General features: G+C 41.2%; 101 protein-coding genes (1 of these 101 running past the window's edge). 44 read left to right on the top strand and 57 right to left on the bottom strand.

What is annotated here, in order from left to right; all coding sequences use genetic code 11:
* Positions 1 to 204 precede the first annotated feature (204 nt).
* Genes NH454_RS06575 through gpmM form a run of 4 tightly spaced genes read right to left on the bottom strand, consistent with a single transcriptional unit; the run spans position 205 to position 4987 of the window.
* Complete coding sequence (locus NH454_RS06575; protein WP_249930253.1) at positions 205 to 963, bottom strand: divergent polysaccharide deacetylase family protein; 759 nt, start codon at positions 961 to 963, stop codon at positions 205 to 207.
* 35 nt (positions 964 to 998) lie between these two features.
* Positions 999 to 2264, bottom strand: a complete 1266-nt coding sequence (locus NH454_RS06580; protein ID WP_253038575.1) for a S41 family peptidase — start codon at positions 2262 to 2264, stop codon at positions 999 to 1001.
* Between the two features lie 35 nt (positions 2265 to 2299).
* Positions 2300 to 3439 carry a peptidoglycan DD-metalloendopeptidase family protein gene (locus NH454_RS06585; RefSeq protein ID WP_253038577.1) on the bottom strand — a complete coding sequence of 380 codons (1140 nt, stop codon included), beginning with the start codon at positions 3437 to 3439 and terminating at the stop codon, positions 2300 to 2302.
* A 3-nt stretch (positions 3440 to 3442) separates the two neighbouring features.
* On the bottom strand, positions 3443 to 4987 hold the full coding sequence (gene gpmM, locus NH454_RS06590; protein WP_253038579.1) for a 2,3-bisphosphoglycerate-independent phosphoglycerate mutase: 1545 nt from the start codon (positions 4985 to 4987) through the stop codon (positions 3443 to 3445).
* A gap of 192 nt (positions 4988 to 5179) precedes the next feature.
* Here gpmM and NH454_RS06595 point away from each other — a divergent pair, with 192 nt between their 5' ends.
* From NH454_RS06595 to gpsA, 4 genes are read left to right on the top strand one after another with little or no spacing between them, the layout of a single operon-like run.
* A complete protein-coding gene (locus NH454_RS06595; protein ID WP_135923532.1) occupies positions 5180 to 5611 on the top strand; it encodes a rhodanese-like domain-containing protein in 432 nt (143 codons plus the stop codon).
* A 33-nt stretch (positions 5612 to 5644) separates the two neighbouring features.
* Positions 5645 to 5902, top strand: coding sequence for a glutaredoxin 3 (gene grxC, locus NH454_RS06600; protein WP_135923533.1), 258 nt, complete (start codon positions 5645 to 5647; stop codon positions 5900 to 5902).
* A 39-nt stretch (positions 5903 to 5941) separates the two neighbouring features.
* Complete coding sequence (gene secB / locus NH454_RS06605) at positions 5942 to 6427, top strand: protein-export chaperone SecB (protein WP_135923534.1); 486 nt, start codon at positions 5942 to 5944, stop codon at positions 6425 to 6427.
* A gap of 3 nt (positions 6428 to 6430) precedes the next feature.
* Complete coding sequence (gene gpsA, locus NH454_RS06610) at positions 6431 to 7438, top strand: NAD(P)H-dependent glycerol-3-phosphate dehydrogenase (RefSeq protein ID WP_135923535.1); 1008 nt, start codon at positions 6431 to 6433, stop codon at positions 7436 to 7438.
* A 187-nt stretch (positions 7439 to 7625) separates the two neighbouring features.
* Here the strand turns inward: gpsA and NH454_RS06615 are convergent, their stop codons facing one another.
* From NH454_RS06615 to trmL, 3 genes are all read right to left on the bottom strand, one after another.
* Entirely contained in the window at positions 7626 to 8486 is an 861-nt protein-coding gene (locus NH454_RS06615) for an EAL domain-containing protein (RefSeq protein ID WP_366030669.1), read from the bottom strand.
* Entirely contained in the window at positions 8465 to 9301 is an 837-nt protein-coding gene (locus NH454_RS06620; RefSeq protein WP_253038581.1) for a sensor domain-containing diguanylate cyclase, read from the bottom strand. The genes NH454_RS06615 and NH454_RS06620 overlap by 22 nt, the downstream gene beginning before the upstream one ends.
* A 302-nt stretch (positions 9302 to 9603) precedes the next feature.
* Positions 9604 to 10068 (bottom strand): tRNA (uridine(34)/cytosine(34)/5-carboxymethylaminomethyluridine(34)-2'-O)-methyltransferase TrmL, encoded by a 465-nt coding sequence (trmL, locus tag NH454_RS06625; protein WP_054550977.1) that lies wholly within the window; start codon positions 10066 to 10068, stop codon positions 9604 to 9606.
* A 170-nt stretch (positions 10069 to 10238) separates the two neighbouring features.
* Between trmL and NH454_RS06630 the strand changes: the two genes are divergently transcribed.
* The gene (locus NH454_RS06630; protein WP_235381844.1) at positions 10239 to 11078 is read left to right on the top strand and encodes a cation diffusion facilitator family transporter; all 840 of its coding nucleotides are present in this window, start codon (positions 10239 to 10241) and stop codon (positions 11076 to 11078) included.
* On the opposite strand, the gene NH454_RS06635 is transcribed toward NH454_RS06630, so the two are convergent.
* The 3 genes from NH454_RS06635 to NH454_RS06645 are packed head-to-tail and all read right to left on the bottom strand — an operon-like array spanning position 11057 to position 14075.
* Entirely contained in the window at positions 11057 to 11998 is a 942-nt protein-coding gene (locus NH454_RS06635) for an alpha/beta fold hydrolase (protein ID WP_135923538.1), read from the bottom strand. The genes NH454_RS06630 and NH454_RS06635 overlap by 22 nt on opposite strands.
* Positions 11999 to 13384, bottom strand: a complete 1386-nt coding sequence (locus NH454_RS06640; RefSeq protein ID WP_135923539.1) for an ATP-binding protein — start codon at positions 13382 to 13384, stop codon at positions 11999 to 12001.
* Between the two features lies 1 nt (position 13385).
* On the bottom strand, positions 13386 to 14075 hold the full coding sequence (locus NH454_RS06645) for a response regulator transcription factor (RefSeq protein WP_135923540.1): 690 nt from the start codon (positions 14073 to 14075) through the stop codon (positions 13386 to 13388).
* A gap of 170 nt (positions 14076 to 14245) precedes the next feature.
* On the opposite strand from NH454_RS06645, the gene NH454_RS06650 reads away from it, so the two are divergent.
* Positions 14246 to 14773 carry a Spy/CpxP family protein refolding chaperone gene (locus tag NH454_RS06650; protein WP_253038582.1) on the top strand — a complete coding sequence of 176 codons (528 nt, stop codon included), beginning with the start codon at positions 14246 to 14248 and terminating at the stop codon, positions 14771 to 14773.
* A 273-nt stretch (positions 14774 to 15046) separates the two neighbouring features.
* Here the strand turns inward: NH454_RS06650 and yacG are convergent, their stop codons facing one another.
* From yacG to NH454_RS06675, 5 genes are all read right to left on the bottom strand, one after another.
* Positions 15047 to 15280 (bottom strand): DNA gyrase inhibitor YacG, encoded by a 234-nt coding sequence (gene yacG / locus NH454_RS06655; RefSeq protein ID WP_253038583.1) that lies wholly within the window; start codon positions 15278 to 15280, stop codon positions 15047 to 15049.
* Between the two features lie 73 nt (positions 15281 to 15353).
* A complete protein-coding gene (pilB, locus tag NH454_RS06660; RefSeq protein WP_253038584.1) occupies positions 15354 to 17030 on the bottom strand; it encodes a type IV-A pilus assembly ATPase PilB in 1677 nt (558 codons plus the stop codon).
* Positions 17031 to 17220: 190 nt separating this feature from the next.
* Positions 17221 to 17823, bottom strand: a complete 603-nt coding sequence (gene coaE / locus NH454_RS06665) for a dephospho-CoA kinase (protein ID WP_138558583.1) — start codon at positions 17821 to 17823, stop codon at positions 17221 to 17223.
* 2 nt (positions 17824 to 17825) lie between these two features.
* On the bottom strand, positions 17826 to 18722 hold the full coding sequence (locus tag NH454_RS06670) for an A24 family peptidase (protein WP_290442526.1): 897 nt from the start codon (positions 18720 to 18722) through the stop codon (positions 17826 to 17828).
* 123 nt (positions 18723 to 18845) lie between these two features.
* Positions 18846 to 20072 (bottom strand): type II secretion system F family protein, encoded by a 1227-nt coding sequence (locus NH454_RS06675; protein WP_253038585.1) that lies wholly within the window; start codon positions 20070 to 20072, stop codon positions 18846 to 18848.
* A gap of 127 nt (positions 20073 to 20199) precedes the next feature.
* Here NH454_RS06675 and NH454_RS06680 point away from each other — a divergent pair, with 127 nt between their 5' ends.
* Positions 20200 to 20808, top strand: a complete 609-nt coding sequence (locus NH454_RS06680; RefSeq protein WP_253038586.1) for a fimbrial assembly protein — start codon at positions 20200 to 20202, stop codon at positions 20806 to 20808.
* Here NH454_RS06680 and NH454_RS06685 read toward each other — a convergent pair.
* The 3 genes from NH454_RS06685 to nadC form a co-directional block, all read right to left on the bottom strand.
* Positions 20805 to 21230, bottom strand: coding sequence for a prepilin-type N-terminal cleavage/methylation domain-containing protein (locus NH454_RS06685; protein WP_135923548.1), 426 nt, complete (start codon positions 21228 to 21230; stop codon positions 20805 to 20807). The genes NH454_RS06680 and NH454_RS06685 overlap by 4 nt on opposite strands.
* Positions 21231 to 21248: 18 nt before the next feature.
* Positions 21249 to 21665 (bottom strand): prepilin-type N-terminal cleavage/methylation domain-containing protein, encoded by a 417-nt coding sequence (locus tag NH454_RS06690; RefSeq protein ID WP_253038587.1) that lies wholly within the window; start codon positions 21663 to 21665, stop codon positions 21249 to 21251.
* Positions 21666 to 22160: 495 nt separating this feature from the next.
* Entirely contained in the window at positions 22161 to 23009 is an 849-nt protein-coding gene (nadC, locus tag NH454_RS06695) for a carboxylating nicotinate-nucleotide diphosphorylase (protein ID WP_135923550.1), read from the bottom strand.
* 189 nt (positions 23010 to 23198) lie between these two features.
* Between nadC and ampD the strand changes: the two genes are divergently transcribed.
* The 6 genes from ampD (at position 23199) to lpdA (ending at position 32065) form a co-directional block, all read left to right on the top strand.
* Positions 23199 to 23741, top strand: a complete 543-nt coding sequence (gene ampD / locus NH454_RS06700; RefSeq protein ID WP_253038588.1) for a 1,6-anhydro-N-acetylmuramyl-L-alanine amidase AmpD — start codon at positions 23199 to 23201, stop codon at positions 23739 to 23741.
* Between the two features lie 21 nt (positions 23742 to 23762).
* A complete protein-coding gene (gene ampE / locus NH454_RS06705; protein WP_253038589.1) occupies positions 23763 to 24614 on the top strand; it encodes a beta-lactamase regulator AmpE in 852 nt (283 codons plus the stop codon).
* A 423-nt stretch (positions 24615 to 25037) separates the two neighbouring features.
* Positions 25038 to 25787, top strand: coding sequence for a pyruvate dehydrogenase complex transcriptional repressor PdhR (pdhR, locus tag NH454_RS06710; protein ID WP_036965924.1), 750 nt, complete (start codon positions 25038 to 25040; stop codon positions 25785 to 25787).
* 84 nt (positions 25788 to 25871) lie between these two features.
* Positions 25872 to 28538 (top strand): pyruvate dehydrogenase (acetyl-transferring), homodimeric type, encoded by a 2667-nt coding sequence (gene aceE, locus NH454_RS06715; RefSeq protein WP_135923553.1) that lies wholly within the window; start codon positions 25872 to 25874, stop codon positions 28536 to 28538.
* A 9-nt stretch (positions 28539 to 28547) separates the two neighbouring features.
* A complete protein-coding gene (gene aceF / locus NH454_RS06720; RefSeq protein WP_253038591.1) occupies positions 28548 to 30452 on the top strand; it encodes a pyruvate dehydrogenase complex dihydrolipoyllysine-residue acetyltransferase in 1905 nt (634 codons plus the stop codon).
* A gap of 188 nt (positions 30453 to 30640) precedes the next feature.
* On the top strand, positions 30641 to 32065 hold the full coding sequence (gene lpdA / locus NH454_RS06725; protein ID WP_138557162.1) for a dihydrolipoyl dehydrogenase: 1425 nt from the start codon (positions 30641 to 30643) through the stop codon (positions 32063 to 32065).
* Positions 32066 to 32184: 119 nt separating this feature from the next.
* Here the strand turns inward: lpdA and NH454_RS06730 are convergent, their stop codons facing one another.
* Positions 32185 to 33153 carry a class 1 fructose-bisphosphatase gene (locus NH454_RS06730; RefSeq protein ID WP_253038593.1) on the bottom strand — a complete coding sequence of 323 codons (969 nt, stop codon included), beginning with the start codon at positions 33151 to 33153 and terminating at the stop codon, positions 32185 to 32187.
* A 160-nt stretch (positions 33154 to 33313) separates the two neighbouring features.
* Between NH454_RS06730 and NH454_RS06735 the strand changes: the two genes are divergently transcribed.
* Positions 33314 to 35743: a zinc-dependent metalloprotease gene (locus NH454_RS06735; protein ID WP_135923557.1), complete on the top strand. Its 2430-nt coding sequence runs from the start codon at positions 33314 to 33316 to the stop codon at positions 35741 to 35743.
* 105 nt (positions 35744 to 35848) lie between these two features.
* Positions 35849 to 36631, top strand: a complete 783-nt coding sequence (locus tag NH454_RS06740; protein WP_135923558.1) for a YggN family protein — start codon at positions 35849 to 35851, stop codon at positions 36629 to 36631.
* A gap of 62 nt (positions 36632 to 36693) precedes the next feature.
* Here the strand turns inward: NH454_RS06740 and NH454_RS06745 are convergent, their stop codons facing one another.
* From NH454_RS06745 to lptD, 7 genes are all read right to left on the bottom strand, one after another.
* Positions 36694 to 38709 (bottom strand): methyl-accepting chemotaxis protein, encoded by a 2016-nt coding sequence (locus NH454_RS06745; RefSeq protein ID WP_135923559.1) that lies wholly within the window; start codon positions 38707 to 38709, stop codon positions 36694 to 36696.
* 140 nt (positions 38710 to 38849) lie between these two features.
* A complete protein-coding gene (locus tag NH454_RS06750) occupies positions 38850 to 39665 on the bottom strand; it encodes a symmetrical bis(5'-nucleosyl)-tetraphosphatase (protein ID WP_199526066.1) in 816 nt (271 codons plus the stop codon).
* Between the two features lie 6 nt (positions 39666 to 39671).
* Positions 39672 to 40061: a Co2+/Mg2+ efflux protein ApaG gene (gene apaG, locus NH454_RS06755; protein WP_235381748.1), complete on the bottom strand. Its 390-nt coding sequence runs from the start codon at positions 40059 to 40061 to the stop codon at positions 39672 to 39674.
* Positions 40045 to 40851, bottom strand: coding sequence for a 16S rRNA (adenine(1518)-N(6)/adenine(1519)-N(6))-dimethyltransferase RsmA (gene rsmA, locus NH454_RS06760; protein WP_135923561.1), 807 nt, complete (start codon positions 40849 to 40851; stop codon positions 40045 to 40047). The genes apaG and rsmA overlap by 17 nt, the downstream gene beginning before the upstream one ends.
* Complete coding sequence (gene pdxA / locus NH454_RS06765; RefSeq protein ID WP_135923562.1) at positions 40848 to 41840, bottom strand: 4-hydroxythreonine-4-phosphate dehydrogenase PdxA; 993 nt, start codon at positions 41838 to 41840, stop codon at positions 40848 to 40850. The genes rsmA and pdxA overlap by 4 nt, the downstream gene beginning before the upstream one ends.
* 5 nt (positions 41841 to 41845) lie before the next feature.
* On the bottom strand, positions 41846 to 43138 hold the full coding sequence (gene surA / locus NH454_RS06770) for a peptidylprolyl isomerase SurA (RefSeq protein WP_135923563.1): 1293 nt from the start codon (positions 43136 to 43138) through the stop codon (positions 41846 to 41848).
* Between the two features lie 36 nt (positions 43139 to 43174).
* Positions 43175 to 45421, bottom strand: coding sequence for an LPS assembly protein LptD (gene lptD, locus NH454_RS06775; RefSeq protein WP_135923564.1), 2247 nt, complete (start codon positions 45419 to 45421; stop codon positions 43175 to 43177).
* 103 nt (positions 45422 to 45524) lie between these two features.
* Between lptD and NH454_RS06780 the strand changes: the two genes are divergently transcribed.
* From NH454_RS06780 to djlA, 3 genes are read left to right on the top strand one after another with little or no spacing between them, the layout of a single operon-like run.
* The gene (locus NH454_RS06780) at positions 45525 to 46526 is read left to right on the top strand and encodes a phosphotransferase (protein ID WP_135923565.1); all 1002 of its coding nucleotides are present in this window, start codon (positions 45525 to 45527) and stop codon (positions 46524 to 46526) included.
* A complete protein-coding gene (gene murU, locus NH454_RS06785) occupies positions 46523 to 47182 on the top strand; it encodes an N-acetylmuramate alpha-1-phosphate uridylyltransferase MurU (RefSeq protein WP_135923566.1) in 660 nt (219 codons plus the stop codon). Before NH454_RS06780 ends, murU begins: the two co-directional genes overlap by 4 nt.
* Positions 47183 to 47201: 19 nt before the next feature.
* On the top strand, positions 47202 to 48074 hold the full coding sequence (djlA, locus tag NH454_RS06790; RefSeq protein ID WP_135923567.1) for a co-chaperone DjlA: 873 nt from the start codon (positions 47202 to 47204) through the stop codon (positions 48072 to 48074).
* Here the strand turns inward: djlA and NH454_RS06795 are convergent.
* The 3 genes from NH454_RS06795 to rapA all read right to left on the bottom strand — a co-directional run bounded on the left by NH454_RS06795 (position 48057) and on the right by rapA (position 52796).
* Complete coding sequence (locus NH454_RS06795) at positions 48057 to 48980, bottom strand: DUF3530 family protein (protein ID WP_253038595.1); 924 nt, start codon at positions 48978 to 48980, stop codon at positions 48057 to 48059. The genes djlA and NH454_RS06795 overlap by 18 nt on opposite strands.
* A gap of 81 nt (positions 48981 to 49061) precedes the next feature.
* Positions 49062 to 49715 carry a bifunctional tRNA pseudouridine(32) synthase/23S rRNA pseudouridine(746) synthase RluA gene (gene rluA, locus NH454_RS06800; protein WP_253038597.1) on the bottom strand — a complete coding sequence of 218 codons (654 nt, stop codon included), beginning with the start codon at positions 49713 to 49715 and terminating at the stop codon, positions 49062 to 49064.
* A 186-nt stretch (positions 49716 to 49901) separates the two neighbouring features.
* Complete coding sequence (gene rapA, locus NH454_RS06805) at positions 49902 to 52796, bottom strand: RNA polymerase-associated protein RapA (RefSeq protein ID WP_138557169.1); 2895 nt, start codon at positions 52794 to 52796, stop codon at positions 49902 to 49904.
* A 311-nt stretch (positions 52797 to 53107) separates the two neighbouring features.
* On the opposite strand from rapA, the gene NH454_RS06810 reads away from it, so the two are divergent.
* The 3 genes from NH454_RS06810 (at position 53108) to NH454_RS06820 (ending at position 58899) form a co-directional block, all read left to right on the top strand.
* Positions 53108 to 54505, top strand: a complete 1398-nt coding sequence (locus tag NH454_RS06810) for a PhoH family protein (RefSeq protein ID WP_253038602.1) — start codon at positions 53108 to 53110, stop codon at positions 54503 to 54505.
* Positions 54506 to 54566: 61 nt separating this feature from the next.
* Complete coding sequence (locus NH454_RS06815) at positions 54567 to 58007, top strand: response regulator (protein ID WP_253038603.1); 3441 nt, start codon at positions 54567 to 54569, stop codon at positions 58005 to 58007.
* On the top strand, positions 57976 to 58899 hold the full coding sequence (locus NH454_RS06820; protein WP_135923590.1) for a diguanylate cyclase: 924 nt from the start codon (positions 57976 to 57978) through the stop codon (positions 58897 to 58899). The genes NH454_RS06815 and NH454_RS06820 overlap by 32 nt, the downstream gene beginning before the upstream one ends.
* A gap of 31 nt (positions 58900 to 58930) precedes the next feature.
* Here the strand turns inward: NH454_RS06820 and NH454_RS06825 are convergent, their stop codons facing one another.
* On the bottom strand, positions 58931 to 59314 hold the full coding sequence (locus NH454_RS06825; protein ID WP_135923591.1) for a DUF3192 domain-containing protein: 384 nt from the start codon (positions 59312 to 59314) through the stop codon (positions 58931 to 58933).
* Positions 59315 to 59473: 159 nt separating this feature from the next.
* Positions 59474 to 60418, bottom strand: a complete 945-nt coding sequence (locus NH454_RS06830; RefSeq protein WP_199526079.1) for a D-2-hydroxyacid dehydrogenase — start codon at positions 60416 to 60418, stop codon at positions 59474 to 59476.
* A 94-nt stretch (positions 60419 to 60512) separates the two neighbouring features.
* On the opposite strand from NH454_RS06830, the gene zntR reads away from it, so the two are divergent.
* The 4 genes from zntR to NH454_RS06850 all read left to right on the top strand — a co-directional run bounded on the left by zntR (position 60513) and on the right by NH454_RS06850 (position 63829).
* Positions 60513 to 60926 (top strand): Zn(2+)-responsive transcriptional regulator, encoded by a 414-nt coding sequence (gene zntR, locus NH454_RS06835; RefSeq protein ID WP_135926239.1) that lies wholly within the window; start codon positions 60513 to 60515, stop codon positions 60924 to 60926.
* Complete coding sequence (locus NH454_RS06840) at positions 60910 to 62190, top strand: SO_0444 family Cu/Zn efflux transporter (protein ID WP_199526080.1); 1281 nt, start codon at positions 60910 to 60912, stop codon at positions 62188 to 62190. Before zntR ends, NH454_RS06840 begins: the two co-directional genes overlap by 17 nt.
* Positions 62191 to 62343: 153 nt before the next feature.
* Positions 62344 to 63474: a 1-acyl-sn-glycerol-3-phosphate acyltransferase gene (locus tag NH454_RS06845; protein ID WP_135923594.1), complete on the top strand. Its 1131-nt coding sequence runs from the start codon at positions 62344 to 62346 to the stop codon at positions 63472 to 63474.
* A 109-nt stretch (positions 63475 to 63583) separates the two neighbouring features.
* The gene (locus NH454_RS06850) at positions 63584 to 63829 is read left to right on the top strand and encodes a DUF1289 domain-containing protein (protein WP_135926240.1); all 246 of its coding nucleotides are present in this window, start codon (positions 63584 to 63586) and stop codon (positions 63827 to 63829) included.
* Here the strand turns inward: NH454_RS06850 and NH454_RS06855 are convergent.
* Positions 63826 to 64527, bottom strand: coding sequence for a transporter substrate-binding domain-containing protein (locus tag NH454_RS06855; protein ID WP_253038604.1), 702 nt, complete (start codon positions 64525 to 64527; stop codon positions 63826 to 63828). The two genes, NH454_RS06850 and NH454_RS06855, sit on opposite strands and share 4 nt — an antisense overlap.
* Before the next feature lie 145 nt (positions 64528 to 64672).
* On the opposite strand from NH454_RS06855, the gene NH454_RS06860 reads away from it, so the two are divergent.
* Genes NH454_RS06860 through NH454_RS06870 form a run of 3 tightly spaced genes read left to right on the top strand, consistent with a single transcriptional unit; the run spans position 64673 to position 69821 of the window.
* Entirely contained in the window at positions 64673 to 64873 is a 201-nt protein-coding gene (locus NH454_RS06860) for a DUF3283 family protein (protein ID WP_135923595.1), read from the top strand.
* A 1-nt stretch (position 64874) separates the two neighbouring features.
* Positions 64875 to 65300, top strand: a complete 426-nt coding sequence (locus NH454_RS06865; protein WP_135923596.1) for a GNAT family N-acetyltransferase — start codon at positions 64875 to 64877, stop codon at positions 65298 to 65300.
* Between the two features lie 15 nt (positions 65301 to 65315).
* Positions 65316 to 69821 carry an EAL domain-containing protein gene (locus tag NH454_RS06870; protein WP_253038605.1) on the top strand — a complete coding sequence of 1502 codons (4506 nt, stop codon included), beginning with the start codon at positions 65316 to 65318 and terminating at the stop codon, positions 69819 to 69821.
* A gap of 26 nt (positions 69822 to 69847) precedes the next feature.
* Here NH454_RS06870 and NH454_RS06875 read toward each other — a convergent pair whose 3' ends face one another.
* Entirely contained in the window at positions 69848 to 70795 is a 948-nt protein-coding gene (locus NH454_RS06875; protein ID WP_253038606.1) for an ion transporter, read from the bottom strand.
* A gap of 15 nt (positions 70796 to 70810) precedes the next feature.
* Positions 70811 to 73480, bottom strand: coding sequence for a bifunctional acetate--CoA ligase family protein/GNAT family N-acetyltransferase (locus tag NH454_RS06880; RefSeq protein ID WP_135923599.1), 2670 nt, complete (start codon positions 73478 to 73480; stop codon positions 70811 to 70813).
* A gap of 169 nt (positions 73481 to 73649) precedes the next feature.
* On the opposite strand from NH454_RS06880, the gene NH454_RS06885 reads away from it, so the two are divergent.
* Positions 73650 to 74366: an SIMPL domain-containing protein gene (locus NH454_RS06885; protein ID WP_135923600.1), complete on the top strand. Its 717-nt coding sequence runs from the start codon at positions 73650 to 73652 to the stop codon at positions 74364 to 74366.
* Here the strand turns inward: NH454_RS06885 and NH454_RS06890 are convergent.
* The 9 genes from NH454_RS06890 to NH454_RS06930 all read right to left on the bottom strand — a co-directional run bounded on the left by NH454_RS06890 (position 74355) and on the right by NH454_RS06930 (position 82620).
* On the bottom strand, positions 74355 to 75611 hold the full coding sequence (locus NH454_RS06890; protein ID WP_253038608.1) for a hypothetical protein: 1257 nt from the start codon (positions 75609 to 75611) through the stop codon (positions 74355 to 74357). The genes NH454_RS06885 and NH454_RS06890 overlap by 12 nt on opposite strands.
* 4 nt (positions 75612 to 75615) lie before the next feature.
* Entirely contained in the window at positions 75616 to 76299 is a 684-nt protein-coding gene (locus NH454_RS06895; protein ID WP_253038610.1) for a hypothetical protein, read from the bottom strand.
* A gap of 99 nt (positions 76300 to 76398) precedes the next feature.
* Positions 76399 to 78234: a DUF885 family protein gene (locus tag NH454_RS06900; protein ID WP_135923603.1), complete on the bottom strand. Its 1836-nt coding sequence runs from the start codon at positions 78232 to 78234 to the stop codon at positions 76399 to 76401.
* Positions 78235 to 78274: 40 nt separating this feature from the next.
* Positions 78275 to 79408 carry a radical SAM family heme chaperone HemW gene (hemW, locus tag NH454_RS06905; protein WP_235381779.1) on the bottom strand — a complete coding sequence of 378 codons (1134 nt, stop codon included), beginning with the start codon at positions 79406 to 79408 and terminating at the stop codon, positions 78275 to 78277.
* Positions 79405 to 80004: an XTP/dITP diphosphatase gene (locus tag NH454_RS06910; RefSeq protein ID WP_058586594.1), complete on the bottom strand. Its 600-nt coding sequence runs from the start codon at positions 80002 to 80004 to the stop codon at positions 79405 to 79407. The genes hemW and NH454_RS06910 overlap by 4 nt, the downstream gene beginning before the upstream one ends.
* 8 nt (positions 80005 to 80012) lie before the next feature.
* The gene (locus tag NH454_RS06915) at positions 80013 to 80453 is read right to left on the bottom strand and encodes a DUF4426 domain-containing protein (protein WP_135923605.1); all 441 of its coding nucleotides are present in this window, start codon (positions 80451 to 80453) and stop codon (positions 80013 to 80015) included.
* A gap of 57 nt (positions 80454 to 80510) precedes the next feature.
* Positions 80511 to 81044 (bottom strand): YggT family protein, encoded by a 534-nt coding sequence (locus tag NH454_RS06920; RefSeq protein ID WP_135923606.1) that lies wholly within the window; start codon positions 81042 to 81044, stop codon positions 80511 to 80513.
* Positions 81045 to 81067: 23 nt separating this feature from the next.
* Positions 81068 to 81889 (bottom strand): pyrroline-5-carboxylate reductase, encoded by an 822-nt coding sequence (gene proC, locus NH454_RS06925; protein ID WP_138557180.1) that lies wholly within the window; start codon positions 81887 to 81889, stop codon positions 81068 to 81070.
* 17 nt (positions 81890 to 81906) lie between these two features.
* Entirely contained in the window at positions 81907 to 82620 is a 714-nt protein-coding gene (locus tag NH454_RS06930) for a YggS family pyridoxal phosphate-dependent enzyme (RefSeq protein WP_135923608.1), read from the bottom strand.
* 2 nt (positions 82621 to 82622) lie between these two features.
* On the opposite strand from NH454_RS06930, the gene NH454_RS06935 reads away from it, so the two are divergent.
* The 3 genes from NH454_RS06935 to NH454_RS06945 are packed head-to-tail and all read left to right on the top strand — an operon-like array spanning position 82623 to position 85680.
* Positions 82623 to 83663 carry a type IV pilus twitching motility protein PilT gene (locus NH454_RS06935; protein WP_135923609.1) on the top strand — a complete coding sequence of 347 codons (1041 nt, stop codon included), beginning with the start codon at positions 82623 to 82625 and terminating at the stop codon, positions 83661 to 83663.
* Positions 83664 to 83677: 14 nt separating this feature from the next.
* Complete coding sequence (locus NH454_RS06940) at positions 83678 to 84811, top strand: PilT/PilU family type 4a pilus ATPase (RefSeq protein WP_135923610.1); 1134 nt, start codon at positions 83678 to 83680, stop codon at positions 84809 to 84811.
* Complete coding sequence (locus tag NH454_RS06945; RefSeq protein WP_235381787.1) at positions 84811 to 85680, top strand: hypothetical protein; 870 nt, start codon at positions 84811 to 84813, stop codon at positions 85678 to 85680. Before NH454_RS06940 ends, NH454_RS06945 begins: the two co-directional genes overlap by 1 nt.
* On the opposite strand, the gene ruvX is transcribed toward NH454_RS06945, so the two are convergent.
* From ruvX to NH454_RS06975, 6 genes are all read right to left on the bottom strand, one after another.
* Complete coding sequence (gene ruvX, locus NH454_RS06950; protein WP_135923611.1) at positions 85677 to 86126, bottom strand: Holliday junction resolvase RuvX; 450 nt, start codon at positions 86124 to 86126, stop codon at positions 85677 to 85679. The genes NH454_RS06945 and ruvX overlap by 4 nt on opposite strands.
* Positions 86127 to 86147: 21 nt before the next feature.
* Positions 86148 to 86705, bottom strand: a complete 558-nt coding sequence (locus tag NH454_RS06955) for a YqgE/AlgH family protein (protein WP_135923612.1) — start codon at positions 86703 to 86705, stop codon at positions 86148 to 86150.
* 24 nt (positions 86706 to 86729) lie between these two features.
* Positions 86730 to 87683, bottom strand: a complete 954-nt coding sequence (gshB, locus tag NH454_RS06960) for a glutathione synthase (protein WP_135923613.1) — start codon at positions 87681 to 87683, stop codon at positions 86730 to 86732.
* A 69-nt stretch (positions 87684 to 87752) separates the two neighbouring features.
* Positions 87753 to 88487, bottom strand: a complete 735-nt coding sequence (rsmE, locus tag NH454_RS06965; protein WP_253038611.1) for a 16S rRNA (uracil(1498)-N(3))-methyltransferase — start codon at positions 88485 to 88487, stop codon at positions 87753 to 87755.
* A 69-nt stretch (positions 88488 to 88556) separates the two neighbouring features.
* Positions 88557 to 89018, bottom strand: coding sequence for a hypothetical protein (locus NH454_RS06970; RefSeq protein ID WP_135923615.1), 462 nt, complete (start codon positions 89016 to 89018; stop codon positions 88557 to 88559).
* A 27-nt stretch (positions 89019 to 89045) separates the two neighbouring features.
* A complete protein-coding gene (locus tag NH454_RS06975; protein WP_135923616.1) occupies positions 89046 to 89939 on the bottom strand; it encodes a hypothetical protein in 894 nt (297 codons plus the stop codon).
* A 72-nt stretch (positions 89940 to 90011) separates the two neighbouring features.
* Between NH454_RS06975 and glnE the strand changes: the two genes are divergently transcribed.
* A complete protein-coding gene (glnE, locus tag NH454_RS06980) occupies positions 90012 to 92819 on the top strand; it encodes a bifunctional [glutamate--ammonia ligase]-adenylyl-L-tyrosine phosphorylase/[glutamate--ammonia-ligase] adenylyltransferase (RefSeq protein ID WP_253038612.1) in 2808 nt (935 codons plus the stop codon).
* A 23-nt stretch (positions 92820 to 92842) separates the two neighbouring features.
* Here glnE and NH454_RS06985 read toward each other — a convergent pair whose 3' ends face one another.
* The 3 genes from NH454_RS06985 to tolC all read right to left on the bottom strand — a co-directional run bounded on the left by NH454_RS06985 (position 92843) and on the right by tolC (position 95852).
* Positions 92843 to 93418, bottom strand: coding sequence for a TcpQ domain-containing protein (locus NH454_RS06985; protein WP_199526094.1), 576 nt, complete (start codon positions 93416 to 93418; stop codon positions 92843 to 92845).
* 59 nt (positions 93419 to 93477) lie between these two features.
* Entirely contained in the window at positions 93478 to 94404 is a 927-nt protein-coding gene (lpxL, locus tag NH454_RS06990) for an LpxL/LpxP family Kdo(2)-lipid IV(A) lauroyl/palmitoleoyl acyltransferase (protein WP_135923619.1), read from the bottom strand.
* A gap of 107 nt (positions 94405 to 94511) precedes the next feature.
* A complete protein-coding gene (gene tolC, locus NH454_RS06995; protein WP_135923620.1) occupies positions 94512 to 95852 on the bottom strand; it encodes an outer membrane channel protein TolC in 1341 nt (446 codons plus the stop codon).
* A 150-nt stretch (positions 95853 to 96002) separates the two neighbouring features.
* Between tolC and NH454_RS07000 the strand changes: the two genes are divergently transcribed.
* Genes NH454_RS07000 through parC form a run of 7 tightly spaced genes read left to right on the top strand, consistent with a single transcriptional unit; the run spans position 96003 to position 103783 of the window.
* Positions 96003 to 96635: an NUDIX domain-containing protein gene (locus NH454_RS07000; protein WP_253038613.1), complete on the top strand. Its 633-nt coding sequence runs from the start codon at positions 96003 to 96005 to the stop codon at positions 96633 to 96635.
* Between the two features lie 9 nt (positions 96636 to 96644).
* Positions 96645 to 97103: a DUF1249 domain-containing protein gene (locus NH454_RS07005; protein WP_135923622.1), complete on the top strand. Its 459-nt coding sequence runs from the start codon at positions 96645 to 96647 to the stop codon at positions 97101 to 97103.
* Complete coding sequence (locus NH454_RS07010) at positions 97090 to 97872, top strand: metallophosphoesterase (RefSeq protein WP_253038614.1); 783 nt, start codon at positions 97090 to 97092, stop codon at positions 97870 to 97872. The genes NH454_RS07005 and NH454_RS07010 overlap by 14 nt, the downstream gene beginning before the upstream one ends.
* Positions 97857 to 98417 (top strand): YqiA/YcfP family alpha/beta fold hydrolase, encoded by a 561-nt coding sequence (locus NH454_RS07015; protein ID WP_253038615.1) that lies wholly within the window; start codon positions 97857 to 97859, stop codon positions 98415 to 98417. Before NH454_RS07010 ends, NH454_RS07015 begins: the two co-directional genes overlap by 16 nt.
* A gap of 33 nt (positions 98418 to 98450) precedes the next feature.
* Positions 98451 to 100340 (top strand): DNA topoisomerase IV subunit B, encoded by a 1890-nt coding sequence (gene parE, locus NH454_RS07020; protein WP_135923625.1) that lies wholly within the window; start codon positions 98451 to 98453, stop codon positions 100338 to 100340.
* A gap of 34 nt (positions 100341 to 100374) precedes the next feature.
* Complete coding sequence (locus NH454_RS07025) at positions 100375 to 101475, top strand: PQQ-dependent sugar dehydrogenase (protein ID WP_199526099.1); 1101 nt, start codon at positions 100375 to 100377, stop codon at positions 101473 to 101475.
* Between the two features lie 10 nt (positions 101476 to 101485).
* A complete protein-coding gene (gene parC, locus NH454_RS07030; protein ID WP_253038616.1) occupies positions 101486 to 103783 on the top strand; it encodes a DNA topoisomerase IV subunit A in 2298 nt (765 codons plus the stop codon).
* Positions 103784 to 103819: 36 nt separating this feature from the next.
* Here parC and NH454_RS07035 read toward each other — a convergent pair whose 3' ends face one another.
* Complete coding sequence (locus NH454_RS07035; RefSeq protein WP_253038617.1) at positions 103820 to 106129, bottom strand: M66 family metalloprotease; 2310 nt, start codon at positions 106127 to 106129, stop codon at positions 103820 to 103822.
* A 264-nt stretch (positions 106130 to 106393) separates the two neighbouring features.
* Here NH454_RS07035 and NH454_RS07040 point away from each other — a divergent pair, with 264 nt between their 5' ends.
* From NH454_RS07040 to NH454_RS07050, 3 genes are all read left to right on the top strand, one after another.
* Complete coding sequence (locus NH454_RS07040) at positions 106394 to 107107, top strand: 1-acylglycerol-3-phosphate O-acyltransferase (protein ID WP_171040399.1); 714 nt, start codon at positions 106394 to 106396, stop codon at positions 107105 to 107107.
* Positions 107107 to 107442: a ribonuclease E inhibitor RraB gene (rraB, locus tag NH454_RS07045; protein ID WP_054552644.1), complete on the top strand. Its 336-nt coding sequence runs from the start codon at positions 107107 to 107109 to the stop codon at positions 107440 to 107442. Before NH454_RS07040 ends, rraB begins: the two co-directional genes overlap by 1 nt.
* 246 nt (positions 107443 to 107688) lie before the next feature.
* Positions 107689 to 108906, top strand: coding sequence for an HD-GYP domain-containing protein (locus tag NH454_RS07050; protein ID WP_235381795.1), 1218 nt, complete (start codon positions 107689 to 107691; stop codon positions 108904 to 108906).
* Here NH454_RS07050 and NH454_RS07055 read toward each other — a convergent pair.
* The gene (locus NH454_RS07055; protein WP_135923630.1) at positions 108866 to 109189 is read right to left on the bottom strand and encodes a hypothetical protein; all 324 of its coding nucleotides are present in this window, start codon (positions 109187 to 109189) and stop codon (positions 108866 to 108868) included. The two genes, NH454_RS07050 and NH454_RS07055, sit on opposite strands and share 41 nt — an antisense overlap.
* Before the next feature lie 336 nt (positions 109190 to 109525).
* On the opposite strand from NH454_RS07055, the gene NH454_RS07060 reads away from it, so the two are divergent.
* The gene (locus tag NH454_RS07060; protein ID WP_253038618.1) at positions 109526 to 110803 is read left to right on the top strand and encodes an outer membrane protein transport protein; all 1278 of its coding nucleotides are present in this window, start codon (positions 109526 to 109528) and stop codon (positions 110801 to 110803) included.
* Positions 110804 to 110912: 109 nt separating this feature from the next.
* On the opposite strand, the gene NH454_RS07065 is transcribed toward NH454_RS07060, so the two are convergent.
* From NH454_RS07065 to pepA, 3 genes are all read right to left on the bottom strand, one after another.
* Positions 110913 to 113768 carry a valine--tRNA ligase gene (locus tag NH454_RS07065; protein ID WP_253038619.1) on the bottom strand — a complete coding sequence of 952 codons (2856 nt, stop codon included), beginning with the start codon at positions 113766 to 113768 and terminating at the stop codon, positions 110913 to 110915.
* Between the two features lie 23 nt (positions 113769 to 113791).
* Complete coding sequence (locus tag NH454_RS07070; protein ID WP_199526111.1) at positions 113792 to 114238, bottom strand: DNA polymerase III subunit chi; 447 nt, start codon at positions 114236 to 114238, stop codon at positions 113792 to 113794.
* A 114-nt stretch (positions 114239 to 114352) separates the two neighbouring features.
* A protein-coding gene (gene pepA, locus NH454_RS07075; RefSeq protein ID WP_135923634.1) for a leucyl aminopeptidase crosses the window boundary here: on the bottom strand, positions 114353 to 115343 show its 3' portion. It continues 524 nt past the right edge of the window; only the last 991 of its 1515 coding nucleotides appear in the window; its start codon lies off the right edge, out of view; the stop codon is at positions 114353 to 114355.

The following is a 115343-nucleotide window of genomic DNA, read 5'->3' on the forward strand; positions in this document are numbered from 1 at the left end:
CCTACAAGTACACTTTGCCTAGAGCCTAGAAGCTACAGCCCCCGGCAGATGGAGACGCATTACAAAACACCTCCACCGCGCGGCTGACAGCTGGCGGCTGAAAGCTCTATTGATGTTGGGTTTCGCTGCGCTCTACCCAACCTACGCCAGCTCTCAAACTTTACCCTTTCTAACTCGCTAACTCGCCACTCACGTTTATAACGCTTACTCCCCTTGTCTTTGTTCTGCTTTGGCTAGTTGAATGTATTTGGTTTCGACTAGTTGTGAGAGAGGAACAAGTTCGAATCCTTGTCGTTGAAGTTCTGGGAGTGCTTGCTGAAGAAATGTAACGGTTTCTGGGTAGGGGTGAGCAATGGCGATTGCGTAGTTGAAGTGCTCAGCTTTGCTTTTAAGTTCCTCAAGTTGATGTTGTAGCTGGCTTTGGGTGACATTGTTATCAAGAAATACATGACGAGATACATTAGCCACACCATACAGGTTAGCAACATTTTGCGCTTCACTTTGGCTGGTTGTACGGCTATCTAAGAAGTACAAACCACGTTTTTTTAAAACTTCCATCGTCCATTTCATTGGCTCGGTAAGCTGTGTTAGCTCAGAGCCCATATGGTTATTGACCCCTTTTACCTGTGGCAGTGATGCTAACGCATGGCCGAGGGTTGTTTGTAACTCAGACTTAGTCATAGTATCGGTGAGGGCTCCAGGACCAAGCGCTTTGCTTTTATCAAGCGCTTGCATTGGAACATGTAAAAGCAATTCTTTATGAGTTTTACTAGCACGCTCTGCAAAAATTTGTGAGTAAGGGGTATGGGGCAAGATAGAAAACGTAACTTGCCCAGGTAAGTTGAGTATCTCTAGATCGCGTTGATTATTACCAATGTCGTCTATAACAATGGCAATTTGCTTTGCTTGGCAGAATAGAGGCAAGCACAAAGTAGCGATTAATAAGCTTTTTAGTCGATTCACTTTTTGTAATTATTATATCCAGTGTGTGCGCTTACTTACTGCATAATAGCGAACTGTTTTGCTGTCAGCTGTTTTTTGTCCTGTCTATCAAGCAGTGAACTAAAAAGCGCCAATTCTTGTATATTTTTTATTATAACGTCTTGGTTAATTTCTGAAAGTATTGTTTGATTTATACTCACATCAGGTGTGATCCCTTTACCATCTATTGACTGACCAAGAGGGGTATAATAACGCGCAGTGGTGAGTTTTAATGCTGTATTACCGTTGCCTAGCGGAATAAGCGATTGCACTGAGCCTTTACCAAAAGATGTTTCGCCAATTAAAGTTGCACGTTGGTTATCGCGAAGTGCAGCGGCGAGTATTTCTGCGGCAGAAGCGGAGTTTTCATTTATTAAAACAGCAATAGGGGCTCCTTCTAAAATATCACCGCTATGTGCAGTGTATCTCTGGTTTGCCTCATTAAAGCGTCCTTTCGTTGAAACAATGATGCCGCTGTCTAAAAATAAGTCTGCAACCTCTATGGCGCCTTGCAATGTGCCGCCGGGATTATCACGTAAATCAATAATTAAACCAGATAATGGGAAGCTGTTATTAACTTGCATTTTTGCAAGTTCACGTGCAACGTCATGTAGTGTGTGATTATTAAATGTATTAATGCTTAATAAAGCGACGCCTGAATCGGATAGGTAGCCATGAACGCTTTCTAGTGTGATTTGTTGGCGCTTAATTGAAAAGCTTAATGCTGTTGATTCTTTTCGCATGATTGAAACATTGACGGCGTCTAATCCGCTCTCTCGAATCAGCGTTGCAACCTCATCAATACTCTTATTCATGACAGGCTGATGATTAATCGCAACAACTTCATCATTTATTTGTAATCCCGCTTGTTCTGCTGGGGAGTTACTTAAAGTATTGACGATATAAACTCGTCCATTATTCATTTTAACTTCGATCCCCAAGCCTGTGTAACGGCCATTGGTGTTGCTAAATATGGCATCGAGCTCATTTTCATTAAGATATTTAGAGTAGGGATCAAGCTGTTCTAGTAATGCTTCCACTTGGTCGTTATTAGGTTGACTAACAAAGCTATTTTGTAACTTCAAATCATCTACATAATAGGTGTGAATATTAAAAAGTATTTCGTTTAACTGTTGACGATGAAGTGTTTCAAGCGAAGGTTTAGCAATGCTTGGGAACGATTGAAACACCAAGCAAAATAATGTAACTAACGTTATAAAACACAGCTGAGTAAAAAACTTGGCTGGGTAGATAGCTCTGAATGTAAGGGTTGTGTTTAGCATCAGCTGCTCCTCATAGGGTGCAGCTATTTAATCTATTAAATGCGTCTGCACCATTTTACAGGATTTACTGCGCGTCCTTTGTGGCGTATTTCAAAGTATAGACCAGGATCTGGTTGTCCGCCGCTTTGACCAACTAAAGCAATTGTTTCGCCTTCTCTAACAAGGTCACCAACATCGCGAAGTAGAGTTTGAGCATGGCCGTATAAGCTCATAAAGCCATCACCATGGTCAATGGCAATCACCCAACCAAAGCCATTTAACCAATCGGCATAAACAACTTGGCCGTTCTGTAAGCTTTTAACATTACTGCCTTCTTTGGCACTAATGAGTACGCCTTTCCAGTCTATGTTGCCGTGCTTACGTTGTCCAAAGCGATGGCGTAGTGCCCCTTTGGTTGGCCAGTCTAGCTTTCCTTTACTGCTTTGAAGACCTAGTAGTTCTACTTTTTCACTGCGCTCTCTTTCTAACTCTTCAATGGCTGTGATGAGAGTTTGTTCATTCTCTTTTAAATAGTCTATTGAGCTTTTAGTCTCTTTGAGTGCTGACTGAAGTTTATTGAGGTTGTTTTTACGTTCATGTTGAGCTTTAACTAAGGCCTGCTGACGCTGCTTTTGCTCATCATATAAGGCAACTAGACGTTGTTTCGTTTTTTCAAGCTCAGCTTGGTTGTCAGCTATTTCTTGCTGCAGTGCTTTGAGCTCTTCAATTTGCTTAATGCGTGCTTTATTTAGGTAATTGTAATAACTGAGTGTGCGCTCAATTTTGGCAGTGTCTTGTTGGTTAAGCAGCATTTTTGAATAGTCATGGCTACCAGCCATGTAGGCGCTTTTTAGCTGGGCAGCTAATAAGGTTTGTCGCTTGGCTTGTTGAGCTTTAAGCTGCTGTGCTTTAGCTTGTTGTTCTCGCTGTTGTTGCTCGTTTTCTTTAACCGATTGGGCTGCAAGGTTTAATGCTTTGGCATTTTGAGCTATATCGAGCTCATGGGCGCGCAGATCTTTGCGCATTTGAGCAATGGACTTGCGTTGACCTTTAAGCTCAGCCTCTGTTTTTTGTAAAGCTGATTGAATGTCTGATAAGTCTTTTTTGGTTTGATCTTCATTAGCAACAACCGAAGTTGTTACTAATGAAGTCAGTATTAAACCAGTTTTAAAGAAGTGGTTAATACATTTACTCATAGCTTATTTCAGCGTCATGATTGGTTTACCAGTCATTTCACTTGGCTGCTCTAAGCCGAGTAGGTGAAGCATGGTAGGAGCCACGTCACTTAATGTTTTACCATCATGTGGTGTCGCATCACGGCCAACATAGATAAATGGCACAGGCTCACTAGTGTGTGCGGTATGTGCTTGACCCGTTGCTGGGTTAGCCATTTGTTCTGCATTACCGTGGTCTGCTGTGATCAGCGCTTCACCACCATGCTCTTCAAGTGCAGCTATAACACGACCAATACAGTGGTCAACAGCTTCACATGCTTTCACTGCAGCTTCGAATACACCTGAGTGACCTACCATGTCTCCGTTAGGGTAGTTACAGATGATGGCATCGTATTTACCGCTAGCGATTGCTTCAACCAATTTATCGGTCAGCATTTCTGAGTTCATTTCTGGTTGCAGATCATATGTTGCAACTTGTGGTGATGGAATTAGTTCGCGAGTCTCGCCAACAAATTCATCTTCACGGCCACCACTAAAGAAGAAGGTCACGTGTGCGTATTTTTCTGTTTCAGAGATACGTAGTTGTGTTTTACCTTGTTTCTCTAGCCATTCACCTAATACATTTGTTAAAGGCTCTGGGGCAAATGCAATCGGTGCTTTAATGTCTGCTGCATACTCAGTCATCATTACAAAAGCGCTTAACTTAGGTGATTTTTTCTTATCAAAACCGCTAAAGTCAGCATCAACAAAGGCACGAGTCATTTCTCGTGCTCGGTCTGCTCTGAAGTTAGCAAAGATAACAGTGTCGCCGTCATTAATCTCAACAGCTGTTTGGCCTTCTGGTACTACTGTAGTTGCAGCAACGAATTCATCGTTTTCATCACGTGCATAAGCCTCTTCTAGTGCGGTTACGCCATCAGTGTAGCTGTATTCAGCAATGCCGCTAACCATAACGTCATAAGCAAGCTCGACACGGTTCCAACGGTTATCGCGGTCCATTGCATAGTAACGACCAACAAGTGTTGCTAAACGGCCGCAGCCAAGTTCTGCAAATAGGGCTTCGATACGCTCAATTGATGCTTTTGCACTGCGTGGCGGCGTGTCACGACCATCTAAGAAAGCGTGGAAGTAAACATCTTTTGCACCGCGCTTGGCTGCAAGTTCAATCGTTGCAACAATGTGGTCTTCGTGACTATGAACACCACCCGGGCTTAAAAGACCCATGATATGTACAGCTTTGCCTGCATTTACAGCTTTGTCGATATTATCAACAAGTGCTAGGTTGCTATCGAATTCACCATCATCAATGGCTTTTGTGATGCGCGTAAAATCTTGGTAAACAATACGGCCAGCACCTAAGTTTACGTGGCCTACTTCAGAGTTACCCATTTGTCCTGCAGGTAAACCAACATCAAGTCCCGAACCTGAAATTAATGTATGTGGGCGGGTTGCCCAAAGGTTATCGAGTACTGGGGTATTAGCAGCAAGTATAGCGTTACTTTCTGTATCTTCACGGTATCCCCAACCGTCTAAGATCATTAATACCAATGGTTTTTTATGCTCTGTCATTATAGCTCCTGAAGATTGGCACTTATATATATCTAGCATACCGTGTTTTATGGTTTTGATCAGCTATCAATATGTCATATTAAAATATTTCACGCCCTAGCATTTTCAATTCAAGCACGTATACTTGCGTGGCAAATTTTAATTAACCCATGGCTATGCGCTGTGGTACCTAAATTTCTTAGTGGAAAACGCATGGATCAATATATTGAATTTATCTCAAATCATCCGGTTTTGAGCATCATTTGGTTAGCATTAGTAGCAATGCTGATCAGCAGTTGGTTTAAAAGTAAATTTTCAGCTATTCGCCAGATTAACCCACAACAAGTAACTTTGCTGATTAATCGTGAAGATGGTCAAGTCGTTGATATTCGTCCTCAAAAAGAATTTAATTCGGGTCGAATTGCGGGTGCTGAGCATTTAAATCCGGAAAAAGCTAAACAATCTGATTTTTCAAGCCTTGAAAAGTTCAAGAGTAAACCCATTATACTTGTATGTACTACAGGCATGACAGCTTCAGGTATCGCAACTGCTATGCATAAAGCAGGCTATGAGCGTGTTTATGTATTATCAGGTGGTATGGGTGCATGGCAATCAGCGAGCCTACCAACAACGACAGGCCGTTAAATATCTACGTTGCAGCTCGATAGAGGAATTATTATGAGTAATGTTGTTCTTTACACAAAGGCTTACTGCCCATTTTGCCAACGCGCTTTGGCATTGTTAGACAGTAAAGGTGTAAACTACACGAACATTGATATTGGTGTTCATCCAGAACGACGCGATGAAATGATCGATAAAGCAAATGGTGGTTACACGGTGCCACAAATTTTCATCAATGATGAACATATCGGTGGTTGCGACGACATGATGGCAATAGAGGCTCAAGGCCTTTTAGACGCAAAGCTTAACGCTTAAATTTTTAATTATAAAAACGAATTCAAGATAGGAATTACAATGAACGAAGAAAATCAAAACGCAGCAGAACAACAAGCAGGCGCGCAATTCACAATCCAACGTATTTACACAAAAGATGTTTCATTCGAGACACCTAATTCGCCAGCAATTTTCCAAAAAGAGTGGACTCCTGAAGTTAAACTTGACCTAGATACTCGTTCTAACAAGTTAGAAGAAGGTGTATTTGAAGTTGTTCTTGCATTAACAGTGACAGCATCTATCGGTGAAGAAACTGCGTTCCTTTGTGAAATTCAACAAGCAGGTATTTTTACTATCGCTGATGTTGAAGAAGTACAACTTGCACACATGCTAGGTGCATTCTGCCCGAACGTACTTTTCCCTTACGCTCGTGAAGCAGTATCAAACTTAGTTAACCGTGGTACTTTCCCACAATTAAACTTAGCACCAGTTAACTTTGATGCTCTTTTTGCTCAATACATGCAACAGCGTGCAGCTCAAGAGCAACAGGCAACTGCAGACGCATAAGCTATGACTACAGCACAATCAGCTGTTACAGTTTTAGGGGCGGGGTCGTATGGCACCGCCCTTGCTATTTGCTTTGCCAGAAATGGTCACCCAGTCACTTTATGGGGGCGCAATAGCGATGACGTTGCTACGCTTGCAGCTGAGCGAAAAAATCAACGTTATGTTCCTGATGTCACCTTTCCTGAGTCGCTAAAGCTAGAAGCTGATCTAGAAACAGCAGTAAAAGCAAGTAAAATCATTCTAGTGGTTGTACCAAGTCATGCTTTCGCAGGCACTCTACAGAAAATAAAACCATGGTTAAACGAGGAAGCTGAAGTTGCGTGGGCAACAAAAGGTTTAGAGCCTAACACAGGGCGTTTATTGCAAGAAGTTGCAGTACAAGAGCTTGGGGATAATATTCCACTGGCTGTGCTTTCAGGACCTACTTTTGCTAAAGAAATGGCTATGGGCTTGCCAACAGCTATTTCGGTATCGTCGACTTCTAAAGATTTTGCAAAGCAGCTGGCTGATCTTTTACATTGTGGCCGCTCATTTAGGGTGTATAACAATGATGATTTCATTGGTATACAACTTGGTGGCGCAGTAAAAAATGTTATTGCGATTGGCGCAGGTATGTCGGACGGTTTTGGCTTTGGGGCTAATGCTCGTACAGCTTTAATAACCCGTGGTTTAGCTGAGCTGTGTCGTTTAGGTTGTGCATTAGGTGCCCGTTCAGATACCTTTATGGGCATGGCTGGTCTTGGTGACTTAATCTTAACCTGTACAGATAACCAATCGCGTAACCGTCGTTTTGGTCTGGCACTGGGTAAAGGTGAAGGAGTCGAAGCCGCAATCGAATCAATTGGTCAGGTTGTCGAAGGCTATAGAAATACTAAAGAAGTGTTTTTACTTGCTGAGCGTACCGGCATCGAAATGCCGATCACAGAGCAAATTTACAAAGTGCTTTATGAAAATAAAGATGTAAAAGAAGCTGCGATGGCGTTGCTTGGTCGAGAGCAAAAGTCAGAGTAATGATACCGGCGCACTTAAAACAAAACGCGATTAGTAATCGCGTTTTTTGTTTTTTACAACTTATAACTGCTCGCAATGCGAGGTACTAATACCTTCTCTTTTAAAGATCTAAAAAACCAAATCTTAGCCTTGTTACTAACGAGATTTTGTTGCCTCAAAATAGCTCACTTAATTAAGCGAATAGGTATTACTTAAGTTGGTTGTTTAACTTGTTTTTATTAATGAAATCGACCACTTGTTCAGCTTTAAGAGGCTTACTGTAATAGAATCCCTGTTGAAAATGGCAACCCATAATATGTAACATGTAAGCTTGCTCTTGGGTTTCAACGCCCTCGGCAATAATATTAATACCGAGATACTTTGCCAAGCGAACAATAGTTGCCGTGATGTTTCTATCTTGATCGTTATGAGCGATGTCTTTGACAAAGGATTTGTCAATTTTTAGGGTGTCGATAGGAAACCGTTTCAGGTAACTTAACGATGAGTGCCCTGTACCAAAGTCGTCTAGGGCGATGTTAACACCAAGCGCTTTTATACGTGTCATTTGCTGAAGGGCAAACTCAGGGTTATCCATCATTGCACTTTCTGTTATTTCTAACTCCAAGCAGTAGGCTGGCACATCAAACTTGCCTAAGTATTCTATTAATGTGTCTATTAAGCTACTGTGCTGAAAGTGTAATGCAGAAATGTTAATGGCTACATTGCCAAACCGTATATTTTGCTTTTGCCAGCTAGATAGTTGTTTTAGTAACCGCTCTATTAGTAATTGTGTTAGTGGGATAATGGCACCATTTTGTTCTGCAAGAGGGATGAATTCGTCAGGTGTTATAATACTGCCATCATCTTGAGGCCACCTAACTAGGGCTTCAAAGCCATGCAGACGATTGTGTTGAGCATCAAACTTAGGTTGAAAGTAAAGCTCAAAGTCATTATTGGTAATTGCCTTAAACAGAGCGCTTTCTTTCGTTAACTCGGTTGGGTCAAGTGTGTGGCGATCTTTATCAAAAAACTGGTATGTATTTCGGCCTATTTTTTTGCATGATTTAATGCGCTATTCGCACTGCGCATCAGGTTCTCGCAGTTATAAGCATTGTCTGGATAAATAGCGAGACCACAACATACAGATAATGAAGTTTCAAAATTATCCAGCATAAAAGGTGTTTTGAATTGCTGAAGAACTGTATCCACAGTTTGCTTTGCAAAGAATATCGTTTTTCCTGAATAAAGGTATGGAGGAACAAGTATTGCAAACTCATCTGCACCTAGTCTGGCGATTGTGAAGCCTGAATTGAGCGATGCTGTTAAGCGGCACGCGACCTCTTTGAGTAACACATCACCTAAGGTATGACCTAAAGAGTCATTTATCTTTTTGAAATTATCGATGTCAATAAATACGATAAGTAAACTCGGGTAAGTGTCGTTACATGCTTTGATTGCTTTATCAAGAGATTCAATAAAAATAGCACGATTCGATAATCCTGTAACAGTATCTTTTGTTGTGAGCTTAAGCATACTGCGCTCAGTATTTTTACGAGTTGTGATATCGTAAAACAGTCCAACATAGCGAACAGTAGGCTTAGTCAGTGATGAGGTTATTACTTTGGTGATTGATAAAGCCAGAGCGTAAGGTTGACCGTCTTTACGAATGTTCCACATTTCGCCAGACCAGTAACCATCTTGCTCTAACTCTTGGAGAATGATTGCTTCAAGCTGTTGGTCTCGACCGCTTTGAGTTAGCGCCTTAAACTTTTTGCCGATAACATCGACTTTTTGATAGCCAGTAATTTCAGAAAAAGCGTCATTTATCTCAATGATATTGAAGTCTTCGTCGGTTATCCAAATAGCATCTTTTGCTTTAGACAATAACGCATCCGTGAATATCATTTTTTTATTTCTGTAATAAAAAAACAGCCAAGCCAAAAGTAATAAGATAATGAAGGCCAGAAGAATGATATATGGAAAATTAGAAGCTTGCGTGGGCAAGGTTGTTGCAGCTGATGCTTTACCTAATGGAAGATGCATCAGCAAGGTCGAGCAACATAAAATATGAAAAGGGCGCATTTAAAACCATCTTTAGGAACAAGCCAGCCTATTTAGGTTAGTTCATAAAAAATGGTAATGCTAAATAATTAGTGTGTTTTTATTAAAAACGTTTTTTCAATAACTTACTGGCCATTAACAAAGCCAAGTTGACGCCAAGACTCATATACAAATACAGCCACAGAATTAGATAAGTTCATGCTTCGACTGTCTTTTTGCATCGGGATACGTACTCGTTGCTCTTTAGGTAAAGATTGAATGAGCTCATCAGGTAGGCCTCGAGTTTCCGGACCAAACACTAAACAGTCACCTGGTTGGTATTGTGCTTGATGGTGAAACTGACTGCCTTTAGTCGTACATGCATAGACTTTCTTAGGTTGGCATTTTTCTAGGTATGCTTCGAACGAAGCATGACGTTGTACGTGACTAAATTCATGATAATCAAGTCCTGCACGTTTTACACGCTTGTCATCCCATTCAAAGCCAAGAGGTTCAATAAGATGTAAGGCGTAGCCAGTGTTTGCGCATAAACGGATGATATTTCCAGTGTTAGGTGGGATCTCTGGTTGGTATAACACTATATCAAGCATGTGACTCTCTTTTTTAAACAATATCAATTGTCGGTGAGTATACACGAACTCAAATAAAAAGATGATATACTGACAACTGTTAATATCTAAAGGTAAGTTTTGTGCAACATCGCAGTTATGAGTTTTGGGTTAAAACAGCTAGTTTAGTGACTATCACTATGGTCAGCTTGATGATTGCCGCAAAAAGTTGGGCGTGGCTTGCTTCAGGCTCAGCTTCTATGCTTGGCTCATTAACCGACTCACTGATGGACATCACTGCATCTTTAATGAGCTTTTTAGTGCTAGGTTATGCATTACGTCCAGCGGATGATGATCATCGCTTTGGTCATGGTAAAGCGGAAGCATTAGCTGGCCTTGCTCAAGCTGCATTCATTGCCGGTTCTGGTTGTTTTTTAGCGTTCCATGGTATTGAGCGTTTATTCAACCCTGTTACCTTAAAGCATTCTGATTTAGGTATTTGGGTAAGTATTTTTGCGATTGTTTGTACGTTAGTGGTGGTATTTGTACAAACCAAAGTGATTAACCACACAGAATCTATCGCAATTAAAGCTGACTCAATTCATTACAAAGGTGACTTGATCTTAAACCTAGCTGTGTTGCTGGCTATTGTGTTGGCTAAATACGGTGTTGCATATGCAGATCCTCTGTTTGCAATTGGCGTCGCAGTTTATTTACTTTATAACAGTTGGGATATTGCCCGTGAAAGTGCTGATCATCTTATGGACAAAGAGCTTCCAGATGAAGAAAAAGAAACGATTCTTGCCATTGTAAATAGTCATCGAGATGTTTATGGCGCACATGATATTCGTACTCGCCAAGGCGGTAAGATCAAATTCATTCAAATGCATTTGGAGCTAGAAGATTCACTATCGCTCATTCGTGCTCATCAAGTTGCTGATGAAGTTGAGGTAATGATCCAAACTCATTTTGCATGTGAGATGGATATATTAGTTCACCTAGACCCGCTCTCAGTCGTTCAGAAGTCTCGTCAAACAGAGTCACAAAACTGATAAAAATCGCTGAGTACTGCCTGTCTTATCTCGTCGCGTTCACATAACAGTTCATGGCGAGCACCCGCGTAGGTTTTCAATCGTGCATGTTTCTGTTTATGGGTAAGTGCAAATTGCGCAGCATTATCGACCACGGTATCTTGCTCTGCACTTGCGATAAATAAAGGAATATCGACTTTTTTATCGATTAAAGAAGCAATAAAATCAAACGATGCATTGAGCCAGCCGTAGGTGACGCCACCTAGTTGTAAATCATCTTCTGCTGCATACAGTTCCCTAAACAGCTTATAGCGAATTTCACTACTGGTTAATTCATTGGCTGTAAAGTCGACCGGCAAATAGTCGCTTTGGCCAAATGCGTAACTACGACCAAGACCAAGTAAGGATGCAATTTTAGCTGCCAGTTTTGCTAAAGGCTTTGGTGTACCTTTGGTGTGAATATCAAACATTGGCGCGGATAAAAAAGCACCTGAAAACTGATGCTGATAACGCGAGAGGTAATCATAGGCAATAGCACTCCCCATTGAATGGCCGAGTAAAACCTGCTTTCCTTGCCAGTGCTGCTTTACCACTTTATCAATAAACACGGCAAAGTCATCGGCATAGTCAGTAAAACGATTTACATAGCCTTTGTGAGCGTTTTTTAAATGACGATAAGAGCGACCTTGGCCTTGGTGGTCAACACTAAAAACCGCAAAGCCATTTTGATAAAGTTCCCACAGTAACTCCTTATACTTAACCAAAGACTCAATTCGGCCACTACTAATGACGACAGCTGTATTTGCTTGCTCAGGTATGGCATAACCATAATAAAGCTGACCATGACTCGTGCTAAGAAAGTCTTTTTGTAATTGCTCAGAAAAAAACTGATTGATGTGCTCTGTGTTATTTATAAGGCTAGCTTCAGTGCTATAAAACATTTACTGACTCTTTAAAGGAAGGCGGATGTTAACGCAAAGTCCACCATGTTCTTGGTTTTCAAGTGTTAGTGTACCATCATGTGCAGAGATCGCATTCTTTGCAATTGCAAGCCCTAAACCTGTACCTCCGGTGTTTCTATCGCGTGCATGCTCTTGACGAAAGAAAGGCTCACACAGCCTTGCAAGGTTTGCTTCATCAACACCTTTACCATCATCGCAAATAGTCATGTAAATAGCATCAGACTCTTCTAGGTTAATTGAAATGGTGTGCTCTGCGTACTTAATTGCATTGCGAAGCACGTTTTCAAGCGCACTGGCAATTAAGGTTTCATCACACCGAATATCGGTTTTGAGCGCACCATTAACACGCAATACTTTATTACTTTGTTTGGCTTCAAATTGGGCGTCGTTAAGTACGTGATCGACTATGATTTGTAGTGACTGCGTACTTAATGAAAGGGTCTGACTCTTCGCTTCTAACCGTGACACCTGTAGTACATCGGCAATCATTTTATCAAGCTGATTGGCTTCTTTTTCGATACGCTCTAAATAGGCCTGTTGGGTATCATCAGCCTGCATTTGCGCAAGGCCAGTTGCCATTTTTAAGCGCGTTAAAGGTGAACGCAGCTCATGAGAAATATCTGCTAGTAATCGCTTTTGAGCCGTAATAAGTTGTTCAAGCTGTATTGCCATAGCATTAAAATCACGTCCGAGTACACCAAGTTCATCTTGTCGAGTGGACGATACATCAGCTCGGGCTGCTAAGTTACCATTTGCGAGTTTTTTTGCTGTTTCTTTTAGGCTATTAATAGGTGCAATTAAGTTGCGACTGAAGAAAAAGCTAAGCATTAATGATGCAATTAAAGCGATAAATAGCTTTAACCACGTTGGCATTAGCCATAAGCTAACGAAGAACGGCTTTTTGCGTTTCTCGTCAATCTCATAGAGGTAAAACTTACCTTCGGGTACATTTAATTCTATTGGCCCATAAGCTTGATACTCATCGGTAAATATAATTTGTGGGCTCATGTATTTAGTAAAGTTAAGCAAACTTAAGTCAATGTCTTTAGAGATAGGTTCACTGAGCATTTCAACTCCGTGTACGTCACCATTTAAGTACAGCAATTTATGCTTTGAAAAGCGCGGATGGGATAATACTTCTTGCGTTGATTTGCCATGTTTAGCAACTATCCGCTCAATACTTTTTGCAGTGTACTGCAAGTTTTTTAGCATCGGGCCGCGTAGATTATCACTGCCTACATTGCTGGTTAGTTGACTCAAAAAAACGAGTAGGGTAATGGTGGCCAGCACGGTAATCCAAAACCATACAAAGATTTTTAAAAATAGGTAGTGACGTGGGTGCTTTAACCAACTAGGAGGCGTCATGTTATTCACCTTGAATGAGTACGTAGCCACTACCACGTATTGTTTTTATTCGTTCATTGTTGACATGTTCAGCTATTTTCTTACGAATATTACTCACATGCATATCTATTGAACGGTCAAACGGAGCAAGGCGTCTCCCCAATACTTGTTCACTTATTTGTTCTTTACTGATCACTTCTCCTGCATGGTCTACTAACATTGCAAGAATTTCATATTCAGTACCTGTTAGGCTGAGGATGTTGTCGTTTACTGAGGCCTCACGTGTTGCAAAGTTAATATTGATACTGTTTACACTTAACGAATTGCTATGTTGATTAGACAGACTATTAATATGTTCAATACGACGGGTAATTGCTTTAACGCGAGCTAGTAGCTCTCTGTGATTAAATGGTTTGGCAATATAATCATCAGCGCCAAGCTCTAACCCAAAGATACGATCAAAGTCCTCTCCTTTGGCTGTTAGCATGATCACAGGAGTGAGTTTATGCTGCCTTAATTGTTTTAAGACTTCAAACCCATCCATAGAGGGAAGCATCACATCAAGTAGAATAAGTTCGTAGTTATATTGCAGTGCTTGTTTTAGTCCTTCAGCGCCATCATGAAAACAATCTACTGTAAATCCCTGTGCTGTTAAGTACTCACTGAGTAATTCGCACAACCCTGTATCGTCGTCGATCATTAATAGTTTCATTTGACACCTAGCAGTTTAATTCTTTGAGGTTATTTTACTCAGTAAATTGTGTAAAAGTGAATCTTTACACAACCTTTACACTGCTTTGCGTTCCTTTGCATTGTAATGAGTATAGTTAACTCATCAGTCGAAAACGACTCTGGAACACCACTCAACAAAAGGTAATGATTATGACTATTTCGAATAAACTTTCTAAATTCGTACTTGTTTGTGGCTTAGCAGCAGCCAGTGTTGGTACAACTTCAGCAATGGCAAAAGGTGACTTTTATCGTGGAATGAACCCACAAGCACGCTTTTTACTTTCTGAGCGCGGTATTGATAAATTACAACTTACAGAAGAGCAGCAAACGAAACTAAAAGCGATTTTTGCTGAGCAGAAAACGCAATTTGAAGCGTTACGTGGTGACAAAGATGCAATGAAAGCCGCTCGTGCAGCTCACAAAGAAAAAATGGATGTATTATTATCTACAGCAAAATTTGACGAAAATGCGGCTCTTGAGCTAATCAAAGCACGTCAGGCGAAAGCTCAGCAGTTTGCCTTGTTAAAGATGAAATCAGAGCATGATATTTGGCAGGTTTTGAATACTGAGCAACGTGAAAGCTACCAAGAAATTAAAAAGCATCTTCGTAAAAAAGGCCATAAAAAGGGTCATCATGGAAATCGTGGCGAGCGTAAAGGTGAGCGCTCTGAAGGTTAAAAGCGAGTTACTATTAATATATAACATGCGGCAAATGCCGCATTTTTGTATTTCATACCAATGTGCTTAATAAAGTGGTCTATTTTGAGGCAGCAAAACCTCGTTGATAACAAAGCAAAAATTTCGTTATTTAGTTGTGCTCGGCAATTGATCCTGCATTGCTCTACCTTCTGCATCCATGCCGTCGTAAATCAGAAATTTTTAACCCAGGTAGCGACAGGTTTAATCCCTGAAAGTGATTAAGTATTATTGCGGGTTGGTATTACTTAAACTTTATTCTTTAAAGAATGAGTCGTCATTTTTAGCGAGCATGGCTTCAATATCTTCAATCATATCTTGGCTAAGCTCATTAGCATTGCTAATTGGGCTAGAAATTTTATTGTTCTCAAACGACCACTCACCTAAATCTATTAGCTGGCAGCGTTTTGAGCAAAATGGACGATGCGGGCTTTGCTCTGACCATTCAACTTTGGTTTTGCATGTTGGGCAGTTTACAACTGTTGGCATGGAATAACTCTCAAATAAGCACTTTTGTCAGATCTTACTGAACAGTTAGCTGATAATCCAGTAACGAATTTGTTTAGAAACTCGTTACTCGGTTTATTTCTGCCAAAGAGGTAACACCATCGGCGGCTTTTTTGAGTCCAGATAATCGTAAGTTATTGAATCCTGATCTTAATGCTACTTCTGCAATCTCTAAGGAATTACCACCACGCATAATAATTTGCGCAATTTCAGGTGTGATCTGCATTACTTCATAGACACCAACACGTCCTTTATAACCCTCAGTGCAACTATCACAACCTTTAGGTGCAAATAGTTGTATTTCACTAAGCTTGTCTTTATCAAAACCTTGGCGAATCAGTTCTTCATCAGGTAGTGTCTCTGGTGTTTTACACTTAGGGCAAAGTCGTCTTGCTAGACGCTGTGCAATAATAAGACTAATTGAACTTGCTACGTTATAAGCAGGCACCCCCATATTTAAAAGACGAGTTAGGGTTTCTGGCGCTGAGTTTGTGTGTAGAGTTGATAAAACTAAGTGACCCGTTTGTGCTGCTTTAATCGCGATTTCAGCGGTTTCAAGATCACGGATCTCACCAACCATTACAACATCAGGATCTTGTCGCAAGAATGCTTTTAATGCGTTAGCAAAGGTCATTTCAGCTTTTGGATTAATTTGTACTTGGTTTATCCCTTCAAGGTTTATCTCTACTGGATCTTCGGCGGTACTAATATTACGCTCAGGCTGGTTGAGAATGTTTAAACCGGTATAAAGTGATACGGTTTTACCAGACCCTGTAGGACCTGTCACCAAGATCATCCCTTGTGGCTGCTCAAGTGCATCCATGTAAAGCTTCTTCTGCTCAGGCTCATAGCCAAGGACATCGATACCGAGCATGGCACTTGATGAGTCGAGAATACGCATTACGATTTTCTCGCCCCATAATGTAGGCAATGTACTAACACGAAAATCGATACTTTTACGTTCGGTTATTTTAAGCTTAATACGACCATCTTGAGGTTTACGTTTTTCTGCGATATCTAGTCGCGACATAACCTTGATACGTGCAGATAAGCGGCTAGCCAAGCTATTTGGCGGGCTTGCCATCTCATGCAAAATACCATCGATACGAAAACGCACACGATATCGGTGTTCATAAGGTTCAAAGTGTAAATCCGAGGCGCCTTTTTTAATTGCATCCATTAAAATTTTATTGATGTAGACAATAATCGGTGCATCGTCTTTGTCTTCATCTTTTGGCGCTAAATTTTGGGGAGTTTCTGACTCTAAGTCTCCGAGTTCTTTAAATTCGCTTTCGCTGAGATGTAAACTTCCGGTCGCATCAAATAATTGCTCAATTTTATTTTCGAGTTGATTGTAATCAACAACCACGACTTCGCATGAGAGACCTGTACTAAACTCAAAGTTTTCAAATGCACCATAGTCGGTCGGATCCGATGCGGCCATGTAGAGCTTACTGCCTTTTTTTACAAGTGGCAGAATGTGATGCTCGCGAATGAGTTTTTCTTTGATCAGCTCTTCAGAAATTTTTGTGACATCAAAGTCTTTAATATCAAAATAAGGAACACGAAATAGATCGGTGCATTGCTCAGCAAGTTCACGACCATCCATACCGCAACTTTTAGCTATAAGCTCTGCGGTAGAACTATACTCTTTTTGTTTTAACTTTACTGTCTCGGCATCAATACGTCCAAGAGTAATGTACTTTCTGAGAAGCGGTGAGTTTATATTCATTGCGCACCTAAGTTGAGCCTATCTTTGCCACAATTTACCAGAAAAAATTAGGGTATAACATCAGTCTTGTCTGATTTAGTCAAAATTGCAAAATAAAATCATCATAAACTCATGCATTTACATTGATTGCTAATTCTTTTGGGTTAGTTTTTGACGTGCTAATTAATATTAGCATTCTATTTTGAATTAGCTATTGTTGTGCAGATGCTAAATATGAGAGATGTAACTCTTTAACTGTTAGAAAAACCTCTCTAAGAGGACGATTGTTATCTAAAATATCATCCGCTTTTAGTAGCTTATCGTCTCTAGACATTTGTGAGGCTATGATTTGCTCAGCTAATTCAGTGGAAACATTATCGCGTGCTGTGGTTCTCGTTATTTGCACCTCAACCGGAACGTCAACGAGCAAAGTGCGGTTACAAAATTTCTCTAAGCCATTTTCGAATAGTAGTGGTGCAACTAATATTACATAGGAGCTGGTGGCCTTTTGTAATTGCCTCAGCATTGATTCTCTAATAAGCGGGTGCAATAAGCTATTTAGCCATTGTTTTTTAGATTCATCAGCAAAGATTATTGTTCTTAGTTTTGCGCGATCGAGTGTGCTGCTACTCGTGAGTATTTCATCACCAAAATATTCAGTAATTTTTTTTAGACCCGTTGAGCCTGGCTCGACAACTTCTCTGGCAACAACATCAGCGTCGACTACTTTAATTCCAAGTTCTTCAAACATTGCGCTTACCGCGCTTTTTCCAGAGCCAATACCGCCAGTAATTCCTAAAATCCACTTTGCCATAATCAGTAACCTAAAAAGTTAAAGTAATAGGCTTGAATTTGCTCACGCCATAGCAAAGTGACCCAACCAGCAATCGCAAGGTAGGGCCCAAATGGGATTGGCGTGGTTTTATCTTTACCTTGAATGATTATTTGTGTAATGCCAATGATGGCACCAACGACACTTGATAATAGCACGATAGTTAAAATATCTTGCCAGCCTAGTAGCGCACCAAACACGGCTAACAGTTTAAAGTCGCCATAACCCATGCCTTCTTTACCAGTAGCAAGCTTGAATAACCAGTAGACACTCCATAAGCTCAGGTAGCCAACTGCGGCGCCGATAATAGCATCGCTCGGAGCAATGGTAATATCCAAAGTTGCAGCAATTAATGCTAACCAAACCAATGGCAATGTGAGCTGATCAGGCAGTAACATATGATCTATATCTATAAAGGTTAAAGCGACTAACACCCAAGTGATCACTATATAAAGAAGAGCAAGCTTAGTTGGGCCAAAAACAGCTGCGACAATTAAACTTAGGACCGCTGTAAGCATTTCCACAATAGGGTAGCGTACAGAAATTGGTGTTTGACAATTAGCACAGCGACCTTTTAATAATAGCCAACTAATCACAGGTATATTTTGCCAAGCTTTGATTGGTGATTTGCATTTAGGGCAGGTCGAATTAGGTTTTACGAGGTTAAATGGCGCTTGATCTATTTGCTGTTTTGAATTGAGCTCATCGGCCAATACAATACGGCATTCCGTTTGCCATTCTCGTTTCATCATCAGTGGCAAACGATAAATCACCACATTTAAAAAGCTACCAATACACAGGCTAACTAAGCCCACAGTCAAAAAATAAAACCACTGCTGACTTTGCATTGCAGTGGTTATATCAAGAAAAAAGTTTTCCATTAAATTACCTAACTTCTGGCCATTTATAGGCCGATTTTATTTCGCTGTGTTGAACCGTTTTTATTATTTATTTTATATTGCAAACTATCAATCAAGGTTTAGTATTTTTCTTACAGTTATATTTTAAATCACTGAGCCTAATTGGAAGATAGGCAAGTACATAGCAACAATTAACCCACCAACAAGGACGCCTAATACAACCATAATTAAAGGCTCAAGTAAGCTTGATAAGCCATCAACGGCATCATCAACTTCTTGCTCATAAATAGTTGCTACCTTTGCAAGCATACCATCTAGCGAACCTGACTCTTCACCAATAGCCACCATTTGCACTACCATATCTGGGAAAATTTTTGTGTTGCGCATTGGCCAGTTCATTAAATTACCAGAGCTTACTTCGGCTTTTATCTCTAAAATCGCATAACGGTATACCGCGTTGCCAGAAGCGCCAGCAGCAGAATCGAGTGCGTCAACTAAAGGTACACCTGCCGCAAAAGTCGTTGAGAGCGTACGAGCGTATCGTGCAACAGCCGCTTTATTTAAAATCATACCAACAACAGGTAGTTTTAATATTGCTCTGTCATTGGCATCCCTGAGTTTTTTGCTCTTAAGAAGTGCTTCTTTATAAATATAGCCTGCAGCGACTACAATGATTAGCATTACCCACCAATATTCCTGCATAAACTCCGAAATACCAATTACCATAAGAGTAAAAGCAGGTAGCTCTGCGCCAAAGCCGTTAAAAATATCTTGGAATTGCGGCACTACAAATATCAGCAAAATAGATGTTACGATTATAGCAACCACCAAAACCGCAATAGGATAAAACATGGCTTTTTTAATCTTTGATTTAAGAGCCTCTGCTTTTTCTTTATAAAGCGCAACACGGTCATAAATTTTATCAAGTGCGCCTGACTGCTCACCAGATGCAACTAAGTCGCAATAAAGATCATCAAAATAGCGAGGGTGCTTTCGTAAAGCTTGAGAAAGGGGAATACCTGCTTTTACTTCATCAGCAATACCCTCCATTAATTTTGCAACGCTTTTGTTCTTTGCACCAGAGGCTATCATTTCAATAGACTGAATTAGGGGAACACCTGCCATCAGCATAGTTGCAATTTGTCTAGAAATTAGGGCGATATCCTTAGAGGTTACTTTCTGTACACGTGAGCCAAACATTGGTTTTGCTTTACGCTTAACTTTTGAAGGCGTAATACCTTGCTTACGTAACTGCGCTTTGACTAAAGCAATGCTTTGCCCTGAAAGCTCACCCTCAAGTTTTTTACCTCGAGCACTTACACCAACCCATTCAAAAGTATCTAAAGATTGCTTTTCTTGAACTTTACTCATTGTAAATCCATATGTTACTGATTGATGTTTAATAGCTTAATAGTAGCGGCCTTTTGAGGCTGAAACAATTGATAAGGTGATGTTATCTTGCTTAAATATGAAGATTCAGAGGATTCGGGTCTCAAAAGTGCAAAATACATTAAAGGTTTATAGAACAAAGTTTGTTTGGAGTTTTATTCATTTTCTAGTGGGTAGCTTGTTCTTGTTTATAGTTGCCACTTGGCTTTTTTTTAGCTGGTTTAATCATGGGCGATACTTACTCACTGATTTATTGGGTATTACAGTAATTATTCTTTCAATTGATCTTATATTGGGCCCAATATTTAACTTCTGGTTGCTATCGCCACTAAAGTCGAAGCGTGAAAACTCAATTAATTTTGGCTGTATCCTCATGTTACAGATTGTATCGCTTGCTTATGGTATTACTCAGATAGATGGTCAACGTTTGGCCTATATTGTTAAATGGCAAAACTCCTACTTTACGGTGTTAAAAAGTGAGGATAGAAGAGTAAACCATGAAGAAGCTTTATATCACTTTAATGAGCCTACAGTGCAAAGTAATGAAAGAGCTTTTTATGAAATGATGATAAAACATGCCGTACCACCGATTGAAATGTATGAATATTTTGTGGAAGTTCCGTTATCGAGCGAATGTAATGAATCACCTTGCGAAGTGATTTCTAAATCAGGGCTAGTTAAATTAAAAAGTACCAAAGAGGGCATGGTCTTTTTTTAGCAAGTACCACCGCTGATACAAGTGCTAGTTTGTGACAACTTCCATATTAATTGACCAGCATTTAATTGCCCTTGCATTATATAAGTATCACCATTCGACTCAGACGCATCAGCAGTCGCTGTTGATGTAATAATAAAATTCCCCGAATTCGTGATTTCAATGTTTGATACATGTTTAGGAGAAGTAAAATCGGTTTTTTTACGACCTAGCTTAGTGAAGGTGTCGCATTTAGATAAATCAACATACCTGTGATAACAAAGCTCAACCGCTCTTTGCAAAGCATTACTGGCAAGCACAACTTCAGTGAATTTAGAACGTTTGAAATGGTTGTTATAGGCAGGAAGAGCCAATGATAACAGAAGACCTAATATTGCCACCGTTACCATTAGCTCGATTAGTGTAAAACCATTAGGTTTTTTCACAATTAAATAAGCTTACAATTAGCAGATACCTGCTGCTACACAATCACCTGATTGTGCCCAGACAAGAGTGCCATTTTTTGCTGTAGGCGTAAGGATATAAGTCTTTCCATCAACAGAAGCTGCGCCTGTTGCTGTTACCTTTCCTTTAGCTTCTACTTTAACTTCTGCAACATGATCACCGGCAGCCGCGCCAGTTGAGTTCAGGCCAATTTCGGCAGCTGAGTCACAGTTATCTAAATTACCAGCCCCACGAGTCTGATAGCACACATCAACAAGACCTTTAGCCGAAGATGCAGCTAAAACTACTTCAGAAAAACGTGCTTTTTTAGTGTAAGTTTGGTATTGCGGTAGTGCGATAGCTGCAAGAATACCGATGATTGCAATTACAATCATTAATTCAATTAGGGTGAAACCCTGTTGCTTTTGTTGTGTCATTTGTTCCTCTCCTAAAGGATATGATGATTTAGTAAGTTTAGCTATAACTTCAGCGTTGTAAAACCAAGGCTCAATTTACAGGTTAAATCTTACAGTTTTAATTTAAATGTCTTCAAATATAGCGTGATTGATAACAAAGTTTTCAACAAACATCCCATGTTCAAAGCATGTAAAATTACTTTAGCATTATTCAATGCATTTGAAAGCTATTTTACTGTAAGACAAGCAATTTTTCTGAACTTTCCGGCCTTACTTTGAGACAGGTCAAGCCTCTAAAATAGGGGGAACCCATTAGTAAAGTCTATACGCCTGTTGTAAATCATTGAAATGTTTGTAGTTTAACTGTTAGTTATGAGTAGTTTAGTACAAAAGGTTGATCTGCATCAAACAAATGTATGTTTTTTGTTACTCACCTAAGCTTTTTACGTATTTAATGCTTTTTTTATTTTCTTGTCAATAAATTAGGTAAGTCACTAAATACGTATAAAGGGGAAGTTAGCCGTTAAATCGCATGGATAGATCGATTGATTGTAAATTTTTTGTAAGTGCACCGCTCGAGATAAAATCTATACCTGCTTGCGAGTAAGTTTTAAGAGTTTCGAGTGTCATATTGCCAGACACTTCAAGTTTTGCGCGCTTATCTGTTATTGTGACTGCTTGCTGAATTTGCTCAACGGTGAAGTTGTCGAGCATAATGATATCAGCACCCGCAGTGATTGCTTGCTCAAGCTCATTAAGTGATTCAACTTCTACTTCAACTGGCTTTGTAGGGTGGTTGCTTTTTGCTTGTGCTACTGCTTTATCAATACCGCCACATGCAGCGATGTGGTTTTCTTTAATAAGAAATGCATCAAATAGCCCGATGCGGTGATTCGCGCCACCACCACATTTAACTGCGTATTTTTGTAACGCCCGTAAGCCAGGAATTGTTTTGCGTGTATCGAGTAGCTGTGTGGTTGTACCTTCTAGCTCTTTTACATAACGAGCAGTTGTTGTTGCTGTGCCAGAAAGTGTTTGTACAAAGTTAAGGGCCGTGCGCTCTGCAGTTAAAATAGCGCGAGCTGAACCAGATGCTGTAAACAAAGTGGCATTCGCTGCGACTTTATCGCCATCATTTACCAGTACATCAACTTTCACTGTTGGATCGACTTGGTTAAATACTTCTAAAATAATCTCTTTTCCACAAAATACACAGTCTTCACGAGTTATTACCTTGGCATTCGCTTGCTGGTTTTCAGGTATCAGCTGTGCGGTGATATCACCGTCACCGGCGCTTTGGTAATTCAAATCTTCATCAAGGGCAAGTTTAACCAATTGGCTAATTAAAGAGTGAGGGACTGACATGTAGAAAGCTCATTGTTTATGAATAAATTGGCGAAATTTTACTATGTTTAACCCCTTATTAGAAGTTAAAGATCGACCACCAGTAGAGTAGGCTTAATCGCATCCTCCTTAGCGAAAATGAATCTAACTAGACCCTAAGTTTTTAACCATTTACACTATTTAACTTTACTGTCATTGTTAGTTTTTAAAATGCATATAAATGAACTTGGTCAATTAAACAATGTGTTACAACGTCCATGTGCACATTATGATGAACGCCCTGATAATGAAGTCTCATTATTGGTCATTCATAATATTTCTTTGCCGGCAGGGCAGTTTGCAACACCTTATGTTGATGATTTATTTATGGGATGTATTGATTGTTCTGCGCATGAGAGCTTTGCTGGTTTAGACGGTTTGCGGGTTTCCGCACATTGCTTTATTCGTCGTACAGGAGAGATAATTCAGTATGTTCCTTTTACCAAACGAGCTTGGCATGCAGGCGTATCAACATTTGAAGGCAGAGAACGCTGTAATGACTTTAGTATTGGTATTGAGCTTGAAGGCACCGACACGCAAGCGTATACCCAAGCACAATATAATGCATTACACTTGGTGACATCGGCATTAATCGAAAAGTACCCAGATATTAATCGTTCGCGTATCGTTGGTCATTGTGACATTGCACCGGGCCGAAAAACGGATCCAGGTAGAAGTTTCGATTGGCAATACTATTTTGATTTAGTGTTTTAGTTAAAGGATATAGGTAAAAGCATGATCTTAATTTCAATAATTATTGCTTTGGTGATTGAGCGTTTAGGGGCGCGGGCTGATTATTGGCAAATCGGTTTTTATGCCAACTCCTATCTTAAGCACTCGCAAAAACACCTTTCAGAAAAAGGCTTATTCAATTCCCCAATAGGCTTTATGATTTGGTTAATGTTACCAGTGGTTGCCGTTGGACTAGTTTATCAATTCTCAGATTTTATAATTTGGCAGTTAGCTGTGAATGTTGCTGTACTGTTGGTTTGCTTTGGCTGTGCTAAGCAGCGTGCTTTATATAAGTCATACTTAAATGCATTAACACGTAATGATCAAGAAGCTGCTTCTTTATTTGCATTACAGATGGGGCAAAAGAAAACAGAAGATCAGCCCCATGGTGAGACATTTGGGCAAACGCTAGCATGGCTAAATTTTCGTTTTTATTGTGCAGTGATTTTTTGGTTTGTGGTTTTAGGTGTACCAGGCGCGGTGCTTTATGCACTAGTTCGAACCCTTGCAGACAAGGTAAGGGACGATCACAGTGTTGTCTATGCTAAACGTTTTAAACTGATTCATAGCTTACTGTTTTGGCTCGATTGGTTACCAGCACGTGTTGCTAGCTTTGGTTATTTAGTGATTGGTAACTTTAATAAAGGCACCAGTTGTTGGTTGAAGTATGTGCTCGACTTTTCAGTTAGTAACCGAAAAGTGGTTACGCAAACCGCACTTGCTGCTGAGCAAATAGAGCAACAACATTTTGGCTGTACTTACGAAGCCACCTGCATGATGAAACTTGTAAAAAGAAATGTATTGTTCTTTTTAGTGATTATTGCAGCACTTACTTTATTTGGTGGTTTGGCGTAGTAGATTGTAGGAATGACTTTATTCATAAATCGCTCTGTTAGTGCACTTCTATTGAGTTCTGATTTTTCAGCACTGAAGTGCATACTACCTGTACTTGCTTCCAAGTCATTCAAATAGACTAACATCTACTATCTGATGACTAAATGCTTAGATGTAATACCTAGTGCTTACCAATCTGGTCTGACCATTTAATTTTTATTGTTTTTTCCTTCAGAAAAAGTCACTTTAATCCATACTGTTTAATCTTTAAGCGAATTGCGTTAGGGTGTTATTAGTCTTAAATCGCACTGAAATTGACAGAAATACGGGTTTTTGATACCGTATGTCTCAATTTGGTATGACCAATTTACCTTTTTGGTCAAGGCACAAAGTTAAGTACCCGATATTTATAGGGTTAATGCATAACAATGCGGACGTTAATTAATGTCTTTAAAGATTAAAGCAGCAAAATTATCTGATGTTATTTTACAGCAACTTGAGAATATGATTCTCGAGGGATCGTTAGCGCCAGGTGAAAAGCTTCCTCCGGAACGTGAGCTTGCGAAACAATTTGAAGTGTCGCGACCTTCACTGCGTGAGGCAATCCAAAAGCTAGAAGCAAAAGGCTTGGTGACACGTCGCCAAGGCGGCGGAACCTTTGTAAAAAATCAACTTGAAGAGGGGCTCACTGATCCGCTTTTTGATTTGATCAGTAAGCATCCAGAGTCACAATTTGATTTACTTGAATTTCGTCATGCCCTTGAGGGGATCGCGGCTTATTACGCGGCTATGCGTGGTACCACCAATGACTTTAAAAAAGTAAAACAAAGCTTTGATAATATCGCGCTTGTTAACGATGACATTGTGCAAAAAGCAAAAGCCATTAATGCATTCCATTTTAGTGTGGCTGAAGCATCTCATAACGTGGTGTTACTACATCTAGTTAGAGGGATGCAGGCTCTACTAGAGCAAAATGTATTACAGAATTTAACTGTACTGTTAAAAAAACCACAGATCAGCCAACAGCTTGCAGAGCATAGGCGACTGTTGATGGATGCGGTTATTGAAGGAAACCCAGAGCAAGCACGTCTTGCTAGTAATGCTCATTTAGCCTTTATCGAAGAAGCCTTACTTGAGGCTGGCAAAGAGCATTCGCGGATTGAACGTAGTTTAAGACGCACCAAACAACATTAAGCAAGTGATTAGCTAAGTTTAGTTAACTACTTAATTTAAGATTTATTAAAATAATTAGTATTTTAAACATAAGGAAACCTCCATATGTCTGAAGTCAATAAAATTGACGTAGACGCGCTAGAAACACAAGAGTGGTTACAAGCCCTTGAATCTGTTGTGCGCGAAGAAGGTGTAGAACGAGCTCAATATTTACTTGAGCAAGTGTTAGAGCAAGCCCGTTTAGACGGTGTTGATATGCCTACTGGCACGACTACTAACTACGTTAATACCATTCCGGTAGATCAAGAGCCTGCTTACCCAGGTGACGTAAACATTGAACGTCGTATTCGTTCAATCATCCGTTGGAATGCGATCATGATCGTATTACGTGCGTCGAAAAAAGATCTAGACTTAGGCGGCCATATGGCGTCTTACCAGTCTTCTGCTGCATTCTATGAAGTGTGTTTTAACCACTTCTTCAAAGCACCAAACGATGTAGACGGCGGTGACTTAGTGTATTACCAAGGCCATATTTCTCCTGGTATCTATGCACGTGCATTTGTTGAAGGTCGTTTAACAGCTGAGCAGCTTGATAACTTCCGTCAAGAAGTTGATGGTAAAGGTCTTCCTTCATACCCACACCCTAAATTAATGCCTGAATTCTGGCAGTTCCCTACAGTATCTATGGGTCTTGGTCCGATTGCATCAATCTACCAAGCGCGTTTCCTAAAATACCTAGATGGTCGTGGCTTAAAAGACACTAAAAACCAACGTGTATACGCTTTCTTAGGCGATGGTGAGATGGATGAGCCAGAATCACGTGGTGCAATCTCATTTGCTGCGCGTGAGAAGCTAGATAACCTATGTTACCTAATCAACTGTAACTTACAGCGTTTAGATGGCCCAGTAATGGGTAACGGCAAGATCATTCAAGAGCTTGAAGGTCTATTCAAAGGCGCTGGCTGGAACGTGATTAAAGTTGTATGGGGTAGCGGTTGGGATATCCTACTAGCTAAAGATACAACAGGTAAATTACTGCAGTTAATGAACGAAACCATTGACGGTGATTACCAAACATATAAAGCGAAAGATGGTGCATACGTTCGTGAGCACTTCTTTGGTCGTTACCCAGAAACAGCAGCACTTGTTGCTGATATGACTGATGAAGAAATTTTCGCACTTAAGCGTGGTGGTCATGAGCCATCAAAACTTTACGCTGCATTCAAAAAAGCGGAAGAAACCAAAGATCGTCCAACAGTAATCCTAGCTAAAACTGTAAAAGGTTACGGCATGGGTGATGCAGCTGAAGGTAAAAACATCGCGCACCAAGTTAAGAAAATGGACATGACACACGTTGAGCACTTACGCTCACGTTTAGGTCTTCAAGATTTGGTTTCTGATGAAGAAATTAAAGACCTTCCATATCTTACACTTGAAGAAGGTTCTGAAGAGTACAAGTATCTTCACGCACGTCGTGAAGCACTGCAAGGTTACACGCCTAAGCGTATTGCTAAGTTCTCTGAAAAGTTAACATTACCTGAAGTTGATGCGTTCAAGCCACTACTTGAAGAGCAAAAACGTGACATCTCAACAACAATGGGCTTTGTACGTGCACTTAACGTGTTACTAAAAGACAAAGGCATTGGTAAAAATATCGTTCCTATCATCGCAGATGAAGCGCGTACGTTTGGTATGGAAGGTTTATTCCGTCAAATCGGTATTTACAACCCACATGGCCAAAACTATACGCCGCAAGACCGTGACATCGTTTCTTACTACAAAGAAGCGACATCAGGTCAGGTACTACAAGAAGGTATCAACGAGTTAGGTGCAATGTCATCATGGGTTGCTGCTGCAACATCTTACAGCACTAACGATTTACCGATGATCCCATTCTACATCTACTACTCAATGTTTGGTTTCCAACGTGTAGGTGATATGGCGTGGATGGCTGGTGACCAACAAGCACGTGGTTTCTTACTAGGTGCGACAGCTGGTCGTACTACACTTAACGGCGAAGGTTTACAGCACGAAGATGGTCATAGCCACATTCTTGCCAACACAGTACCTAACTGTATTTCTTATGATCCAACATTCGCATACGAAGTAGCAGTAATCATGCAAGACGGTATCCGTCGCATGTACGGTGAAGACCAAGAAAACGTGTTCTACTACCTAACGCTAATGAACGAAAACTACCATCAACCAGCAATGCCTGAAGGCGCTGAAGAGGGTATTCGTAAAGGTATCTACAAACTTGAAACTGTGGCTGGCGAGAAAGCAAAAGTACAGTTACTAGGTTCAGGTACAATCATGATGGAAGTGCGTAAAGCGGCACAAATCCTCAGCGAAGAATATGGCATTGGTTCAGATGTATTCTCTGTAACGTCATTCAACGAGCTAACACGTGATGGTCAAGATGTTGAGCGTTTCAACATGCTTAATCCTGAAGCAGAACAAAAGACTGCTTACATCACAAATGCATTAACAGATGCAGTAACTGTTGCAGCAACAGACTACATGAAGAACTACGCAGAACAAGTTCGTTCATTTGTTCCAAGCAGCAACTATAAAGTGTTGGGTACAGATGGTTACGGTCGTTCTGATAGCCGTGAAAACTTACGTCGTCACTTCGAAGTTAATGCGGGCTATGTTGTAGTTGCAACATTATCTGAGCTTGCTAAACGTGGTGAAGTTGAGAAGTCAGTGGTTGTTGAAGCAATCAAGAAGTTCGACATCGACACAAACAAAGTTAACCCGCTATACGCATAAGAGGTTCCAATGAGTATTGAAATTAAAGTACCAGATATCGGTGGCGATGAAGTTGAAGTAACCGAAATCCTTGTTAGCGTTGGTGATAAGGTTGAGGTTGATCAGTCGTTATTAACGGTTGAAGGCGACAAAGCATCAATGGAAGTACCTGCTGCACAAGCAGGTACGGTTAAAGAAATTAAAGTAGCTGAAGGTGATACGGTAACGACGGGTTCACTTATCATGATCTTCGAAGGTGAAGAACAAGCAGCTGCACCAGCACAAGCTAAAGAAGAAGCTAAAGAAGAGCCAACTAAACAATCTTCAGCTTCTGCAACGCAAGAAGTTAATGTACCAGATATAGGCGATGATGAAGTTGAAGTAACTGAAATCATGGTTGCGGTAGGTGACACGGTTGAAGAAGAGCAATCTTTATTAAGTGTTGAAGGCGATAAAGCATCGATGGAAGTACCTGCGCCATTTGCTGGTACTGTTAAAGAGATCAAAATCGCAACTGGCGATAAAGTGAAAACTGGCTCTTTAATCTTCGTTTTTGAAACAGCATCAAGCGGCTCTGAAGCACCTGCAGCAGAATCAGCTCCAGCAGAATCAGCTCCAGCAGAAGCTGCTCCTGCTACATCTGGCACTAAAGAAGTAAACGTGCCTGATATCGGTGGTGATGAAGTTGAAGTAACTGAAGTGATGGTTGCTGTTGGCGATAAGGTTGAAGAAGATCAATCAATCTTAAACGTTGAAGGCGATAAAGCATCAATGGAAGTGCCAGCACCATTTGCCGGTACAGTTAAAGAAATCAAAGTAGCAGCTGGAGATAAAGTATCAACTGGCTCACTTATCTTTGTATTTGAAGTAGCCGGTAGTGCACCCGCTGCAGCGGCACCTGCTCCTGCAAAAACTGAAGCCGCTCCTGCTGCAAAAGCGCCAGCGGCTGAAAAGCCAGCGTCAGCACCTGCAAGCAACGAAGGTTTTGCAGATAACAAAGCGTATGCACATGCATCACCAGTTGTTCGTCGTTTAGCGCGTGAGTTCGGTATTAACCTAGCAAACGTAAAAGGCACGGGTCGTAAGAATCGTGTTGTTAAAGAAGACGTACAAAACTACGTAAAAGACCTTGTGAAGAAAGTTGAATCTGGTCAGCTATCTGCAGGTAAAGGTAATGCGGGTGGCGGTGAGTTAGGTCTTATCCCTTGGCCTAAGGTTGATTTTGCTAAGTTTGGTGAAATCGAAGAGAAGAAACTTTCTCGTATTCAGAAGCTATCAGGTGCTAACTTACACCGTAACTGGGTGCAAATCCCGCATGTTACACAGTTTGACGAAGCGGATATCACAAGCCTTGAAGCATTCCGTAAAGAGCAAAACGCGCTTGCTGAGAAGAAAAAGCTGGGTGTTAAAATCACACCACTTGTGTTTGTGATGAAAGCGGCGGCGAAAGCACTTGCTGAATTCCCAACGTTTAACTCTTCACTGTCTGAAGACGGCGAAAGCTTAATCTTGAAGAAGTACATCAACATTGGTGTTGCGGTTGATACGCCAAACGGCTTGGTTGTTCCAGTATTCAAAGATGTTGATAAAAAAGGCATCATTGAACTTTCTCGTGAATTAATGGAAATTTCAGCTAAAGCACGTGACGGCAAGCTAACTTCATCTGATATGCAAGGCGGTTGTTTCACAATCTCAAGCCTAGGTGGTATCGGTGGTACAGCGTTCACGCCAATTGTGAATGCGCCAGAAGTTGCTATCTTAGGTGTATCTAAGTCAGAAATGAAACCTAAGTGGAACGGCAAAGAGTTTGAACCTAAATTAATGGTTCCATTATCAATGTCATACGACCATAGGGTTATTGACGGTGCACTAGCAGCACGCTTTACTGTGACGCTAGCAAGCTACATGAGCGATATTCGTCAATTGGTGATGTAATCGTCTCATAATTTATAAGAATCAAATCCCAGCAAGGTGTTTTTTGCTGGGATTTTTACCATTGGCAATGATACAATCTTTGCCATAGAACAATCTTGGTATAGATATCTGCTCTCCCTTTCTGCCTTGCAGAAACATGGCAGTTAAACTTAGGGGCAGTGTCCCGTTCAAACATTTAAGGTAATAGCATGAGCAACGAATTAAAAACTCAAGTTGTTGTACTAGGCGGTGGTCCTGGTGGTTATTCTGCGGCTTTCCGTGCTGCTGACTTGGGCTTAGAAGTAACATTGGTAGAATCTCGCAACACATTAGGCGGTGTATGTCTAAATGTGGGTTGTATTCCTTCAAAAGCACTTTTACACGTAGCTAAAGTGATTGATGACGCTGCAGAAATGTCATCTCACGGCGTTACTTTTGGTAAGCCTGAAATCGACCTAGACAAAATCCGTGATTGGAAAGAGTCTGTAATCGGTCAATTAACTGGCGGCCTAGACGGCATGGCTAAAATGCGTAAAGTGAAAGTAGTTAACGGCTACGGTAAATTCACTGGTAGCAACACACTAGCTGTTGAAGGTGAAGACGGTACAACAACGATCACATTTGATAATGCTATTATCGCTGCAGGTTCTCAACCTGTTAATTTACCTTTCATCCCTGAAGATGACCGTGTAATTGACTCAACAGGTGCACTAGAGCTTAAAGATGTTCCTGAGAAGCTTCTTGTTTTAGGTGGTGGTATCATCGGTCTTGAGATGGGTACTGTATACCGTGCGCTAGGTTCTGAAATCGACGTAGTTGAATTTGCTGATCAATTAGTACCAGCAGCTGATAAAGACGTTATCAAGATCTACCAAAAATACGTTAAGAACAAGTTCAACGTAATGCTTTCTACTAAAGTTGTTGGCGTTGAAGCGAAAGAAGACGGTCTATACGTTTCATTCGAAGGCAAAAACGCACCAGCTGACGCAGTACGTTACGACAAAGTACTTGTAGCTGTAGGTCGTACACCTAACGGTAAATTACTTGACGCTGATAAAGCAGGCGTTAACGTTGATGAGCGTGGTTTCATCAATGTTGATAAGCAGCTTAAAACAAACGTTGATCACATCTTCGCTATCGGTGATATCGTTGGTCAGCCAATGCTTGCGCACAAAGCAGTTCACGAAGCTCACGTTGCTGCAGAAGTTATCTCAGGTCAGAAACACTTCTTCGATCCTAAGTGCATTCCTTCAATCGCATACACAGATCCAGAAATCGCATGGGTTGGTGTAACTGAGAAAGAAGCTAAAGAGCAAGGCTTAAACATCGAAACTGCGGTATTCCCTTGGGCTGCTTCTGGCCGTGCAATCGCTTCAGCACGTACTGAAGGTCAAACTAAGCTAATCTTCGATAAAGACTCAGGTCGCGTTATCGGTGGTGCTATGGTTGGTATCAACGCAGGTGAAATGTTAGGTGAAATCGGCCTAGCAGTTGAAATGGGCGCAGACGGTGAAGACCTAGCGTTAACTATTCACGCTCACCCAACGCTAAACGAATCAATCGGTCTAGCTGCTGAAATCTTCGAAGGTTCAATCACTGACCTTCCAAACAAAAAAGCAGTTAAAAAGAAGTAAGTTCTTTTAATGAATAGCTTTAAAAAACCCAGCTTAGGCTGGGTTTTTTGTGTTTAGATTGGAGCAACAAAAACCGTGTTTGTTATTACAAACACGGTTTTTGTTATTAAGAGCTCGGGTTACTTATGGTAGCTTAAGCAGGTTTCAACTTCATTTTTAGAGCCTAAGATCACCGCCACTCGCTGGTGGATGGCATCAGGTTGAATCTCCATGATGCGCTCAGTACCTGTAGAGGCAATACCGCCAGCTTGCTCAATTAGCATTGCCATTGGGTTTGCTTCGTATAATAAACGTAATTTGTTTGGTTTGTTTGGATCTTTCGTGTCTGTTGGGTACGTGAAGATACCACCACGGCATAATACACGGTGTACATCACCCACCATTGCAGCAATCCAGCGCATATTGAAGTTACGGCAGCGCGGGCCTGTGTCACCGGCTAGCAAATCGTTAATATAATTTTGCATCGCAGGTTGCCAATGGCGTTGATTTGAAGCATTGATAGCAAATTCGCTGGTCTCTTCTGGGATTTTTGCAAACTCTTGCGTTAATAAGAAGGTGCCGTGAGTTTTATCTAAAGTGAAAAAGCGCGTGCCTTTACCTGTGGTAAGAGCCAATACGGTTGATGGGCCATATAACACGTAACCTGCCGCAACTTGGTTCTTACCTGGTTGCATAAAGATACTTGGGTCAGCTGGATCAGAGCCTTCAGGCGCCGCCATAATTGAGAAAATCGTACCAACGAGCGAGTTGATATCAGTATTTGATGAACCGTCAAGTGGGTCGAATGCAACAATGTAGTTGGCATTTGGATTACCTGCAACAGTGAAGTCTTCTTCTTCAGAGGCAATGGCTTTTACGTAGCCCGATTCTAATAAAATATCTTTTAAAAGTTGGTTAGTTAGAACGTCGAGTTTTTTCTGTGTTTCACCCTGAATGTTTTCGTCTAGGGTTGAGCCTAATACGCCAGATAGGGCGCCTTGACCAACACGAAATGAAATCTCTTTACATGCCGCAAGTACCGTTCTGATCAATGAGATCAGTTCACGAGGGCAACCATCTTCTAACAATACCGGTGGGAGTCTACGCATTCTATTTTCCTGATAACGTTGTAGCCAGACATTTTTAGTGTGAGAGAGAATGTCTTAGCAAGCGCTGAATTTCGTCTTAAATAGCTGATTTTTATAAACGGTACTTTATACTGCTTAATACCTATACAGTATTTAAAACGCGAATAACAAAGATAAGATTATGCAAAAAATACCATTACTACGATATCTGCTCTTAGCTGTGCTACTTACTATGATAACTCAAGCACACGCAGCAATTAAGTCTATAAATGATTTTACTGAAAAAATGACTCATTTTTCGGGCTATTTTTCATTTTATTACGATACAGAAAACGGCAAATTGTACCTTGAGGTGGATAAACTCGAGCAGCAATTTTTATTACAACAAAGCCTACCTTACGGTGTTGGCTCAAACGATATTGGCTTAGATCGTGGTCAGTTAGGTGATACTCACTTAGTACAGTTTGAGCGTTTTGGTGATAAGGTGATGCTAAGAGCCATTAATACTTATTACCGCGCTAACACTAATAATCTTGCGGAACAACAAAGTATTAAAGAAGCATTCGCATCAAGTATTTTAGCGGGTTTTAGTGTTGTTGCTCAATCAGACACTGCTGTATTAGTTGATTATACACCTTACCTATTAAGCGATGTTCATGGTGTGAGCCGCCGTTTATCGGCAACCGGGCAAGGAAGTTTTAACTTAGATAGCAACCGCAGTGCAGTTTATTTAGCGCGTTCAAAAGCATTTGAAAAAAATACAGAATTAGAAGCAGTGCTTACTTTTCATGGAAATAACCCGGGTAAGTATGTTCGCCAAGTGAGTGCCGACCCTTATGCGCTGACAGTGCATATGCATCATTCATTAATTGAGTTACCTGATGATAATTACACCCCGCGCAAATTCCATCCTCAAGCAGGTTTTTGGAGCATTGAGCATAAAGATTATGCGGCTGCGCTGGGTGAGTCTATGTATGTACGTTACATCCCACGTCATCGTTTAGCGAAAAAAGATCCGAGCTTACCAATCAGCGAACCCGTTGAACCGATTGTTTATTATTTAGATCCGGGTGTACCTGAGCCAGTTAAAACAGCGTTACTTGATGGTGCTAAATGGTGGAATGATGCATTTAGTGCAGCAGGCTACAAGAATGCTTTTATCGTTAAAGTATTACCTGATGATGCAGACCCTATGGATGTGCGCTATAACGTGATCCAATGGGTGCACCGTGCAACACGTGGCTGGTCGTATGGCAGCTCTGTGATTGACCCGCGAACAGGTGAAATTATCAAAGGTCATGTGACACTCGGGTCACTGCGTGTTCGTCAAGACATCCTAATTGCAGAAGCATTAGCTGCTCCATACTTTGAAGGCAATGAAGTGGCTAAGCGTTTACAAGCTATGGCACTTGATCGTATTCGTCAATTAAGCGCCCATGAAGTAGGGCATACTTTAGGTATTTCGCATAACTTTGCAGCGTCAGTGGCAGACAGAGCCTCTGTAATGGATTATCCACATCCGTTACTGAGCTTTAATGAGCAAGGTAAGTTAGATGTAAGCCGAGGCTATGCTGCTGGTATGGGCGTTTGGGATACCCAAGTGATTAAATACGGCTATAGTGATTTCACTAATCAAGATGAAGCACAGCAATTGGCCGCAATTTTAGCTGAAAACAAAAGTAAAGGGCTGGAGTTTATCTCAGACAGTGATGCCCGTGCTCAAGGTGGTGCTCACCCAACTGGCCATTTATGGGATAACGGTAGTTCACCGAGTGATGAGCTAATGCGTGTACTTGATGTTCGTAAACAAGCGCTGACGAGCTTTGGCATTGAGAACATCAAAACGGGCACTGCTTTATCGCAACTAGAAGAAATGCTGGTGCCACTTTATTTATTCCACCGTTACCAAGTAGAAGCTGCGGTTAAACTAATTGCTGGTGTGAATTACGAATACGAAGTGCGCGATGGCTCACAGCCTAAAGGGGCGCAGGTTGTTGCAAAGCAAACACAACAAGCGGCAGCCGATGCAGTGCTTGCTACACTAAAAGCCGAGAACCTTGTTTTACCTGAGTCGGTATTAGCGCTTATTCCACCAAAAGCGTATGGTGAATCTAAGTCACGGGAGAGCATTGTTGGTCGCACAGGACTTACGCTTGATGCTATGGCACTGCCTGAGGTGGCTGCTGCACATAGTTTGAATCTACTTTTTAATAGCCAACGCATTAACCGCTTAGCGCAGCAGCAAGCAAGAAGCGATGCATTTTATGGTTTAGATGCGCTATTAGCGCAAACTTATCAGCAAGTTTTTGAGCAAAAAATTGCTTCAGGGATGGCAGGTAAAATTAGCCAGCGTGTGCAGCTTTTAACAGCGAAACAGTTTGCCGATTTAGTCGCAAGCAGCGAAGTCGCACCCGAGGTACAAGCCCAACTTCGTTACTACTTAGCTAAACTAGCAAAGAGTTATCAGCAAGAATCAATGCTAGGCAGCGCATCAGTTGGTAACAGTGCATTCAAGCAATATTTAAGCGAGCAAATCAGTCACTTTTTAGAAAGTGGTGAATGGCCTGCCAACTTTAAAGTGTTGCCAATGCCACCGGGTTCACCAATTTAACCTTCCTGTGTTTTAAGGCGCCTAGCATAGCTAGGCGTTTTACTTGCATAAAACTGGATATTTGCTAATCTAGCGGCCTTCCTTTTTTGTCTTATTGAGGTGTATATGGCGTTCTTTTCTCGCTCGTTGTTGGCAGCGGCCATTACATTCTCTAGTTTTTCCAGCTACGCTACCCTTGAAAAAAAACAATGTGATGTTGAGCTTAGTCATGGCTTAATTATTACTGACGATGTTATTCGTATTGTTGATAAAGGTCAGACACGGGTACAAATTAATAACGATAAGCAATTATTTATTCGTGGTTACTGGGTTGATTTGAGCCCCGAAGAAAGCAAAGTTGTTGAACAGTTTAGCCGTGGTATCAGACAAACCGTCCCAGAGCTAGTAGACCTTGCGACTGATGGTGTAAATCTCGGTTTAAGTGCGATTGAACAGGTCGTTGAAGGTATGTCAGATAAAGAGCCTGAAGTACTCAAAACTCAGCTGCAATATGTTGAACGTGCGCTGATGGATAAGTTTAAGCGTGGCGATGACTTTTTCTTTATTGCTCCGCAGTCGCTGTCGAAAATCGATGATTTCTTCACTAAGGAAATTAGCCAAAAAATTCACTCCGCAGTTCACGGTTCATTGGGGGCTATTTTAGTGTCGCTGGGGGATGCGTTTAAATCGCGCGAAGGAAATATCGAAGATCGTATCAACGATATGGGACAGCGAATGGATATCATCTCAAAAGAAATTGACAAATCACTGCAAAAAAAAGCTGAGCAGCTTGAGATGAAAGCTTCTGAGTACTGTGAATGTTTAAACTCTTTAGATGTAACTGAATCAAGGTTACAAAAAATAGTGCCTGGAATGGCAGATTTTGACTTAGTGCAAATTAAGTCATAGCCTTTTTTAAAGATAAAAAAACCGTGTTTTGAACACGGTTTTTTTGTTTGTGTTTATGCTTATTAAACTTTAAACGCATCGACCGATAATCGAAGCTCTTCTGCTAACTTAGCAACTTCTGAGCTTGAGATGTTAGTTTGGTTTGCGCCTTCTGCTGTTTGCTCTGCAATTGCCACGATAGACTCCAATCGTTCACTGATCTCTTGCGATACTTGTTGTTGCTCATGAGCCGCAGTGGAAATTTCTTCACTTACATTGTGCGCTTGAGCAACAGCTGCAGTAATTGAGTCTAGTGCAGTGTTGGCAAGATCTGATTGCTCAACGCATGATTCAGCTTGTTGTTTACCTTTAGACATTGCTGCTACAGCAGCTTCTGCGCCTACTTGCAGAGATTCAATCATTGCTTGAATTTCTTGGGTCGACTCTTGTGTTTTACTTGCTAGTGAACGTACTTCGTCTGCTACAACCGCAAAACCACGACCTTGTTCACCTGCACGTGCCGCTTCTATAGCCGCGTTGAGTGCAAGGAGGTTAGTTTGTTCAGCAATGCCACGAATTACATCTAAAATACCGCCAATTGACGCGCTGTCTTTGTGTAACTGATTAATAACGTGTGATGCATCATCAACTTCACGCGCAAGTTGTTCTATGGTTGCTTTGTTTTGCGAAGAAATACCTTTAACACGATCAGCTTCTTTATCCGCATTTTTTATTTCGCTAAGTGCTTGTTGTGCACTGCTGCTTACTGCTTGTGATGTGCTGCTCATTTCAGTGGTTGCAGTGGCTGCTTGTTCAACTTGTGCTTGCTGATTGCGAATTGCTTGGCTAGATTCCTCAGTGATCGCTGAAGTCTCTTCTGATGCGGCAGCAAGTTGCGTAGAACGAGAAATAATACCTTGAATAAGTGTTCGTAAACTTTCAATCAGGGTATTACAACTACGAGACAATTCACCGAATTCATCTTTTGCTGAATCATCTAAACGTTGCGTCATGTCGCCGCTGGCAACGATATCAAGAATACGATTCACTTCAAGCAGAGGTTTCGTGATACGGTTAACCGTAATGACTGCGACAACAATAGCAATTAAGGTCGCAATAGCCATCGCAATCCATGTCCAAATGGTCGCTGTCGATACATTACCACTCACATCTTGTTGTAGATCAAATGCTAAGACAGTTGCTTCGTTTACAAGGTCTCTTAACTGCTTTAATGCTTCGGTGGTTGAGTTTTCTGCGTTAGCAAGTTCTGCTTGTGTTTGCGCTATGGCATCGATTAAGCGCTTTTTGTTGGCTGATAAACTGTTGTTACCACGCACATTGTTAGCCAAAGATTCAAAGTAATTATTTAAATCATTGTATAGTCCAGCGTTGTTATCAATAATTGCTGGGCGAATAAGACCAAGGCTTCGCTCAATCTCTTCTAGGTAATATACTTGCTCATTTTTAATGATATCGAGGGTATTTAGCGTTTTCACAGTAAGCATATCAGTGCTGTTTGTAACCACTGACTGGAAGTTGTTTTCCATGTTGTTGGCGGCTTGGTAGGCGCGAGAATGGTTTTCTTCAAGACCGTCAATATCAATGATATCAAGAACTACTGAGTTAGCATCTTCTGCGCTAATTTCTATATTCTCAAGCTGGCTTGCGAGTGTTTTGTTTAAATCGAGTTGTGTTTTCTTATCAGCAAATAAATTTTCGACAGATTTATTGAATCGCTTGTAGGTCTGCTCAACTTGTTGGCTGCTGCTTTTTAGTTCAGGATCATCGCTGACAATGCGTTGTAATTCTTGATAAGAGCTATCATAACGTTTTTTCTGTTCATTAAAGCGATTACGTATTGTTGTTAGTTCTTCTTGTGATGATGTATAAAAACTGGCTTGTGCAGCTTTACTCATTAAAATAAATTCGACCTGCAGCTCGTAGCTTTTATCAAGCGCTGGTAGCGACAGCTGATTAACACGCTGCGTTGATTGATCAATATTGGTAATTCTGACCAACGAGTTACCACCAATAAAAAGCAGGAGCAAGGTAATGACAATAAAGCCACCCCAAATACGCTGTCTAACGGTCAAGTTCATATGTAATTCCACAAAATAGTACTAATCAACACTTATCGGCAAGGTTGCCAATTAGTTAAGTATTTAAATTTAAGTAGCTTTAATTTAAATTTACTTTAATTGTATAAATCTAACAGATGTTCAGTTATTTTTCAGTTTATTTAGATAAAAGAATGAGAACTTTCTGTGTGGTACTTATTTTTACTTAGTTCCATTAGTGTCATAGCACCTCCCCATACACAGCCTGTGTCGAGGGCATGAATATTTTTATATTCAACCTTTCCTTCTAGAGCAGCCCAGTGGCCAAATGTAATCTGTTGTTTTAATTTCAGAATATTTGGATGCTCAAACCAAGGAATAAATGAAGTATCGATACTTGTATTGGTTTTATTCTTTAAATCTAACTTGCCATCGTGGTCGACAAACCGCATCCGAGTAAAATAATTAACGATGTAGCGAAACTTTTCCTCATTGCTTAAAGATTTTAACCACTCAAGCGGGTGAGGATCATACATATGCGTAAAATAATGATGCGCATCGTCACCTTGGTAACAGGATTCGGCGAAGCGAGCACGTTTGAGGGCTTTTTTGACTGACCAGTTAGGGTTTAGCCCCGCATGACTGATAAACATATTATAGTTTTCAAGCCAAATAGCTAAAGGTTGTTGCTGTAAAAATTGAATATAATCAGCGCGTTTTGAGCTATTAAAAAGCGGTTCTAATTTATCTTTAGGATTGGCTGGCTTATTCAAATGGTGACAGGCAATCAGATGCAGATCATGATTGCCTAATGTAATGCTAACACTACCTTGCATGCTATATAGCCGCTCAAGACACGCAAGTGAATCAGGACCTCTTGCGACTATATCACCCACTAAATATAAATGATCTTGGCTAGGGTTGAAGTTAACACGTTTTAGTAACGCATCAAACTCAGTAAAACAGCCTTGTAGATCACCTATTGCGTAGTCAGCCATGCTTACCTAATGCAGTATATTTGGACGTGCTAAACGAAACACTTCGATAGGCGCTTCGAACTCAGTGCCAAACTCATTGCGCATTATGTAGTGGCCCTGCATCGTGCCCACAGGAGTATCGAGAACTGCTCCGCTGGTGTATTTATAGCTTTCTCCAGGGGCAATTGTTGGCGTTTCACCAACAACCCCTTCACCTTGTACTTCGACTTCTTTGCCATTGGCATCGGTAATTAACCAATAGCGACTTAAAAGCTTTGCACTGCATAAGCTGTGGTTTTTAATGGTGATTGAGTAAGCAAAAACGTATTTATCTTGTTCAGGCTCTGATTGGCCTTCAACATAGAAGGTCTCAACAGAGACCTTAATTGGCGAACCTAAATTACTGCTTGTTGTCATAAATCCAATTAGCTATATCAATAAATTGTTGTAAAGACAGGCTTTCTGCGCGAAGCGTAATATCAATACCTATGCCAGTTAACTCTTCAGCTGTCAGTAAGTTAGATAAACTATTGCGCAGTGTTTTACGGCGTTGGTTAAACGCTTCTAAACAGACTGTATTTAAAAGTTTGGTACTCTTTGCTGTACGTTGCTCAGGCTTTTTAGGGATCAAGCGGATCACTGCTGAGTCAACTTTTGGTGCGGGCTTAAAGCACTCAGGTGGCACATCAATCACTGGCATCGCATGACAGTAATATTGTGTCATCACACTTAAACGGCCAAAAGCTTTGCTGCCCGGACCTGCGACCATACGTTTGACCACTTCTTTTTGCAGCATAAAGTGCATATGCTCAACGTTGTCTGCAAATTCAAATAAGTGAAATAACAACGGAGTTGAAACGTTGTAAGGTAAGTTACCAAATATTTTTAGTTTTTCATCTGCTTTGATTAAGGTACTAAAATCAAACTTCATTGCATCACCTTGATGCACTGTAAGTTTTGGACCTAAAAATGGATGGCTTGTTAAACGCTCTGCTAAGTCTTTGTCTAACTCAACAACAGTTAAATGGCCACTTAAATCAGCAACAGGCTCAGTGATTGCACCAAGACCCGGGCCGATTTCTACTAAATTGTCTTCAGGTTTAGGATCGATAGCCGTGACGATTTTATCGATAATCATGTCATCGTTTAAAAAGTTTTGACCAAAACGTTTACGGGCGCGGTGTCCTAAATGTACTTTATCTGTCATTGATTCTGTGCTTTTTCATGGGCGAGCTTAATTGCTTCGCGGATCGCTAATTCAAAACTACCCACATCAGCAGTGCCTGTACCGGCTAAATCAAGTGCTGTGCCATGATCTACTGATGTGCGAATAAATGGCAAGCCAAGAGTGATATTGACTGATTTGCCGAAACCCTTGTATTTTAGCACAGGTAAGCCCTGATCGTGATACATTGCCAGCACTGCATCTGCTTGCGATAAATACTTATCTTGGAAAAGAGTATCAGCTGGTAGAGGGCCAATTAAATTCATACCTTGGTTATTTAAAAGCTCAAGGGTAGGTGTAATTGTGTCAATCTCTTCAGTACCTAAGTGACCGTCTTCACCTGCATGTGGGTTTAATCCGCACACTAAAATACGCGGCTTCTCGATACCAAACTTTGTCTGTAAGTCATGGTTTAATATCGAGATAACTTTACTTAATCGTTCAACTGTAATGGCACGTGATACATACGCCAGTGGAATATGCGTTGTAACAAGTGCAACGCGTAAGCCTTCGGTTGCAAGAAGCATGACGACATCGGCAGTATTTGATTGCTGAGCAAAATATTCGGTGTGACCACTGAATGAAATACCTGCTTTATTGATAATGCCTTTATGTACTGGACCCGTCACAACAGCAGCAAAGGTTCCATCCATATTCTTTTCACTGGCGATACGTAAGGTATCAAGTACATATTGGCCATTAGCGTCATTTAAAACGCCAACTTCAACGTCTTCACCTAAATCGACTTGATGAAGGTAAACACTTCCAGCTGGTGTGTCGGTTGGAGCTTGCGTTTCGTCAAACTTAATTAGGTTTAATTCTAACCCTAATAATTTTGCGCGCTGTTTTAACAGCGCACCATCAGCAATCACAACAAGCTGGGCATCCCAGTGATGTTGAGCTAATTTTATTAGTAAATCAGGGCCTATACCGGCCGGCTCACCGGGTGTTATTGCAATTCGTATAGTCATGATCGTTATTCTGCTGGGAAAATATCAACATGGGCTTGTTCGCGCATTTCTTGCTGCCAGTTGAAACTTTCTTCTTTAAATTTACGATTAAAAAGCAGTTGATGCGCGCGGTTACGTTTAGCTTGCTCTGTTTTGTCTGCTACACGCTTATCAAGTAACTGCACAATGTGCCAACCGAATTGCGTTCTGAAAGGCTCACTGATTTCATTTTTATCAAGTGAAAGCAGAGTATTTTTAAACTCAGGTACATAAGTACTTGGATCAGTCCAATCGTACTCACCGCCTTTTAATGCAGAACCCGGGTCTTCAGAGTATTCTTTTGCTAGTTCAGCAAAGTCTGCCTTTCCTTCACGTAAGTCTTTAGCAAAGCCTTTTAGCATGTCACGCGCTTTTTCTTCGCTTAAGATAATTGATGGCTTGATTAAAATGTGACGTGAGCGAACTTCTGTTGTTTCAACCACTTGACGACCACGAACATCCTGAACTTTGATGATGTGGAAACCAGCACCTGAACGAAGTGGGCCAACAATATCGTCTTTCTTATGACCCTTCACTGCTTCAGCAAACAACGATGGCATTTCATTGATGCTCATCCAACCTAGTTGACCACCTTCAAGGGCTTTTGAGCCACTTGATGATGAGATAGCAATACGTTTGAATTCTTTACCTTCATTTAAAAATTCGATTACTTTGTCTGCACGTGTTTTTGCACTTGCGATTTCATCAGCTGTTGCATCGCTTGGGATATCAATCAGGATGTGACCAATGTCATACTCTTCGGCATTTTTACCTTGAGTTTCCATGATTTTTAATAAGTTATCGATTTCTTGTGGGCTAATGTAAATTCGACGATCAACATTGGCGCGAGTCACTTGCTGAGTCGTTATTTCTTTACGGATCTCTTCACGATACGCGGTGTAACTTTCACCTGCAGCCTCAATCGTACGACGTAAATCTGCAATCGTACCGCCTTGCTCACGGGCCATGTTTTCAAGTGTTTGGTCTAATTGAGAATCTGAGATTTCTAGACCCATACGCTCTGCAAGTTGCATCATAAGCGTTTGGTTTACTAAACGTTCAATCGCTTGAATACGTAGCGTGTCATCAGAAGGCAGTTGCTGGCCTTGCTCTGCTGCTTGAGTTTTAACACGGTTAATGATGGTGTCAACTTCACTTTGTAAAATAACACCTTGGTTAACAACCCCGACGACTTTGTCGATTTCGACAGGTTTTGCGAAAACACTTTGGCATAGGCCAACTGTTAATAATGCTGATGCAAATAGTTTTTTTAAATTCATACTTTTTCTAATACTCTTGCTAATAGTACTGCGGTACTAGTTATTAAGAAAATACGGTCTACGATAGCCAAAAATACCTTGTTGTAATAATTTTTGTGCATCATAACGGCTTTTACTTCCAAGCCCTTTTAATACGATATTGAAACCAATACTGGTATCAAAAGTAGCTTGTTCTTGACCAATCGCTTGATTCAAATCAGTTTCGATTTGACGACGGCCTGTGATTTGAAACGCCCAGCAGCAAGATTCATACTGAAGACCACTGAAAACCTCAATGCTACGACCACTTTCTAAATCGCGGTGGTAGCTACCAACAAACTGCCAATCTTGTGTTAGCGGAATGCTGGTGAATAGACCAACTTGCTCGATTGTATTGCCTGAGACATCATTTGCATAGCGATGGTTCAATTGTACGAGCTGTTTATCGTCACCTTTATAATCTAAGGTTATGTTTGATTGAATAATTTCTTTACCGTCAGTGTCATATTGAATACCACCCGATAAATACCAGCGACGGTGCCAATGTAACATGGTTTGCGCTGCAAACAAGGCATTGTAGTTAGTATCTGACTGAAGCCCTTGTGATGTTGGTTTAGCATCATTACTTAAATAAAATATTTGGCCGGCACTAAAATTAAACACTTCTTCGTTTTCATTACTGAATAAGCGAGTTGTGGCACCCAATGTGAATTGGTTTGCAGTGGCAATACGGTCGATACTTGAGAAACGACGGTCTCTAAATAAACCAAAAAAATCATCTTGTAATTTAGCTGTATCGTAAAGGCCAATGTTCGACTGGTCTTTATTTGGCGTATACAAGTACTGAATTTGTGGCTCAAGCGTTTGAATGCCATCTTTAAAGAAAAAGGCAGTTTCTCGCTCGAAGTTTAACTGGCTGTACAAGCGTACTTTAGGCATAGTACGTGTCACTCTCTCGTCGAAGTCGGTGCCTGTTAAATCACCATGCTGGTTATACTCAGTGTGGAGTAAGCTGAATTCAGATAAAAACGACCAAGCATATTCTTGATAGCCAAAACTTGCTTTTGGTTCAATGTGAAGTCTACTCGCTTCATCAATGATGGCTTTATCATTGGTAAAATAACTGAGCTCACCGTCAAGCGTTAAATCGATACCGTAGAAATCATAGGCATCCATTTGTGAAAAAGTAATTTGTGGTAACGCTGCATAGGATTCTTTGTGATCACCAAGTACTTCAAAACTCTGTAGTTTAATGTTTGTATGCCAAGTATCTCCCAAGTAAGTCAGTGAACCAGTACGGTATAACTGAGTGTCTGTGCGAGTTGCATAATTAGAGTTTAAGTCTGTTAGGTAGTTATCATCACTAACGTTAGTAATATCGATATTGCCGCGCCAGCTCTCACCAAAGTAACTTTGCTGTTGCCAGTGAAATAAATAACGTGAGTCAACATTGGGTTCTTCGTCATCTTTATCAAGATACTCGACCGCAACGAGGCCATTGTTTTGCTCAGTTAAATAACGAAACTCACCAATCATTTGTAAGCCTCGTTTAGACATATAACGCGGCGTGATGGTGGCATCGTAATTTGGTGCAATGTTCCAGTAGTATGGCGTGATTGTTTCAATACCGTAACGACCAGAACTTGAGAAGTTAGGCGTTAATAAACCTGATTTACGGCGGTCGTCTAACGGAAACGTAAAATAGGGAATATAAAGAACCGGTGTGTCAAATACACGTAATACAGTATTGTGGGTTTCGCCCCAGCCATCTTCACTTGATAAGTCAATTTCGTCAGCTTCGATTGCCCATACGGGTGTTTCGCCAGGGCAAGTAGTAAAGCTTGCGTTCATCAGGTTTAAGCCAGACTCATTGACTGTTAGTTTTTCTGCGCCACCATGACCAAGTTGGTCGGTGAGCTTATAATCAGCACCAAGCAAGCTTAATTCAGAATTATTTAAATCCGCGTTGAGCCCAGAACTGTTAATTTGGCTTACTTTATCGCGATACACGATAGGGCCGGTTGCATTAAGTAACCCACGTTGTTTGTCAATCAGTGCACTTTGTGCGGACAAATTCATCGTTAGGGTGTTAATATCTACATTACCGGTAAATTCTGCGCTTTGGGTACCCAATAGTTCAATATCATCGGATTTGATATCGATCATATTAAGTTCAAGGCCAGGGAGCGGTTGCCAAGCTCTGGTTTGCATTGAAGTGCCACAAAAATTGTGTGCCAGTTCAGTTTCGGCGAACGATGGTGCGCTAAGTACGCTTAGCATCATTATGCCCCAGGTTTTGCTCATTTAATGACCTTAATGCTCTTTGGTTGGATATAAGCTAGACATAATAAAGGAAAACAATGGCAAATACAGTAATTGACTTAGTGAAAAATAGATATCTTACTAAATGAATCGTTATAAAAGTTTACAGCAGTTTTTAAATCCTCACTTTAAAGAGGATGAATATCAATTAGCCGCCATCACTGGAGATGCGAGCTTTCGCCGTTATTTCCGCGTAAATACAAGTGATCAGAGCTATATTGTCATGGATTCAGACCCCAACAAATTAGACAACACGCCTTACATAGAGCTCAACAAGGTATTTTCTAAGCACGGTTTTAAATTACCTAAAATTCTTCAGGCTGATGAAAAACAAGGTTTCTTTTTACTCAGTGATTTAGGCAATACACACTTGGCTGATTTATTGGGCGATGAAGACCGCACTTTACACTACAAACACCTAATAAAGTTAAGTGCGCAGTGGGCACAAATACCGCCAGCTCAATACATGAAAGTATTTGATGGTGAGTTTTTACAGTTTGAACTGAGTATTTTTAAAGAGTGGTTAGTTGATAACTTTATTGGTGAACAACTTTCTGTTGCTGAGCAGCAAATGTGGCAACAAGCTTGTGAGTTATTAGTTAACAATGCGCTTGAACAACCGATTGTGACGGTACACCGAGACTTCCATAGTCGCAATATAATGCGCACAGGGCAGCAATGGGCGATCATTGATTATCAAGATGCCGTACAAGGGCCTGTGTGTTATGACCTTGTTTCGTTATTAAGAGATTGCTACTTCAAGTTACCTGAGCAAGAGCTCGACTATCTTTTGCATTACGCATATGACGAGTTTAATCAGCAACAGTTATTGCAAGACACCTCATTTGCCATGTTTAAACGTTGGTTTGATTTAACCGGTGTACAGCGTCATTTAAAAGCAGCAGGCATATTTTGCCGCTTAAAACTTCGTGACGATAAGTCTGGTTATTTGAATAATGTACTGCCAACCCTTAAATACATTAGTAATGTAAGCAAAGAATACCCAGAGTTAACAGCACTTGGTCAGTGGATAGAACACACTGTTATTCCACGTACCAAGCTGCGCTTAACAAAAGAGATGAAATGAAAGCAATGATCCTAGCGGCTGGGCGCGGTAAGCGCATGATGCCGCTAACAGAAACAATGCCAAAGCCGATGCTTAGGATTAATGGTAAGCCATTATTAGAGCATCATATTAATAATTTACGTCAAGCAGGCATTACCGACATTGTCATTAACCTTGCATGGCAGGGCGACAAAATAACAGAGTATTTTGCTGATGGCTCGCAGTTTGGTGTGTCGATCACTTACAGCCAAGAACAGGCGGGGGGGCTTGAAACCGCAGGTGGTATCATTCAAGCATTGCCGTTATTGGGTGAGCAATTTATTGTCATAAATGGTGATGTGTATACTGATTACGATGTGACTTCGTTGATGCAGATTCATTTGCAAGCGGGAGAGGCGCACATCGTACTTGTTGAAAATCCTGCTCATAATCCTGATGGTGATTTTGCCCTTAGTCATTTAAGTCCTGATAGCCAAAAGTATACTTTTTCAGGTATAAGTCGTTACCACGTTGATTTTTTTAATGGTTTAACCGAAGGTGTTCGTCCACTTGGACCAATTTTGCGTGAAAAGCTCAGTGCACATCAAGTATCTACGGAGCTTTACTTAGGTCAGTGGGATGACATTGGCACACCAGCCAGATTAGACGAAATCAATCAGCGTTTCGCTTTGCAATAACAACAGAGGTTTGCCAATTATGTGGGGAAAAGTACTTGGTTTTTGTTTTGGCTTTATGTTTGGCAAGTTTATCGGTGCCTTACTAGGCTTATACTTAGGCCATATGTTCGATCGCAGCTTAAAACAAGACTTTGATAAAGCCGGTGGGTTTTCTGGTTTGTTTAAAGGCGATGATATTAACGAACGTCAAGCGCTTTTCTTTTCTAGTTGTTTTGCGGTGATGGGGCATATTGCCAAATCAAATGGTCGTGTTAGTGAAACGCATATTCGAGCTGCCAGTGTCTTTATGGACGAAATGAGGCTGTCGGGTGATGAGCGTCGTGAAGCACAAGATGCCTTTCGTAGTGGTAAAGAAACAGATTTTTCATTAAAAGAAACCGTTCATGACTTTAAAGAGCGCTTTGCTCGACGCCATGATTTATTGCAATTATTCCTCGAAATCCAAATTCAAATGGCCTTTTCTGATGGCCACCTTGCAGAGCAAGAAAAGCAGCTATTGCAAGAGGTGAGCAAGCAGTTAGGTATTTCGCGCACCCAGTTCGCATTTTTGTTAAAGCGCTACCAAGCCGAGTTTGCATTTCGCCAGCAACAACAGCGCTTTTATGAGCAGCAACGCCAACAAGGCCAGCAAAGTCGCAGCAGTTATAGTGAACAAAGAGGGCACAGTGTGCCACCTAATAATGGCATGAATCGCGCGCAGGCATTGGCTCTTTTAGGCTTAAACAGTGATGCTTCTGCACGAGATATTAAAGTTGCCTATCGAAAGCTCATGGCTCAACATCACCCCGATAAATTAGTATCGCAAGGTTTACCAAAACACATGATGGAAGTAGCGGTAAAGAAAAGCCAAGATATTCAAGCGGCTTATGAGTATTTAAAAAAGGCGGCGTAAAAAGCCATCAATTTCTTTGAGTAGCCTTTCGTGCTGCTCTGGCTCTGAAGGCACACCAAATAACTCTCTTTGTCGGTAGTCATATTTTGCGTGCTTTCTAACCCAACGTTTTCTATCTTTTACGCTTTGCAGTGTGTCAGGGTTACCTTCACTGTAAAAAATATCCAGTAATGGTGGGCTGATAGTTGAAAGCGTGGCATTAAGATGCTGGTTACGAATACTGTTAGGTAAATAGCTTCCTAAGCTAATAAAGGCATTTAGTTCGTTATTTGGAAAGCTAGCATAATGCTCAATCAAGAGCCCCGCACTGGCACCTTGCGCCACGACAATAATATTGCCACCTTCATCCATGGCACTGTTATACAAGGCATTGAATCTAGCAATTAACTTTAGTTTGTAATCATCAAGCACTGCTTCGCTAATATTTGGTTCACCAGTTACAAAATGAGGTGCTTGTTGTGTTTGATCTGGTGGAGCTGAGTCAGCTTGCTGGTCATTTTGTGTTGTTGACTCAGTTTCAGAATTCTCAGTGGGCTCTGGCATAGTTATATCAGCAGGGTGCCAGTCAATGTCAGGCATGGTCATGGCAAGGGTCGCATAGCCAATTTCATTTAACTGCTTACGTAAAAAGTTGATTCCGGCATTATTAGTTGGAACATGCTGCCAATCAGGAATAATGAGTACAATTCCGCGTTGACTCGCTGCCATAGATTGGCGATATAAACTAATAAACTCATCTTCACCGGCAAGCAGAGTACGTACTTCATCACTTGGTAAAAAGCGTTGAATATCGTTAGTGACCAAGCTTGACCAAGGGGTGGGTTTAATAAAATCGGCAGCATTCACATTACCCATCAACGCAAAACAGGCTGCGTAAATTAAGCAATGTGCGGGTTTTAACTTCATGCCGAAATTTCCTGAGTCTTAAATTAAATCAGTGATTAAATTAACTATCGGCAGTGTTGGTAAAATATTTAGCTAATTGTCTTAAAACTCAGGAGCTGCCTCAAAAACAAGCGTTTCACCACTGGCAGGGTGAGCTAAGGTTAGCATTTCGGCATGCAGTTGTAAGCGAGGAGCCATGGCGAATGCTTCGGGGTGCGCATACAACTTATCGCCTAAAATAGGGTGACCTAAAGACAACATGTGCACACGTAGTTGGTGAGAGCGCCCTGTAATAGGGGTCAGCTCGACGCGAGTTACATTCTGTTCATACTCAAGCACTTTAAAGTGGGTTAATGACGGTTTGCCATTGTCGTGATCAACCATTTGCTTTGGTCGGTTTGGCCAATCACAAATGAGTGGTAAATCTACCGAACCAGTTTCTTGCTCAAGCTTACCAAATACACGAGCAATGTAGCGTTTCGCGGTTTTTCTATCTTGAAATTGAATGCTTAAATTACGATGCGCCTCTTTGTGCATGGCTAAACAAATAATGCCTGAGGTTGCCATATCAAGGCGGTGAACAATTTTCGCCGTTGGAAAAACGCGATTAATGCGAGCAATAAGACAATCGGCGTGTTTTGGATCTTTTCCCGGCACAGTAAGTAAACCACTTGGTTTATTTACAATAAGCAAGTCATCGTCTTGATAAACAATACTTAAATAAGGTGTCATTGGGGGATTATAATTGAGTAACACAGCCAGCCTCGATGATATGCAAGGGCGCTATTTTAAAGGAGTATGAGCACATACACAATGGCAGTGCTGGTTTTCGAGTATATGCTAACAAGTAGGACTCTGATTATTTCCCCTTGTTTTGTTTGGCATAAAAAACGCGATGTGAAAGCACATCGCGTTTGTAGTTTTGAGTTTAGCTATTTAACGTTAGTGTGAAACGACAATTAAACGAATAGCATCCAGTTTAACTTGGGCTTTTTCGATGTAAGTCGTGAGTTCACTGCGTTGCTTATCAAAGAAGCTAAGCTCTTCGTCACGAATATTCGGGTTGATTTGCTTAAGTGCTGTTAAACGAGCTTGTTCTTCACCAAGGGCTGTTTGCATTTTCTCTAGTGATTCCGCACGGAGTGTTTCAAGCTTAGTTTGTGCCATGCCTTGTGCACTGGTGATCATTGGGTGAATGGCACTTTGTAACGCACTGGCTAACTTACTTGCAGTTTGGCGACCAACTGCAGACAGCTGCTGGTTAAAGGCATCAAAGGCAACATTGTCGGCTAAGTTATTGCTGCTCTTATCTAATAAGATACGAATTGGCGTTGGTGGCAAGAAGCGGCCAACCTGAAGTGCTTTAGGCGCCATCGCCTCAGCAATGAAAATGAGCTCAACAAAGAAGGTACCAGCAGGTAGCTTTTTGTTTTTCAGTAACGCCACAGAGGCAGTACCAAAGTCATCATCACAAATCATATCTAAGCTGCCTTGCACCATAGGGTGGTCCCAGCTGATGAAATGCGCGTCTTCTTGCGAAAGCGAGGTGCTACGATCAAACGTTACTGTGATGCCATCATCTTTCAAGCATGGGAAAGATGGATTTAGCATGTGCTCAGTTGGCTTTAAGATGATGGTATTTTCACCTTTATCCTCTTGGCTTACACCAAAGGTGTCGAACACATTGATCATATAACTTGGTAGCGTGAATTGATCATCTAACTCTTCGATATCAGCAACAAGACTTTCGGCTCGTCCTTGGCCACTTGAGTGCAGCTCTAATAAACGGTCACGACCACTTTCCATTTGCTTACGAAGCTTAGCATTTTGGCTGGCAACTTGTTCTAGTAGTGGGTCTAGCTCTTCTTCGTCACAATTGTGTGCACCAATAAACTCAAGTAGTTCTTCGCCATACTCTTTATACAGCATTTGCCCTGTTGTCGATGTTGTTTCAAACGCATCTAAACCTTCGTTGTACCAACGAAGTAACACTTCTTGTGCAGTGTTTTCGAAATACGGCACGTGGATGTTTACGTCTTGCGTTTGACCAATACGGTCAAGACGACCAATGCGTTGCTCGAGTAAGTCTGGATTAAGTGGTAAATCAAACAGTACTAGGTGATGTGAGAATTGGAAGTTACGACCTTCAGAACCAATTTCAGAACAAAGTAGAATTTGTGCGCTGTCGTACTCATCGGCAAAGTAAGCCGCTGCACGGTCACGTTCAACAATCGACATGCCTTCGTGGAACACAGAGGCTTTAATTGCTTCACGCTCACGTAAAATTTGTTCTAGGCTAAGTGCGGTTTCGGCTTTAGCACAAATAAGCAGTACTTTTTCGTGCTTAAGGGTTTTAAGTGTTTCAATTAACCAATCAACACGTGGGTCAAATGCACCCCAGCTGGCATTTTCACCTTCAAACTCTTGGAAGATTTTTTCAGGGAATAAAGCACGAAGTGCAGTTAGCTCAGCATTTTGAATGCCGCCCATGTTACCCAGTACCGACATCGCCGTTTTATATTGTTTAGGCATTGCCATTGGATAAGCATGAAGCTTACGGCTTGGGTAACCATCAATACCGCTGCGGCTATTTCTAAATAAAATACGGCCTGTACCATGGCGGTCTAACAGCATTGATAAAATTTCGTTACGCGCCGTTTCATCACCTTGCTCTGCGTTAGCTAAAAGGTCAGTGATGTCGGTTTCTTTTAATAGCTCTTTTAAAGTTGCTCTAGATGCATCATCAAGGCCTTTTTCACCCAGTAATTGGTTGGCTGCTTCGGCAACCTCTTTGTAGTTACTTTCTTCTTCTACAAACGCATCGTAGTCGTAGAAACGATCTGGGTCGAGTAATTGCAAACGTGCAAAGTGACTACGGTGACCAAGTTGATCCGGCGTTGCAGTTAATAAGATAAGGCCCGGAATGTCTTGGCTTAACTCTGCCATACGTTGATATTCAGTGCTTGGCTTACCATTATTGATACTTAAATGGTGCGCTTCATCGACAACTAATAAATCCCAATCAGCCAGAGTTGCTTGCTCAAACCAGCGTTTTTTCTTGCTTAAAAACTCAAGGCTAGTAAGTACTAACTGTTCTGTTTCGAATACGTTTGGTGAGTCTGCAAATGCTTCATCACAACGTTCTTCATCAAAAATAGAAAAACGTAAGTTAAAGCGGCGTAGCATTTCTACTAACCACTGATGCTGAAGATTTTCAGGCACAACAATCAATACGCGGCTAGCACGGCCACTGATGATTTGTTGATGTAAAATCATACCCGCTTCAATGGTTTTACCTAAACCCACCTCATCAGAAAGTAATACGCGTGGCGCAAAACGTTTACCCACTTCTTGGGCGATATAAAGCTGATGCGGAATAAGGTTTGCACGCTGGCCAATTAAGCCTTTTAAAGGTGATTGTTGGCGCTCAAATTGATGCTGCCAAGTTTGGTAGCGAAGCGTATAGCGGTCAAAACGGTCTACTTGACCTGCAAATAAACGGTCTTGTGGTTTATTGAATTTGATAAAGTGATCTAAAAAGGTTTCTTTTAACTGGGCTTTTTCACCATTATCAACGCGAGTGCCGTGATAGCATAATAACTCGCCCTGCTGTTCAACAGACTCGACTTCTAATTCCCATTCTTCAACGCTGCGAATAATATCACCTGGATTAAATGCGACACGAGTAACAGGTGCTTCAGTTAAAGAATAAACTCTGTTTTCTCCACTGGCTGGAAATAAAATGCTGACCTGACGGCCTTCAAGGGCAACAACGGTGCCTAATCCTAAATCTGACTCTGTATCACTGATCCAACGCTGACCTAAGGAAAAATTCATGTATGTCTCGTCTATGAAGAAAAAAGGCGGCTATGTTACCTGTAACGCCATGCTACTTCAAGGTAGTAAACTCGCCGCACACAATTAAATTTAGTCAACCTTTTTAAGTCATTTTTACGGGTGAAAATATTAGTGAAGTTTGTGTATATTTTAACCAGTTAAATAATTGTATATTTGTTTGTCATAAAAAGGACTTTTGTCGTAAATAGACTAAACTGAGTATATACCTAACGAATAAATCATAGCTTCATCCGCCGCTTGTTTAGTTTATTGGGTATAGCATAAAAATCATAAAACGTAAGGAAAGTGCTATGGAAAAAGCTTCGAACCTTGATAGTAAAATGTATGTGCTCGATACCAATGTATTACTCCACGAACCCCTCGCTTATTTATCTTTCCAAGAGCATGATGTTGTTATCCCAATGACAGTATTAGAAGAGCTTGACCATATTAAAGATAGAAAACACGATGTTAGTCGTGACGCCCGTGTTGCTATTCGTGGTTTAGATGAAGTGTTAAAAGACGCGTCTCCTGAGCAGATGTTGCAAGGGGTGGCACTGCCGAGTAATAAAAAGGCGAAAACAGAGTCTCGTGGCCGCCTAATTATCGTTAATGATCACTTATTTGCAGACAGTATTTCGGGTTTACCAGGCAACGAAAATGACCATCGTATTATCAATTGTGCAGTGCATTTGCAAAAGCAGCACAGCGATAGCAAAGTGGTGCTTGTAACTAAAGACATCAATATGCGCCTCAAGGCGAAGGGAGCCGGCCTTAAATTTGTTGAAGACTACAGAACTGACCAATTAATTGACGACATAGCCTTACTGACCAGCGGCTATAAAAAAATTGACGGAGACTTTTGGCAACAGGTTGGTGAGTGTGAAACTGAGCAGCGAGGCCGAGATACTTATCACCACGTAGCAAAAAATACGATTAGTGATGTGTTCTGCAATGAATATATTTTAGATGATAGCGATCACTTTGCGGCTCGAGTAACAAGCTACGATGATAAACAAATTACTTTAAAAGATATTAGTGTTGAGCGTTTGATGAGCCATACCGCTTGGGGTGTAAAACCTAAGAATGTGTATCAAGGGATGGCACTTGATGCGCTACTTGACCCAAGTATAGAACTAGTGATTTTAACGGGCCCAGCAGGCTGTGGTAAAACTTTGCTTGCTCTTGCCAGTGCCCTTGAAATGATCATTGAAAAAGGCATTTACGATAAAGTTATAGTCACCCGTAACACGCCAGAAATTGCTGAATCAATTGGCTTTTTACCCGGTACTGAAGAAGAGAAAATGGCACCTTGGTTAGCAGCAATTACCGATACTTTAGAGGTTTTGCATAAAGGAGATGAAAACCCGATTTCGAGCCGTAATTACATTATGGAAAAAGCCAACGTACAGTTTAAATCGGTGAACTTTATGCGCGGCCGTAGCATTCAAAACGCCGTTGTGATTTTGGATGAGAGTCAAAACTTAACGGCATCACAGCTTAAAACCATTATTACCCGCTGCGGTGAAGGCACGAAACTAATTTGCTCAGGTAACTTGGCGCAAATAGATAGCAACTACTTAACCCCCGTAACTTCAGGGCTTACCTATATTGTTGAACGCTTTAAAGATTTTGAAGGCAGCGCCACTGTTAACTTAAATGGCGTCGTACGCAGCCGTTTAGCCAGCTTCGCTGAAGAAAATTTATAACTTGCTAGTACTTCTATGCCTCGTTAACCTAACCGTTAACGAGGTAAGGTACTTATAACCAGTGAATTTTTTACCATTAAAGCATTATTATCGCTCTTTATCAGTGGCACTTATTGTGCCACTGCTGGTGGCGTTTTTTTTGTGTTTGCATCTTTATAATTTAAAGCTCGAACGTGCTATTGAAAGCAGGCAAAACGGTTTTAATAATATCTCTGCACAGCTTAGCCATGCAATGAATGCTGCCAATGGCTTAATAGATACTATGTTCAAGCTCTACGAGCAGCCACTTTCTTATGATTATGCGCCTAGCTTGGCGCGCAATGTTAATCAGTTTGATCATTATTATTACCAATCGGTAGGTGAGGGGATCGGAGAAGTTGTGGGGCAAGGTCGATTTGCTTCAACGCAATTTGCAGTTAATCAATGGCGACAAGTTATAGCCCTAGGCCCATCGTTCAATACCGCACTTTCTTTAATTCAATCACTTGAAGCAGTTGCCTATGTAAACCAGCAGGGTTTTGTTTTTATTAAACGACGTAATACAACGAAAAGTGAGTTGCTTACGAGTGTTTTAGATAACAAGTTTCGTCCATTGCAACTGAATGAAGAACGGCTTGCTTCAAGCTCTGTTTTGACCATAAACGGTCATGCCTATTTTGCAATTGGTAAACAAAGAGCAACTGATAGTCAAGATTATATCGTTTTGATCTATGACCTAGAGGCTATTTCATTGTGGCTTAAGAAGATAGCACCTAGTGATGGTGAGTTTATCTTTATTAATCAAGACAACCAAGTGATTGCTAGCTCTAAAGAGATATTAAAGAGCGCCATTAATGCGACAGGATATTGGCCAGATATCGTTGAAAGTTCAGGCTCGCGCTATCAAAGTCATTTTGTACAAGATACTACCAACTTACCTATTCATACGCGTTTTCACGAATCACTTAGGGCATTGAGTAAGCCTATTGGCTATGACATTTTTTTAGAGTTTATGTTTTTAAGCGTCTTTTTAGTAATGATGTTTAGTGCCGTGTTTTGGTTAAGCCAACGTATTTTTGTAAAACCCATGACGCATTTAATGAATTATTTAGAGCAGCATGATGAGGGCAAGCAAGCGCTTGTAAGTTACAAAATTCCTGCTAACTGGCAGCCTTGGTTTAGTCGTGTTAAGCAGATCTTTCGACGCAATGAAGAGTTAGTACAGTCCTTACAAGAAGCCAATAAAACTTTAGATTCTCAAGTACAAGTAAAGTCGCAACAGCTTAGAAGAAGTATTGATGCTAAAGAGCGTCAATTAGCGTTATTAAACACCATGCTCAACAATGTTCCGGATATTATTTATTTTAAGAACATTGATGGCTCATTTTTGGGGTGTAATAAAGCATATGAACGCTACATAGGCTTGCCACAAGAAAAGTTAGTGGGTCAGCAATTATGTGATATCAGTGATGATAATGGCGAAATCAACGAGCTTGAAAAGAAAGTGCTCAAAGACAGACAGGTTTATCAAAAACGTTTATCAACACAAGATAAAATCTATGATTTGAGCATAGTGCCTTTTTATAACGAGCATCAGCAGTTTTTGGGGACTATGGCGATTGGTCGTGATATTACCAAACAGTATGAAGCGCTCAATGCGTTGCAAAGTTCAGAAGCTAAATTACGAAGTGCAATGGAGTATGCTGCCAATGGCGTGCTGTTAGTGTCACTTGATTATCAGGTTTTACAAGTAAATAAAGCGGCAAGGAAGATTTTTTCAATTGATTTAGGTAATAAATCACCTAGTCACTATACATTGGAAGACCTATTTGCTGAGCAATCATTTAATACATTAAAAGAGACGTTACTAGATTTACTCAACGAGAAGAAGAATGTCTATCACTTTAGCCTGCCACAACAAGAGCAAAAGCGATGGCTACAAATTAGTGTTTCATTAGTGTTTAATGGCGAGCAAACACCCGACTACTATGTTGTGCATGTGCAAGATGTTACAGCGCTTGTGCAAGCAAAAGACGATGCTGAGCGAGCAACATTGGCAAAAAGCCGATTTATTGCAAACTTAAGTCATGAAATTCGTACGCCGTTGAATGCAGTGTTAGGCCTGATTGATGTAATTGCTTTACAAGGCTTATCAGCTGAGCAGCGTACTCATGCAGAACAAGCTAAATCTGCGGCAAATAGTTTACTTACTTTACTTAATCGCATGCTTGACTTTGCTCGAGCAGAAAACTCGCAAATGCAATTAAGTAATGCGCCATTTAGTGTCTCTAATTTAATTGAGTATTGCCAAGGCTTGATCGCACCACTGTGCAGAAAAAAAGGCTTAACTTTTAATATTGAATGTGATGATGATATCAATGACAGCTTAATTGGCGACCAAATATGTTTGCAACAAGTGTTAGGAAATTTACTGACAAACGCCGCTAAGTTTACAGAGCAAGGCAGTGTCACCTTGTGTATGAAGCTCATTGAACAATCAACAGAGCAGCAACTTATTTGTTTTACCGTCAAAGATACTGGTATAGGGATAAGCCAAGAAGATCAAAGTCGTTTATTTGATGCGTTTACACAGGGCGATGAATCTCTTACTCGTTCACATCAAGGCGTAGGACTTGGTCTTGCCATTGTGAAGTATGAGGTTGCCTTGATGGGAGGTGAAATCAAGCTTGAGAGTGAAAAAGGCAAAGGCAGTGAGTTTTACTTTTGCTTACAGTTTGATAAAACCACAGAGCCGGCCAAAAAGTCTGTGGTGTCGTTACCCTCTAAAATGGATTTATCAGGCTTACTCGTACTTGCTGTAGACGATAACCCACTCAATTTAAACATAATTAAAAGTATTCTAGAGCAAGCTGATGTTAATGTTGTTTGTGCAGACAGTGGTGAAAAAGCGATAAAGCTTGCAAAGTCATTGCATCCTGATCTGATTTTTATGGATATTCAAATGCCAGAAATGGATGGTTGCCAAGCAACGCGCATTATTCGTCAGACATTTAGTAAACAACAAATACCAATCTATGCATTAACGGCACACAGTGAACCTGCCGACATAGAGCAATCAGTTGCAGCTGGTATGAATAAGCACCTAACCAAGCCAATTGTTGCGAGCAAATTATTTTTAGCCATGAATGAATTGGAACATAAAAAAGAATCCTTTTTCGATCAAGACTTTATTCTATCCCAATTTGGAAACAGCACTAAGTTAGTATTAACTATGTTGTCAAAGTTTGCGATTATGGCACAAGAGCAGTTATTACTCATATCTAAAGTAAACACTGCGCAAGAGCTGATACGTGTGGTGCATAATCTTAAAGGGTCAGCTGGAAACCTCGGTTTTAAACGTTTGTCAGCGTGCGCTCAGGAATGTGAAGTTAAGCTGAAGAAAACTGGTGAACTGCCCGAACAATTAAATGATGAATTGCAATGCCAATTACAGCAAGTGATTGCATTTATCATCGAACAAGGATCTACACATGTTGAAAAGAGCCAAGGTACTGATTGTTGATGATGATCCGTTAAATCGCTTGGTATTAGAGAAAACGTTGCAGCAAGACTACGATGTTTTTTGTGTTGAAAGTGGTGAAAAAGCACTGACGTTTTTGAAAACTCAAGCTGTCGACTTGTTGATTTTAGATATAGTGATGCCCGGCATTGATGGTTACGAGGTACTTGGCAAGTTAAAAGAAAATGCCACAACCAGCATGTTACCCGTTATCTTTATTTCCGCGAATAACAGCCATGATGATGAAGCAAAGGGCCTTGAATTAGGTGCAATGGACTACATCACTAAACCTTTTAGTGCTGCGATAGTTCGTGCAAGGGTACGCAATCAGTTATTAATTAAGCAAAAAAATGACCTTCTTGAAATGCTTGCTTCGATTGATGGGTTGACGGAAATACCTAACAGGCGTTATTTAGATGAGAATTTAGCTCGTGAATGGCGTCGAAGTCGTCGAGACTGTACACCGTTATCTGTGCTGTTAATGGACGTTGATCACTTTAAACGCTACAACGATTGTTATGGACATAGAGCCGGGGATGATTGTTTGAAAAAAATTGCTCACGCGCTTGTGGGGGCATGTGAGCGCGGCAGTGACTTTGTAGCACGTTATGGTGGTGAAGAATTTGCTGCGGTACTGCCAAACACTTCTGCAAAAGAAGCTATTGCATTTGCTAACAAACTACGCGATGCAGTGAATAAACTAAATATCCCTCATAAAGCGTCTTTAAATGCTGATCACATTACGATTAGTATTGGTATTGCCACCACTGAAACCGGGCAAGTATACGCAGAGCAAACTTTATTAGAAGAGGCTGATTTAGGTTTGTATCAAGCTAAAGATACTGGACGCGATAAAGTTGTTTCAAGGATGGTTGCGGTAAATGAATCAGAGTAGGCAAAGCCTACTCTTAACTTTAGCTTGCTAATTAGCCGTTACTTAGCGATTGATAAATTGTATCGCCCACGCCGATTAACTTATCATTTTTAAATACTAAAGGTGTGCACTCATCTTTTGTCATCTTGCCATCTGAATGAATGCTATGCGTAACATAAAATAGCACTTGATATACATCATCACCTTGTTTTAGCAGCTCGGTAAAGTTAGGTGTATGAAGTTTGTTTAATACTGTTTGATAACTGGTATCGAGTGCAAGGTTAGAAATAATTTCACGATTATTTTTATGTTGCTTCTCCCAGCTTGATGAAGAACTACCTGCCCAATGTGTATCGGCTTCGCCATCTGAAACTGCAATAACGCAACCTGTTAAAAATGGAGCAGATAGTGCAGCGATTAGAAGAGCTTTTTTCATTTTTTTTATCCCTAGAAATTCGAGTTTAAGTGATTGTTAGATAGCAATCAGCTTGCCAACTTTAAAAATCTTTTTAAATCAATGTTTTGTCTGTTAACTTACATGCGTGGTAGGCTAAATAAACACGTAGATTAGTCTGTTTGACTAATTTGTTGTATTTTAGACTAATCTATTCCGTGGTTCGCCTTGGTTAAATGCTTGGATATTTAAAGCTATTTCGTTAACTAAGCGAGCGATTGATTCTTGGCTTGCCCATGCGATGTGTGGTGTGAGTAATAAGTTTGCGCCTTTGTATAGTGCCAGCGGGTTTGTTTGCTCTGCGGGTTCTTTACTAAGTACATCTACACCTGCGCCAGCAATGACATTATTAGCTAAAGCGTCAGCTAAATCGGCTTCATTGATAATCCCACCACGAGCGGTATTAATAATAATAGCTGACGATTTCATCATGCTTAATTCTGCCGCGGCTATTTGGTTGCGTGTTTCATCCGTTAGCGGACAATGAACACTAATAATATCGGCTTTGCTTAGGGCATCATTAAAACTAACACGACCTTCACGAGGCGTATGACCTTTTCGCTCACTAATAATGACATTGGCACCAAAGGCACGCGCTACATCAGCCACAGCTTTACCTAATGACCCATAACCAACAATTGCCAATGTTTTGCCGGCAATTTCATTAAAGCTGTAATCTAAGCGACAAAACATTGGGCTTTGTTGCCATAAACCTTGCTGGCAATCATTAATGTATCTATGAGTATTACCCAATAAGTTAGTGATTAAGGTGAAGGTATGCTGCACCACGCTCGGTGTTGAATAGCCCGCCACATTTGTCACTGCAATGTTATGCTCTTTTGCTGCCTCTAAATCGATATTATTAGTGCCTGTTGCTGCAACGCATATTAATTTCAAATTAGTTAACTGGCTCATAGCGAGCTGATCAATCACCACTTTATTACTGATAATTACATCAGCATCTTGGCAGCGCTCAACAACTTGCTCTTGGGAAGTTAGATCGTAACAAGTTAATTTACCTAGCTGTGCTAAGGCATCTAACGAAGTGTTGGCTAATGTTGCTGCATCAAGGACAGTAATATTCATGTGCTTTCCTTTTTTAATTTATTGCTTGACCTTGGGGTGTACTCCAAGGTTTATAGTGAGCATAATAAATAAACGCTTCACAATGGAGACGGTGATGAAAATAGGTGAGTTTTCCCGCCAGTTGGGTGTCTCAACAGATACCCTAAGGTACTACGAAAAGCATGGTTTGTTAACGCCAAGTTCGCGTTCAGACGTGGGATATCGTTTTTATTCTGAGGATGACTATAAGCAAATGGCGTTTATTCTCAGAGCAAAGAATGTTGGCTTTAGTTTGGCTGAGATCAAAGAGTTGCTGCAAATTAAGTTTCATAAAGATCAGCACTCTTGCCATGAAGTTAAAGAGATGACGTTACAAAAGCGCGATCTCGTTGCACAAAGAATTGCAGAGCTTACCCGCTTTTATGACTCACTTTCATTATTGGCTGATAAATGTTGTGGTGGTGAAGAACCCGCTGAAAACTGTTCAATACTAACGACGCTGGAGGATATCGATGGACTTACTCAGTAATTTTTGGCATCTGTTTTTACTCTCGGCGCCTTGGTTAATGCTGGGCTTATTCATAGCTGGTCTGTTAAATGTGTATTTGCCTGCTAACTTTCTTAACCGTCATTTAGGAAAAGAAGGGCTATGGACCACAGTTAAAGCGGCTTTTATTGGTGCTCCTATGCCATTGTGCTCATGTGGTGTGATCCCTGCTGCCATTGGTTTAAGAAGGGCGGGGGCGTCAAAAAGTGCCACCACCGCATTTTTAGTTTCAACCCCTGAAACGGGAGTCGATTCGGTCTCGGTATCTTATGTGTTACTAGGCCCATTTATGGCGGTGATACGTCCTATTGCGGCCGTGTGTAGTGCCATTGTGGCGGGTGTATTAGTGGGTAAAGACAGTGAGCTTCATCAACAGCAAGGCACAACAGCAAATAAAGAGAACACTAAAACAACCTCTTGTTGCAGCAGTAAACAGCCTGAGCCTATGACCACATCGAGTTGTTGCAGTAAAGAGGCGCCTGCTAAGCCCGCACAAAGTTGTTGCAGCAAGCAAACAACTAAAGAACTTGAGGCTGTTAAAACAACAAGTTGTTGTAGTAATAAAGGTTCACAAGCTACTCCAGAGCCGCAACAAAGTTGCGCAAGTGAACAAGCAGTACCTTCGCAGAAAAGCTGTTGTAGCAGTGAGCAGCCAACTAAAGCAGTTGAAAGCCGCTTTGGTAAACTGAAACGTGCGGTGAGTTTTAGTTGTAACAAGTTGCTTGAAGACACCATGATTTGGTTAATGATTGGTTTATTCTTTGCCGCTTTAGTACAAACCTATGTGCCAGAATCTTATTTAAGCCAATGGGGCAGTGGCATACTTGCGATGCTTGTGGTTATTTTAATTAGTATTCCTATGTATATTTGCGCAACAGCCTCAACACCGATAGCTGCTGGACTATTACTCAGTGGTGTATCGCCTGGTGCAGTATTAGTTTTTATGTTGGCAGGCCCTGCTACAAATATTGCAACCTTAGGTGTTGTGGGTAAAGAACTAGGTAAGCGTGCAGTGGTTGCTTACTTAATAGGTGTGATTGCTACAGCGTTGGCATTTGGCTTTTTAACTGATTATTTAGTGACGCAATATGGTTTTGTGGTGGCACCGATGATAGGCGAAGAGCATGAAGTTTTACCGCATTGGTTAAGCTTTATATCGGGCATTGTATTGGCTACTTTAATGCTTAGATTAGTGTTAAAAATGGTTCTGAAAAAGTCCTCGCAAACTGGTAAGAGCATTGCGTAATTACTTGTTATAAAAATATATTTTACTAACATTTGGCAAATAACTTGGTTAACTATCGCGTCTCGGTTCGCATTTAAAATTGCCTGAGTTATAATCCGCCAAATATTTAAACGGTGCGCTGTGCGTGCCGTTTTTTAACTTAAGTAGTTTTTAATGAGTGAAAGTGTGGATAAATACGCCGACATAAGACCTTACAATGATGATGAAGTCGCTGATTCAGTAGCACGTTTAATTGCTGATAATGCTTTTGTGGATGTAATTGCCAAATATAATCTACCGCGCTTTTTATCCTATTTTCCATTTATTACTCGCCCATTAGTGCGCAGCCAGCTGCGTAAAAAGTGGGGTAATACCTCATCGGTTGAGCAAGTACAGCATGAAGTGGCAGATTATTTAAATAAGTTAATCACCCGTACTACTTCTGAAGTGACATTTTCTGGCATAGATAAACTAGATCCTAAACAAGCCTATTTATTTATCTCGAATCACCGAGATATCGTGCTTGACCCTGCATTGGTGAATTGGGGGTTGTTTAAACACAATATGCCGACTGTTCGCATCGCAATTGGGGATAACTTACTGCAAATTCCTTATATCACTGAGTTAATGCGCTTAAACAAAAGCTTTATTGTGAAGCGCTCAGCGAAAGCACCTAAAGAGATGCTAAAAGCTTTGTCGCAGCTGTCTGCTTATATTTATGACTCCCTAGCTGAAGGTCACTCAATTTGGATAGCCCAAAAAGAAGGCCGAGCAAAAGATGGTTTTGACCAAACAGATCCTGCTCTACTTAAGATGTTGCAGTTACAAGGTCGTAAGCAGAAGAAAGAGTTTGCTGAATACGTGCGCGAACTAAAAATTGTGCCTGTGTCTATCTCTTATCAATATGAGCCGTGTGCGATAGCTAAAGCAAAAGAGCTTTATCATAAGCAGCAACATGGTCAGTATGTTAAACAACAAGGCGAAGATATTGCCAGCATTGTTGAAGGCTTTAGTACAGCTAAAGGACATGTGCATTTAGCCTTTGGTGAGCCAATTGAGTCAGGCTGTGAGTCACCTGAAGAGCTTGCAAAAACCATTGATCAGCAAATCGTTGATTCATTCTTTCTACACCCTGGTAACTATATTGCTGGTGGCTGTAAAGAAGCCGTTGTCGATAAAAAAGATGCAGAGGCATTTAATGCTCGCTTGGCAAAAGTACCCGATGAATTAAAGCCGCTAGTTCTTGCAATGTATGCGAAGCCTTTTCATCGTAAAGCAGAACTGACAAACAGTGAATTAGCCTAAATTTTTAGCGGCTAAAAATAGCGTTAGAAAGCCACTTTTATAAAGTGGCTTTTTTTATGGTTATTTTTCAGGCTATACTTTAGTTATGAACTCGTCACTGGCAAATATGATGCAACAAATTGAAATCTTTGAGATTCCAAGCCCTTGCAAAGGGATTTGTCAGGTTAACAATCGAGGGTATTGTAAAGGCTGTTATCGAAGCAGGGATGAACGCTTCTATTGGAATAAGTTTACTAATGCCGAAAAGCGTAAAGTAATTAGCTTGTGCCAACAGCGATATAAGCGTTACCTACAAAAAAAACAACAAGCAGAAAACCCACCGTCTTCTCCCTCGCAAGGTGGTTTTGATTTTTAAAATTCAGTTAAGTTATATTTGGATTTTAGAAAATGCACTTTACCCTCTTCCTGCAATTTCTGAAGGGCGCGAGTGAGCTTAGGAATTAGTGCCTCATGGCGTTTATGAACGAAATGGAAGCTCTGCATTGGCATTAAAACTTCTTTATGAAAAGCTGCTTGATTAAAATCTGGGTGCTTTGTTTTGAGCATAAAATCTAGCAATATAGTGCCTTCAACACGCTTTTGGGTTAGTAAATTTAATTGTGCGGTAATATTTCGTACTTTAATAACATCTCCGCCGAATGGGTGTTTATCGATGTAACTTTGGGCAGCAGGATAACTTGATTGAATTGCTAATGATTTTAATTCTTTATAGCGACAGTGTTGGCAATTTTTTAATAGCACAAGATTAAAATCAAAAAGCGGGAAATCAACTTTTAGTAGGTTTGGGTAGTCATCTTTTACATCTGCAATACGACCTAGTTGACCATCTAAAATACCATTATTGGCTGCTATCAGGGCACTTTGGTGGTTAAAATCAATGATATGTACTTCATAACCTATTTCTTTGTAGGCCATTTTCAGTAAATCAATAACATAACGTGCTTGTGGGGTATCTGCTGGTCGATTGAAAATTAATAGGTTCGAGCTAGCACTAGCAGGAAGGCAAAAAATCAATAAGACTAGCGCAAATCTGAGAAGCAGATATTTTGACAATGTGCATTCCTTGCGTGTTTAAAAAACCGCCGTTAATTTACTGGTATGTGCTACCAAAATCAAGGTTAATCGTATGGCATTAGGCTAAACAGACCAATAAAAAATGCTATACTAGCCACTATTATTTTTTAGTTGTTGTGAATATATGAGTTTTAATTTATGTAAGTTGCCACGAGAGCAAAAGTATCAAATACAACTGGACTATGAAGCCTCTTTTTGGGCTTACCAAATAAAGCGAGGTAAAAATACGCGGGAGGGGGTATATACAACAATTAACAGTCGCCCAATGTCAGAACAAGCATTTTTGAAACAGCAGTTTGAGCATTATCTTGCACTTATGAGCTGATATGACTGCGCTAAAATTTTGTCTTCTTGAACCAATAAAAACACCGTTAGTTAATAAGTTTTATGATAAACATGGTGCTCGAGGGCGAGCCTGCAAAGCAGACCAAGTATGGGTTTGCTATTCTGGTCTAGAGATTATTGCAGCATGTCGAATACAAAACCAGTCGGGGTCTTTGTTTTTATCAACACTTTATGTTGATGATGCATGGCGAGGTCAAAAGATTGCTTCTCAATTACTTACGACGTTAATTACAGCACAAAACGCGCCTATATTTACTTTTGCATACCAAAATCTGATTGATTTTTATGTACAAAATGGGTTTAACTGTACGTTAACATTACCCAATTCTTTGCAATCGTTGTTTGAGTTATATGCGCATCGAAATATAGTTGCGATGCACTGTACACGACACACAGTGCCAAGTTAGCAATTTGGAACGTCAATGACACAGTTCTTTTCCATCATCGTGCTGTTTGTATTTTTTATCTGTGGCTTGTTTAGTCAGCCAGCATTTGCACAGGTAAAGCGTTTATCTACCAGCGAAGGCTTATCGCAAAGCTATGTCAATACTATGCTGATCGATGATAGTGGTTACCTATGGCTATCGACCGAAGGTGGCCTAAACCGTTACGATGGCTATCAAGTTGTGCATATTAAAGGCCCTAATGGCGAGCTAGAAGACGCTATTATCGACCGCATCTACCAAGATCCCCAGGGTTATATTTGGATTGCATCATTGCAAGCGGGTTTATTTCGTTACGATCCTAACACCGATAGTTATCAACAATTTATTGCAAAACCAACTACCGAAGAACAGATTTTCAGCGAGTCTGTGTTTAGCATGGTCGCTCTTGATGATAAGACACTTTGGCTTGGACGTGGTTGGGATTTTGCAAAACTAGACTTAGAAACTAAACAAGTAACAACAATTTTTGAAATACCAGATCGAGTTAGAAGTAGTGTCATTCGCGATTTGTACCCGTACAAAGGCTTCATTTTTATAGGTACCAGCAATGGGGCGTTTGTGTATGAAATTGCGTCAGGTAAATATCGAAAACTTGAACATCTCCAACAAGAACCAACTCATATTTATCAAAACTATGTAAAGTCATTCGCAGTTGTTGACGAGCAAACTTTATTGGTTGGTGCTGTTAGGGGCTTGTATCAGATTGATATAAGTCATTTAGATGAAATGTTTGCCTCTCCCGAGCTTGCTTTTAGCAGTAAAACCTTAATTGATGATTTAAATATTTGGACGATAACTCCGAAGGAAACATCAATAACTTTAGGCACTGATAAAGGGTTATTCGAATTTACTCCATCGAATAATGAGCTTGTAAAAAGTACGCGTTTAAAAGATAGCGGATACACACTCGCTGATACGAGTATTATTGATTTAGTTGAGGACAAATCAGGCGGTATGTGGTTGGCGACTAAAAATGATGGAGCCTTTTACTTACCTTATGATAATTATAATTTTAGCAATGTAGTAGCAAACTCAATAAAGGGAGATGGGTTATCTCATCATTCTATATGGGGAATTACTGAGTTTCAGGACAGAGTTTGGCTTGCTACCCATAATGGTTTAACAGCCATTAATTTGGATACCTACGAAAGCGAGGTGTTTTTAAAAGATTACCAAGTGGATCTTATCACCACAGAGTTTACCATCTATCAGGTGATGCCTTACAAAGATAAGCTGTGGTTACACAGTAATCGTGGGATCATGAGTTTTGATCCAAAAACAGGCCAAGCGACCCCGGTGAAAACCGCAGATCCAGAGCAACAAAAATTAATAAACGATTGGGTTCACGGTGTATTATTGATGCCATCTGGGGAGCTATTTTACGTTCACCCTGACTACGGCATGTTTGTTTATAATATTGAAACTCAAGTAATTACCCGTTTGGCAGGGCAGTTTGATGAATTTGAGCCTTTCCTAGCCTATGGATTCTTACCTGCTTTAACAAGTAAGCCTGATTCGCCACTATTTTATAATGCCGGCATTCTGTATCAAGTTGATCCTGATACATACGAGCTAACCACTATTTATACAGTTCCAGAACAACATGAGAATGTTGCTGTTAATGTGATGTCGTACATCATAGATAACAACAATGTACTGTGGTTGTCGTTATCTAATTTCGGTTTGATTGGCTTAGATGCTGATACTTATGAGCATATTTACACGATTGACCTAGAAAAAAACAAACTGGGTACATTGCTCTACGACATGGTGCTCGATGAGGCCGGTATGATCTGGATGAGTAGTCACAAAGGGTTGTGGCGATTAAATCCAGAAAACTTGCACTTTCAGCAGTTTACCGGTGCAGAAGGGTTGTTCTCAACAGAGTTTAATAGTGGCGCATTTACCAAGCTAAAATCTGGGCAGATAGTTTATGGTACTTTAAAAGGGTTTACCTATTTTTATCCGATGGATAACCACTACCAGCAAGCGCTGATTGATCATGTCAATATTACTAACCTTGATCTAATGTCTCGCGATTTGCCTGCTGAGTTAAAACAGCCTATCGACAGTGTTGTCCTTGAGCATGATGATATTGGTCTTGAGGTGGCTTTTTCGGCGATGGCATTTAATTATCAAGAACGTATCATTTATGAGTACCAACTAGGTGATGGACAAAAAACATATACGCGCAATAACAATCGTGTTCTTTTTCCAAAACTAAGTGCAGGAAAGTACCATCTTAAGGTATGGGCAAAAGACCCAGTTACGGGGGACCTGACTCCGCCTGCTATTTTAAATATCGAAGTAAAGTACCCACCTTGGCGAGCCCCACATGTCATTGTATTGTACTTAATTTTGATAGTTTTAATTATTGCTGCATGGGTATTTAGACGTAATCGCATGCAGAAGATTTTGCTGGCCGCTCATAAAGAAAGCCAAGAAAGTGAAGCGCGGTTAAAGCTTGCTTTAGAGGGAAGTCATTCAGGAGTGTGGGATTGGTCGTCACAAAGCCCTATTATTTATCAACCTCGTCTTAGGAACGAGCTGGGCTATGATACCGACAGTGTTAATTTAGATGACTATTTAGCAAAAATTCATCCGCATGATAAGCAAACTTTCCGATTGGAATGGCTGGAGTTTTTATCCACTCAAAAAGGTTACTTTAATTGTACTTACCGATTACGTCATGCCGATGGTCAATGGCGATGGTACAAAGACTTTGGCAAAGTGGTCGAATGGCAAGGCACAGCTCCTGAAAAAGTAGCGGGCACTTACACGAATATGACGCGTGAGTTAGTGTTTGAAGAGAATGCTCGTCTCTTTGGTGCAGCCTTTGAACAAACGAGAGACTGGGTATTTATCATAGATAAAAACCTGCGTATCCGCGCCACAAATAAATCACTTCAAGATGCCTTTGATTTTCCCGCAGAGCCGCGCTCAAGCCGCTCTTTAACGCTGGGATTACCTGTATCGGCTCGGATCAATTACTTACGAGTTATGCAAAACCTACAATCGGGTGAGCATTATTCCGCCGAAGATGTCGTGGTTGTGGCAAACGGTGAGAAACGACAAGTATTGATTAAAATTAGTGCTGTAGCAGGCAGCAATCGTCAGCTCGATAGTTATGTGATCATTGTTACTGACATCAGTGCACAAAAACTAGCAGAAAGTGAACTACATATTTTAGCAAACTATGATGCGCTTACTGGTTTACCAAATAAAACATTATTTAATGACCGTGTGAATCATGCGATTGAGCAAGCTGATTATCATAAAACCAAAGTTGCCTTGTTGAATGTTAATATCAAGCGTTTTAAATACTTTAATGACTCACTTGGACGCGAAGAATCTGATGAATTAATTAAACGAGTAGCTCAGCGGTTAAAAAATGTGCTTCGACCTCAAGATAGTATTGCGCGATTTGATGGCGATGAGTTTGTGATTCTAGCTGAAGATTACAAACAAATAGATGAGTTATTGTTACTGTGTGCCAAGGTGATGGACTCAGTAGAAAAACACATAGAGCTAAGTCAGCAAGCGGTTAAGGTTAATCTGAGCGTTGGGGTGGCCGTATACCCAGATGATGCAAGCGGAACTAAAGCGTTGTTAAAAGCGGCAAACGTTGCTTTATATCATGCTAAGCGTCATGTAGAGGGGTGTTATCAATTTTATAAACAAGAGATGAATTTACAGGTTCAGCGTACATTGCATCTTGAATCGCAATTGAGTAAAGCTTACCTAGAGCATGAGTTTTGCAATTATTACCAACCAATAGTCAGTGCAAAAACTCATCAAGTCGCTGGTTTAGAAGTGTTACTTCGCTGGCCTAGTAACGATGTATATAGCCCTGAAGATTTTGCTAATGCGGCAGAAAGTTCAGGACTGATCACCAAAATAATGTTGCAAACGTTATCGCGAGCTCTTATTGAGTTGCGTCAGTGGCACATAACTCATCCTGAACTGTATATCTCAATTAATTTATCGGCCCTTGATTTTGAAAGTGTGAACTTAGTTGCCAACATTGAACACACTCTCAATGCCATAAAAGTACCGGCCAGTGCTGTCGTGTTTGAAATTACCGAGTCGGTGATGATGCGAGATTCAGAAAAAGCTCAACAAAGCATGGAGAAATTAAAGCAGCTAGGCTGTCGTATTTATATGGATGACTTTGGTACAGGTTATGCCTCGTTAACCTATTTAAAGCGTTTCCCGGTTGATGTGCTGAAAATTGATAAAAGTTTCGTTAATGATATTGGTGTTGATAAAGGTGATGAGGCAATTATTAACTCAACTCTAACCTTGGCAAAAAGTTTAGGAAAAGAGTGCGTCGCAGAGGGCGTAGAAACTATCCAACAACTGCGTTTTTTACAGGCAAAAGACTGTGAGTATTTTCAAGGTTATTTATTTAGTAAACCGGTACCTGGTGATGCAATAGGGCCGCTTTTAGATAAGAGTTGGCATCAAGAGTTTCAGGGATAAAGTTACTGACTTTATCCCTTTAATTATTAATCTTGGCGTTTACCGCAGTGGCGGCAATACAGGTTGCGATTGCGGTTTTTAAGTTCGTTATGAATCGCTTTATTTGCCTCTTGCTGACTTAAACCCAGCTTATAACGTAAGTTTTCTAAGTGTTCTTCTTCAACAGGCGATAAGTGCCCATCTTCAACGGCTTCGTGTACTGCATCGGTAAATACTTGTCTGCGTTTACGTAACTGCTCAGAAAAGCTTGAAGCTAGCAAACCGGTTGGAATAGCCACCATGCCCATACTCACTAGTGTGATGGCACCACCAAATAAGCGACCAAGGGGAGTCACAGGCACGACATCGCCATAACCAACGGTTGTTAGTGTCACCATTGCCCACCACATTGCAGCAGGGATGGAGCCAAACTTATCTGGCTGTACATCGTGTTCAATTAAATAAATACCGCATGAGGCAATTATTAGCACCACGGCCATAATAAAAAAAGCCGCAAGTAGTGAGCTGCTTTCCTCTTTAAATGAGTTTAAGAGTAGTTGCATCGCCCTTGAATAGCGTGTGAGCTTAAAGATACGCATTAACCTAAGCACTCGTAAGAAACGTAAATCAACACTCACAAAGACCATCAGAATGGTAGGTAAAATTGCGATAAGGTCAATCAGCGCCAACGGCGAAAAGAAATATTTAATACGAATTTTTGAGTTTGTCAGCGTGCTTTCTTTATGCACGCTTTTATCTACACAAGACCAAAGCCTGAGCACATATTCTAAGGTGAAGATACCGACTGAAATCAGCTCAATCATTAAAAATTCGTGATGATATTGCTTTGCTAAAGGGCCAACCGACTCCAGCACAATCGCCACCACATTAATCATGATCAACGACATCAAAAATACGTCGAGAGCGCGTCCTATACGTCGATATTTACCGTTACCTTCAAAAACTCGTGCAGTGTAATTTCTTAAACGATGCAAAATAGTGATCCAGTTTTAGTTAAGTTTTAGCACCATGTTAATGCTGCCTTCTTCAAAGTCGCGGGTGATTTTAAACCCGAGTTTTCGTGCTAGTTCAATCATGCCCGTGTTTTCCGGCAAAGTAATGCCTGCAATTTGTTTAACGCCTTGGTTTTTACAATGCTCAATCGCCGCATTCATTAATATTGTACCAAGCCCTAAACCTTGGCAATCAGAGCGCACCACAATTGCAAACTCAGCATCGAGCTTGTCAGGATCCATCAATACACGAGATACACCTAGCGTGCAGGCTGAGCCATTTTGTTCTTGGCTAACAATAAACGCCATTTCTCGGTCGTAATCGATTTGTGTCATTTTTGCGAGTTGATCATGATTAAATTGCGGTAATTCACCGAAGAAACGCTTATATCTGTCTTCTTTACTTAATGATTGATCAAACTCTAAGTGAGCTTGCTCATCTTCCGGTTTAATTGGCCTTAGCTGTGCTTGGGTATTGTTTTTAAGTGTTACTTCTTTAACCAATTCAATCGGGTAGGGGCGAATGCACAAGCGTTTACGGTTCGCTTTTGCTTTATAACGGCTAAGGCCGATAGTCGCATCAAGGACCAAAAACTGCCCGTTGCTGGCTAAAATAGGATTTAGTTCAACACTGGTAATGTCAGGTTGGTCGATAACAAGCTGCGAGATGCGGGTGAGTAGGGCACATAAACGGTATTTATCGACCTTTTCTGGTAGTACGCGGTCTTTAAGTACGCCTTTATCGTGCGCTGCAGCAATCAAGTATTTTGCCAAGTTCATATTCAGTGGTGGTAGTGCCACTGCAGCTTGAGCGAATTCAAGTCCGGTGCCAGCTTCACCAAGCAAGATCACTGGGCCAAAGTTAGGCTCTGTTTTAATAGCGATACGTAGCTCATTAGCACCCGCTCGCGGCGCCATTTTTTGCAGTGAAAAGCCTTCAATATGGGCATCAGGGTAGGTGTTTTTGATTCGTAGCAGCATGGCAAAGGCTGTTTGCTCAACTTCTTGCGCATCATTTAAATTAAGGACCACACCACCGACTTCTGATTTAGAAGGAATACTTGGGCTTATTAGTTTTAACGCTACCGGAAAACCCAGCTCAATGGCTTGTTCTTTGGCTTCAGTTGGCGTGTAAGCAACCTCAGTTTGAATACAATCAATGCCATAATGAGTGAGTATTTGGCTTGCTTCATGGGTTGATAAATAGCTTTGCTCTTCGGCTAAAAACTCATTCACTACAGCCCGAGCTGCGTCTTTATTTATTTTTGCATCATCGGTGTTTGACTCTGGCGTTTGCGTTAAATGCTTTTGGTTACGGCGATAACTTACCAAGTGCATAAAGGCACCAACCGCACCTTCAGGTGTACGGTAGGTCGGAATGGCATTATTAGCGCAGACCTTTCGCGCAGCATACGCGGCATCTTCACCCATAAAGTTCGTCATAACATAAGGGCGAGCCATCTTCGGGATTTTTTCTAAGGTTTCGACAATAATCTCAGCATAATCTTCACTCGGTGCAAGCGCTGAAGGGGTATGAATGATCAGCAGGTTTTTAACTTCTTTAGCTTGCAATAAGATTTCTAATGCTTGTTGATAGCGTCTTGGCGCTGAGTCGCCAAAAATATCCACCGGATTTGAGGTCATCTCCGATTGCGGGATAACCTTATTAAGAGCAGCTCTGGTCTCGTCGCTGAGCTCAGCCAGCTTACCTGAGCTTTGTAATAGCGTATCAACGGCCATGACACCTGGGCCGCCGCCATTGGTTAAAATAGTCAGTTGTTCGACTTTAAGTAATTTGGGGTGCATTGCTAGCGTTTGTGTAGCAGCAAAAAGCTCTCGTAGGTCGTTTACTCTTAACATACCCGCTCGTTGGAATAGCGCATCATAGACCGCATCTGAGCTTTGTTTGCCACCGGTATGGATCTCTGCTGCAAGCGCTCCAGCACTGGTTTTACCGGTTTTAATAGCAATTACGGGTTTACTAAACGCAGCGGCTCGCGCTGCAGAAATAAAGCTGCGAATATCTTCAATATTATCGATATACAACAAGATGGCCTTGGTTTTAGCATCTCGGCCTAAAAAGTCGAGTAACTCATCAAAGTCGATATCTAGGCAATCACCCACAGACACAAAATATGAAAAGCCTATCTCTTTGTTTTTCGCCCAATCAAGAATGGTTGAGCAAACAGCAGCTGATTGCGATACAAAGGCGAGCTTTCCAGGGCTTGCAACTGTATGTGAAAAACTGGCATTTAAGCCAATATGAGGAATGAGTAAGCCCAAGCAATTTGGCCCAAGCAAAGATACATTAGCTGCAAGGGCAGCTTCTTTCAGTGCTTGTTTTTGTTCTACGTTTAATCCCGCAGCAATTACCACTGCATGTTTGCAGCCAAGCTCACCTAGCTCATTAATGATGTTAATTAAGGTATTCTTGTTAGTACAAATAACCGCAAGGTCTGGTACTTTTGGTAACGCTGCTATACTTGGATAAGCTAATACACCATGTACAGCACTGTGATTTAAACTAACAGGCATGATAGGGCCTTTAAAACCCCCTTGCAGCAGATTGCGCATCACCACAAAGCCAGCACGATTTGGAGAGTTAGAGGCGCCAATTACAGCGACCGATTTAGGGTTAAAAAATTGGCTAATACGTTTAACGCTCATGCTGTTTCCTTTGCTTGCGCTGTTTGTTAAAACTTCAGGGTCTGTTAAGTTTAATACACCCAAACTAGAACCGACACGCTTCTAAAGTATTAATAGTTATACTCATAAGATAACCTGTTTATAACTACTTTTCGAGTCAAAAACAGTGACCTACATCAAGGAGAAAAGCATGAATAAGACGCAACCATTTAATATCGTTATTGCAGCGTGCGCATTGGCGGTTGGTTTGCTTGGATTAGGTTTTATATTGAAAAGTGCAGCCCTTGATGTAAAAGGCATGGAGCGCACCGTCCACGTTAAAGGTTTAGCGGAAATGGAAGTGCCAGCCGACACCGTTATTTGGCCATTGCAGTTTTCTGATGCCGATAATAACCTCGAAAAACTAGTTGGTCGGGTTGAAGAGAAAAGCGATGCGGTTGTGGCTTTTTTAAAGCTACATGGTTTTAGCGATGAAGAAATAAGCCTCGGCAGCCAATCAATTATTGATAAACAAGCTCGTGAATATGGCGGCGAAAATCAGCAGTTTCGTTATATTGCCCGTAATAATGTTATTGTTTATTCAAATGATATTGAAAAAGTACAGCATGCGCTAGGCGAAGTAAGCCAATTAGCTAAGCAAGGCATTGCGATAGTACAAGACAATTACGAAACGCGTATTCAATATTTATTTAATGGCTTAAATGAAATCAAGCCGAATATGATTCAAGAGGCAACCGAAAAAGCCCGTGAGGTGGCAATGAAATTTGCCAAAGATTCTCAGTCTAAGTTGGGTAAAATTAAAACCGCCCACCAAGGCCAGTTTTCAATTTCTGATAGAGATTCAAACACGCCTCAGCTGAAAAAAGTGCGTGTTGTTACCAGTGTAGAATATTATTTATCTGACTAAACCCAATACCACAGATAAAGGCAGCCGCATGCGTGTACATACAATCACCATGCGGCAAAGCGCACCAAGCATAAAACCACCACTAAATGCCACAGCCACCCCCAATAAGCCAAACTGATCTTTTAACAGCATCGCCATCAAAACCGTGATGCTGGTTGCACCCAGTAATACATACAAGTTGATCAGCGGATTCCCTTTTAACTTGATCATACTACTGGCTAAAATTCTTGCTGGTAGTAACAATTGCCCGAGTAACAGCAGCATTAAAATCCAAAACCCTTCTTCTAATTGGCTTTCACCATATAAATTAAGTAGCGGTTTTGCGAGCAGGGCAAGTAGCAAGATAGCGGCAAAGTTAAAGCGCCACAGCACTTTCATTAACTCACTAAGTTGCTGAACGGTTGTCTCATCGGCCATTAAAATGGGTTTTAAATATTGGTTGGCGGCATTGCCTAAAATAGTCAGTAAGCCGGCAATCACCACCGCAGGAAAGAAGATACTTACGCCTTGTGCACCAAACCAGTGATGCACCAGTAATACATCGAGTTTTGCGACTAATACAGTGCCTGCACCACTGGCGAGCATGATCAAGGAGTCTTTACACCATTGCTTGGTTTGGTAGCGGGCAGTGCTTGCGACGATCATTTTTTTGATTAACCAATATTGATAACTGACTACGCACAAGATGCTACAAAACAACAAGATACAAATCTCGACTAAAGATAAGTCGCCACGTATCAAGTACACGAAAAAACAAAACCCCGCGGTTAGCAATTCAAAAATACACTGCTGTGTTATTAGGCCAATTTTAGGTTTATTCAAAGCCACTAAAAAAGCGGATTGGCTTTGCATAATGGCGCCAATCGGCACTAGTAAAAGTAAATAAATTACATGTTCTTTGGCGCTTTGATGCGGTGAAATGGCCTGAAAGCTGATCACCACAGCTGCAACAAAAATCACCCCGAATAAACAAGATGCAGCTAAATAAACATGCTTTAAGCCACGCAGTAAATCATGTTGTTGAGCTTTGTAGAGCGGATAGCTAATACGCATTAAAGACGATGCAAAGCCCATGCTCGCTGGTAACAAAAGAATTTCACACAGTGCGAGTAACGCGGCGAAAGTGCCGAACTCATCATTACTTAATAACCTTGCAAGGCACAAGGTAAGAACAATACGGCTACCATGGTTAAGGGCGGTAAAACTGCTGAGCGATAAAAACGCTTTAACAACATCCTTATTCATGAAATTATTGATTAAGGGCGTTTAATAACTGCGCCGTTGGCACTTGCAAATAGGCCGCACACAGTAAAACTTTACTGTCGGCACTCGTTGGTTGATTGGCACCATAAAATTGTTTAAGGGTGTTTATTAAGGCACTGACTGCACTAGGGCTGTGGCTTTGGTCGACTTCCATCATGGCTAATAATGCGGAGAACTCATGCTTTGCTAGCATTTGAGTCGTACTGTTTTGCGCTATAAAGCAACCAATAGGAGTGAGCTGCTGTTTATTCAATGTTTTTAAAGCAACGCCTAAGCTTTCGTTGCTTTCAAATAACATTAACGAACGCAAATAGTTAAAGGGGAGTTTACCTGGCTGACACAGCGTAAATAAATGATGTAGTAGAGTATTACCTTGGTTGTCTGTAACACAAAAAGCATTTTGAAACTTAAGGCCAGGCGTGAAAAAGCTCAGCTTATCAATATCATCAATCAAGGCAACAGCTTCGCTTGGCAGCGGGCTTGCTTCAAGTAAATGCGCTGCAACATTTTGTAAAAAAAGGTATTTAACTTCACTACTGCAAGCTAATTGATAGATGTGCTGTAACTGTGCCGCTTGTAAAACCCCCGACAAGCTTTGATAATCGGCAATAAGTTCTTTTAACTGATGATGTTGAAGTCGGCTGTTCAGTTGCTCTATCGCGCTTTGCATGGAATTACCCGTTTTTTATTATTTATACATTTATAGCTCAACTACTTGTTTAAATAAATAAAAAAGGCCGCTGAGCGGCCTTTTTCAAGTTTTTATTGCTTAAGCTGCTTGTTTCTTAGCAACCCATTGGTCAACAAACTTCTCTAGTACATTTAATGGTACTGCACCATTTTTAAGTACTACATCGTGGAATTCACGAATATCGAATTTATCGCCAAGTTTTTCTTTAGCTCCTTCACGAAGCTCTAAAATTTTCAGCATGCCCACTTTGTATGCCGTTGCTTGTGAAGGCATTACAATGTGACGCTCAACCATTTTAACGCCATCAGAGGTCGCATTTGGTGTGTTATTTACGTAGTAGTCGATACCTTCTTGACGTGTCCACTTCATAGCGTGGATACCTGTATCTACTACTAGTCGACATGCACGCCATAGTTCCATAGCAAGACGACCAAAATCTGAATATGGGTCTTCATATAAGCCCATTTCTTTTGGTACTAGTTCAGAGTATAAACCCCAACCTTCAACATACGCTGTGTAGCCGCCAAACTTACGAAACTTAGGCACATCTTCAAGCTCTTGCGCGATAGCAATTTGCATGTGGTGGCCTGGAATACCTTCGTGGTATGCAAGTGCTTCCATTTGGTATGTTGGCATTGCTTCCATGTCGTAAAGGTTTGCGTAATAAATACCTGGGCGTGAACCATCTGGCGCAGGTTGTTGGTAGAACGCTTTACCTGCTGCTTTTTCACGGAATGCTTCTACAGCTTTAACTTTAAGGTCAGCTTTTGGCTTAACAATGAATAGCTCGTCTAAACGAGATTTCATGTTATCGATAAGCGCCGTTGCTTCATCAAGGTAACGTTGTTTACCTTCTGCTGTGTTAGGGTAGTAGAACTGCTTATCAGTTTTCATGAATTGCATGAATGCTTTAAGGTCACCTTCAAAGCCTACTTTGTCTTTGATTGCACGCATTTCGTCGTGAATACGCGCGACTTCAGCTAAACCGATTGTGTGAATTTCTTTCGCAGTTAAATCAGTGGTTGTGGTACGTGCTAAGGCATTATTGTAGAACGCTTCGCCGTCAGGGAATTTCCAAGCACCATCACGGTCATCAGCGCGTTTTTCTAACTGAGCTAAGAAATTAATTAACTTAGTGTAAGAAGGCTTTACTGCTGCTTTTAAGGCTTTTTCAGCATCGCTGATAAGTGCAGATTTTTCGCTGTCGGCAATCTCTAATGCGTTTACTTTACGTTTAAAGTCAGCAAGTAATGTTGAGTCTTCACCGTCGTGGAATGGTGCGCCGCGTAAGATATTTTGGCTTGAATCAATCACGTGTGGGAAAACAAACTTAGGCGCGATAATGCCTTTATCTGCACGTACTTCAAGATCTTTGATTAGTTGATCAATAACCGTTGTAACACCATTTAAACGCGAGATATACGCTTTTGCATCAGAGACATCGGCAATTTGATGTTGGTTGATTAAAAACGCAGGGATCATTGAGTGAACACCAAACATTTGGTTCACCGGGTAGTTGTAATGACGCCATTTGAAATCAGCAATTTCGTTTTCAAGGTCTTGCTTTTTAAGGTCGTAACTTACTTTTGTTGCGTCATCTAATAGGTCGCGGTTAATTGCGTTAAGCGCAACTAGGTCAGCTTTAGTTTGTTCAAAGTCTTCTAAAACGCGCTCTTCACTGCCATCGTCCCATTTGTCGTAATCTTTTTTGATGCCCATGTATGTTTGATAAATAGGGCTTTTCATTACGTCACGGTTAAAAGTATCTTCGAAGAAGGCATTAGCTTTATCGATTTCACTTTGTACAGGTTGGCTTTGTACACTTGGTGCAGGCGTTGGTTGCTCTTGCATTTGTTGGCAGCCGCCAAGTAATGCAACACTTACCGCCGCAGCGATGAAGGTCAGTTTACGCATTATCGTTCCTTTGTAGTTGTTAGAAATTTAATTATAATTCTTAAACGAATAATTCTAGCAGGTCATTCAAAAAACGTTGGCCTTTAGGGCTTACCTGCCAGTTATCTTTATCATCAATTAGTAGGCCTTTTGCAATCGCTTCAGTCAAGGCTTGTTCCTGACTTTGCAGTGACAAACTTGTAAGCAAAGGTAAATCAGCTTTCGGACACGGTTCAACTAAGCGAAAACGATTCATAAAGAATTCAAAGGCTAAGTCGTCTTTGGTTACTTGCCATTGCTCATATAAATACGGTTTAGCTAGATCCATATAACCGCGCGGGTGTTTAACTTTTACCGTACGGGTGATGACTTTATTTTCATCAGTAATTTTACCATGAGCGCCACAGCCGATACCGAGATAATCGCCAAATCGCCAATAATTCAGGTTATGACGGCATTGGTAACCTGGCTTTGCGTAACCTGAGATCTCATATTGCTCATAACCTGCTGCAGCTAGTAAGGCTTGTCCTTGCTCTTGAATATCCCAAAGGATGTCATCATGAGGCAAGGTCGGTGGCTTTGACGCGAACTGAGTGTTTGGCTCAATTGTTAGCTGATACCAAGAAATATGGGGAGGATTAAGGGCGATGATTTTTTCAAGGTCGCCCAAGGCATCTTCAACAGATTGTCCGGGTAAGCCATGCATTAAATCGAGGTTAAAGCTGTTTAGCCCCGCTTGGTGCGCCTGTTTAGCCGCATAGCTTGCTTCATCTGCACCATGGATGCGGCCAAGGGCTTTTAGCTTGTCGTTTTGCATGCTTTGCACACCAATCGAAATACGATTAATGCCAGCGGCAACATACTCTTTAAAGCGACCGGTTTCGACAGTACCAGGGTTAGCCTCTAGGGTAATTTCACAGTCATCGCTTAGGCCAATTAATCTGTCGACTTCACCAAGCAGGCGAGTATAAGCGTCACCAGTTAATAAGCTTGGAGTACCGCCACCAATAAAGATACTGTGGATTTTACGCCCTTGTACTAGGTGCAAATCGGCCTTGAGATCATCAATAAGATGCTGAACGTATTCTTTTTCGGGGATTGTGCCTTTTTGGCCATGGCTATTAAAGTCACAGTATGGGCACTTTTGCACGCACCAAGGCACGTGCACATATAAACTTAAAGGCGGTAAACTCACAGGCCGCCTTTTTGCTGCAATTGCGCAAGTAGTTGTTTTAAAGCTTGGCCGCGATGGCTAAGGGCATTTTTTTGCTCTTTAGTTAACTGGGCGCTCGTGCATTGCTCAGACGGTACGTAAAAAACAGGATCATAACCAAACCCACCCTGACCATCTTGGCTATGGGTGATTTCGCCTTCCCAACTGGCACTACAAATAAGTGGTGTCGGGTCGTCGGCGTGGCGCATTAATACTAAAACACACCAAAAACGCGCACTACGAACAGGGTTATCAGCAAGCTCTTTTAATAGCTTGTCGATATTATCTTGATCACTCGCACCCGCTCCAGCAAAGCGTGCAGAGTACACACCCGGCGCACCATTTAGGCCGTCTACTTCCAGACCTGAGTCATCGGCAATCGCAGGCATGCCCGTGATCTTTGCCGCATGACGCGCTTTAATAATGGCGTTTTCAACAAATGTGGTGCCTGTCTCTGGTACGTCAGGTACTTGAAAATCACTTTGTGGAACCACGTTAATATTAAGTGGGCTGAGCATACTTGCCAGCTCTTTTACTTTGCCAGGATTACCCGTGGCTAAAACCAAGGTGTTGTTCATAGGGTCTATTAATCTACGTAAAATTTTTGCTGAAACTTCAGCGTTTGTACTTTGCCATTTTGATTAATTTCGATATCAAAACGGTAAATTTCTTCGTTGCTGTAATCGATTTGCGCGAGGTAATAAATTGCATCGCCTTCAACAACCTCTTTAAATTCAAGCTGCTTTTTATTGCCAAGCAGGTTGCGCGCTGTGCCTGTTAAAGTTGCAGTCTGCGCTGTTTTATCGCTGTTTTTTAATACCGAAATATTGATTATCCCTTTGTTAGGGCTGCGGTCTAAATCGTAGTTTTTGGCGATGCTAGGCTGAATAAAGGTCGATGGAAATGCAATGTAGTGAACTTCCCAAGGGCCAAGTACCTTATACTGAGCGCCTGCTTGTTCATCTGCCTGGGCAAGAGTTGTAAATAAACTCAATAAAATCAAAGAAAAATAAATAACTTGCTTCATGCTATATCTCACTTAACAAAAGAGGCCTTTTCGGCCTCTTGATGTAGTTGTTATTACTTAGCCTATAAAATCCATCAATAAGATTTGTAAAAACTGTAGACCAATGATCAGTACTAAAATCGATAAATCAAGACCGCCAAGTGGTGGAATGATTTTACGAATAGGGCGAAGCATAGGTTCAGTCAGCTGATGAAAAACGGCCTCAATAGGATTGTAACCTTGGCTTACCCAGCTCAATAATGCACGAATTATTAAGACCCAAAATAACAGATTTAAGCCTTCTTTTATTACAGTCATTAAAGCAGAAACAAATACTGGTGCTGGAGACCAGGTACCGTAAAACATCAGTAAAATCACACTAATTTTGGCTACGGCTACAAGATATGCAAGGACTAACGATGCCATATCAAAGCCACCCAATCCCGGAATAATTTTACGAAGAGGATTTACTGCAAATGATGTTGCCTTTACTACAAATTGGCTAATTGGATTATAAAAGTCCGCTTTTGCCGTTTGTAACCAAAAGCGTAAAAGGACCACCATTAAAAAGAGATCGAAAACAATCCCAACTAAAAATTGCATGGCTTGCATAGTTTTACCTTCAAAAAGTAAGCTTAAAGTTCTTTTTCCATTGCCTGAGCGCGAGCGATACAGGCGTCCATTGCATCAGCAACTGTAGCGACTAAACCTTGTGATTTAAGGTGCTCTACCGCTTCATGAGTTGTACCGCCTTTCGATGTAACATTTGCTCGTAACTGAGTTATGCTGATATCTGGTTGTGAAAGTGCCATTTCAGCTGCGCCAAGCGCCGTTTGCTGTACTAAGCGGCGTGCATCTTCATCACTAAAACCAAGGGCTTTTGCTTTTTCTTCAATGGCTTCCATGAATAGGAAAAAGTAAGCAGGTGATGAACCTGTCACAGCGATAATATCGTTAATTTGAGACTCGTGTTCTACCCATTTAACAATACCTGTACACTCGAATACCTGTTGAACAAACTCATGTTCTTCAGCGGTTTCATCTGCGCCGAATAATCCAGATACGCCACGACCAAGCAATGATGGTGTATTTGGCATACAACGCACCATTTTCACATCTTGGCCTAGCATTTCACGTAAACGTTTTACGGTAAGACCTGCTGCCACTGAAATAAATAGCTTGTCGCTAAAATCAACACCAGAATCTTGGAATGATTGGCAAAGATCACCCATCATTTGTGGTTTAACAGACAAGACAATTACATCTGCATCGCGAAGTGCCGCGTTGTTATCCGCGGTAGTTTGCACCCCGAAATCAGCAGCAACCTTAGCTAATTTTTCTTGGTTGCGATTGGTTGCAATAATATTTTTAGCTGCAAAACCGTTCTTTACCATGCCACCGATAATGGCGTAGCTCATGTTACCCGTGCCTATAAATGCGATTTTTTTGTCTGACATATGTCTGTTATCACCTTTTAATTTCGTTGGCCAAATATATCCGTGCCAATGCGTACCATGGTTGAACCTGCAGCAATTGCCGCTTCAACATCATTACTCATACCCATCGACAAGGTGTCTACTTGGGGATATTGGGCCTTTAGTTTATCAAAGCAAGCGCTTAATTGCTCAAAATATTGTAATTGTTGCGCCGTATCGTCCGTTTTGGCGGGAATAGCCATCACACCTCTGAGACATAAATTATCACATTGACTGATAAATTCTGCCAATGTCATTACCTCGTCGGGGTGGCAGCCTGACTTAGCCTCTTCTAAACTAATATTTACTTGAATTAATACATTCAGCGGTGATTTATCCGAGGGACGTTGTTCGTTCAGACGTTTGGCTATTTTTATACGGTCAACACTTTGCACCCAGTCGAAATGGCTGGCAACAAGTGCACTTTTATTCGATTGAATAGGGCCAATAAAATGCCAAACAATATCTTTGTATTCAGCAAGGGCAGCCACTTTTGTTACTGCTTCTTGTACGTAAGATTCGCCAAACAATCGTTGGCCTTGTTCATAAGCAGCAATGATATCGTCGGTTGGTTTGGTTTTTGAGACAGCCAATAGGTTTATTGATTGCTCATTACGTTGATTATTTTTTGCAGCTTGCGCAATTCTGGCATAGGCGGATGTAAGTCGTTCTGCTATTGTAACCATATAATTATCAGTTGGTTGTGGAGTCATAAATGGATATTACCGAATTATTGGCCTTTAGTGTGCAACACAAAGCCTCGGATTTACACTTATCATCAGGCGTATCACCTATGATACGCGTTGATGGCGATGTACGTCGTATTAATATTCCAGCATTAGAACAAAAAGATGTAAATAGTCTGGTATACGATATTATGAACGATAATCAGCGTAAGGACTACGAACAAAATCTCGAAGTGGATTTTTCTTTCGAAGTACCTAATCTTGCGCGTTTTCGTGTTAATGCATTCAACTCAAACCGTGGCCCGGCTGCGGTGTTTCGTACTATCCCTAGTGATGTACTGACTCTAGATGACTTAGGTGCACCGGATATTTTTAAAACCATTGCAGATAACCCTCGTGGTCTCGTGTTGGTGACAGGGCCTACCGGCTCCGGTAAATCAACGACACTGGCAGCAATGGTCGATTACATCAATCAGAATAAGCACCATCATATTTTGACGATTGAAGATCCAATCGAATTCGTACATGAGAATAAATTGAGCTTGATTAACCAGCGTGAAGTTCACCGTGATACGCATAGCTTTTCGAATGCGCTTAGAAGTGCGTTGCGTGAAGACCCTGATGTTATCTTAGTTGGTGAGCTGCGTGACCTTGAAACAATTCGTCTTGCGATGACTGCAGCAGAAACCGGTCATTTAGTGTTTGGTACTTTGCATACTACCTCTGCGCCAAAAACTATCGACCGTATCATCGACGTATTCCCAGGTGAAGAAAAAGACATGGTGCGATCAATGCTATCTGAATCATTACGTGCCGTAATCTCGCAAACATTACTTAAAAAAGTCGGTGGTGGTCGAGTTGCTGCTCATGAAATTATGATCGGTATTCCTGCAATTCGTAACTTGATCCGTGAAGACAAGATTGCGCAAATGTACTCATCGATTCAGACAGGTGCTTCGCATGGTATGCAAACGATGGATCAATGTTTAGCAAGCTTAGTTAACTTCGGTATCATTACAACCAATGATGCACGTGCGAAAGCGCAAGATAAAACTCAATTTGGTGGCTAACGGAGTTACTTAAGATGTCTTTACCTTTAAATCACTTTTTACAAGTAATGATCGATAAAAAAGCGTCTGACTTATTTGTTTCGAGCCAATTACCAGTGAGTGCAAAAATCAATGGTGAGCTTGTGCATCTTACTGATGAGAAGCTCTCAGATGAAAGCTCTCTGGCTTTAGTTGAGTCTGCGATGAGCGATAAGCAGCGCCAAGAATTTCATGACACTAAAGAGTGTAATTTTGCTATAGCGACAGATGAAGGGCGTTTCCGTGTTTCTGCTTTTTGGCAGCGAGATCGTGCCGGTATGGTTATTCGTCGTATCGTGACGAAAATACCGGACGTTAATGAGCTTGGTCTGCCGTCAACACTGACCGATGTGATCATGGCAAAGCGTGGTTTAGTATTGTTTGTGGGTGGTACAGGTACCGGTAAATCAACGTCATTAGCAGCGCTTCTGGGTTATCGTAACCGCAATCAACGTGGTCATATTTTAACGATTGAAGACCCGATTGAATTTGTTCATGAACATCGTAAAAGTATTATCACCCAACGTGAAGTTGGTTTAGATACAGAAAGCTTTGAATCCGCTCTGAAAAGTTCACTGCGTCAAGCACCCGATGTTATCTTGATTGGTGAGATACGCTCCCAAGAAACCATGGAATATGCCCTAAGCTTTGCCGAAACCGGTCATTTGTGTGTAGCAACACTGCACGCCAACAACGCCAACCAAGCCATTGACCGTATCATGCACTTAGTACCAAAAGAGAAGCACGATAAATTAAAGTATGACTTAGCACTAAACTTACGTGCCATTGTTGCCCAGCAGTTGATACCTACAGCCGATGGTGAAGGCCGTGTTGCAGCTATCGAAATTCTGCTTAACTCACCGATGGTGGCAGAGCTTATCAAACGTGGTGATATTGGCTCTATCAAAGAAACCATGGCGAAATCGAAAGAAATGGGCATGCAAACCTTTGACCAAGCGTTATTTGAGCTTTATAAACAGCGTCGAATTAATTACGCTGATGCGCTTCATCATGCCGACTCACCAAACGACTTGCGCTTGATGATCAAGTTGCAAAATAATGAGCAAAAAGGTGCTGGTTTCTTACAAGGTGTTACCATCGACGGCCTTGACGAGAAGAGCGATATATAATGTTTTCGCGGATAATTATAGCTGCCTTTATACTGCTGGTAACTGCCTTTGAGGCGTCTAGTAATGTTGTTGAAGATGTTGTTATTTTTATCCGCGATGATGTTTATGACGATTACAGTCGCTTCTTAAATGGTCGTAAACCTATTGAAGTAAAAGACTTTAGTGGAGCTTACATCCGCCGTGATGTAGTTGATATGATCATTGCTCAACAAGCGTTGAGCTTAGGTGGTTTCAATAAATCATTTCGCTATCACAAAGGTAATGCTAATTACCGTAACACCAAGCTGTTAGAAGATGGCCAGTTATTACTTAGCTTTGATAGTGTGTGGTCAGTAGATGCAAAGCAGCTTGCTGAGTCTGTGTATATTTCAGATCCCGTGATCCGTAATGGTGAATATTTTGCTGGTATATTCACGTCCCCAAACAATAAAAAAGCACTGCAATTAAAGCAGTTTGCTGACTTTAAGCAATTAACTGCGGTTTCAACACCTCGTTGGCAAACTGACTGGCAAACGTTATCGGCTCTACCGCTCAAAGAGCTGCTCAGAGAAGATGAGTGGCTTGGGCAAGTCCGCACGGTATCGATGCAGTGGGTTGATTTTATGATGATGCCTTTAATGCCAAGTCTCAATAATCGTTACAGTTTGGAAAATATTGAACTGGTTGCAGTGCCTAACGTGGTATTGCAATTAAATGATAGCCGCCACTTTATTATTTCGAAAAAGCATCCAGACGGAAAAGCCGCCTTTGCAGCAATTCAAAAAGGCTTACAGCAGCTTCGTAATAGCAGCGCTATTGAAAAAGCCTACCGAGAGGCAGGCTTTATTCCAGATTTAAACGACTATACCGTGATTAACAAAGCGCGTTAGTCGCCATAAGATTGCTCAAAAAAACTTTCTAAGATGATCACCGCAGACATATTATCAACGTTACCTTTACCAAGGTTACGGTAACCACCTTGTTCGAATAAACGCGCTTTGGCATCTGCGGTTGTTAGTCGTTCGTCTTGAGTTTCAACCGGGATAGCAAAGTGATTATGCAAACGGTTTGCAAACTTCTTGGCTTTAAAAGTGACTTCTTGATTGCTGCCATCCATATTAAGCGGTAAACCAACTACCATTAGATCTGGTTGCCAGTCATCTACTTGCTTTTTTATTTGCTGCCAATCAGGAATACCGTCTTTGGCTTTCACTGCTTGAAGGCTTGAGGCTGTGCCGGTTAGCTCTTGGCCTATGGCGATACCAATACTTTTGGTGCCAAAATCAAAGCCCATAACGGTGCGCTCACCTACGGGCTTAAATGTTCTTTTTGTCATAGTTTCAATAATTCATTTATGTTAGGCATGGCCGGCTTCAGAGCTTAGCTGACTTACATCAAACCCCAACATGGATACCGCTTTTTCCCAGCGCTTTTCAACAGGGGTGTTGAAGATGATATCTGGATCTGCTTTTATGATAAGCCATGAATTTTCTAGCAGCTCTTGCTCAAGTTGACCCTGCTCCCAACCTGCATAACCTAAAGTAATAATAAATTGTTCAGGTGCTTCATTAGTGGTTAAGCTTGCCAGCACATCTTTTGAAGTGGTGATCATAATATCACTGCTAAGCTTTTGGCTTGATGAATAGCCATGCTTAGGAGAATGTAACACAAAGCCGCGGTCTGTTTTTACGGGGCCGCCAGCATAAACAGCAAGGCCTGCGGCTTGCTTATTTTTGTCGTTATCAATCTCGATTTTATCGAGTAATTCACCCACAGTAATATTAATAGGCTGATTAATAACCAGCCCCATAGCACCCTCTTGATTGTGCTCACAAATATAAGTGACAGCACGTTTAAAAAAAGGGTCTTGCATGCTTGGCATCGCGATTAAGAAATGATTCTCTAATGACTGCATAGGTCGCCCCTTTTGTTGTTTAGATTAAGTATGGCTCAGTTTGCTCTCAATGGCATCAAATAACTTACCAGTGATAGAAATGTCGTACGCGGCTTCAATTTCTTTTACACAAGTCGGCGCAGTGACGTTGATTTCAGTTAAGCGGTCACCAATAATGTCTAAGCCCACAAAAATAAGGCCTTTTTCTTTTAACGTTGGTGCGACTGCTTCGGCGATTTTGCGATCTGATTCGCTAATAGGGCGAGCTTCACCACGGCCACCTGCTGCTAGATTACCGCGCGTTTCGCCATTTTGTGGAATTCGAGCTAGGCAGTAAGGCATGACTTCACCATCAACGACAAGGACACGTTTATCGCCTTGTTTGATTTCAGGAATATAGTTTTGTGCCATTGCAAAACGGCTACCGTGCTCGGTTAATGTTTCGCAAATTACACCAATATTGGCATCATCTTCTTTAACACGGAAGATAGAGGCACCACCCATACCATCAAGTGGTTTTAGTATGATGTCTTTATGCTCAGCTAAAAATGCGCGAATATCTGCTTGGCTTCGCGTTACTAATGTATCTGGCGTATGTTCACTGAACCAAGCGGTGAACAGTTTTTCATTTGCATCACGCAAACTTTGCGGTTTGTTAATAACTAATGTGCCAGCTTGTTCTGCGCGCTCTAAAATATAGGTTGCGTAAATATATTCAGTGTCAAAAGGTGGATCTTTACGCATTAAGATCACGTCTAAATCAGCAAGGGCAACGGTGGCTTTTTCTTCTAATTCGTACCAATGATTTACATCGTCAAATACACGGGCTTTGGCAGCTGTTGCATAGCCTTGACCTTGACGCAGTGACAGGTCGTCCATTTCCATGTAATAAAGTTCGTAGCCACGTTTTTGTGCTTCCATCATCATTGCGAAGCCAGTGTCTTTTTTAATGTTAAAGCCACTAATTGGATCAGAGATTATGCCTAACTTAATTGCCATATTTTTGCCTTAGAATCGAAGTGCCATACTGTATTTAGTAACTTTGATATATGGGTATTTTTACCATTTTCAATTGGCTAAGTCGCCAAACTGTAATTGCAATGCGCTTAAAACAGTCAATGCGGCTGTTTCTGTTCGAAGTACGCGTGGGCCTAAGCGAATATCAACGAAGGCTTGTTGCTTTGCAATGTTAATTTCTTCATCAGTAAAACCGCCTTCAGGGCCAACTAAAAAGCGCACACCTTCGCTAGGCACTTGAATGGTTTTAATACTATGCTCAGCGCGAGGGTGTAGGGTAAGTTTAATTGCTTCGCTAGCTTGTTCTAACCACTCTTTTATATCGATAGGTGGATGCACAACAGGCACGAAGTTACGGCCAGATTGCTCAGCTGCAGCAATTGCAATTTTTTGCCATTGTTGGTGTTTTTTCTGCAGTCTGTCGCCACTCAGTTTTACACCACAGCGTTGACTAAAAATAGGGGTGATTTCAGTGATACCTAATTCCACCGATTTTTGAATGGTGAAATCCATTTTATCGCCACGAGAGATGCCTTGGCCCAAGTGAATTTTAAGTGGTGATTCAACGTCGTGATCGATAAACTCTTGCGGCTCAACAACAACTGTTTTTTTACTAACCTCGATGATTTCGCTGAGGTATTCACCACCTTCGCCATTAAAAATAGATACTTTATCTCCGACTTGCATACGTAACACTCGGCCAACATGACCTGCTGCATCATCATCAAGTGCTACAGGAGTGTTTAAAGAAATCGCTGAAGGTTGGTAAATATGAGGTACTCGCATGGCTGTCACTTATCAATAATTTTAGCAATATGGTAAGTATACAGCGGTTTAGGTGCAATTATTTATTTGTTATTTAAGGTCGTCTTTTGCACTTAAGACGTGAGCGGTAGTTTCGGCAATCTCAGATTGGCAAGAAAGGTGGTTAATATGAGCAGCATCAGGGCAGGGGGTAAAGCTAAAACCTTGCTCGTCTTGTTGAACTAAGTACCTTATCTTGTGTAATGAATTATAAATAAACTTTTGTGCATCATCAGCCAGTTGGTAATCAGTTAGATTAATGAGTACTCCCTGTATTGTGTGATGCTCGTGCAAATAGCTGGCTAGCTCAGAAACGCTTATTTCATTGCTAAAATCGCAGTAGCAATAATCTTTAATTAGTTCATCGAACATCAGCTTGACCATTTGTCGGCTATTAGCACCAGCCACAACAAGTGTAGAGCTTTCAGCTTTAGCAAAATAATGCTCAGCGAATGCTCGACTAAACTCATTGTCGATATCGACTAATAAAAAATTATTAATTTTATTTGGCATAAAGCCCCACGATTCAAACACTTCTGATCAAATTGAAAACATACTAATTAGTAAATAGCCTATAGCACCAAAAACGGCAAATTCGATACACGCAATTCCAATATTATCTTGGTGATCAACTTCCAGAGATGTATCAATATTGGGTAAGGAAATATATTTAATAATGTAGCTCAAAACATACAATAACACCCACATAGCACCACAATGTGATACTAAAGTGAATAAATTTTCTACCATCTTACCACTAATAAAGGATGCACTGGAAAGACCAGCGTAACCGGAAAGTGCTAGACCGATCGATTTCCCGGCATAACGTATGCCGATAGATGTGTTTTCTAAATTGAAATTACTTTGCAGCGATGCCCCTTGGTTGGCTTTTGCAAAGCGGTACTCGCGGATCTTAGTATCAAGAGCAAACATGCCTTGTATAACAAAAAAGCTAACGGTAGCAATAAGTAAACTACTAAAGCCTTGTGTATGCGACCAATTGTATAAACCAAGACAAATGATACAGTTAGCTATCAGCATACCTGAATCAACCAGTGCTGCGCAGACATTCTGTTTTAAAATAGCCGCTTCTTCGTTAAAGCGATATAAAATCCATTTTCGGTGTATTAAATGACCAATCTTAATGAAAGAAAATAATAAAAAAATGAGTATCAATACTTTCAAAGGGTTTGATTGAGCCGCGCTTAGACTTATTTCATCAAAGATGTAAGCAATGGTAGCAATGACAACTAAGATCTCACTGGCAAAGCTTATTCCCATAGCAAAATTATCATGTTGCGCCAGTTCTTCTTTAAGGGCTTGTTTTGCCTTTATTTGCGTTAGGATACGCAGCAGTACTATGGTGATACAAATAACCGCAAAACTAATAGCAATCGCGACTAAACTAGTGTTAGATAATGATAAATATGACATGCAGATCCCTGCTAAATAAATCTTTGATAATCATTCTAGTACGGTTATTGGCAAGTTAAAAGAGAGTATTTAATGAGTAATTCGTATCCGCTTCCAACGTCAGTTCAACAGTTAGGCCAAACCCGCTTTACTAGCTTATACCCTGATCAAGATGTCGACGAAAATATCGCTAAGTTATTATCATTAAGTGATTTTGCTTGGCACTGCTTACAATCACAGCCGGCTTTGAGAACATGGTTACTTGATGAAACAGAATGTGCTAACCGCGTGGTAGAGTCGCCACTAAGTAACAGTGACCTAAGTGAACTTGACGATTCAGCAGCAATGGCAAAATTGCGTTTATATCGTGAAAAATATTGGTTGAAAGTCGCGTATCTAGACTTGTGTTGTGCAAACCCAATTGCTGACAGCATTGCTTATATCTCTGAGCTGGCAAACCAGCTTATTGACAGCGCAAATCAATGGGCTTTTGCGCAAGTTGCTAAAGTAAGCGGCACTCCAGTCGATGCTGACGGAAATGCCATCCCTATGTTGGTTCTTGGTATGGGAAAGTTAGGAGGAAGAGAGCTTAACTACTCATCGGATATCGATCTCATTTTTTCTTATCCTCGAGATGTTGCCACACAAGGTGGTCGTCGTTCGGTTGAAGCTCAAGTTTTTTATACCAAGGTAGCGCAAAAGTTAATTATGGCGCTTAACCAGACAACAGTGAACGGCCAGGTTTTTCGAGTAGATATGCGTTTGCGGCCTTTTGGCGAAAGTGGTCCATTGGTGATGAGCTTCCATGCTATGGAAGATTATTATCAAGAACAAGGTCGAGAGTGGGAACGCTATGCCATGCTCAAAGGGCGTTTAATTGGTACTGAGAATCGCTATTGGAGTGAGTTTTACGAACTGTTAAGACCGTTCGTTTACAGGCGTTATATTGATTTTTCAGTGATTGAGTCACTTAGAAAAATGAAGCATATGATTGCTCAAGAAGTACGTCGTAAACGTTTAACCAATAACATAAAACTCGGTGCAGGTGGTATTCGTGAAGTGGAGTTTGTAGTGCAAGCTCTGCAAATGGTGCGTGGTGGTCGAGAAGCAAACTTGCAAACGCAGTCATTACTGTTGGCTTTAAAAGAGCTGGTTAATAATCAAGTTATGACATCCACGGAAGCGCAATTGTTAAAACAGAACTACCTAGAATTACGCCGTGTAGAGCAGTATTTACAAATTTTTGCTGATAAACAAACTCAGACACTACCTGATGATGAGCTTAATCAGCAGCGCCTTTGTTATTTACTTAATAAGGCTGATTTTAGCCATTGCCTAGCTGCAATCGAGCAGGTGATGGCTGAAGTACATAATGAGTTTGAGCAAGTCATTGGCTTTGAAAGTGAGAGCGCAGATCCCTGTGAAAGTGAGTATATTAGCGCGTGGGAGATGACAGATGTTAGTTTGATGTGCGAGCCTAACCTTGACTGGCAAGCGGCGCTTGAAGACTTTAAAGCGCGCTTAACGAAGGCAAAAATAGGTACGCGCGGCAGAGATATTCTCGACAAATTAATGCCACTGTTGCTTAAACAGCTTACTGTTGCCAAGGCAAGTGGCGAAGCATTTAACATGATAAGCCAAGTGCTGAATAAAATTATTTCTCGAACCGCTTACCTTGAACTGTTATATGAAAACCCAGGCGCATTAAATCAACTGGTTGCACTTTGCTGTCATAGTAAATGGATTGGTGAACATATTTCGCGTTACCCAATCTTACTCGATGAGCTGATTGATCCTCAGGTGCTCTATAAACCGACGCCTTTATCTGCTTACAAAGATGAAATTAGGCAGTATTTTTTGCGTATAGAACATGGCGATTTAGAGCTGCAAATGGAAGCACTTCGTCAGTTTAAACAAACGCATCAGTTACGCATTGCTGCCGCCGATGCAACCGGTGTGCTTAGTGTGATGAAGGTTAGCGATCACCTTACTGCGCTTGCTGAGGCTATTGTAGAGCAAGCGGTTAATATTGCATGGCATGCTTGTGTTGAGCGCTTTGGTCGGCCAGCCAATACCTCGGATCAAGAAAAGGGCTTTGCAGTTATTGCATATGGTAAAACGGGCGGCTTTGAAGTTGGCTACGACTCAGATCTTGATCTGGTATTTGTGCATAATCACGATGGCAGTAGTTATACCGACGGTGATAAATCAATTGATTCACGTCAGTTTTATTTAAAGCTCGCGCAGCGACTAATGCACTTATTCAACACGCGAACTGCGTCTGGCATTTTGTATGAACTTGATACCCGTTTACGTCCCGAAGGGGCATCGGGCTTACTGGCTATTAATTTAGAAAGTTATTATCACTACCAGCAAACTCAAGCATGGACGTGGGAACACCAAGCTTTAGTCCGTTCACGCATGATTTATGGGCAAGTTTCATTACACGAGCGCTTTACTGCGATCCGTAAAGATGTGTTGTGCCAAGCACGTGATACAGAAAAGCTAAAAAAAGAGGTCATCGAGATGCGCGAAAAAATGCGCACTCACCTAGCGAAAGGGAATGATGAACTGTTTGATTTAAAACAAGATAGAGGTGGTATCACAGATATTGAGTTTATCACTCAATATTTGGTGCTGAATAATGCGATGCAGCATCCAGAGCTAACCACTTGGTCTGATAACGTGCGCATTTTAGCTGATGCTGCACGTTTAGGTTGTATCACAGAGCAAATGCAGCAGGAATTAGTCGAGGCATATATTACCTATCGCTCACGCTATCATGTAATGAGTTTAGATCAGCAAGGTCGTTGTGCGCCACGTGCTGAGCTAACTCAGCACATAGCATTGGTTAGTAACGCGTGGCAGAAAGTATTTATAGCAAACAGCAATAATACTTAAACGAAATGGTATTAGAAGTGCCGTTAGCTTTTTAAGCGGCGGCAGTTCTCGCGCACATAAGCAGAGGGGAGCTCAGTGATAACAGCTGCTCTTTGCTTAAAGCAAAAGAAGGTATAAACCTCATTTTCGAAGTCGTCATTGATGGCACGGCCAACCTGATACAGTGTTGAAACAAAATTACTATCAACACGAAAATGATCTTTAACGACATAGTCTTTACTTAAATACCAATAAAGTACAATGTCTTCATTACGGGCATAATCAGAGAGCACGTCTTTTAACGTATTTCCATTTTCAAAGCGGCGCGGTTGAATATCGCCGGTCCAGTTTGGTGACGATGGTTCAACCACTTTTTCGCGCTCAAATAGTGCAACATCTAAACTTGTTTCAGGTGTTGGTAACTTGAGAACGTATTTATCACGCTCGTTATCTTTGCTGTTTACTTGGTTACGTAACGCAGAATAAAAGCGAGACAACCCCTGAGCAGCGGCATTTTTTGTTTCTTTCATATCAAATACCGGACCGCTACCGAATAAAAAGTAGATTGCAGCAGCAATTAAAATAAAAGCTAATGATAAATGCTTAACCCAGAACCACATTTCTAATACTCTTGTTGTTTATTACCTTAATAAAAACATACTAATTAAAAATTGTCACTCTACTTGTAATAAGAAGGTGCATTCTTATCAGGGCGCGTTTTAAAACGTCGATGTAACCACATGTATTGCTCTGGGGCATTATCTATGGCTTGTTCCATTCGTTGATTGACACGTGTTACATCTTTTAGATCATCGCCACTTGGGAAATCGTGCAAAATAGGCAGTACTTCTAAATGGTAGCGACCTTGTTCATCACGTCGGCTGGTTAGGCTGACAGTTTCGCAGTTTTTGCTATTAGCGAAAAGCAAAGTCCCTGTTGTTGTTGCTGTCTCTTTTACTGCATAAAAAGGCGCAAACTCACAGCGATTACGGCCATAATCTTGATCAGGAAGGTAATAGCACACTTTTTTATTTTTAAGTGCTTTTAGTAAACCCTTTACATCTCGCTTGCCAATTAAGTATTCGTTTGAGCGTAAGCGCCCATTCGTCGTAAAGTATTCCATCAAAGGATTATTATGAGGGCGATAAAAACCAATGCCTTGGTGTTTTAAACCCATGACACGGCTTGCCATTTCTAAATGAAGAATATGCGGTACAAGTAACAATACCCCTTTTCCTGATTGCTGGATTTGCTCAAAGTATTCTAGGCCCTTAATGGAGCCATATACTTTTTTTACACGCCACTCGGGCCACCACCAAGCCATGCCAGTTTCCATCATGGCAATACCGGTGTTTTCCATATTTTTACGAACTAATTCGCGCTGTTCATGTTCTGGCATATCAGGAAAACATAAACGAATGTTGACCTCAGCGATATGGCGACGGCGTTTCATAAAGCGATGCACTAAACGGCCAAGTAGTTTACCTAGTGCAAGTTGTAATTTGTGTGGTAACCAAGAGATAAGATATAAAAAGAACACGCCAATCCAAGTTAACCAGTAACGTGGGCCTAAAAAAGACGCTTTAAACGGAGATGAACTAACCACAAAAAAATCTCTAAAAATAAAAAAGCTAGTTTAACTGTATGTCTTTAAAAATACAAAAAGCCAGCGCTAGGCTGGCTTTTATTTAAGGACTCAATTAGAAGAAATGATTAGATTTCTTTTAAACCCTGATTAATTGCAATAAGGTCTTCGCTAGTTAGGGTACCGGCAGCTTGCTTCAAGCGTAGTGTAGAAACAACATAACGGTAACGAACATTCGCTAAGTTACTTTTTGCGTTATACAGGTTTTGTGTGCTGATCAATACGTCAACGATAGTACGTGTTCCAACTTCAAAGCCTGCTTCAGTTGCTTTAAGCGCACTTTCTGCAGAAACAACAGCTTGTTGAAGTGCTTTGTAAGTTGCGATGTCAGAGACCACTTGATTGTATGACGTGATCACTGAGCGTGTTACTGCACGTAGGCTTGCTTCTAAGTCTTCGCTTGCTGCAACATAGTAAGCGCGAGCTTGATCTGTTGCTGCTGTCGTTGCTCCACCTGAATAAATAGGTAAGCTGAAGTTAACACCCACTTTTGCACTGTCTTCACGTGGTTGATGTGAATTACTGTTTAAATCTGTCAGGCTGTCACCATAAGACGCGTTCAAAGTTAGCTTAGGATAGTGACCTGCTTTTGCTAAATCGATTTGGTCTTTTGCAATATCAACCGTTACTTTAGACACTTGCAGATTTAAGTTGTTGTCTTCGGCAATTTTTATAAAGTCAGTTGATTGTTTATTAGGTGCAACCGTCGAAAAGGTTTCTGTATTTAATACATCTAACTTAGCGTGGTATTTACCTGTGATTTCACGAAGTTGCTCACGTGCTGTTTCAACACTATTTTTAGCCACAATTTCTTGTGCTACTGAGTTATCGAACTGAGCTTGTGCTTCATGAACGTCAGTGATCGCAGTTAAACCTACCGCATAACGCTCTTTAGTTTGTTGTAACTGACGTTCGATAGCACGTTTTTCTGCTTGCACGAACTCAAGGTTATCAATGGCGCTTAATACATTGAAATAACCTTCAGCAACACGAACGATTAGGTCTTGGCGTGCAAAGTCATACTGTGCAGTTGCTTGTAATGCTTGTTTTTCTGCAATACCAAGTGAGTTCCATGCACCTAAATCGAACAATGTTTGACTTAAGCTAAGGCCACGACTGAAAACGTCAGGGTCATAATCATAACCAGCATAGCCTGTAGCATCATTACCATCGTATAGGTCCGACTTGGTTTTTTCATAGCCAAGGCTTAAGCCAATTTGTGGTAATAGTGCACTTAACGCGCGATCGCTCTCATAGGCTTGCGCATCTGCTTGGGCTTTTGCTTTAAGTACGGTAGGATCGTTTGCGGTTGCGATCTCGTAAACTTGAAGTAGGTCTTCAGCGTTACTTGCTGTTGCAGTCAATGCGCTAGAAAAACCAATCAGCGCAGCGAGTAATGTTTTTTTCATTTTTTGTTCAGTCCTTAGACAATTTCGTACTGCCAACATGGTACTCTTTTTTAATGAATAACCAAAAAAAAATTACGTAAATCTACATGTCCAAGTGTAACAGAATATAATTGACGATAAATTTTACGTAATACTTACAGGAAATAGTGAATGAAAATATCAGCAATCTCACAATTTAGCCATGACGACATAGAGTTAAAGCCAATTGAGCGAGTTTATGATGGTTTTTTTAAAATTAATGTGTATCGCTTTCATCATGCGCTGTTTGCTGGTGGCAAATCGGTGGAGATTAAGCGTGAAATTTTAGAGCGTGGCCATGCTGTAGCTGTACTTCCTTATGACCCTGTTACTGATCAAGTGTTGCTTATTGAGCAAATCAGGATTGGTGCAATGGCATCAAAGCAGTCCCCTTGGTTACTTGAGTGTATCGCTGGCATGGCTGATGGTAGTACTGACTACGAAGAGGTTGCCAAGCGAGAAGCGTATGAAGAAGCGGGCATTGAACTTAATGAGCTCGAATTTATGATGTCGTATCTTTCAAGCCCTGGTGGTACGACTGAGCGTTTGTATTTATATTTGGCGCGCACTGACTTATCTGGGTATCAAGGTGGCCTTTTTGGTCTAGATAATGAAGATGAAGATATCAAAACCCATGTAATGTCATATCAAGAGGCCATGCTACGTTTAGAGCAAGGCGAAATTGATAACGCTGCAACTGTGATCTCATTACAGTGGTTAGCACTTAATAAGCAACGTATACTGTCTGATTGGAACAATAAATAGGGGATTATTTTGGCCTACGTCACTGCCGAACAGCGCTATATTCAAAGTTTACCCAAGTACTTAACATTGTGTGAACACAACTATGCGCGTGCACTAAAATTATTGCCACGTGAGCGTTTGGTAGGGCAGGAGCGAAAAGTTCAGTTAGGTCAGAGCACTTTTGTGATAAAAGTGGACGATACGGCTAAATACACCACCGATATCTCTATTAACCAAGAAACTGGGCAATTGAGTTCATTACAGCCTCTATATCTAACGGTCCGTATGTATCATGATGCGAAAGTGGCTGAAATCATCCATCATGATTTTCATCAACGTATCAAGCCCTCATATGCGTACCCGAATCCGAGTATGCACCAAAAAGATGAAAAGTATCAGCTTAATGCCTTTTTGTATGACTGGTTGGTTGCCTGTGTTGAGAATGGCCGAGCGGTTTTAAATTGGGATGTAAATAATGGCTTGGTTTAGTGACCGCTATCATTTTGATAAAACAGCACTGAAAGTCGTCCATATAACTGATTGTCACCTATTTAAAGAACCTAATGGTGACTACTTTTCTGTGAATACGGCTGCGTATTTTGCGCGCTGTTTACATGCCATTGCTGAGCTAGATGCTGATTGTGTGGTGTTTGGTGGCGACTTAACACAAGATCACAGCAGCGAGTCTTATCAACTTTTTGCTAAATTAATTACAGATTCAGCGCTCAGCTGCCCGGTATTTTGGTTGCCTGGCAATCATGATGAACTCGCTGAATATGAAAAGCTTACAAGCCCGCAAATTTTAAACAGTAAACGCATTACGTTTTTAGGTGGGCAACTGCTTTTAGCAAACTCAAAAGGTCCGACGCCAGCAGGTTGGGTAACACACACGCATTTGAATGAATTAAGCCAAGCAATAGGGCAAGTTCCAAGCGTGGTGTTTTGTCATCATAATCCGTTGCCAATTCAAGCTTATTTAGATAAACATATGCTAGAAAATGGTCCACAGTTTTTAAACATGTGTGTAAACAGTGAACAGTGTATTGGTGTGTTTCATGGTCATGTGCATCATGAATACACGCAAACCTACCGTGATCTTAGCGTGTTTGCTACACCAGCCAGCTCGATACAATTTACCAAGCACACGATGGCATGGCAGCAAGACGATTTAGGCCCCGCATTTCGTGTCATTAACTTAAATGTTGATGCACAACAAAAATTGCAGTTAAGCACGGATGTAGTATGGCTAAACGGGTAATTTATATTCATGGCTTTAATAGTTCTGAGCAATCTTACAAAGCCGTGCGCTTTGGTGAACATATGGCGCTATTCGATGTTGATTATCAGGTGCCGCGATTAACCCATGAGCCATTACATGCAATTATACAATTAGAACAATTGCTAAATGATGATACTGTATTACTAGGTAGTTCATTAGGCGGTTTTTATGCGACCTATCTGTCGCAACGTTATTCGATACCTGCGGTGGTGATTAACCCTGCGGTTCGCCCATTTGAGTTACTCGATAACTATTTAGGGCCAAATTATAACCCGTATCAAGATAGTCATTACGAACTTGGTACTCGTCACATGGATGCATTGCGCAGTTTATATTTGCCGCAATTAGACACTCCTTCATTGCTTTATTTGCTACAGCAAACGGGCGATGAAGTACTGCCTTTTCAGCAGGCGGTTAACTATTATTCTCAGTGTAAGCAACACGTTGAATTTGGAGGCGATCATAGTTTTATCGGCTTCGAACAAACCTTTGCAAGTATTGTAGATTTTCTTAAAATCACGTAAAACATAGCTAAGCGCATAAAAGATATAAAAACTATGAGTCAGCAAAATTATAACGCCGAAGCAATTGAAGTCTTAAACGGGTTAGAGCCCGTAAAACGCCGCCCAGGTATGTATACCGACACGGTTCGTCCTAACCACTTAGGTCAAGAGGTTATCGATAACAGTGTCGACGAAGCAATGGCAGGTCATGCAACAAAAATTGATGTTATTCTTCATGAAGATAACTCACTTGAAGTTATTGATGATGGCCGTGGTATGCCAATTGATATTCACCCAGAAGAAGGTATTCCGGGTGTGGAACTTATTTTTACCAAGCTACATGCCGGTGGTAAGTTCTCAAATAAAAACTATCAGTTTTCGGGTGGTTTACACGGGGTAGGTATTTCGGTTGTAAATGCGCTATCGACTCGTGTTGAAGTAACCGTGCGCCGTGATGCACAGCAATTTCGTATGGCTTTTGAGAACGGTGACAAGGTTGAAGACCTTAACGTCATTGGTACAGTGGGTAAGCGTAATACAGGTACAACTGTGCGTTTTTGGCCTGATGCCAGCTATTTTGACTCAGCTAACTTCTCTATTACTAAGCTTAATCATTTGCTAAAAGCCAAAGCAGTATTGTGCCCAGGCCTGCGTATTAAGTTTACCAATAAGCAAACCAAAGAAAGCCAAGAGTGGTATTACGAAACAGGTTTAAAAGATTACTTAAATGAAGCTGTTAAAGGTTTTGAAGTACTGCCAAAAGACCCATTTATAGGTGAATTTTCTAGCTCTACAGAAGGCGCTGATTGGGCTGTGGTTTGGTTACCTGAAGGCGGTGAGTCAATCGCTGAAAGTTATGTAAACTTAATCCCTACTGCCCAAGGCGGTACACACGTCAATGGCTTACGCCAAGGCTTACTTGAAGCAATGCGTGAATTCTGTGAATTCAGAAACCTATTACCGCGTGGCGTAAAGCTAACGCCAGATGATATCTGGGAGCGCTGTAGCTATGTGTTGTCGGTAAAAATGCAAGACCCACAGTTCGCTGGTCAAACCAAAGAAAAGCTATCTTCACGTTCATGTGCAGCATTTGTTTCTGGTGTAGTAAAAGATTCATTTAGCTTATGGCTAAACGAGCACACAGAAACGGCAGAATTATTAGCTGAGCTATGTATCTCAAATGCACAGCGCCGTTTACGTGCCGCCAAAAAAGTTGTGCGTAAGCGCATTACTTCTGGCCCTGCATTACCAGGTAAATTAACCGATTGTAGCGCGCAAGATAATGACCGCACTGAACTGTTTTTAGTAGAGGGTGACTCTGCGGGTGGTTCAGCAAAACAAGCGCGTGACCGTGAATTCCAAGCAATCATGCCACTGCGCGGTAAAATCTTAAATACCTGGGAAGTGGAGTCGGGTCAGATTTTAGCGTCGCAAGAGGTGCATGATATCTCTGTGGCACTAGGTATAGACCCAGATTCGAGTGATTTATCTGGTTTGCGTTATAACAAAATTTGTATCTTGGCCGATGCTGACTCGGATGGATTACACATTGCGACTCTATTGTGTGCTTTGTTCGTGCGTCATTTCCCTGCACTTATTAAAGAAGGTCACGTGTATGTAGCAATGCCGCCATTATTCCGTATCGACATTGGTAAAGAGGTGTACTATGCCCTTGATGAAGATGAAAAGAACGGCATTTTAGCGCGCATTGAGGCCGAGAAGAAACGTGGTAAGGTCAATGTTCAACGCTTTAAAGGGTTGGGTGAAATGAACCCACTACAATTACGTGAAACCACTATGGATCCAAATACGCGTCGTCTAGTGCAATTAACGCTGGACGAAGAGGAGCAAACGATGGAGATGATGGATATGTTACTTGCAAAGAAACGTTCATCAGACCGTCGCCAGTGGTTGGAAGATCACGGTAACCGCGCACAAGTTTAGTTAAGGTAGTTGAACGAATGAAAGGGCAAGAAAAATGAAAAAAATACTGACCTCATTATTATCGCTGAGCTTGTTGTCAGCGCCGGTAATGGCCAAAGATATTCTTGATAAACTCACTGTAGCTGATGGATTTACTATCAGCTTGTTTGCTGATGACGTTGAAAATGCGCGTCAGATTGCCGTGTCAAAAAGAGGCATCGTGTATGCTGGTTCACGAAAAGCGGGCAATGTATATGCATTAATAGACCATAATAGTGATGGCGTTGCCGATAGAAAAATGGTTATCGCCACAGGCCTTGAAATGCCTTCGGGATTAGCTGTTAAAGATGGTGATTTATATGTGGCAGAAGTGTCGCGTATCATCCGTTTTAAAGATATCGATAAAAACCTAAAAGACCCTAAATTTGAAGTCGTTTACGATAAATTCCCAACCGATCGTCATCATGGCTGGAAGTTCATTAGCTTTGCGCCAACCGGTGAGCTAATTGTGCCTGTGGGTGTGCCATGTAACATTTGTGCGGAAGACGACAAATATGGTCGTATTTTTTCGTTAGATGTAGATACAAAAGAAATTAAAACAATCGCCAAAGGCGTTCGTAACTCAGTTGGTTTTGATTATCACCCAACTACCAATGCATTTTGGTTTAGTGATAATGGCCGTGACATGATGGGTGATGATATGCCTCCTTGCGAAATCAACCGTGTAGGTGAAGGTGAAGAAGGGGCACATTATGGTTTCCCTTATGTACATGCAGGCGCCATTTTAGATCCTGAGTTTGGTCAAGGTAAGAGCATTGCTGATTACAAGTCACCTGCGCTTGCACTTGGTGCGCACGTGGCACCTCTTGGTATTCATTTTTATAACGGCAAACAGTTCCCTGCGAAATACAAAGAGCAACTATTTGTTGCTGAGCATGGCTCTTGGAACCGCAGTAAAAAATCGGGTTACAGAGTGATGTTAGCGAACGTTGAACAAGGTCGTATTACTCAATACACTCCGTTCGTTACAGGGTTCATGCAAAATGAAGAAACATTTGGTCGCCCAGTTGCCTTTGCAGAACTTGCAGATGGCAGCTTATTGATCTCAGACGACTTTGCTAACGTGATTTATCGTGTTAGCGCAAAGAAAAAATAGGTAAGCGTTAATGAGTGATACTGATACCTTGCTGATGCAGGGCATAGAACAACAAACAATGGGGCGTTTTACTGAAGACGCCTACTTAAACTACTCAATGTACGTCATTATGGACCGCGCCTTACCGCATGTGGGTGATGGTCTAAAGCCTGTACAGCGTCGTATCATTTATGCAATGAGCGAGCTTGGGTTATCGGCGCAAGCTAAGTATAAAAAATCTGCGCGTACTGTTGGTGATGTACTTGGTAAATACCATCCCCATGGTGATAGTGCTTGTTATGAAGCCATGGTGTTGATGGCCCAGCCGTTTTCTTACCGTTACCCGCTGGTGGACGGCCAAGGTAACTGGGGGGCCGCGGACGATCCTAAGTCATTTGCGGCGATGCGTTATACCGAAGCGCGTTTATCTAAGTTCTCTGAAGTTTTATTAAAAGAGCTCGGCCAAGGTACTGTTGATTGGACCGCAAACTTTGATGGCACACTCGATGAGCCAATGGTATTGCCAGCGCGCTTACCGCACATTTTGCTAAATGGTGTGACTGGTATCGCGGTTGGTATGGCAACGGATATTCCACCACACAACGTGCGTGAAGTAGCCAGTGCCTGTTGTTTACTGCTTGATAAACCAAAAGCTGAAATCGAAGAGCTGCTTGAGTTAGTGCATGCCCCTGACTACCCAACAGAAGCTGAAATCATCACACCGAAAGATGATATTCGTAAGATTTATCAAACCGGACGTGGTTCTATCAAGATGCGTGCAATTTACACTGAAGAGCACGGTGATATTGTAATTACAGCGCTACCTCATCAGTGTTCAGGTGCAAAAGTACTAGAGCAAATAGCTGCACAAATGAACGCTAAAAAGTTACCGATGGTTGCCGATTTACGTGACGAATCAGATCACGAAAATCCAACCCGTATTGTGATTGTACCGCGTTCGAACCGCATCAAGGCTGAGCCACTAATGGCACACCTGTTTGCAACCACCGATTTAGAAAAGAACTACCGCGTAAACTTAAACATGCTTGGCCTTGATGGTCGTCCGCAAGTTAAAGACTTACGTAGTATCTTAACTGAGTGGTTAACGTTCCGTCGTGAAACTGTTCGTCGCCGTTTACAATACCGCTTAGATAAAGTGTTAGCACGCTTGCATATTTTAGAAGGTTTATTAACTGCCTTTTTAAATATCGACGAAGTCATCGAAATTATTCGCACTGAAGATAAACCAAAGCCCGTATTAATGGAGCGCTTTGGTATTACCGATATTCAAGCCGAAGCGATTTTAGAATTAAAACTACGTCATTTAGCAAAACTTGAAGAATTTAAGATTAAAGGTGAGCAAGATGAGCTTGCGCTTGAGCGTGACAAGTTAGAGCAAATTCTGGGTTCTGAGCGTCGTATGTCGACGTTGATGAAAAAAGAAATCCAAGAAGCCGCTGAAATGTACGGTGATGATCGCCGCTCACCAGTCGTTGAACGTGTAGAAGCAAAAGCACTAAGCGAAAAAGATCTTATTCCTTCTGAGTCAGTTACAGTTGTGCTATCTGAAAAAGGCTGGGCACGCGTTGGTAAAGGCCATGATTTAGATGTTGAAGGGCTAAGTTATAAGTCTGGCGACAGCTATAAAGCCTCGGCGCGAGGTAAGAGTAATCAGCCAGCAGTGTTCTTAGACTCAAGTGGTCGCGCTTTTGCTACCGATGCGCACAGTTTACCTTCAGCTCGTAGTCAAGGTGAACCAATGACAGGGCGCTTTAACCTAAGTTCTGGTGCCAACTTTGAGCATGTGGTGATGGCAGAAGACAACCAAGTGTTGTTAATGGCTTCAGATGCAGGTTATGGCTTTATTAGTGACTTTAAAGATTTAGTGAGTAAGAACAAAAACGGTAAAGCGCTGGTTAGTGTTCCTAAAGGCGGTGAATTACTCGCGCCAATTAGAGTGACTGATGTAGCGACAGACTACTGTATGGCAATTTCTAACGAAGGCCGAATGTTGTTATTCCCACTGCGTGACTTACCTAAGTTAAGTAAAGGTAAAGGGAATAAGATTATTTCTATCCCAAGTGCGAAAGTACAAGCTCGTGAAGAGTTTGTAAAAGTACTTGCTGTGGTGCCAGAGGGCAGTAGCGTAACCCTGCATGCAGGTAAACGAAAACTGACACTGAAACCGTCTGATCTTGAGCATTATCATGGTGAACGGGGTAGACGAGGTAACAAATTACCACGCGGTCTACAGCGGGTTGATGAAGCTGTGGTTGAAATGACTCAAACTTATGATAGTGATGAGTCGCCAAGTGAAGTAATAGAGTAAAATACAAGGCCTGCAATTGCAGGCCTTTTTGTTGCTTTAGTTTGCAATGACTCTCATTGAAGCCGGCCTAGAAAAGTTAAGGTATTGACCGTTATCGGCTTTTACATTTTGCAAATCTTGATGGCTGGTATTTTCAGTGAACGTAGCTGTATGGCGATAAGATAGATTCGGCCAATCAGAAAGAGTCACTGCTACTCCTGGCGCTGCTTTAACGTATACAGGATGTTTATTGATATAAGCAGGTAGCCTGTAGTTTGAGCGTTCATTTGCTTTTAAGCAGTATTCACTTTGATCTAGCAAGCTTACAATGCAACCTAAAGGCTCCTCAGAGCTAAATACTCGCATAGAACGCGGCTTAGAAAAATCTAAGTACTGGCCATTTCTTGCTAAAACACTTTTCAGTTTGTTATTTTCAACAGTGCCATTGAAAGTGGCAATACGGTTATAAGACAAGTTTCCATAGTCAGATAACATGACCTGTAAACCTTGTGGTGCTCTCACATAAACAGGCTTTCGACTTACAAAAGCGGGAAGAGAGCTTGCTTTTTGTCCATCCTCTAGACAAAACTCTTCGTTTGTTTCTATGTTTACAATACAGGCTTTTGGCTTCTCTTGAGTAGTGATAACTGAGGCTGGTAAGTTTTGTTTTGCAGGTTCTAGCTCTTGCCATACCAGTAGGTTTGAGTCGCAGTACACAGAAGCGCTAGTTGGTACTGAAGCTGCCTCTAGATTGATGTGGATCTTATTCATTTTACCTGTTGTTAATCGTGTTGCAGGTAGGTTGAAGGTTTTATTCCCTGCTTTTTGGGTTTTGACAATTAACTTACAGCTTGATGAAGAGAAGCTGTCTTTATAGACGGCGCCTGAAGCACCGTGAAGTGCAGGGTAAATAAAGCTTTGTAGCTGTTGTTCAGGATCGTAAAAACCGATAATAGTTGTGATTGGAACATCTTGCTTATAAGGAGTGCGATTAACCAAGCGCAGTGTATTGGTATCTAAGACTGTATTGTTCCAAGGTTGCATTGATTGAGTCAGCGGATCCCATTTACTAAACCCAGTTTTGCTGCTGCTATCAAAATGTGCTTTGTTTTCTAAAAAGCGTTGTATATGTTGCAACTCGTAAGGAGTATGTAGCGTGTATTTGTTGTACTCGCTGTACATTGGCCCACCACCAGACATAGAGCCTGTACCATATTGATGACCATTAAATGCAGCAATACAGGTCTGTTTATAACAGCGGTCTTTATAGGATAACTTAGGTGAAAAGTTTGGTATAAATTTATCTAAGTCGCCATCCCAACCCCAAGTTGAATTGCGTTCATCGGCGGGGCGATTTAATACTCCATTTTCGCCGCCAGGGTAATGGCCTAAACCGAAGTTATGTCCTAACTCGTGACTAAATTCATTACCAACAGATTTATACAGTGTCACCATGCCCGCACCACCTGATAAACCGTGAACAAAGATACCATTATCGTACTTACCAATAGCATTATGGGCGGTTACTTGTGCTGCACTATACGGGTGTGCTGTCGGACCACCGATACCAGACGCATTGATACCATAATTAGCATTATTGATACCATGCGACAGCAGATTTTTAGCAATTAAATGGCGCATATCACCAGAGTAAATTCCCCCTTTACTTGGATCTGAATCAGTCAACAGGCGGCCGTCAGGCATCATCACTTCGGTTAAATGCAGCGGTTCAAAATTATTTACAGATAGCTTAGTAATAGGGACTTGCTGAAAGTACTGGCGATGTAAATCAGCATCGTGTTGAAAAGTGAACTTGTCTCGATAAGGAGTAAGCAAGCCTACATCAATAGTATTAATTATAAGACTTGTGCTTGCACCAACTTTGACGTTATTTAGTTTACTTGACTTATCGCCTAGCTCAAACGCAAAGTGGATGTTCGGCTGAATAACTGATGCCGGCAGAATGCTCGAAAAAGTGTTATCAGAATAGTTAACAGAATTATCATCATAACCAAAGGGTTTAGTAAAGGCATCAGGCGAGCGCATAAACGTTTGATACACGAGGGTATCGTTGCTATCAAGCACACTTAAGATAATTTGAGAGTCATTTGCTAATTCTTGATGTGGCTTGAACATCAGCATGGTTTTTCTTTGCGCTACTAAATGAGGTTGAATATCGTCTTCGATCTTATTCAGAGAAGGCGTTATTGAATTTTGAGCAAAAAGTACGGTTGCAGGAAAGTTTCCTTCGGTATCACTATTAAGGGCATTTTGGTTAAAGTAGTGAGTATCTGTGTTATTTGCCACACTGTAGTTACTTAGCGTTAATGCGCATAGTACAGCTAGAGATAAAGATGTGTTTTTCATAAACGTTCAACCAATTGCGTCATAAGTAGGAATAAAGCTATCGAAAATACTATCATTCATAGGCCTAGCACCTTTTAAGATGCTTCATAAATGAACAAGAGAAAACTCTGAACACGGTTAGCAATTGGCTATTTCAGATAGCCGTAATGGTAATGCCGGTAAGCGATTTTGTAATAATTTTTAGCTTACATGTGTTCGCTTAATACTATGGAAATGCAATTAATCACGGTATAATGCGCGCTGATTAGTACGAGGAGAATTCGTTTGTTAGCTGTTTTTCGCATTATTTTCATGGCTTTATTTATAGTTTTTAGCTGCCTTGTTGGTTTGCTTTTATGTATTGTGAAGCCGTTTCATGCCAATAACGTTCACATTATCTCTGGGTGGTTTTGCAAAGTTGCTAAAGTATTGGGTGTAAAGCTTGAGCTTAAGTACCACGAAGATCCTAAAAATATTGGTCCTGCAGTGTATGTAGCCAACCATCAAAATAATTATGATTTATTTACTTTGCCAGCGATGGTGCCTGAGAACTGTGTAAGCCTTGGTAAAAAAAGCCTTAAGTGGATCCCATTTTTTGGCCAGCTTTATTGGCTATCAGGCAATATATTAATTGACCGAGCTAATCGCTCAAAAGCAGCTGGTACAATTTCTAAATCAGCCGAAAAAATTAAGCGTAAAGGGTTATCGGTATGGATGTTCCCTGAGGGTACGCGTAGCTATGGCCGAGGTTTATTGCCTTTTAAAACTGGTGCTTTTCATACTGCTATGAGTGCCGATGTGCCAGTAGTGCCTGTTTGTATGAGTACAACGCATAAAACTATTAAGCTAAATCGCTGGGATAATGGTACAATTTATCTCGAAATGTTAGCGCCAATCTATCTTGATAAAGACGTATCTGCTCGTGATCATGCATCCCATGTTCATCAGGTTATGGCTGCTAAAATAACTGAATTAGATGCTCAAGTGAGAAATAAATAATGGAAAATTGGCGCGAAATTACTGAAGACATCGTAACTTCATTACTTGAAGATGGCTCAGATCCTGAAGTACTTTATGAAGTGGAACACCACTTTGTTAGCGAAAATTTTGAAAAGTTAGAGCAAGCAGCTTTAGCCGCTTTTAAACTAGGTTATGATGTTGAAGAGCCTGCTGAACTTGAGCTAGAAGACGGCGAGAAAGTGTGGAGCTTTGATGTGGTTGTTGAGTGTGAACTTGACGTAGAAGCGATTATGGAAGACGTAGACAAGCTAGAAGCGCTTGCTCAGCAAACTGATGTTGAATACGACGGCTGGGGCACTTACTTTCAGGAGTAAACAGCTATCAGCTGTCAGCTCTCAGATTGAAACTTAATAGTTTGTGAGCTTCTAGGGGAAAGAGTAAAGTTAGCGAGTTGCTACTTTCTAACTTTCCCTTTTTTAACTTTCCCCTTTCTAACTTTACTCTAGAAACTTACTATCCTATAACCCATACCTATTTCGTATTCTAAGAATAATATATAGACATTTTTGATTAATTGGTGATAATTAAAAACTCAATATTTTTATACACCAAGCGCGTTTATGCTTATAACTTTACCCATTGCCGAACTAGTACCAGGGATGTTTGTTGACAGTGTCAGTAAGCAGCAAGAGCACGTAAATAGCATAAAAATTAAGACGCGTGGCCTGGTCCGCGATAAAACCATTATTCAGCGCTTAATATCTGAAGGTGTTGAAGAGCTTCTTATCGACTTCACCCAAAGTGATGTTGCACTTCCTAAAAAATATCAACCAAAACCTGAGACTACTAAAGCCAAAGTAGAACAAAAGCCTGCGGCTAACGAAGTACCGCAAGGGATCACTGTTCAACAAGAGTTTCTAAAAGCCAGTGTGCATTACGAACAACATAGTCGAAAACTGCAAGGCTTCTACTCTGATATTACCTCGGGTTTAAAAATGAATGTGTCGGTACTTGATGATATCGCCGTTGATATAGTCAGCTCGGTATTTCGTAATCACAATGCGTTGACTATCTTAACTCGGCTCAGAGATAAACATATTTATAATTGGCGACATATGATCAACACCGCCATTTTGGTTAGTGTGTTTGCCAAGTACTTAGGCTATAAAGAAAAAACCATTAAAGAATTAGCAATGGGTGCATTGCTGCATGATATTGGGCAAGCCAAGATGCCACAGGGGGTTCTTTCTAAGCCAAGCGCATTAAATAATAATGAAATGCAGGTAGTAAAAAAACATGTGGCACAAAGTTTAGGTTTAGTGAAAGGTGAAAAAGGCATTACGCCCTTAATGTTAGAGATGATAGTTAATCATCATGAACGTTTAGATGGCAGCGGTTATCCTCGTGGCATCACCGGAGAAAAGTTAAGTCGACCAGCGCGCATTATGGCTATTGTTGATGTGTATGATGCAATGACGGCGGACAGACCTCATCAAATGGGTGAAGAACCCATTTCGGCACTGCGCTATTTACTTGCTAACAAACAGATGTTTGATTCAGAGTTGGTGCAACGCTTTATTAAATGCTTAGGTGTACATCCTGTTGGCACGATTGTTAAGTTAAACAATGAGCGTTTGGCGCTGGTAATGGAAGGAAATCATCAAAATCCAATTAAGCCTAAAGTTAAAATATTTTATAACGCGAAACACAAGCACCACATTACTGCGAAAGATGTTAATTTGAATGAAGAGCAAGATCTTAAGATTGTTGCAAGTATAAAACCGCTAGATTATCAGCTTAATTTGGCTCGTTTGTTAAAAGAGCATCTGCTTGTTTAGACTTAACGCAGCGTTTTCTAGCGCTGCGTTTTGCTGATATAAATGCACCACTAAAACAACTCGTCATTAAAACCAACCACAACAACGTCCCTTTTTCGACATGCAAGGCGATGCAACATAACATGAGTGACAATACCGCACTAAACATCGCTTTTAACCAAAAGTGATTCACAGGGTTATCGCAATCACCTGCTTTAGTACACGCACAGTAGTTAGCTTTACAAAAATAATGAACACTCACACCGCATAACATCAGCGCAACAACAATAAGTGCGATTTCCATGGTCCGATCCTAACTGAAAAACCTTTATTTAAGTCTAAAGGGACAACAAATACATGTCAATGCAAATGATAACTATTGTTGTTTGCAAGGTTTGTAACCAGAGATCTGATGAGTTTTAATAAGTTGTTATCTTGTTGTTAAAATGCGGGTTTTTTACCTATTTCTAACGAAAAATTACAGTTTTTTGATCTTAATTAAGGTAATGTTCGAAAGTTTGTAATCATTAGAATAAAACATCTAATACCAACATACAGTGCTAATCTTTTATGCTTAACTAATGGGTTGCCCTCGATGTTGGATTAGCTAACGCACAAGTTTGCAAGAGGACACAGATTTATGAAGTTCACTAAAACACTAATTGCAGCATCACTTGCTGTTGTTTCTGCTGACAGCTTTGCTGCAGCCTTCCAATTAGCAGAGCAAAACGTATCAGGTTTAGGTCGTGCATACGCTGGTGAAGCAGCCGTAGCTGATGATGCCTCTGTTGTTGCTCGCAACCCTGCACTTATGTCTTTATTCAAAGACAAGCAAATTTCAGTTGCAGGCATTGCTGTAATTCCTGACGTAAGTCTAAATGGAGAAGGTGCGGCATATGGTTTAGATGAGAATGTTATTGATGATGACAGCATCGCACCATCTGCATTTATTCCTGCTGGCTACTTCACAATGCCATTAAACGACAAAGTATCACTAGGCTTTGGTGCTTTCTCAAACTTTGGTCTTTCTACTGAATTTAATGATGACTACGCTGCGGGCTCTATTGCAGGTGAAACTGAAATCGTTACTGTAAATATGAATGCAAGCGCTTCATACAAAATCAACGAACAGTTCAGCCTTGGTCTTGGTTTAAACTATGTTTATGCTGATGCGAAAGTGATTCGTAATGCAGGTACTAACCCATTTGGTTTACCAGCTAGCACGCAAATCGCTCACCTTGAAGGCGACGACTACGGCTTTGGTTGGAACGTTGGTGTAATGTATCAACTAGATGAGAATAGCCGTTTTGGTTTTAACTACCGCAGCGAAACAGATATCGATTTTGAAGGTGAGTACTCAAACCAACTTCCAGCTGCTGTTGGCGGTTTAGCGGGCACTGTAGTACCTGGTGAGTTAAAACTAACACTACCAGCAATTGCTGAGTTTTCAGGTTCACATCAAGTCGATAAGAAGCTAGGCGTACACTACAGCATTTTATGGACAGGTTGGGACAGCTTCCAAAAATTAGAAGCATATACACCAAGCCTTGAAACGCCTGTATTCTCTAAAGAAGAGAACTTCTCTGATTCAATGCGTTACTCTATCGGTACTGACTACCAGTACAGCGATGCATTATTACTTCGTGCAGGTATTGCATACGACGAATCACCAGCTGATAAATCACACTTATCAATCTCTATCCCTGATACAGATCGTTTTTGGTTCTCGTTTGGTGGTAACTACGCATTCAGCAAAAACTCAAATGTTGACTTAGGTGTAAGTATCCTTCGTGGTAAAACACAAAACTTCTCTGAAAAAGACAGCCTAGCAGCTTCTTTAGGCCAAAATGTTTCATGGGAATATGAATCAAAAGGTCACGCAGTACTAGTTGGTGCTCAGTATAACTACACGTTTTAATACTGGCGCGACGTAAAGTTGCGCTACAGAGCATTAAAAAGCCGCGCTATAACAATGTTATAGCGCGGCTTTTTTGTAAGCGCGAATAAATCGCGCTTTATATATGCTGTTATAGACTTTCGATTTTCGCTTTTTGCGCTAATAGTTTGTCTTTCGCATCTGTAAATTCAGCCAGTTTAGCATGCTCTTTAGCAAGCACAGCTTCTGGAGCATTATTTACGAACTTCTCGTTAGCTAACTTGTTTTGAACCTGTGCTAAGCCTTTTTCTGCTTTTTCAAGCTGCTTCGCGATACGGGCTAATTCAGCTTCAACATCGATTAGGCCAGCCATTGGGATCATGATCTCAAGGTTGCCAACATATGATGTTGCACATGCAGGTGCTTCGTCTTTGTTATCAAGAAGCGTGAACTCTTCAAGCTTAGCAAGAGACGCTAAGAATGCTTCGTTATCCGTTAAGCGGCGCTTGTCTTCGTCAGACGCATTAGCAAGCAATACCGATAATGGCTTGCTTGGGCTGATATCCATTTCACCACGGATGTTACGAATAGCAAGAATGAATTGCTTAACCCACTCAAGGTCAGCCATTGCTTGGCTATCAACATTTGCTTCATTGTAAACAGGGAAACCTTGAACCATGATGCTAGTGCCCGCAGTTTCAATGCCTGCAAGTGGTGCAACACGTTGCCAAATCGTTTCTGTGATGTAAGGCATTAACGGGTGCATTAAGCGTAGTAGGCTTTCTAATACCGTGATCAAAGTATGACGAGTACCACGTTGCTGTGCTTCGTTACCTTTAAACAATACTGGTTTAGTCAGTTCTAGGTACCAGTCACAGAATTGGTTCCAAGTGAACTCATAAATGGTGTTTGCTGCTAAGTCAAAACGGTAGTTTTCTAGATGCTCAGTATAGGTTTTAACGGTTGCTTCAAACTGGCCTAAAATCCAACGATCAGCAAGTGAGTACTGTTTTTCAGCATCTGTAGCGAAGCCACAATCTTGCTCTTCTGTATTCATTAATACGTAACGGCTCGCGTTCCATAGTTTGTTACAGAAGTTACGGTAACCTTCTAAGCGGTTCATATCCCAGTTGATATCACGGCCCGTTGAAGCCATTGCTGCAAGGGTGAAACGTAGCGCGTCTGTACCGTGTGCTTCGATACCGTTTTCGAATGTTTTGCGAGTATTTTTCTCAATCTTCTTCGCTAGTTGTGGTTGCATCATGTTGCCAGTGCGCTTTTCAACTAGGCTTTCAAGGTCGATACCGTCAATCATGTCGATAGGATCAAGAACGTTACCTTTCGATTTAGACATCTTATCGCCGTTTTCATCACGGATAAGGCCTGTTACGTAAACGGTTTTAAATGGTACTTGTGGCTTGCCGTCTTCATCTTTGATGAAGTGCATGGTCATCATGATCATACGAGCAACCCAGAAGAAGATGATGTCGAAACCTGTTACCAGCACGTCAGACGGGTGGAAAGTTTTTAAATCATCAGTGTTTGCAGGCCAGCCTTGCGTTGAGAAAGTCCAAAGCGCAGATGAGAACCAAGTATCTAAAACGTCTTCGTCTTGCTTAAGTGCAACATCATCAGCAAGGTTGTTATCGCGGCGTACTTCAGCTTCGTCACGACCAACATATACGTTACCTTCGTTGTCGTACCAAGCAGGGATGCGGTGACCCCACCAAAGCTGACGTGAAATACACCAATCTTGTACGTCGTTCATCCACGAGAAGTACATGTTCTCGTATTGCTGAGGTACAAATTTAATATCGCCATTTTTAACCGCTTCTTTTGCTGGTTCAGCTAGAGGTGCTACGCGCACGTACCACTGGTCAGTAAGAAGTGGCTCAATCACTACGCCAGAACGATCACCGTAAGGGACTGTTAAGCTGTGATCTTCAATTTTTTCTAGTAGGCCAAGTTCTTCAAATTCGCTCACAATCGCTTTACGTGCATCAAAGCGGTCAAGGCCATGTAGACGCTCAGGAATTGGCGCATCTAATTCAAGCTCTTTACCGTCGAATGTGTAGCTTTCGCCTTCGCTTAATATCGCAGCATCTTTATTGAAGATGTTGATCATAGGAAGCTGGTGACGTTTACCCACTTCATTATCGTTAAAATCGTGGGCAGGGGTGATTTTTACACAACCAGTGCCTTTTTCCATGTCTGCATGCTCATCGGCAACAATTGGAATACGACGGTTTACGATAGGTAGTAAAATTTCTTTACCGATCAGATCTTGGTAACGCTCATCGTCAGGGTTAACCGCAACACCTGAATCACCTAGCATTGTTTCAGGACGCGTTGTGGCAACAACGATATAGTCTTTACCGTCTTGTGTTGTTACGCCATCAGCAAGTGGGTAACGTAAGTTCCACATGTGACCTTGTTTGTCTTTGTTCTCAACTTCAAGATCAGAAATAGCTGTGTGTAGTTTAGGGTCCCAGTTTACTAGGCGCTTACCACGGTAGATTAGATCTTCTTTGTGAAGACGTACGAATACTTCTTTAACCGCCTCAGAAAGACCTTCGTCCATAGTGAAACGTTCACGGTCCCAATCTACAGAAGCACCTAAACGACGTAATTGTTTAGTGATAGTGCCGCCAGAGTGATTTTTCCACTCCCAGATTTTTTCGATAAATGCATCACGGCCTAGGTCGTGGCGTGTTTTACCTTCTTCAGCAGCAAGCTTACGCTCAACAAGCATTTGTGTTGCGATACCCGCGTGGTCAGTACCTACTTGCCATAATGTATTATTGCCTTGCATACGCTTTAAACGCGTTAGCGTATCCATGATGGTATCTTGGAACGCGTGGCCCATGTGTAAGCTACCCGTGACGTTTGGTGGCGGGATCATAATTGAGTATGCGTCACCTTGGCCAGACGGTTTAAAGTAGCCATTTTCTTCCCAGTCTTGGTATAAAGACTGTTCAATATCTTGCGGATTATAGGTTTTATCCATTACACAGAACCTTAAATAAATGCTTAAATGTCAATTTCTTGCGTTGCAATGTGAGCGCCCAGTTGGCGAAGCTTTTTAAACCGCTCACGGGCGGCTTGCTTAGCGTTTGGCTCAATGGGTACAAAGTCAAATACTTGCTGAAAACGGCGAATAAAATCCGGCAGGTGTTCAGCTAAGTTGATTAATATTTTTCTGTTGCCGACGGGCGGAGTCATACCAATTTCAACCGGTGCGCCACCTTTAGGGCCTTCACCTTGTAGGTTGTGTGGTACAAAACTATCTGGTTCAAATGACCAAATGATGTCGTCGATTGTGTGGGCCATGTCAGTGTTATCGGCGTAAATAAATACGCGATGACCAAGACGATACTGATCAGCAGCAATTTTTGCCGCGAGATCGAAACGTGCGTCAGTTGATTGCTGGGCATTATCATCTTGTTTTAGAACGTAAAATTGTGCGTTCATACTCATTGTGACGGGTGTCCCCACAGATACACAGATCAAAGCAGGGATTTTGACATAGAACGCGTATTGCTTCAATTAATAAGGCGCCATTTGGCGCCTTATTTAGCTATGTTTAGCTTGTTAGTCGTGATTGGCTTCGTTTACGCCTGCACGGTTAAGTAAATATTGTGTCAGCATTGGGACCGGACGGCCTGTAGCACCTTTGTTTTTACCGCCACTACGCCACGCTGTGCCTGCAATATCTAAATGAGCCCAATTATATTTTTTGGTAAATTTAGATAAGAAGCACGCTGCAGTAATCGTACCTGCTGCACGGCCACCTAAGTTGGTGAAATCAGCAAACGGGCTTTCAAGTTGCTCTTGGTAGTCATCCCACAGTGGCAATTGCCATGCGCGGTCACCACTTTGCTCAGACGCTTTAAGTAAATCATGAGCAAGTGGGTTATGGTTTGAGAGTAAACCCGTAGCATGAGAGCCCAGCGCAATGATACACGCACCAGTTAGTGTCGCTACGTCGACAACAGTATCTGGTTCAAAACGCTCAACATACGTTAATGCATCACACAATACTAACCGGCCTTCTGCATCGGTATTTAACACTTCAACAGTTTGACCTGACATGGTTGTTAAAATATCACCCGGGCGATAAGCGTTTGAGCCAGGCATATTTTCACATCCGGCAAGTACACCAACCACATTAATAGGTAACTGCATTTGTACCAAGGCGCGCATAGCACCAATAACACCTGCAGCACCACCCATGTCGTACTTCATTTCATCCATGGCTTCGCCTGGCTTGATTGAAATACCGCCTGAGTCAAAGGTCAAACCTTTACCAACCAAGACGATTGGCGCTTGATCTTTGTCGCCACCTTGATAGTTGATGACAGACATTACTGACTCATTAGCACTACCACGGCCAACCGCTAGGTATGAATTCATGCCCAGCTCAGCCATTTTTTCTTCGCCAATAATTTCAACAGTTACGTTATCAAAGTTTTCTGCAAGCTCCTTTGCTTGCTCACCTAAGTAAGCAGGGTTACAGATGTTTGGTGGCATATTGGCAACATCTTTACATAACTTGCTACCCGCAGCGATGGCTAAACCATGC

This window comes from Pseudoalteromonas sp. Ps84H-4, assembly GCF_024124645.1.
GTDB lineage: Bacteria > Pseudomonadota > Gammaproteobacteria > Enterobacterales > Alteromonadaceae > Pseudoalteromonas > Pseudoalteromonas lipolytica_C.

Excerpts from the sequence above, each read along its gene's own strand:
- NH454_RS06580 (WP_253038575.1), bottom strand. The coding sequence starts at position 2,264 with ATGCTAAACACAACCCTTACATTCAGAGCTATCTACCCAGCCAAGTTT.
- NH454_RS06585 (WP_253038577.1), bottom strand. The coding sequence starts at position 3,439 with ATGAGTAAATGTATTAACCACTTCTTTAAAACTGGTTTAATACTGACT.
- gpmM (WP_253038579.1), bottom strand. The coding sequence starts at position 4,987 with ATGACAGAGCATAAAAAACCATTGGTATTAATGATCTTAGACGGTTGG.
- NH454_RS06595 (WP_135923532.1), top strand. The coding sequence starts at position 5,180 with ATGGATCAATATATTGAATTTATCTCAAATCATCCGGTTTTGAGCATC.
- grxC (WP_135923533.1), top strand. The coding sequence starts at position 5,645 with ATGAGTAATGTTGTTCTTTACACAAAGGCTTACTGCCCATTTTGCCAA.
- secB (WP_135923534.1), top strand. The coding sequence starts at position 5,942 with ATGAACGAAGAAAATCAAAACGCAGCAGAACAACAAGCAGGCGCGCAA.
- gpsA (WP_135923535.1), top strand. The coding sequence starts at position 6,431 with ATGACTACAGCACAATCAGCTGTTACAGTTTTAGGGGCGGGGTCGTAT.
- trmL (WP_054550977.1), bottom strand. The coding sequence starts at position 10,068 with ATGCTTGATATAGTGTTATACCAACCAGAGATCCCACCTAACACTGGA.
- NH454_RS06630 (WP_235381844.1), top strand. The coding sequence starts at position 10,239 with ATGATTGCCGCAAAAAGTTGGGCGTGGCTTGCTTCAGGCTCAGCTTCT.
- NH454_RS06635 (WP_135923538.1), bottom strand. The coding sequence starts at position 11,998 with ATGTTTTATAGCACTGAAGCTAGCCTTATAAATAACACAGAGCACATC.
- NH454_RS06640 (WP_135923539.1), bottom strand. The coding sequence starts at position 13,384 with ATGACGCCTCCTAGTTGGTTAAAGCACCCACGTCACTACCTATTTTTA.
- NH454_RS06645 (WP_135923540.1), bottom strand. The coding sequence starts at position 14,075 with ATGAAACTATTAATGATCGACGACGATACAGGGTTGTGCGAATTACTC.
- NH454_RS06650 (WP_253038582.1), top strand. The coding sequence starts at position 14,246 with ATGACTATTTCGAATAAACTTTCTAAATTCGTACTTGTTTGTGGCTTA.
- yacG (WP_253038583.1), bottom strand. The coding sequence starts at position 15,280 with ATGCCAACAGTTGTAAACTGCCCAACATGCAAAACCAAAGTTGAATGG.
- pilB (WP_253038584.1), bottom strand. The coding sequence starts at position 17,030 with ATGAATATAAACTCACCGCTTCTCAGAAAGTACATTACTCTTGGACGT.
- coaE (WP_138558583.1), bottom strand. The coding sequence starts at position 17,823 with ATGGCAAAGTGGATTTTAGGAATTACTGGCGGTATTGGCTCTGGAAAA.
- NH454_RS06670 (WP_290442526.1), bottom strand. The coding sequence starts at position 18,722 with ATGGAAAACTTTTTTCTTGATATAACCACTGCAATGCAAAGTCAGCAG.
- NH454_RS06675 (WP_253038585.1), bottom strand. The coding sequence starts at position 20,072 with ATGAGTAAAGTTCAAGAAAAGCAATCTTTAGATACTTTTGAATGGGTT.
- NH454_RS06690 (WP_253038587.1), bottom strand. The coding sequence starts at position 21,665 with ATGACACAACAAAAGCAACAGGGTTTCACCCTAATTGAATTAATGATT.
- nadC (WP_135923550.1), bottom strand. The coding sequence starts at position 23,009 with ATGTCAGTCCCTCACTCTTTAATTAGCCAATTGGTTAAACTTGCCCTT.
- ampD (WP_253038588.1), top strand. The coding sequence starts at position 23,199 with ATGCATATAAATGAACTTGGTCAATTAAACAATGTGTTACAACGTCCA.
- ampE (WP_253038589.1), top strand. The coding sequence starts at position 23,763 with ATGATCTTAATTTCAATAATTATTGCTTTGGTGATTGAGCGTTTAGGG.
- pdhR (WP_036965924.1), top strand. The coding sequence starts at position 25,038 with ATGTCTTTAAAGATTAAAGCAGCAAAATTATCTGATGTTATTTTACAG.
- aceE (WP_135923553.1), top strand. The coding sequence starts at position 25,872 with ATGTCTGAAGTCAATAAAATTGACGTAGACGCGCTAGAAACACAAGAG.
- aceF (WP_253038591.1), top strand. The coding sequence starts at position 28,548 with ATGAGTATTGAAATTAAAGTACCAGATATCGGTGGCGATGAAGTTGAA.
- lpdA (WP_138557162.1), top strand. The coding sequence starts at position 30,641 with ATGAGCAACGAATTAAAAACTCAAGTTGTTGTACTAGGCGGTGGTCCT.
- NH454_RS06730 (WP_253038593.1), bottom strand. The coding sequence starts at position 33,153 with ATGCGTAGACTCCCACCGGTATTGTTAGAAGATGGTTGCCCTCGTGAA.
- NH454_RS06735 (WP_135923557.1), top strand. The coding sequence starts at position 33,314 with ATGCAAAAAATACCATTACTACGATATCTGCTCTTAGCTGTGCTACTT.
- NH454_RS06740 (WP_135923558.1), top strand. The coding sequence starts at position 35,849 with ATGGCGTTCTTTTCTCGCTCGTTGTTGGCAGCGGCCATTACATTCTCT.
- NH454_RS06745 (WP_135923559.1), bottom strand. The coding sequence starts at position 38,709 with ATGAACTTGACCGTTAGACAGCGTATTTGGGGTGGCTTTATTGTCATT.
- NH454_RS06750 (WP_199526066.1), bottom strand. The coding sequence starts at position 39,665 with ATGGCTGACTACGCAATAGGTGATCTACAAGGCTGTTTTACTGAGTTT.
- apaG (WP_235381748.1), bottom strand. The coding sequence starts at position 40,061 with ATGACAACAAGCAGTAATTTAGGTTCGCCAATTAAGGTCTCTGTTGAG.
- rsmA (WP_135923561.1), bottom strand. The coding sequence starts at position 40,851 with ATGACAGATAAAGTACATTTAGGACACCGCGCCCGTAAACGTTTTGGT.
- pdxA (WP_135923562.1), bottom strand. The coding sequence starts at position 41,840 with ATGACTATACGAATTGCAATAACACCCGGTGAGCCGGCCGGTATAGGC.
- surA (WP_135923563.1), bottom strand. The coding sequence starts at position 43,138 with ATGAATTTAAAAAAACTATTTGCATCAGCATTATTAACAGTTGGCCTA.
- lptD (WP_135923564.1), bottom strand. The coding sequence starts at position 45,421 with ATGAGCAAAACCTGGGGCATAATGATGCTAAGCGTACTTAGCGCACCA.
- NH454_RS06780 (WP_135923565.1), top strand. The coding sequence starts at position 45,525 with ATGAATCGTTATAAAAGTTTACAGCAGTTTTTAAATCCTCACTTTAAA.
- murU (WP_135923566.1), top strand. The coding sequence starts at position 46,523 with ATGAAAGCAATGATCCTAGCGGCTGGGCGCGGTAAGCGCATGATGCCG.
- djlA (WP_135923567.1), top strand. The coding sequence starts at position 47,202 with ATGTGGGGAAAAGTACTTGGTTTTTGTTTTGGCTTTATGTTTGGCAAG.
- NH454_RS06795 (WP_253038595.1), bottom strand. The coding sequence starts at position 48,980 with ATGAAGTTAAAACCCGCACATTGCTTAATTTACGCAGCCTGTTTTGCG.
- rapA (WP_138557169.1), bottom strand. The coding sequence starts at position 52,796 with ATGAATTTTTCCTTAGGTCAGCGTTGGATCAGTGATACAGAGTCAGAT.
- NH454_RS06810 (WP_253038602.1), top strand. The coding sequence starts at position 53,108 with ATGGAAAAAGCTTCGAACCTTGATAGTAAAATGTATGTGCTCGATACC.
- NH454_RS06820 (WP_135923590.1), top strand. The coding sequence starts at position 57,976 with ATGTTGAAAAGAGCCAAGGTACTGATTGTTGATGATGATCCGTTAAAT.
- NH454_RS06825 (WP_135923591.1), bottom strand. The coding sequence starts at position 59,314 with ATGAAAAAAGCTCTTCTAATCGCTGCACTATCTGCTCCATTTTTAACA.
- NH454_RS06830 (WP_199526079.1), bottom strand. The coding sequence starts at position 60,418 with ATGAATATTACTGTCCTTGATGCAGCAACATTAGCCAACACTTCGTTA.
- zntR (WP_135926239.1), top strand. The coding sequence starts at position 60,513 with ATGAAAATAGGTGAGTTTTCCCGCCAGTTGGGTGTCTCAACAGATACC.
- NH454_RS06840 (WP_199526080.1), top strand. The coding sequence starts at position 60,910 with ATGGACTTACTCAGTAATTTTTGGCATCTGTTTTTACTCTCGGCGCCT.
- NH454_RS06845 (WP_135923594.1), top strand. The coding sequence starts at position 62,344 with ATGAGTGAAAGTGTGGATAAATACGCCGACATAAGACCTTACAATGAT.
- NH454_RS06850 (WP_135926240.1), top strand. The coding sequence starts at position 63,584 with ATGCAACAAATTGAAATCTTTGAGATTCCAAGCCCTTGCAAAGGGATT.
- NH454_RS06860 (WP_135923595.1), top strand. The coding sequence starts at position 64,673 with ATGAGTTTTAATTTATGTAAGTTGCCACGAGAGCAAAAGTATCAAATA.
- NH454_RS06865 (WP_135923596.1), top strand. The coding sequence starts at position 64,875 with ATGACTGCGCTAAAATTTTGTCTTCTTGAACCAATAAAAACACCGTTA.
- NH454_RS06870 (WP_253038605.1), top strand. The coding sequence starts at position 65,316 with ATGACACAGTTCTTTTCCATCATCGTGCTGTTTGTATTTTTTATCTGT.
- NH454_RS06880 (WP_135923599.1), bottom strand. The coding sequence starts at position 73,480 with ATGAGCGTTAAACGTATTAGCCAATTTTTTAACCCTAAATCGGTCGCT.
- NH454_RS06885 (WP_135923600.1), top strand. The coding sequence starts at position 73,650 with ATGAATAAGACGCAACCATTTAATATCGTTATTGCAGCGTGCGCATTG.
- NH454_RS06890 (WP_253038608.1), bottom strand. The coding sequence starts at position 75,611 with ATGAATAAGGATGTTGTTAAAGCGTTTTTATCGCTCAGCAGTTTTACC.
- NH454_RS06895 (WP_253038610.1), bottom strand. The coding sequence starts at position 76,299 with ATGCAAAGCGCGATAGAGCAACTGAACAGCCGACTTCAACATCATCAG.
- NH454_RS06900 (WP_135923603.1), bottom strand. The coding sequence starts at position 78,234 with ATGCGTAAACTGACCTTCATCGCTGCGGCGGTAAGTGTTGCATTACTT.
- NH454_RS06910 (WP_058586594.1), bottom strand. The coding sequence starts at position 80,004 with ATGAACAACACCTTGGTTTTAGCCACGGGTAATCCTGGCAAAGTAAAA.
- NH454_RS06915 (WP_135923605.1), bottom strand. The coding sequence starts at position 80,453 with ATGAAGCAAGTTATTTATTTTTCTTTGATTTTATTGAGTTTATTTACA.
- NH454_RS06920 (WP_135923606.1), bottom strand. The coding sequence starts at position 81,044 with ATGCAAGCCATGCAATTTTTAGTTGGGATTGTTTTCGATCTCTTTTTA.
- proC (WP_138557180.1), bottom strand. The coding sequence starts at position 81,889 with ATGTCAGACAAAAAAATCGCATTTATAGGCACGGGTAACATGAGCTAC.
- NH454_RS06930 (WP_135923608.1), bottom strand. The coding sequence starts at position 82,620 with ATGACTCCACAACCAACTGATAATTATATGGTTACAATAGCAGAACGA.
- NH454_RS06935 (WP_135923609.1), top strand. The coding sequence starts at position 82,623 with ATGGATATTACCGAATTATTGGCCTTTAGTGTGCAACACAAAGCCTCG.
- NH454_RS06940 (WP_135923610.1), top strand. The coding sequence starts at position 83,678 with ATGTCTTTACCTTTAAATCACTTTTTACAAGTAATGATCGATAAAAAA.
- NH454_RS06945 (WP_235381787.1), top strand. The coding sequence starts at position 84,811 with ATGTTTTCGCGGATAATTATAGCTGCCTTTATACTGCTGGTAACTGCC.
- ruvX (WP_135923611.1), bottom strand. The coding sequence starts at position 86,126 with ATGACAAAAAGAACATTTAAGCCCGTAGGTGAGCGCACCGTTATGGGC.
- NH454_RS06955 (WP_135923612.1), bottom strand. The coding sequence starts at position 86,705 with ATGCAGTCATTAGAGAATCATTTCTTAATCGCGATGCCAAGCATGCAA.
- gshB (WP_135923613.1), bottom strand. The coding sequence starts at position 87,683 with ATGGCAATTAAGTTAGGCATAATCTCTGATCCAATTAGTGGCTTTAAC.
- rsmE (WP_253038611.1), bottom strand. The coding sequence starts at position 88,487 with ATGCGAGTACCTCATATTTACCAACCTTCAGCGATTTCTTTAAACACT.
- NH454_RS06970 (WP_135923615.1), bottom strand. The coding sequence starts at position 89,018 with ATGCCAAATAAAATTAATAATTTTTTATTAGTCGATATCGACAATGAG.
- NH454_RS06975 (WP_135923616.1), bottom strand. The coding sequence starts at position 89,939 with ATGTCATATTTATCATTATCTAACACTAGTTTAGTCGCGATTGCTATT.
- glnE (WP_253038612.1), top strand. The coding sequence starts at position 90,012 with ATGAGTAATTCGTATCCGCTTCCAACGTCAGTTCAACAGTTAGGCCAA.
- NH454_RS06985 (WP_199526094.1), bottom strand. The coding sequence starts at position 93,418 with ATGTGGTTCTGGGTTAAGCATTTATCATTAGCTTTTATTTTAATTGCT.
- tolC (WP_135923620.1), bottom strand. The coding sequence starts at position 95,852 with ATGAAAAAAACATTACTCGCTGCGCTGATTGGTTTTTCTAGCGCATTG.
- NH454_RS07000 (WP_253038613.1), top strand. The coding sequence starts at position 96,003 with ATGAAAATATCAGCAATCTCACAATTTAGCCATGACGACATAGAGTTA.
- NH454_RS07010 (WP_253038614.1), top strand. The coding sequence starts at position 97,090 with ATGGCTTGGTTTAGTGACCGCTATCATTTTGATAAAACAGCACTGAAA.
- NH454_RS07015 (WP_253038615.1), top strand. The coding sequence starts at position 97,857 with ATGGCTAAACGGGTAATTTATATTCATGGCTTTAATAGTTCTGAGCAA.
- parE (WP_135923625.1), top strand. The coding sequence starts at position 98,451 with ATGAGTCAGCAAAATTATAACGCCGAAGCAATTGAAGTCTTAAACGGG.
- NH454_RS07025 (WP_199526099.1), top strand. The coding sequence starts at position 100,375 with ATGAAAAAAATACTGACCTCATTATTATCGCTGAGCTTGTTGTCAGCG.
- parC (WP_253038616.1), top strand. The coding sequence starts at position 101,486 with ATGAGTGATACTGATACCTTGCTGATGCAGGGCATAGAACAACAAACA.
- NH454_RS07035 (WP_253038617.1), bottom strand. The coding sequence starts at position 106,129 with ATGAAAAACACATCTTTATCTCTAGCTGTACTATGCGCATTAACGCTA.
- rraB (WP_054552644.1), top strand. The coding sequence starts at position 107,107 with ATGGAAAATTGGCGCGAAATTACTGAAGACATCGTAACTTCATTACTT.
- NH454_RS07050 (WP_235381795.1), top strand. The coding sequence starts at position 107,689 with ATGCTTATAACTTTACCCATTGCCGAACTAGTACCAGGGATGTTTGTT.
- NH454_RS07055 (WP_135923630.1), bottom strand. The coding sequence starts at position 109,189 with ATGGAAATCGCACTTATTGTTGTTGCGCTGATGTTATGCGGTGTGAGT.
- NH454_RS07060 (WP_253038618.1), top strand. The coding sequence starts at position 109,526 with ATGAAGTTCACTAAAACACTAATTGCAGCATCACTTGCTGTTGTTTCT.
- NH454_RS07065 (WP_253038619.1), bottom strand. The coding sequence starts at position 113,768 with ATGGATAAAACCTATAATCCGCAAGATATTGAACAGTCTTTATACCAA.
- NH454_RS07070 (WP_199526111.1), bottom strand. The coding sequence starts at position 114,238 with ATGAGTATGAACGCACAATTTTACGTTCTAAAACAAGATGATAATGCC.